108 protein-coding genes and 2 tRNA genes (2 of these 110 cut by a window edge) are annotated in these 115,343 nt (G+C 60.4%); 77 read left to right on the forward strand and 33 right to left on the reverse strand.

From position 1 onward, the window contains the following. The 16 genes from rpe to pyk all read left to right on the forward strand — a co-directional run. Positions 1–332, forward strand: partial view of a ribulose-phosphate 3-epimerase gene (rpe, locus tag CLV85_RS07650; RefSeq protein ID WP_100388944.1) — the final stretch only. 337 nt of this gene lie to the left of the window's left edge; only the last 332 of its 669 coding nucleotides appear in the window; the start codon falls outside the window, past its left edge; the stop codon is at positions 330–332. A 168-nt stretch (positions 333–500) separates the two neighbouring features. Beyond that, complete coding sequence (locus CLV85_RS07655) at positions 501–875, forward strand: FKBP-type peptidyl-prolyl cis-trans isomerase (RefSeq protein ID WP_100388945.1); 375 nt, start codon at positions 501–503, stop codon at positions 873–875. Positions 876–934: 59 nt separating this feature from the next. Then, positions 935–1,198 (forward strand): phosphoribosyl-ATP diphosphatase, encoded by a 264-nt coding sequence (locus CLV85_RS07660; protein ID WP_100388946.1) that lies wholly within the window; start codon positions 935–937, stop codon positions 1,196–1,198. Between the two features lie 43 nt (positions 1,199–1,241). Then, positions 1,242–2,081, forward strand: coding sequence for an ATP phosphoribosyltransferase (gene hisG, locus CLV85_RS07665; RefSeq protein ID WP_100388947.1), 840 nt, complete (start codon positions 1,242–1,244; stop codon positions 2,079–2,081). A 2-nt stretch (positions 2,082–2,083) separates the two neighbouring features. Then, positions 2,084–2,836, forward strand: coding sequence for an imidazole glycerol phosphate synthase subunit HisF (hisF, locus tag CLV85_RS07670; protein ID WP_100388948.1), 753 nt, complete (start codon positions 2,084–2,086; stop codon positions 2,834–2,836). Continuing rightward, positions 2,833–3,210: a phosphoribosyl-AMP cyclohydrolase gene (gene hisI, locus CLV85_RS07675; protein ID WP_100388949.1), complete on the forward strand. Its 378-nt coding sequence runs from the start codon at positions 2,833–2,835 to the stop codon at positions 3,208–3,210. The genes hisF and hisI overlap by 4 nt, the downstream gene beginning before the upstream one ends. Beyond that, positions 3,203–4,729 (forward strand): anthranilate synthase component I, encoded by a 1,527-nt coding sequence (locus tag CLV85_RS07680; protein WP_100388950.1) that lies wholly within the window; start codon positions 3,203–3,205, stop codon positions 4,727–4,729. The genes hisI and CLV85_RS07680 overlap by 8 nt, the downstream gene beginning before the upstream one ends. Beyond that, positions 4,726–5,295 carry a Trp biosynthesis-associated membrane protein gene (locus CLV85_RS07685; protein WP_100388951.1) on the forward strand — a complete coding sequence of 190 codons (570 nt, stop codon included), beginning with the start codon at positions 4,726–4,728 and terminating at the stop codon, positions 5,293–5,295. Before CLV85_RS07680 ends, CLV85_RS07685 begins: the two co-directional genes overlap by 4 nt. A gap of 60 nt (positions 5,296–5,355) precedes the next feature. Then, entirely contained in the window at positions 5,356–5,586 is a 231-nt protein-coding gene (locus CLV85_RS07690; RefSeq protein ID WP_100388952.1) for a DUF6704 family protein, read from the forward strand. A 1-nt stretch (position 5,587) separates the two neighbouring features. Further along, a complete protein-coding gene (gene trpC / locus CLV85_RS07695) occupies positions 5,588–6,358 on the forward strand; it encodes an indole-3-glycerol phosphate synthase TrpC (protein WP_100388953.1) in 771 nt (256 codons plus the stop codon). After that, a complete protein-coding gene (gene trpB, locus CLV85_RS07700; protein ID WP_100388954.1) occupies positions 6,358–7,575 on the forward strand; it encodes a tryptophan synthase subunit beta in 1,218 nt (405 codons plus the stop codon). The genes trpC and trpB overlap by 1 nt, the downstream gene beginning before the upstream one ends. 2 nt (positions 7,576–7,577) lie before the next feature. Continuing rightward, positions 7,578–8,360, forward strand: a complete 783-nt coding sequence (gene trpA / locus CLV85_RS07705; protein ID WP_100388955.1) for a tryptophan synthase subunit alpha — start codon at positions 7,578–7,580, stop codon at positions 8,358–8,360. A 24-nt stretch (positions 8,361–8,384) separates the two neighbouring features. After that, positions 8,385–9,443, forward strand: a complete 1,059-nt coding sequence (gene lgt, locus CLV85_RS07710; protein WP_373296749.1) for a prolipoprotein diacylglyceryl transferase — start codon at positions 8,385–8,387, stop codon at positions 9,441–9,443. A gap of 107 nt (positions 9,444–9,550) precedes the next feature. Beyond that, positions 9,551–14,125: a glutamate synthase large subunit gene (gltB, locus tag CLV85_RS07715; RefSeq protein ID WP_100388956.1), complete on the forward strand. Its 4,575-nt coding sequence runs from the start codon at positions 9,551–9,553 to the stop codon at positions 14,123–14,125. Next, the gene (locus CLV85_RS07720) at positions 14,118–15,575 is read left to right on the forward strand and encodes a glutamate synthase subunit beta (RefSeq protein WP_100388957.1); all 1,458 of its coding nucleotides are present in this window, start codon (positions 14,118–14,120) and stop codon (positions 15,573–15,575) included. Before gltB ends, CLV85_RS07720 begins: the two co-directional genes overlap by 8 nt. A 46-nt stretch (positions 15,576–15,621) precedes the next feature. Continuing rightward, on the forward strand, positions 15,622–17,067 hold the full coding sequence (gene pyk, locus CLV85_RS07725) for a pyruvate kinase (RefSeq protein WP_100388958.1): 1,446 nt from the start codon (positions 15,622–15,624) through the stop codon (positions 17,065–17,067). A 115-nt stretch (positions 17,068–17,182) separates the two neighbouring features. Here the strand turns inward: pyk and CLV85_RS07730 are convergent. Continuing rightward, positions 17,183–17,265 (reverse strand) — tRNA-Leu (locus tag CLV85_RS07730). A gap of 39 nt (positions 17,266–17,304) precedes the next feature. Here CLV85_RS07730 and CLV85_RS07735 point away from each other — a divergent pair. Then, positions 17,305–17,910 (forward strand): ANTAR domain-containing response regulator, encoded by a 606-nt coding sequence (locus tag CLV85_RS07735; protein WP_100388959.1) that lies wholly within the window; start codon positions 17,305–17,307, stop codon positions 17,908–17,910. Between the two features lie 84 nt (positions 17,911–17,994). On the opposite strand, the gene CLV85_RS07740 is transcribed toward CLV85_RS07735, so the two are convergent. Further along, positions 17,995–18,426 carry a PaaI family thioesterase gene (locus tag CLV85_RS07740; protein WP_100388960.1) on the reverse strand — a complete coding sequence of 144 codons (432 nt, stop codon included), beginning with the start codon at positions 18,424–18,426 and terminating at the stop codon, positions 17,995–17,997. A gap of 87 nt (positions 18,427–18,513) precedes the next feature. Between CLV85_RS07740 and polA the strand changes: the two genes are divergently transcribed. The 4 genes from polA (at position 18,514) to rpsA (ending at position 24,956) form a co-directional block, all read left to right on the forward strand. Further along, positions 18,514–21,162: a DNA polymerase I gene (polA, locus tag CLV85_RS07745; RefSeq protein WP_189621813.1), complete on the forward strand. Its 2,649-nt coding sequence runs from the start codon at positions 18,514–18,516 to the stop codon at positions 21,160–21,162. 76 nt (positions 21,163–21,238) lie between these two features. Continuing rightward, on the forward strand, positions 21,239–21,505 hold the full coding sequence (locus CLV85_RS07750; RefSeq protein WP_100388962.1) for an HPr family phosphocarrier protein: 267 nt from the start codon (positions 21,239–21,241) through the stop codon (positions 21,503–21,505). A gap of 37 nt (positions 21,506–21,542) precedes the next feature. Then, positions 21,543–23,255: a DUF885 domain-containing protein gene (locus tag CLV85_RS07755; RefSeq protein WP_100388963.1), complete on the forward strand. Its 1,713-nt coding sequence runs from the start codon at positions 21,543–21,545 to the stop codon at positions 23,253–23,255. Positions 23,256–23,489: 234 nt separating this feature from the next. Then, positions 23,490–24,956: a 30S ribosomal protein S1 gene (gene rpsA / locus CLV85_RS07760; protein WP_100389304.1), complete on the forward strand. Its 1,467-nt coding sequence runs from the start codon at positions 23,490–23,492 to the stop codon at positions 24,954–24,956. Positions 24,957–25,034: 78 nt separating this feature from the next. Here rpsA and CLV85_RS07765 read toward each other — a convergent pair whose 3' ends face one another. Then, entirely contained in the window at positions 25,035–25,625 is a 591-nt protein-coding gene (locus CLV85_RS07765; protein WP_100388964.1) for a DUF4126 domain-containing protein, read from the reverse strand. A gap of 39 nt (positions 25,626–25,664) precedes the next feature. Between CLV85_RS07765 and coaE the strand changes: the two genes are divergently transcribed. Together coaE and uvrB are read left to right on the forward strand one after the other, a co-directional pair. Continuing rightward, the gene (gene coaE, locus CLV85_RS07770) at positions 25,665–26,282 is read left to right on the forward strand and encodes a dephospho-CoA kinase (protein ID WP_100388965.1); all 618 of its coding nucleotides are present in this window, start codon (positions 25,665–25,667) and stop codon (positions 26,280–26,282) included. A gap of 60 nt (positions 26,283–26,342) precedes the next feature. Then, positions 26,343–28,415, forward strand: coding sequence for an excinuclease ABC subunit UvrB (gene uvrB, locus CLV85_RS07775; RefSeq protein ID WP_100388966.1), 2,073 nt, complete (start codon positions 26,343–26,345; stop codon positions 28,413–28,415). Between the two features lie 73 nt (positions 28,416–28,488). Here uvrB and CLV85_RS07780 read toward each other — a convergent pair whose 3' ends face one another. Then, complete coding sequence (locus CLV85_RS07780; RefSeq protein WP_100388967.1) at positions 28,489–29,619, reverse strand: glycosyltransferase; 1,131 nt, start codon at positions 29,617–29,619, stop codon at positions 28,489–28,491. A 79-nt stretch (positions 29,620–29,698) separates the two neighbouring features. On the opposite strand from CLV85_RS07780, the gene uvrA reads away from it, so the two are divergent. The 10 genes from uvrA (at position 29,699) to CLV85_RS07830 (ending at position 41,015) form a co-directional block, all read left to right on the forward strand. After that, positions 29,699–32,572, forward strand: coding sequence for an excinuclease ABC subunit UvrA (uvrA, locus tag CLV85_RS07785; protein ID WP_100388968.1), 2,874 nt, complete (start codon positions 29,699–29,701; stop codon positions 32,570–32,572). Positions 32,573–32,589: 17 nt separating this feature from the next. Next, positions 32,590–34,536 (forward strand): excinuclease ABC subunit UvrC, encoded by a 1,947-nt coding sequence (gene uvrC / locus CLV85_RS07790; protein ID WP_100388969.1) that lies wholly within the window; start codon positions 32,590–32,592, stop codon positions 34,534–34,536. A gap of 21 nt (positions 34,537–34,557) precedes the next feature. Further along, positions 34,558–35,433, forward strand: coding sequence for an RNase adapter RapZ (gene rapZ, locus CLV85_RS07795; RefSeq protein ID WP_100388970.1), 876 nt, complete (start codon positions 34,558–34,560; stop codon positions 35,431–35,433). A gap of 45 nt (positions 35,434–35,478) precedes the next feature. Then, positions 35,479–36,462: a DNA-binding protein WhiA gene (gene whiA / locus CLV85_RS07800; protein ID WP_100388971.1), complete on the forward strand. Its 984-nt coding sequence runs from the start codon at positions 35,479–35,481 to the stop codon at positions 36,460–36,462. Between the two features lie 107 nt (positions 36,463–36,569). Then, entirely contained in the window at positions 36,570–37,196 is a 627-nt protein-coding gene (locus CLV85_RS07805; RefSeq protein ID WP_100388972.1) for a superoxide dismutase, read from the forward strand. Positions 37,197–37,304: 108 nt separating this feature from the next. Next, on the forward strand, positions 37,305–38,312 hold the full coding sequence (gene gap, locus CLV85_RS07810) for a type I glyceraldehyde-3-phosphate dehydrogenase (RefSeq protein WP_100388973.1): 1,008 nt from the start codon (positions 37,305–37,307) through the stop codon (positions 38,310–38,312). A 12-nt stretch (positions 38,313–38,324) separates the two neighbouring features. Continuing rightward, positions 38,325–39,542 (forward strand): phosphoglycerate kinase, encoded by a 1,218-nt coding sequence (locus CLV85_RS07815; protein ID WP_100388974.1) that lies wholly within the window; start codon positions 38,325–38,327, stop codon positions 39,540–39,542. Further along, positions 39,530–40,327 (forward strand): triose-phosphate isomerase, encoded by a 798-nt coding sequence (gene tpiA / locus CLV85_RS07820; RefSeq protein WP_100388975.1) that lies wholly within the window; start codon positions 39,530–39,532, stop codon positions 40,325–40,327. Before CLV85_RS07815 ends, tpiA begins: the two co-directional genes overlap by 13 nt. Before the next feature lie 46 nt (positions 40,328–40,373). Beyond that, on the forward strand, positions 40,374–40,622 hold the full coding sequence (secG, locus tag CLV85_RS07825) for a preprotein translocase subunit SecG (RefSeq protein ID WP_100388976.1): 249 nt from the start codon (positions 40,374–40,376) through the stop codon (positions 40,620–40,622). A 30-nt stretch (positions 40,623–40,652) separates the two neighbouring features. Continuing rightward, the gene (locus CLV85_RS07830; protein WP_100388977.1) at positions 40,653–41,015 is read left to right on the forward strand and encodes an RNA polymerase-binding protein RbpA; all 363 of its coding nucleotides are present in this window, start codon (positions 40,653–40,655) and stop codon (positions 41,013–41,015) included. Between the two features lie 147 nt (positions 41,016–41,162). Here the strand turns inward: CLV85_RS07830 and pgl are convergent, their stop codons facing one another. The 6 genes from pgl to tkt are packed head-to-tail and all read right to left on the reverse strand — an operon-like array spanning position 41,163 to position 49,336. Next, on the reverse strand, positions 41,163–41,966 hold the full coding sequence (pgl, locus tag CLV85_RS07835) for a 6-phosphogluconolactonase (protein ID WP_100388978.1): 804 nt from the start codon (positions 41,964–41,966) through the stop codon (positions 41,163–41,165). Continuing rightward, positions 41,966–42,937 carry a glucose-6-phosphate dehydrogenase assembly protein OpcA gene (locus CLV85_RS07840; protein WP_100388979.1) on the reverse strand — a complete coding sequence of 324 codons (972 nt, stop codon included), beginning with the start codon at positions 42,935–42,937 and terminating at the stop codon, positions 41,966–41,968. Before CLV85_RS07840 ends, pgl begins: the two co-directional genes overlap by 1 nt. Continuing rightward, the gene (gene zwf / locus CLV85_RS07845; RefSeq protein ID WP_100388980.1) at positions 42,934–44,475 is read right to left on the reverse strand and encodes a glucose-6-phosphate dehydrogenase; all 1,542 of its coding nucleotides are present in this window, start codon (positions 44,473–44,475) and stop codon (positions 42,934–42,936) included. The genes CLV85_RS07840 and zwf overlap by 4 nt, the downstream gene beginning before the upstream one ends. A 35-nt stretch (positions 44,476–44,510) precedes the next feature. Beyond that, positions 44,511–46,109: a hypothetical protein gene (locus tag CLV85_RS07850; protein WP_100388981.1), complete on the reverse strand. Its 1,599-nt coding sequence runs from the start codon at positions 46,107–46,109 to the stop codon at positions 44,511–44,513. Next, positions 46,106–47,218, reverse strand: coding sequence for a transaldolase (tal, locus tag CLV85_RS07855; protein ID WP_100388982.1), 1,113 nt, complete (start codon positions 47,216–47,218; stop codon positions 46,106–46,108). Before tal ends, CLV85_RS07850 begins: the two co-directional genes overlap by 4 nt. 24 nt (positions 47,219–47,242) lie before the next feature. Next, positions 47,243–49,336, reverse strand: coding sequence for a transketolase (tkt, locus tag CLV85_RS07860; RefSeq protein ID WP_100388983.1), 2,094 nt, complete (start codon positions 49,334–49,336; stop codon positions 47,243–47,245). A 231-nt stretch (positions 49,337–49,567) separates the two neighbouring features. Between tkt and CLV85_RS07865 the strand changes: the two genes are divergently transcribed. Next, positions 49,568–50,488, forward strand: coding sequence for a heme o synthase (locus CLV85_RS07865; RefSeq protein WP_100388984.1), 921 nt, complete (start codon positions 49,568–49,570; stop codon positions 50,486–50,488). A 28-nt stretch (positions 50,489–50,516) separates the two neighbouring features. On the opposite strand, the gene CLV85_RS07870 is transcribed toward CLV85_RS07865, so the two are convergent. Beyond that, positions 50,517–51,404 carry a COX15/CtaA family protein gene (locus tag CLV85_RS07870; protein WP_229820229.1) on the reverse strand — a complete coding sequence of 296 codons (888 nt, stop codon included), beginning with the start codon at positions 51,402–51,404 and terminating at the stop codon, positions 50,517–50,519. Between the two features lie 291 nt (positions 51,405–51,695). Between CLV85_RS07870 and sufB the strand changes: the two genes are divergently transcribed. From sufB to CLV85_RS07895, 5 genes are read left to right on the forward strand one after another with little or no spacing between them, the layout of a single operon-like run. After that, on the forward strand, positions 51,696–53,114 hold the full coding sequence (gene sufB / locus CLV85_RS07875; RefSeq protein WP_100388986.1) for a Fe-S cluster assembly protein SufB: 1,419 nt from the start codon (positions 51,696–51,698) through the stop codon (positions 53,112–53,114). Continuing rightward, positions 53,115–54,302, forward strand: coding sequence for a Fe-S cluster assembly protein SufD (sufD, locus tag CLV85_RS07880; protein ID WP_100388987.1), 1,188 nt, complete (start codon positions 53,115–53,117; stop codon positions 54,300–54,302). Beyond that, the gene (locus CLV85_RS07885) at positions 54,299–54,634 is read left to right on the forward strand and encodes a non-heme iron oxygenase ferredoxin subunit (RefSeq protein WP_100388988.1); all 336 of its coding nucleotides are present in this window, start codon (positions 54,299–54,301) and stop codon (positions 54,632–54,634) included. Before sufD ends, CLV85_RS07885 begins: the two co-directional genes overlap by 4 nt. A gap of 37 nt (positions 54,635–54,671) precedes the next feature. Further along, the gene (gene sufC / locus CLV85_RS07890; RefSeq protein ID WP_100388989.1) at positions 54,672–55,436 is read left to right on the forward strand and encodes a Fe-S cluster assembly ATPase SufC; all 765 of its coding nucleotides are present in this window, start codon (positions 54,672–54,674) and stop codon (positions 55,434–55,436) included. 4 nt (positions 55,437–55,440) lie between these two features. Continuing rightward, positions 55,441–55,770 (forward strand): metal-sulfur cluster assembly factor, encoded by a 330-nt coding sequence (locus CLV85_RS07895; RefSeq protein WP_100388990.1) that lies wholly within the window; start codon positions 55,441–55,443, stop codon positions 55,768–55,770. On the opposite strand, the gene CLV85_RS07900 is transcribed toward CLV85_RS07895, so the two are convergent. Beyond that, a complete protein-coding gene (locus tag CLV85_RS07900; protein ID WP_100388991.1) occupies positions 55,767–56,393 on the reverse strand; it encodes a biotin transporter BioY in 627 nt (208 codons plus the stop codon). The genes CLV85_RS07895 and CLV85_RS07900 overlap by 4 nt on opposite strands. A 113-nt stretch (positions 56,394–56,506) precedes the next feature. Here CLV85_RS07900 and CLV85_RS07905 point away from each other — a divergent pair, with 113 nt between their 5' ends. After that, entirely contained in the window at positions 56,507–58,105 is a 1,599-nt protein-coding gene (locus tag CLV85_RS07905) for an ABC-F family ATP-binding cassette domain-containing protein (protein ID WP_100388992.1), read from the forward strand. On the opposite strand, the gene CLV85_RS07910 is transcribed toward CLV85_RS07905, so the two are convergent. From CLV85_RS07910 to CLV85_RS07920, 3 genes are read right to left on the reverse strand one after another with little or no spacing between them, the layout of a single operon-like run. After that, positions 58,102–58,920, reverse strand: a complete 819-nt coding sequence (locus tag CLV85_RS07910; protein ID WP_308430440.1) for an SURF1 family cytochrome oxidase biogenesis protein — start codon at positions 58,918–58,920, stop codon at positions 58,102–58,104. The genes CLV85_RS07905 and CLV85_RS07910 overlap by 4 nt on opposite strands. Before the next feature lie 14 nt (positions 58,921–58,934). Continuing rightward, positions 58,935–59,177, reverse strand: coding sequence for a hypothetical protein (locus CLV85_RS07915; RefSeq protein ID WP_100388994.1), 243 nt, complete (start codon positions 59,175–59,177; stop codon positions 58,935–58,937). Next, positions 59,174–59,473: a DUF3099 domain-containing protein gene (locus CLV85_RS07920; RefSeq protein WP_100388995.1), complete on the reverse strand. Its 300-nt coding sequence runs from the start codon at positions 59,471–59,473 to the stop codon at positions 59,174–59,176. The genes CLV85_RS07915 and CLV85_RS07920 overlap by 4 nt, the downstream gene beginning before the upstream one ends. A gap of 70 nt (positions 59,474–59,543) precedes the next feature. Between CLV85_RS07920 and CLV85_RS07925 the strand changes: the two genes are divergently transcribed. After that, on the forward strand, positions 59,544–60,266 hold the full coding sequence (locus CLV85_RS07925; RefSeq protein ID WP_100389305.1) for a beta-ketoacyl-ACP reductase: 723 nt from the start codon (positions 59,544–59,546) through the stop codon (positions 60,264–60,266). Positions 60,267–60,318: 52 nt separating this feature from the next. Here CLV85_RS07925 and serB read toward each other — a convergent pair whose 3' ends face one another. Beyond that, complete coding sequence (gene serB, locus CLV85_RS07930) at positions 60,319–60,957, reverse strand: phosphoserine phosphatase SerB (protein ID WP_100388996.1); 639 nt, start codon at positions 60,955–60,957, stop codon at positions 60,319–60,321. Positions 60,958–61,086: 129 nt separating this feature from the next. Here serB and CLV85_RS07935 point away from each other — a divergent pair, with 129 nt between their 5' ends. Both CLV85_RS07935 and CLV85_RS07940 read left to right on the forward strand, forming a co-directional pair. Then, positions 61,087–61,869, forward strand: a complete 783-nt coding sequence (locus tag CLV85_RS07935; protein ID WP_100388997.1) for an ABC transporter ATP-binding protein — start codon at positions 61,087–61,089, stop codon at positions 61,867–61,869. A 73-nt stretch (positions 61,870–61,942) separates the two neighbouring features. Beyond that, positions 61,943–62,194, forward strand: coding sequence for a type B 50S ribosomal protein L31 (locus CLV85_RS07940; RefSeq protein ID WP_100388998.1), 252 nt, complete (start codon positions 61,943–61,945; stop codon positions 62,192–62,194). A 144-nt stretch (positions 62,195–62,338) separates the two neighbouring features. Here CLV85_RS07940 and CLV85_RS07945 read toward each other — a convergent pair whose 3' ends face one another. Then, positions 62,339–63,037 carry a 3'-5' exonuclease gene (locus tag CLV85_RS07945; RefSeq protein WP_100388999.1) on the reverse strand — a complete coding sequence of 233 codons (699 nt, stop codon included), beginning with the start codon at positions 63,035–63,037 and terminating at the stop codon, positions 62,339–62,341. 143 nt (positions 63,038–63,180) lie between these two features. On the opposite strand from CLV85_RS07945, the gene CLV85_RS07950 reads away from it, so the two are divergent. Together CLV85_RS07950 and CLV85_RS07955 are read left to right on the forward strand one after the other, a co-directional pair. Beyond that, a complete protein-coding gene (locus CLV85_RS07950) occupies positions 63,181–64,092 on the forward strand; it encodes an alpha/beta fold hydrolase (protein WP_100389000.1) in 912 nt (303 codons plus the stop codon). Continuing rightward, the gene (locus CLV85_RS07955) at positions 64,089–65,174 is read left to right on the forward strand and encodes a glycosyltransferase family 4 protein (protein WP_100389001.1); all 1,086 of its coding nucleotides are present in this window, start codon (positions 64,089–64,091) and stop codon (positions 65,172–65,174) included. The genes CLV85_RS07950 and CLV85_RS07955 overlap by 4 nt, the downstream gene beginning before the upstream one ends. Positions 65,175–65,184: 10 nt before the next feature. Here CLV85_RS07955 and CLV85_RS07960 read toward each other — a convergent pair whose 3' ends face one another. Next, a complete protein-coding gene (locus CLV85_RS07960) occupies positions 65,185–65,817 on the reverse strand; it encodes a histidine phosphatase family protein (RefSeq protein WP_100389002.1) in 633 nt (210 codons plus the stop codon). Positions 65,818–65,872: 55 nt separating this feature from the next. Then, positions 65,873–66,703 carry a Sir2 family NAD-dependent protein deacetylase gene (locus tag CLV85_RS07965; protein ID WP_100389003.1) on the reverse strand — a complete coding sequence of 277 codons (831 nt, stop codon included), beginning with the start codon at positions 66,701–66,703 and terminating at the stop codon, positions 65,873–65,875. An 82-nt stretch (positions 66,704–66,785) separates the two neighbouring features. Between CLV85_RS07965 and CLV85_RS07970 the strand changes: the two genes are divergently transcribed. The 3 genes from CLV85_RS07970 (at position 66,786) to CLV85_RS07980 (ending at position 70,068) form a co-directional block, all read left to right on the forward strand. Next, a complete protein-coding gene (locus CLV85_RS07970) occupies positions 66,786–67,589 on the forward strand; it encodes a TrmH family RNA methyltransferase (RefSeq protein WP_100389306.1) in 804 nt (267 codons plus the stop codon). 34 nt (positions 67,590–67,623) lie between these two features. Then, positions 67,624–68,850 carry a D-alanyl-D-alanine carboxypeptidase family protein gene (locus CLV85_RS07975; protein ID WP_100389004.1) on the forward strand — a complete coding sequence of 409 codons (1,227 nt, stop codon included), beginning with the start codon at positions 67,624–67,626 and terminating at the stop codon, positions 68,848–68,850. A gap of 111 nt (positions 68,851–68,961) precedes the next feature. Continuing rightward, positions 68,962–70,068, forward strand: a complete 1,107-nt coding sequence (locus CLV85_RS07980) for a fatty acid desaturase family protein (RefSeq protein WP_100389005.1) — start codon at positions 68,962–68,964, stop codon at positions 70,066–70,068. A 123-nt stretch (positions 70,069–70,191) separates the two neighbouring features. Here the strand turns inward: CLV85_RS07980 and CLV85_RS07985 are convergent, their stop codons facing one another. Continuing rightward, the gene (locus tag CLV85_RS07985; protein ID WP_100389006.1) at positions 70,192–70,953 is read right to left on the reverse strand and encodes an SGNH/GDSL hydrolase family protein; all 762 of its coding nucleotides are present in this window, start codon (positions 70,951–70,953) and stop codon (positions 70,192–70,194) included. A gap of 154 nt (positions 70,954–71,107) precedes the next feature. Here CLV85_RS07985 and CLV85_RS07990 point away from each other — a divergent pair, with 154 nt between their 5' ends. From CLV85_RS07990 to CLV85_RS08000, 3 genes are all read left to right on the forward strand, one after another. Further along, positions 71,108–71,371: a GlsB/YeaQ/YmgE family stress response membrane protein gene (locus tag CLV85_RS07990; protein WP_100389007.1), complete on the forward strand. Its 264-nt coding sequence runs from the start codon at positions 71,108–71,110 to the stop codon at positions 71,369–71,371. A gap of 141 nt (positions 71,372–71,512) precedes the next feature. Continuing rightward, positions 71,513–72,760 carry a DNA polymerase IV gene (gene dinB / locus CLV85_RS07995; protein ID WP_100389008.1) on the forward strand — a complete coding sequence of 416 codons (1,248 nt, stop codon included), beginning with the start codon at positions 71,513–71,515 and terminating at the stop codon, positions 72,758–72,760. A gap of 93 nt (positions 72,761–72,853) precedes the next feature. Then, positions 72,854–74,623, forward strand: coding sequence for a DEAD/DEAH box helicase (locus CLV85_RS08000; RefSeq protein WP_100389009.1), 1,770 nt, complete (start codon positions 72,854–72,856; stop codon positions 74,621–74,623). Between the two features lie 180 nt (positions 74,624–74,803). On the opposite strand, the gene CLV85_RS08005 is transcribed toward CLV85_RS08000, so the two are convergent. The 4 genes from CLV85_RS08005 to CLV85_RS08020 form a co-directional block, all read right to left on the reverse strand. Further along, positions 74,804–75,007: a cold-shock protein gene (locus tag CLV85_RS08005; protein WP_100389010.1), complete on the reverse strand. Its 204-nt coding sequence runs from the start codon at positions 75,005–75,007 to the stop codon at positions 74,804–74,806. A gap of 155 nt (positions 75,008–75,162) precedes the next feature. Further along, positions 75,163–78,606, reverse strand: a complete 3,444-nt coding sequence (locus tag CLV85_RS08010) for an error-prone DNA polymerase (RefSeq protein WP_100389011.1) — start codon at positions 78,604–78,606, stop codon at positions 75,163–75,165. Beyond that, positions 78,606–80,192, reverse strand: a complete 1,587-nt coding sequence (locus CLV85_RS08015) for a DNA polymerase Y family protein (RefSeq protein ID WP_100389012.1) — start codon at positions 80,190–80,192, stop codon at positions 78,606–78,608. Before CLV85_RS08015 ends, CLV85_RS08010 begins: the two co-directional genes overlap by 1 nt. 58 nt (positions 80,193–80,250) lie before the next feature. Continuing rightward, a complete protein-coding gene (locus tag CLV85_RS08020) occupies positions 80,251–81,069 on the reverse strand; it encodes a hypothetical protein (protein ID WP_229820225.1) in 819 nt (272 codons plus the stop codon). 96 nt (positions 81,070–81,165) lie between these two features. Between CLV85_RS08020 and CLV85_RS08025 the strand changes: the two genes are divergently transcribed. The 3 genes from CLV85_RS08025 (at position 81,166) to CLV85_RS08035 (ending at position 83,964) form a co-directional block, all read left to right on the forward strand. Further along, on the forward strand, positions 81,166–82,185 hold the full coding sequence (locus CLV85_RS08025; RefSeq protein WP_100389014.1) for an ATP-binding cassette domain-containing protein: 1,020 nt from the start codon (positions 81,166–81,168) through the stop codon (positions 82,183–82,185). After that, positions 82,182–83,027, forward strand: a complete 846-nt coding sequence (locus tag CLV85_RS08030; RefSeq protein WP_100389015.1) for an ABC transporter permease — start codon at positions 82,182–82,184, stop codon at positions 83,025–83,027. The genes CLV85_RS08025 and CLV85_RS08030 overlap by 4 nt, the downstream gene beginning before the upstream one ends. A 223-nt stretch (positions 83,028–83,250) precedes the next feature. After that, positions 83,251–83,964 (forward strand): GDSL-type esterase/lipase family protein, encoded by a 714-nt coding sequence (locus CLV85_RS08035; protein ID WP_100389307.1) that lies wholly within the window; start codon positions 83,251–83,253, stop codon positions 83,962–83,964. A gap of 10 nt (positions 83,965–83,974) precedes the next feature. Here the strand turns inward: CLV85_RS08035 and CLV85_RS08040 are convergent, their stop codons facing one another. Then, positions 83,975–84,694 carry a LysR family transcriptional regulator substrate-binding protein gene (locus CLV85_RS08040; protein ID WP_100389016.1) on the reverse strand — a complete coding sequence of 240 codons (720 nt, stop codon included), beginning with the start codon at positions 84,692–84,694 and terminating at the stop codon, positions 83,975–83,977. Positions 84,695–84,731: 37 nt separating this feature from the next. Between CLV85_RS08040 and CLV85_RS08045 the strand changes: the two genes are divergently transcribed. From CLV85_RS08045 to CLV85_RS08065, 5 genes are all read left to right on the forward strand, one after another. Further along, on the forward strand, positions 84,732–85,094 hold the full coding sequence (locus tag CLV85_RS08045) for a DUF5997 family protein (protein ID WP_100389308.1): 363 nt from the start codon (positions 84,732–84,734) through the stop codon (positions 85,092–85,094). Positions 85,095–85,215: 121 nt separating this feature from the next. After that, positions 85,216–86,379 carry a GAF domain-containing protein gene (locus CLV85_RS08050; RefSeq protein WP_100389017.1) on the forward strand — a complete coding sequence of 388 codons (1,164 nt, stop codon included), beginning with the start codon at positions 85,216–85,218 and terminating at the stop codon, positions 86,377–86,379. 51 nt (positions 86,380–86,430) lie between these two features. Further along, entirely contained in the window at positions 86,431–87,180 is a 750-nt protein-coding gene (locus CLV85_RS08055; protein ID WP_100389018.1) for a DarT ssDNA thymidine ADP-ribosyltransferase family protein, read from the forward strand. Between the two features lie 21 nt (positions 87,181–87,201). Beyond that, positions 87,202–88,521 (forward strand): GNAT family N-acetyltransferase, encoded by a 1,320-nt coding sequence (locus CLV85_RS08060; protein ID WP_100389019.1) that lies wholly within the window; start codon positions 87,202–87,204, stop codon positions 88,519–88,521. 79 nt (positions 88,522–88,600) lie between these two features. Further along, the gene (locus CLV85_RS08065) at positions 88,601–89,899 is read left to right on the forward strand and encodes a M18 family aminopeptidase (protein WP_100389020.1); all 1,299 of its coding nucleotides are present in this window, start codon (positions 88,601–88,603) and stop codon (positions 89,897–89,899) included. Positions 89,900–89,978: 79 nt separating this feature from the next. On the opposite strand, the gene CLV85_RS08070 is transcribed toward CLV85_RS08065, so the two are convergent. Continuing rightward, positions 89,979–90,500, reverse strand: a complete 522-nt coding sequence (locus tag CLV85_RS08070) for an RNase H family protein (RefSeq protein WP_100389021.1) — start codon at positions 90,498–90,500, stop codon at positions 89,979–89,981. Positions 90,501–90,624: 124 nt separating this feature from the next. On the opposite strand from CLV85_RS08070, the gene CLV85_RS08075 reads away from it, so the two are divergent. Together CLV85_RS08075 and CLV85_RS08080 are read left to right on the forward strand one after the other, a co-directional pair. Continuing rightward, a complete protein-coding gene (locus tag CLV85_RS08075) occupies positions 90,625–91,398 on the forward strand; it encodes an ABC transporter ATP-binding protein (protein WP_100389022.1) in 774 nt (257 codons plus the stop codon). Beyond that, a complete protein-coding gene (locus CLV85_RS08080; RefSeq protein WP_205030342.1) occupies positions 91,380–92,951 on the forward strand; it encodes a transporter in 1,572 nt (523 codons plus the stop codon). The genes CLV85_RS08075 and CLV85_RS08080 overlap by 19 nt, the downstream gene beginning before the upstream one ends. A 65-nt stretch (positions 92,952–93,016) precedes the next feature. On the opposite strand, the gene CLV85_RS08085 is transcribed toward CLV85_RS08080, so the two are convergent. Both CLV85_RS08085 and CLV85_RS08090 read right to left on the reverse strand, forming a co-directional pair. After that, a complete protein-coding gene (locus CLV85_RS08085; RefSeq protein WP_100389023.1) occupies positions 93,017–93,301 on the reverse strand; it encodes a GNAT family N-acetyltransferase in 285 nt (94 codons plus the stop codon). Between the two features lie 11 nt (positions 93,302–93,312). Then, on the reverse strand, positions 93,313–93,798 hold the full coding sequence (locus tag CLV85_RS08090) for a glutathione peroxidase (protein ID WP_100389024.1): 486 nt from the start codon (positions 93,796–93,798) through the stop codon (positions 93,313–93,315). Positions 93,799–93,919: 121 nt separating this feature from the next. Between CLV85_RS08090 and CLV85_RS08095 the strand changes: the two genes are divergently transcribed. From CLV85_RS08095 to CLV85_RS08105, 3 genes are all read left to right on the forward strand, one after another. Further along, positions 93,920–94,858 (forward strand): J domain-containing protein, encoded by a 939-nt coding sequence (locus CLV85_RS08095; protein ID WP_100389025.1) that lies wholly within the window; start codon positions 93,920–93,922, stop codon positions 94,856–94,858. A gap of 91 nt (positions 94,859–94,949) precedes the next feature. Next, positions 94,950–96,227 (forward strand): APC family permease, encoded by a 1,278-nt coding sequence (locus CLV85_RS08100; protein WP_100389310.1) that lies wholly within the window; start codon positions 94,950–94,952, stop codon positions 96,225–96,227. A gap of 38 nt (positions 96,228–96,265) precedes the next feature. Then, complete coding sequence (locus tag CLV85_RS08105; RefSeq protein WP_100389311.1) at positions 96,266–96,985, forward strand: endonuclease/exonuclease/phosphatase family protein; 720 nt, start codon at positions 96,266–96,268, stop codon at positions 96,983–96,985. 65 nt (positions 96,986–97,050) lie between these two features. On the opposite strand, the gene CLV85_RS08110 is transcribed toward CLV85_RS08105, so the two are convergent. From CLV85_RS08110 to CLV85_RS08125, 4 genes are all read right to left on the reverse strand, one after another. Beyond that, positions 97,051–98,568, reverse strand: coding sequence for a SulP family inorganic anion transporter (locus CLV85_RS08110; RefSeq protein ID WP_100389026.1), 1,518 nt, complete (start codon positions 98,566–98,568; stop codon positions 97,051–97,053). 267 nt (positions 98,569–98,835) lie between these two features. After that, positions 98,836–100,536: an ABC1 kinase family protein gene (locus CLV85_RS08115; RefSeq protein WP_100389027.1), complete on the reverse strand. Its 1,701-nt coding sequence runs from the start codon at positions 100,534–100,536 to the stop codon at positions 98,836–98,838. 36 nt (positions 100,537–100,572) lie between these two features. Then, entirely contained in the window at positions 100,573–101,139 is a 567-nt protein-coding gene (locus CLV85_RS08120) for a PadR family transcriptional regulator (protein ID WP_100389028.1), read from the reverse strand. 231 nt (positions 101,140–101,370) lie between these two features. Then, positions 101,371–101,454: transfer RNA gene (locus CLV85_RS08125), tRNA-Leu, on the reverse strand. A 152-nt stretch (positions 101,455–101,606) separates the two neighbouring features. On the opposite strand from CLV85_RS08125, the gene CLV85_RS08130 reads away from it, so the two are divergent. Next, entirely contained in the window at positions 101,607–102,938 is a 1,332-nt protein-coding gene (locus tag CLV85_RS08130) for a M20/M25/M40 family metallo-hydrolase (protein ID WP_100389029.1), read from the forward strand. A gap of 24 nt (positions 102,939–102,962) precedes the next feature. Next, positions 102,963–103,814 carry an undecaprenyl-diphosphate phosphatase gene (locus tag CLV85_RS08135; protein WP_100389030.1) on the forward strand — a complete coding sequence of 284 codons (852 nt, stop codon included), beginning with the start codon at positions 102,963–102,965 and terminating at the stop codon, positions 103,812–103,814. Between the two features lie 59 nt (positions 103,815–103,873). On the opposite strand, the gene CLV85_RS08140 is transcribed toward CLV85_RS08135, so the two are convergent. Further along, on the reverse strand, positions 103,874–104,809 hold the full coding sequence (locus CLV85_RS08140) for a proteasome assembly chaperone family protein (RefSeq protein ID WP_100389031.1): 936 nt from the start codon (positions 104,807–104,809) through the stop codon (positions 103,874–103,876). A 64-nt stretch (positions 104,810–104,873) separates the two neighbouring features. On the opposite strand from CLV85_RS08140, the gene CLV85_RS08145 reads away from it, so the two are divergent. From CLV85_RS08145 to lnt, 11 genes are all read left to right on the forward strand, one after another. Further along, positions 104,874–105,545, forward strand: coding sequence for an HAD family hydrolase (locus CLV85_RS08145; RefSeq protein WP_229820222.1), 672 nt, complete (start codon positions 104,874–104,876; stop codon positions 105,543–105,545). Further along, positions 105,542–106,528 carry a tRNA (adenine-N1)-methyltransferase gene (locus tag CLV85_RS08150; protein WP_100389032.1) on the forward strand — a complete coding sequence of 329 codons (987 nt, stop codon included), beginning with the start codon at positions 105,542–105,544 and terminating at the stop codon, positions 106,526–106,528. Before CLV85_RS08145 ends, CLV85_RS08150 begins: the two co-directional genes overlap by 4 nt. 10 nt (positions 106,529–106,538) lie before the next feature. Further along, positions 106,539–107,540 (forward strand): FKBP-type peptidyl-prolyl cis-trans isomerase, encoded by a 1,002-nt coding sequence (locus tag CLV85_RS08155; protein WP_229820220.1) that lies wholly within the window; start codon positions 106,539–106,541, stop codon positions 107,538–107,540. A 48-nt stretch (positions 107,541–107,588) separates the two neighbouring features. Beyond that, a complete protein-coding gene (locus CLV85_RS08160; protein WP_100389033.1) occupies positions 107,589–108,572 on the forward strand; it encodes a helix-turn-helix transcriptional regulator in 984 nt (327 codons plus the stop codon). After that, positions 108,565–109,548 carry a helix-turn-helix transcriptional regulator gene (locus CLV85_RS08165; protein WP_100389034.1) on the forward strand — a complete coding sequence of 328 codons (984 nt, stop codon included), beginning with the start codon at positions 108,565–108,567 and terminating at the stop codon, positions 109,546–109,548. The genes CLV85_RS08160 and CLV85_RS08165 overlap by 8 nt, the downstream gene beginning before the upstream one ends. Before the next feature lie 8 nt (positions 109,549–109,556). Next, positions 109,557–109,904 carry a hypothetical protein gene (locus CLV85_RS08170; protein WP_100389035.1) on the forward strand — a complete coding sequence of 116 codons (348 nt, stop codon included), beginning with the start codon at positions 109,557–109,559 and terminating at the stop codon, positions 109,902–109,904. Then, on the forward strand, positions 109,905–110,276 hold the full coding sequence (locus CLV85_RS08175) for a hypothetical protein (protein WP_100389036.1): 372 nt from the start codon (positions 109,905–109,907) through the stop codon (positions 110,274–110,276). It begins immediately after the preceding gene. 78 nt (positions 110,277–110,354) lie between these two features. After that, positions 110,355–110,570, forward strand: a complete 216-nt coding sequence (tatA, locus tag CLV85_RS08180; protein ID WP_100389037.1) for a Sec-independent protein translocase subunit TatA — start codon at positions 110,355–110,357, stop codon at positions 110,568–110,570. 50 nt (positions 110,571–110,620) lie between these two features. Further along, positions 110,621–111,379 carry a twin-arginine translocase subunit TatC gene (gene tatC / locus CLV85_RS08185; protein ID WP_100389038.1) on the forward strand — a complete coding sequence of 253 codons (759 nt, stop codon included), beginning with the start codon at positions 110,621–110,623 and terminating at the stop codon, positions 111,377–111,379. A 25-nt stretch (positions 111,380–111,404) separates the two neighbouring features. Beyond that, positions 111,405–113,837, forward strand: a complete 2,433-nt coding sequence (locus CLV85_RS08190; protein WP_100389039.1) for a DEAD/DEAH box helicase — start codon at positions 111,405–111,407, stop codon at positions 113,835–113,837. 12 nt (positions 113,838–113,849) lie between these two features. Further along, positions 113,850–115,343, forward strand: the 5' portion of a protein-coding gene (gene lnt / locus CLV85_RS08195) for an apolipoprotein N-acyltransferase (protein WP_100389040.1). The gene runs 72 nt beyond the window's last position; 1,494 of the gene's 1,566 nt are visible here — the first part of the coding sequence; it begins with the start codon at positions 113,850–113,852; its stop codon lies off the right edge, out of view.

The raw sequence follows: 115,343 nt of genomic DNA on the forward strand, positions 1-115,343 counted from the left end.
TCAAGCCCGGTACTCCGATCGAGCCGTATCTCGAACTGCTCGAGGAGTTCGACCAGGTTCTCGTGATGACCGTCGAGCCGGGGTTTGGCGGCCAGAGCTTCATGGAAGAGACAATGCCCAAGCTCACCCAGCTTCGTGAACTCGTCGACAAGCGCGGGCTCGATGTCTGGCTCCAAGTCGACGGTGGAGTCGACGAGCGCACGATCGAGATCGCGGCAGCGGCCGGGGCAGATACTTTTGTTGCTGGTTCTTCGGTGTACCGCGGCGACGACCCCTCACTGCGGGTGTCAGAGCTGCGCGAGAAGGCTAGCGCTCATCGTCACGCTCATTAACGTTCTGTAGAGGGCCACGTTCAGTTCAGGATGCGATCAAGCCGATAGCGCTCAGGTTCAGGGGCAAGCGCAGGCTAATACGTGTGCGCCTTGTTGCCCACAGCGAACACGGCCGCATTTCGCGGGGCGTTGAGCCGGGCATCCGAAGCCATCTGGTTGACTAGTCCAATGACTGATTCAGGAAAAACTAAGCCAGAGGTCGAGTTCTATGAGGGCCCTGCGCCCACTGAGCTCGTCATCATCGACATTGAAGAGGGAACCGGCGCGGAGGCCACTGCTGGTTCCACGGTTGACGTGCACTACTTGGGCGTCGACTTCGAGACTCTCGAAGAGTTCGACTCCTCATGGAGCCGCGGCGAGTCCATCAACTTCCCGCTCATGGCACTCATTAGTGGCTGGCAAGAGGGTATTCCCGGCATGAAGGTGGGCGGCCGTCGCCAGCTCATCTGCCCGCCGCACCTCGCATACGGTCCCGCCGGTGCTGGTCACCAGCTCTCCGGACGCACTTTGACCTTCGTGATCGACCTGCTCGGCACGAACTAGTCACACCTCGTTCAAGTCATGCGGCAAGGGACCGCCCTCCGGGGCGGTACCCTTGACGTGTGAAAGACTTCGACGCACTTTTTGCTGAACTAAGCCGCAAAGCGGTAGAACGTCCGGCCGACTCTGGTTCGGTTGCCCTATGGGATGCCGGAGTGCATTCGATCGGCAAGAAGATTGTGGAAGAGGCTGCCGAAGTATGGATGGCAGCTGAGTACCAGTCGGACGAAGAAACCGCAGACGAAATCTCCCAACTTATCTACCACCTTCAGGTTCTGATGGTTGCTAAAGGGCTCAGCCCGGAGGACGTGTGGCGACATCTTTGATGTGCCCACGACCACTTTTCGCACCAAATGACTGAGAGCTGACATGTTAAGAGTTGCAGTGCCCAACAAGGGTTCACTGAGTGAGATCGCTTCCGAAATGCTCTACGAAGCGGGCTACACGGGGCGACGCGATCCGCGCGCCTTGAACGTTCGCGATGACCGCAATGGCGTGGAGTTTTTCTACCTCCGCCCCCGCGACATCGCCACCTACGTGGGCTCGGGTGCCCTCGACGTAGGTATCACTGGTCGAGACCTTCTCTTGGACTCGGGATCACCGGCCGTGGAGATCGCGAGCCTTAACTTCGGTGACTCGACGTTCCGTTTCGCGGGGGAGCCTGGACGGTTCACCGAACTTTCCGACCTCAACGGAGTGCGGGTTGCCACAAGCTATGCCGGCCTCGTTGGAGCATTCCTTGAGCGTCACGGCGTCACGGCAGAGCTCGTGAGCCTCGACGGCGCCGTGGAATCCGCGATCCGACTCGGAGTGGCGGATGCTGTGGCCGACGTTGTGTCGACCGGTTCCACGCTTCGCGCCCAGGGCCTCGAAATCTTCGGCCCCGTTATTCTCGACTCGACGGCTGTGCTGATCAGCTCGGGCACGGATGTCGAGGGCAGCGCTACGCTGCAGCGTCGCTTGCAGGGCGTTCTTGTCGCTCGCCAGTACGTTCTCATCGATTACGACGTACCTGTCGCGCTTCTCGAAGCGGCGACGAAGGTCACCCCGGGCATCGAAAGCCCCACCGTTTCTCCGTTACAAGACCCTGCTTGGGTTGCTGTGCGTTCAATGGTTCGCCGGGTTGACACCAACCAGGTTATGGATGAACTGCACGCTGTCGGCGCTCGGGCCATTCTGGTCAGCGCGATTCACGCAGCGAGGATCTAGTTATGACGGTCGCTGTACGGGTCATTCCGTGTCTCGATGTTGCCGACGGCCGCGTAGTTAAGGGCGTCAACTTCAAAGATCTTCGCGATGCTGGAGATCCCGTGTCGCTTGCGCGTCTGTACTACGAGCAGGGGGCCGACGAGGTTACCTTCCTCGATGTGACGGCAACGGTCGAAGGCCGCGCCACGATGTACGAGGTAGTGCGTTCCGCAGCCGAGCAGATCTTTATTCCGCTCACCGTCGGTGGCGGAGTTCGCCAGCCTGACGACGTGTCGAAGCTGTTGGCTCACGGCGCCGACAAGGTAGGCGTCAACAGCGCCGCTCTGGCGCGCCCCCAACTGATTGATGACATTGCTCACCGTTTCGGTGCTCAGGTTCTCGTGCTCAGCCTCGACATTAAGCGTCGCGGAGACGGCTGGATTGTCACGACCCACGGTGGCCGCACCGAAACGGATCGCGACGCGCTCGAATGGGCGCGTGAGGCCATGGAGCGTGGCGCCGGAGAGTTGCTCGTCAACTCCATCGATGCCGACGGTACGAAAGAGGGCTTCGACCTCGAACTCGTCTCGGCGATCAGCGAATTCGCCACTGTGCCGGTTATCGCCAGTGGTGGAGCCGGCAAGGTCGAGCATTTCGCTCCCGCCATCGATGCTGGCGCGGATGCCGTGCTCGCCGCATCCGTCTTCCACAGCCGTCAGTTGACGGTTGGCGATGTCAAGGCTTCACTCAACAGTCATGGATTGGTTACACGATGAGCGATGAACTCACTCTCGAGACCGTGAACGACGTGCTGGAGCGCGCTCAGTTCGCTGCCGACGGCTTGCTGCCGGCAATCATCCAGCAGTGGGACACCAAAGAGGTGCTCATGTTGGGCTACATGAACGCCGAAGCACTCACGCGAACCCTCACTGAGGGGCGCGTGACGTTCTACAGCCGCAGCCGTCAGGAACTCTGGCGCAAGGGCGACACGAGCGGGCACCGCCAGTACGTGCGCACTGCGGCCCTGGACTGCGACCGTGATGCGTTGCTCGTGGGCGTTGAGCAAATCGGCCCTGCGTGCCACACCGGCACTCACTCCTGTTTCGAAGTAGATCCGCTCGTTCCCCGTCAAGGATTCTCTGATGAATAGCACCACCACTCGCGAAGAGTTCGATCAGCTCGTCGCTGCCGGCCACCGAGTCGTTCCGGTCATCCGCCAACTCTTCGCTGATGGTGAGACTCCGGTCGGGGTTTACCGCAAGTTGGCGAAAGCAAATCCGGGCACTTTCTTGCTCGAGTCGGCAGGTCAGGGCGGCATTTGGGCACGCTTCTCGTTCGTCGGCGTCGCGAGCTTTGGTGTGCTCACGCAGCACGAGCATGGCGTTGAGTGGATCGACTACGGGATGCCGCGAGAGCGCATTCTGGGCGACGACTGCCCGACGGCTCCGCTGGAAGCACTCGCGCATCTCAACGAGCGCTGGAAGACTCCGCGCGTTGAGGGTCACCCTCCGTTGACCGGCGGTCTTGTCGGCTTTGTCGGCTGGGAAGCCGTTCGAGAGCTCGAAAACCTTCCGGATGCCCCTCCCGCTGATTTCGAGGTCCCGAGCCAAGCGCTTAGTTTTGTATCCGATCTCGTGGTTCTCGACCACCGTTTCGGCACAGTTTTGCTGATTTCGACCGCCCTCAACGATGCTCACCAGTCTGCCGACGACATGTGGACCGAAACGCAATTGCGTCTCGACTCCCTCCAAGCGGGCCTAGCTCAGCCGACGGAAGCTTTCTTGGCGGATGTCGACATCGAGATCGAGCCGCAACCTGCCCCGCGCACCACTCCTGCCGAGTACGCAACCGCCATCGAGAAGTCCAAAGAATTTATTCGTGATGGCGATGTCTTCCAGGTCGTGATCTCTCAACGTTTCGACCACGAGGTCTCGGCGACTCCGCTTGACGTGTACCGCGTATTGCGCACTTTGAACCCGTCGCCGTACATGTATCTGCTCTCGCTCGTCGATGTGGATGGGCGACCGTACTCCATCGTGGGCGCGAGCCCCGAGGCGCTCGTGAAGGTCAGCCAAAAGCGAGTGCACATGCATCCGATCGCGGGTTCGCGTCCGCGGGGCAGTGACACCGAACGCGACCTTGAACTTGCGGAGGAATTGCTCGCTGATACCAAGGAACGAGCCGAGCACCTGATGCTTGTCGACCTTGCTCGTAACGACCTCCTGAAGGTCTGCACTCCCGGCACGGTCGCGGTTACGGAATTCATGCAGGTCGAGCGCTTCAGCCACATCATGCACCTCGTTTCGTCCGTAGAAGGCGATCTGCGCCCTGAAGCAACCGCGGTCGATGTATTTCGCGCAACGTTCCCCGCCGGCACGCTCTCGGGTGCCCCGAAGCCTCGCGCTCTAGAGATCATTGACGAGCTCGAACCCGCTCAGCGCGGTGTGTACGGGGGAGTCGTGGGTTACTTCGACTTCGCCGGTGACGCTGACCTGGCGATTGCTATCCGCACGGTCACGATTGTTGACGGTATGGCTCGGGTGCAGGCTGGTGCCGGGCTCGTTGCGGATTCAGATCCCGCCGCAGAGCACCAAGAAGCGCAGAATAAGGCTGCAGCGCCGTTGCGTGCTGTTGCAGTCGCTAATGCGATGACACAGTTGAGCTCATGAACGGTAAGCGGTCTCGAACAGTAGTTCTCGCGGGGCTCGTACTTCTCGCCGCTCTGGTGATGCTCACGTGGACCCAGCGGTGGTTCACAATCACGCTCCCGGATGACGTCACGGTCGAGGTGCTCGGCAGCGATGCGGCCGGTGCGCTGGCTGCGCTCGCACTTTCCGTGTTCGCGCTGGTTGCCGCTCTCAGCATCGCGTCGGTGCTTGTGCGACGGATTCTCGGTGTCGTGGCGGCGGCGGTAGGCGTGGCAATTGTCGTCGTGAGCCAGACGACCATCGCCGACCCCGCTTTATCGTCGTCCGAACTGGTAACGCAGTCCACGGGCATCAGCGGCATTGATTCCGTACGGGCGCTCATCGTCGCGGTTGAGGGCAGCATGTGGTCGTACACCGCGCTCGTGGCAGGGGCGCTAATCGTCCTCGTGGGGTTGCTTGCGACGATCTCCGCTCACCGGTGGCCGACTGCCACGAAAAAGTACGAGCGAGCAACCGCCATCGTCGCGGATGATCCCGCCTCGCAGTGGGACGCGCAAAGTCGTGGAATCGACCCGACAGAGCGCTAATTGGCAACGCCGAGCGGCTTACTCCCGCTACAATTTAGGATCAGCAAAGAATGGAGCCTGATGAGTACTGATAATGACCCCGGCCACGGAAACTCCCCGGCGGCATGGACCGCTGTAGTGATCATGTTGGTCGCGTTCACGATCGGAACGCTCGCTTTCTGGTTCAACATCGCGTGGCTTGTCTTCGCGTCGGCCGGACTGGTTGTCGTTGGGCTGATCGTCGGCCAGGTGCTCAAGCGCCTCGGCTATGGTGTGGGTGGCGACAAGCTCACCCCCAAGACGCACAGCTAGAGTGCTCTCCGATTTAGTTGACGGCGCTCTCGAAGACGCCGCCGTCCGTCGTGAGTCTGTCAGTCTCGCCGCTGTAGAGCGCGCTGCGGCTGACGCTGCTCCGGCGCTGGATGCTCTTGAAGCGCTGTCTCCTCGCGAGCGTGTGCATATCATCGCTGAAATCAAGCGATCGAGTCCGTCTCGCGGTGCCCTCGCGGAGATCACTGATCCTGCGTCGCTCGCCACCTCGTATCAAACCGGGGGCGCGAGCGCGATTAGCGTGCTCACCGAACAGCGCCGCTTCGGCGGTTCGCTCGATGACCTCATGACGGTGAAGTCTGTAGTGCGGCTTCCCGTGTTGCGTAAGGACTTCATCGCCGAGCCTTATCAAGTGTTTGAGGCTCGTGCCGCCGGTGCTGACCTCGTTCTTTTGATCGTTGCGGCGCTGGATCAACCCACATTGACCACGCTCTACAACCTCATCGTGCAGCTCGGTATGACTCCGCTGGTGGAAACACACTCAGCAGAGGAAGTTTCTCGAGCCCTCGACGTGGGAGCGAGCCTCGTGGGAGTCAACGCTCGCAACTTGAGCACGTTTGAACTTGACCAAAATCTGTTCGGCGAACTCGCTGACCAGATTCCTAGCGGAGTCATCCGCATCGCAGAGTCGGCAGTGAAAACCGCCGCAGACGTTGCGCATTACCGCAACGCGGGAGCGGATGTCGTTCTCGTGGGCGAAGCTCTCGTCACGGGCGACCCGATCGCCACTTTGCAAGACTTTTTGGACTGCTAATGCTGAAAGATGAACTGGGCCCCTACTTCGGTGAGTTCGGCGGGCGATTCGTTCCAGAATCGCTCATTGCTGCGCTCGATGAGTTGGATGCCGCTTACAACGAAGCCAAGAACGATCCGGAGTTTGCTGCTGAGCTTGCTGAGCTCCACGCGAGTTACACGGGCCGTCCTTCGATCATCACTGAGGTACCGCGTTTTGCGGAACACGCCGGTGGCGCTCGGATCATCCTCAAGCGTGAAGATCTCAACCACACGGGTTCGCACAAGATCAATAACGTTCTCGGCCAGGCGCTGCTCGCCCGCCGATTGGGTAAGACACGTCTGATTGCGGAGACCGGCGCCGGACAACACGGTGTAGCCACGGCCACTGCAGCTGCCCTCTTCGGAATGTCGTGCGTCGTGTACATGGGCGAGGTCGACACTGAGCGCCAAGCGCTCAACGTTGCGCGCATGCGCCTCCTCGGGGCAGAAGTCATCCCCGTTACGGCAGGCTCGCGCACGCTGAAGGACGCGATCAACGAGGGACTGCGCGACTGGGTCGCCAACGTTGAAGACAGCCACTACCTCATGGGCACCGTTGCCGGCCCTCATCCTTTCCCCGTCATGGTGCGCGACTTCCACCGTGTCATCGGTGATGAGGCGCGCAAACAAGTTCTCGAACTCACCGGAGCACTACCAACCGCAGTCGCCGCGTGCGTGGGTGGCGGTAGCAACGCGATGGGAATCTTCCACGCCTTCCTCGACGACACCGACGTGGCCCTCTACGGCTATGAAGCAGCCGGGGAAGGGCACTTGACCGAGCGTCACGCTGCCACGCTTACCAAGGGACGCCCCGGCGTTCTGCACGGTGCTCGCAGCTACATGCTGCAGGACGACGAAGGTCAGACCGTTGAATCGCATTCGATCTCGGCAGGGCTCGACTACCCCGGAGTGGGCCCCGAACACTCTTGGCTCAAGGACATCGGCCGCGCCAACTACGAACCGATCACCGATGCCGAAGCGATGGAGGCTCTGCGACTGTTGAGCCGCACCGAGGGAATCATCCCCGCTATTGAGTCTGCGCACGCCTTGGCCGGAGCGATCAAGCTCGGCAAGCAGTTGGGCCCAGAATCGGTCATCCTCGTGAACCTCAGCGGTCGCGGAGACAAAGACATGGAAACAGCGGCCGAGTATTTTGAACTGATTGATTCAGCCGAAGCCAACAAGGCAGGGGAGTAGCCGTGAGCGCAGTAGAAGCGGCGATTGCTCGCGCCAACGCGGAACGTGGCGGAGCCCTCATCGGTTACTTGCCCGTCGGTTTTCCGACCGTTGCCGAGAGTATCGAGGCGGCAGTCGCAATGGCGGAGAACGGCGTCGATGTTATTGAACTCGGCCTGCCGTACTCTGACCCGGTTATGGACGGTCCCGCAATCCAGAAGGCAACGCAGACCGCGCTGTCGAACGGTTTTCGCCTTCAAGACGGCTTCGATGCGGTTCGCGAGATTACCTCTCGAGTTTCGGCGCCGGTTGTTCTGATGAGCTACTGGAACCCGATCATGCAGTACGGCGTTGATCGTTTCGCCGATGAGCTCAAGGCTGCCGGCGGGTCCGGAATCATTACTCCTGACCTCGTGAGCGACGAAGCGGTTGACTGGATCGCTGCATCCGAGCGAACAGGTCTCGACCGAGTGTTCCTCGCGGCTCCGTCGTCGAGCGACGCGCGCCTCGTTCGTGCGGTCGAAGCGAGCACCGGGTTTGTGTACGCCGTCTCCACGATGGGAATTACGGGCGCACGTTCCGACGTCGACGCTGCAGCCAAGACTCTCGTGGCACGTCTGCGTGAAGCTGGCTCCACCAGCGCCTGCGTTGGTCTAGGTATCTCTACTGCCGAACAGGTCCGTGAGGTCCTCACCTACGCCGACGGTGCGATTGTCGGTTCAGTGTTCGTCAGTGCTTTGTCGACCGGTGGGGTGGATGCTGTCGCGAAGACTGCAGCGTCACTCGCGACCGGTACTCTTGCTTAGTCGCAGTCCAGAAAGGTGACCTCCTTGTCATTAGTGCCCCTCAGTATCCCGAGCCCACCTGACTCGTGGTCGACGCTTGTTACGATCCCGTTCGATCAGTGGTTCAGTGCTGTCGGCCTCGACTTCGGTCAAGCAGTCCAGATTCACACGTACGCGATTTGCATCCTGCTGGGAATCATCGCGGCGACGATGCTCACCGAACGTCGCCTCACACGTCACGGCGCCGAACCCGGAATCGTCATTGACATCATCATCTGGGCGGTGCCGCTCGGTCTCGTCGGTGCCCGCCTGTACCACGTCGCGACTCACCCCGGCGATTACTTCTACGACGGGGCAGACCCGTGGGAGATCATCCGCATCTGGAACGGTGGCAACGCCATCTTCGGGTCGCTCATCGGTGGCGCTGTTGGTGCCTACATCGGAGCCCGCATCACGGGGATCCGTTTCTGGAGCTTTGCGGATGCTCTGGCTCCCGCCATGCTTTTGGCTCAGGCCATTGGTCGCCTCGGTAACTACTTCAACCAGGAGCTCTTCGGGCAGCCGACGGCATTGCCGTGGGGCCTGCAGATCGATGCCGGCAACTCCGCTATTCCGGTGGGGCTTCCCGCCGACACGCTGTTCCACCCGACGTTCCTCTACGAAATGATCTGGAATGTCGTGGGCATCGTGTTCCTGCTCACCATGGAGCGCCAGTACGGCTTCGTCAAGAAGCACGTTCTCGGTCTTAACCTTCCCGTCTTCGCGCCCACCGGTCCGGTCCGTTTGCAGTGGGGCAAGGTCTGGGCGCTGTACATGATGTGGTACGGAATCGGCCGAGTGTGGTTTGAGTCGATTCGCATCGACCCCAGCGAAGTGATTCTCGGGCTGCGCGTGAATGTCTGGGGCGCCCTGTTGACTGTTGCTCTCGGTATCGTGCTCTTCATCATCCAGTCACGTCGACACGTAGGCGCCGAAAAGACGGCCTACGTTGACGGACACACGTGGTCTGCCGATGGTGTTGTAAACTCCGAAGATCGTTATTCCGAGCATGACATTGTCGTCAACGCTGTCGAGGAGTCCGCTCCTGTCGTAGCTTCGAAATAGTCCGCCACAAGCGGTCGCACACCCTCAGGCCCGAATCAGGCCCTGAAAATTGTCTCTGGGCCATAGAAGTCCCTCTCCGCACCAGTAATACGTGAGGACGGTACGGCATGGCTGTTACCCCACCCTTTGAACGCTTTGGATCGATCCCTGCAGCACAGGGGATGTACGACCCAACAAACGAGAAAGATGCCTGCGGGCTCGCCATGGTGGCGACGCTGCGTGGCACGCCCGGGCACGACATTATTGCGACCGCCCTCGAGGCGCTGCGTAATCTCGAACACCGTGGCGCAGTCGGTTCCGACGCCGGTACCGGTGACGGTGCTGGCATCATGCTCCAAATTCCGGATGCGTTTTTCCGCGACGTCGTAGAGTTCGAGCTGCCTACCGAGGGTCGCTACGCCGCCGGCATCGCGTTCTTGCCCCTCGACAGCGCAGCGCGCGCCGAGGTGAAAGAGGGCATCGAGAAGCTCGCTGAAGAAGAGGACCTCACCGTTCTCGGCTGGCGCGACGTTCCGATCCAGCCGGGAGAGCTTGGCTCGCTGGCTCGCGGCGCTATGCCCGCGTTCGAACAACTCTTCCTGCAGTCGAAGCGAGTCGATCTCAAGGGAACGCTTCGCGGCATTCACCTTGATCGCCAGACGTATCGCCTGCGTAAGCGCGCCGAGCGCGAGCTTCACGTGTACTTCCCGTCGTTGTCGTGTCGCACGATCACCTATAAGGGAATGGTTACGACGCTTCAGCTCGAGCCGTTCTACCCTGACCTGTCAGACGAGCGCTTCGCGTCCAAGCTCGCGCTTGTTCACTCGCGCTATTCCACAAACACGTTCCCGTCCTGGCCGCTTGCGCAGCCGTTCCGCATGGTCGCTCACAACGGCGAGATCAACACCGTGCAGGGAAACCGCAACTGGATGCGCGCCCGTCAGTCTCAGCTCGAGTCCGCGGTCTTTGGTGACATCAAGGACATCCTTCCGGTCAACACTCCGGGTGCCAGCGACTCGGCTTCGTTCGATGAGGTTGTCGAACTGCTCAACTTGGCTGGTCGTTCATTGCCGCACGCCATGATGATGATGGTTCCCGAAGCGTACGAAAACCAGACCGATACCGATCCGCGTCGTCGTGCCTTCTACGAGTACCACTCGATGCTCATGGAACCGTGGGATGGTCCTGCCGCCCTTGTCTTCACCGACGGCTCTCTCGTGGGTGCCACTCTCGACCGCAACGGACTTCGCCCCGGACGTTACTTGGTGACGGATGACGGTCTCGTTGTTCTCGCGAGCGAGATCGGCGTCTTCGACGTCGAACCGACGAAGGTTGTTCGTAAGGGACGTCTCCGCCCCGGCAAGATGTTCCTCGTTGACACGGCCGCTGGTCGCCTGATCGAAGATGACGAAATCAAGGCAGAGCTCGCTGCATCGCAGCCCTGGGCTGAGTGGCTCGAGAGCGGTCGAATTGCCCTCGAAGAGCTTCCTGAGCGCGAGCACATCGTGCACACACCCGCGTCGGTCACTCGTCGTCAGCGCACCTTCGGTTACACCGAGGAAGAAGTGCGCATCCTCATCGAGCCCATGTCGCGGCTCGGCGCCGAGCCGTTGGGTGCCATGGGGTCGGATACTCCGATTGCCGTGCTCTCACAGCGCCCACGGCTGCTCTTCGACTACTTCACTCAGCAGTTCGCGCAGGTCACAAACCCGCCGCTCGACTCCATTCGAGAGGCTGTCGTTACCTCCATGGCGCTGGGCATCGGTCCGCAGCGCAATCTGCTGAACGCAACGCCGGAACACGCCAAGCAAGTCGCGCTGCCGTTCCCCGTGATCGACAACGACGAGCTCGCCAAGATCCAGCACATCGAACCGCACCCCGGAAGTCGTCTTTCGACGACGATCAAGGGGCTGTACCGCGTTGATGCTGGCCCCTCCGCAATGGAATCCCGGCTCGCCGAGATGTGCGCCGAAGCCGATGCTGCTATTGCCGCCGGCGCAGAGTTCATCGTTCTCTCTGACCGTGACTCGAACAAGGACCTTGCTCCTATTCCGTCCTTGCTCATGCTCGCTACCGTGCACCACCACCTCATTCGTCAGCAAGAGCGGATGAAGGTAGGCATGATCGTCGAGGCTGGTGACGTTCGGGAAGTTCACCACGTCGCACTGCTCGTCGGTTATGGTGCTTCCGCCATCAACCCCTACCTCGCTATGGAGTCCGCGGAAGAACTCGTCCGCAATGGCACCATCACCGGACTCACGCCTGAGAAGGCTGTTCGCAACCTCATCACTGCGCTCGGTAAGGGCGTACTCAAGATCATGTCCAAGATGGGCATCTCAGTGGTGAGCTCCTATGCGGGTGCCCAAGCTTTCGAAGCTGTCGGCCTCTCGCAGGCGTTCGTTGACCAGTACTTCACCGGCACCAAGAGCATCCTTGGCGGTATCGGGCTCGATGTCATCGCTCGTGAAAATGCAGAGCGTCACATTGCTGCGTACCCCGAAGACCGGGCGCCTACGGTCCACGAGCGCCTGAACACGGGTGGCGAGTACCAATGGCGCCGTGAAGGTCCGCCGCATCTCTTCAACCCCGAAACAGTGTTCAAGCTGCAGCACGCTACGCGTAACCGGCGTTACGACATCTTCCGGGAGTACACCTCCAAGGTTGATGAGCAGGCCGAAAACTTGATGACTTTGCGTGGCCTCTTTAAGTTCAAGAAGGATGAGCGTACGCCTATCTCGATTGACGAGGTCGAGCCAGTATCGAGCATCGTCAAGCGCTTCAGCACGGGGGCGATGAGCTACGGCTCCATCAGTAAGGAAGCCCACGAGACCCTGGCTATCGCGATGAACCAACTCGGTGCGCGTTCCAACACGGGTGAGGGTGGCGAAGACGTCGACCGTCTTCTCGACCCGACCCGTCGCAGTGCCATCAAGCAGGTAGCTTCTGGCCGCTTCGGCGTCACGAGCATGTACTTGACGCACGCCGATGACATCCAAATCAAGATGGCTCAGGGAGCAAAACCCGGTGAAGGTGGGCAACTACCTGCTGGCAAGGTGTACCCGTGGATCGCTCGAACGCGCCACGGTACTCCCGGTGTCGGCCTGATTTCGCCGCCGCCTCACCACGACATTTACTCGATCGAAGACCTCAAGCAATTGATCTTCGATCTCAAGCGCTCGAATCCCTCGGCGCGCGTCCACGTCAAGCTCGTAAGCCAGAAGGGCATTGGCGCGGTTGCTGCCGGCGTCACGAAGGCTAAGGCGGATGTTGTCTTGGTCTCCGGTCACGATGGCGGTACCGGCGCGAGCCCACTGAACTCGCTCAAGCACGCGGGCACGCCCTGGGAGATCGGTTTGGCTGAGACCCAGCAGACGCTCATGCTCAACGGCATGCGCGACCGCGTCGTGGTTCAGGTAGACGGCCAAATGAAGACTGGTCGCGATGTCATCATCGGCGCGCTTTTGGGCGCTGAAGAGTATGGCTTCGCTACGGCCCCTCTCGTTGTGTCGGGTTGTATCCTGATGCGCGTCTGTCACCTCGACACGTGCCCCGTTGGCGTCGCGACTCAGAATCCCGAGTTGCGGGAGCGCTTCACCGGCAAGCCTGAATTCGTCGTGAACTTCTTCGAGTTCTTGGCTCAAGAAGTGCGCGAATACCTTGCAGAGCTTGGCTTCCGCACGCTTGAAGAAGCGATCGGCCACAGCGAACTGCTGGATGTGGACCGTGCCGTTTCGCACTGGAAGACTGACGGCCTCGACTTGTCGCCGGTATTCGACGGTCCCGAGTTCAGTGACTCTGAGCCTCGTACGCATGCCGCCGAGCAGGATCACGAACTCGCTGAGCACTTCGACCAACAGCTCATTCAGTTGAGCAAGGCCGCTTTAGAGAACAAGGAGCCGGTCGAGATTGATCTGGCTGTTCGCAACACCGATCGAGCGGTCGGAACGATGCTGGGTCACGAAGTAACTCGCCGCCATGGCGAGCACGGATTGCCCGCGGATACGATCTCGATCACACTGCACGGTTCTGCCGGTCAGTCCCTGGCCGCGTTCGTCCCCGCCGGCATCTCGATCAAGCTCTATGGTGACAGCAACGACTACGTCGGTAAGGGATTGTCGGGCGGCTCGGTTGTCGTGCGCCCTGACCTCACCAGCGTGTTCGCTGCGGAGAAGAACGTCATCGCCGGAAACGTCATCGGTTACGGTGCCACCAGCGGAAGCATCTTCATCCGCGGCAAAGTCGGTGAGCGCTTCATGGTGCGAAACTCAGGCGCTACCGCAGTTGCCGAAGGCGTCGGCGACCACGCGCTCGAGTACATGACGGGCGGGCTGGTGCTGATCCTTGGTGTCACTGGCCGCAACCTAGGTGCGGGAATGTCAGGCGGTACCGCTTACATCCACCAGCTTCGCGAGGAACGTGTCAACGGTGACTCCCTGAGTTCAGGGGAGCTCATGTTGAGCGGCCTCGGCAGCGCCGATATTGAAATCGTCAAGGATCTCCTCGAACGTCATCTCGAAGAGACCGGGTCAGTAGTTGCCGAAAGCATGCTGGCCGATATGGATGCCACGGCAGCCCAATTCACGAAGGTTACGCCTCGTGATTACGCGGCCGTCATTCAGACTCGAGAGACTGCATTAGCCGAGGGACTCGACCCCGACGGGGACGTTACCTGGGCACGAATTAGGGAGGTTACCGGTGGCTGATCCCAAGGGATTCCTCAAGGTTCAAGAGCGCGAGCTTCCGAAGCGGCGCCCCGTCAGTCTCCGACTGATGGATTACAAAGAGGTCTATGAGCAGCAAGAGTCGGGGCAGTTGGCTCGGCAGGCTGGTCGTTGTATGGACTGTGGCGTGCCGTTCTGTCATCAGGGGTGCCCGCTTGGCAACCTGATTCCGGAGTGGAACGACCTCATGCGCCGCGGCGAAAGCGCCGAAGCAATCGAGCGTCTCCATGCCACTAACAACTTCCCGGAGTTCACGGGACGTTTGTGCCCGGCACCATGCGAGAGCTCGTGCGTGCTGGGAATCAACCAGCCGGCAGTCACGATCAAGCAAATCGAAGTCTCGATCATCGATCAGGCCTTCGCCGACGGTAACGTCACGCCCCACCCGCCCGGACGCTTGACGGGCAAGACCGTTGCCGTTGTCGGCTCGGGCCCCGCGGGGCTCGCTGCCGCTCAACAGCTCACTCGCGCCGGCCACACCGTCGCTGTTTTCGAGCGCGAAGACCGTATCGGCGGATTGCTGCGCTACGGAATTCCAGACTTCAAGATGGAGAAGCGCCACATCGAGTCGCGCCTCGCTCAAATGCAGGCAGAGGGAACGCGTTTCCGCGCCGGCGTCAACATCGGAGTCGACATCTCGTGGAGCGATCTCCGCTCACGTTATGACGCTGTCGTGGTTGCTACCGGCGCAACCGTGCCCCGCGATCTGCCGATTCCGGGACGTAACGCCCTTGGCGTCCACTTCGCCATGGAATACCTCGTTCAGTCCAACCGCGCAGTCGCGGGCGACTCCGTGAGCGAACAGGTAACGGCTGAGGGCAAGCACGTCGTTGTTCTTGGTGGTGGAGACACGGGGGCTGACTGCATCGGCACCGCTCACCGTCAGGGTGCGCTCTCTGTCACGAACCTTGCGATTGGTGTTCAGCCTCCGAGCGAGCGCCCCGAACACCAGCCCTGGCCGCTCACGCCGACGCTTTTCGAGGTCTCAAGCGCCCACGAAGAGGGTGGCGAACGCCAGTACTTGGCGTCCACCGTTGAGTTCTTGACGAACTCGGTTGGCGAAGTGCGCGCTATTCGTGTTGCCGAAACTGAGTTCGTTGACGGTCGTCGTGTACCAAAGGTAGGCACCGAGCGCGAGATCCCTGCGGATCTCGTTCTGCTGGCTCTCGGGTTCACCGGGCCCGAAACTGACACTCTCGACAAGCAGCTTCCGCTCGAGGCTGACAACCGTGGCAACCTCACCCGCGACGACAACTACGAAAGTGGAACGCCCGGCGTTTACGTCGTAGGAGATGCCGGGCGTGGCCAGTCGCTGATTGTATGGGCGATCGCTGAAGGTCGGGCTGCGGCATCCGCCGTTGATCGCTACCTTGAGGGGGAGACGCAATTGCCGTTCCCCGTTCGCCCGAATGATCGCGGTATGACGCTCTAAGAGTTCCACCACCACTACCACCACCACTAACCCGTCAAAGGAAGATATGAGACGCGCTAAAATCGTCGCGACACTCGGCCCGGCTACGTCGAGCTACGAGAACATCAGGGCAATCATCGATGCAGGTGTCGATGTTGCCCGTATGAACCTCAGCCATGGAAGCTACGCCGTCCACGAAGAGGTGTACGCGAACGTTCGTCGCGCCGCTCAGGATGCCGGCAAGCCGGTAGCGGTGATGGTTGACCTTCAGGGCCCCAAGATTCGTCTCGGCAAGTTCGAAGACGGCCCGTACGACCTCGCGGTTGGCGACATCTTCAAGATCACTATCGAAGACATCGTGGGTAACCGTGAAATCTGCGGCACGACGTTCAAGGGACTGCCCCAAGACGTCGCCCCCGGCGACTTCCTGCTGATCGATGACGGCAAGGTCAAGGTCAAGGTTGTTTCGGCGACTGACACCGTCGTTACGACTGAGGTCGTCGTTGCTGGCGCAGTGTCGAACAACAAGGGAATCAACCTTCCCGGTGTGGCCGTCAACGTTCCTGCTCTGTCGGAAAAGGACGAAGACGACCTTCGTTGGGGTCTCAAGCTCGGCGCTGACCTCATCGCACTCTCGTTCGTTCGCAACGCGGAAGACATCGTCCGCGTCCACGAGATCATGGATGAAGAAGGTCGCCGCGTTCCCGTCATCGCCAAGATCGAAAAGCCGCAGGCTGTCGATCACCTCGAGGCCATTGTGGATGCGTTTGACGCGATCATGGTTGCTCGCGGTGACCTTGGTGTTGAGCTTCCGCTCGAGGCAGTGCCGATCGTTCAGAAGCGCACCGTTGAGCTCGCTCGTCGCATGGCGAAACCCGTTATCGTCGCGACGCAGATGCTTGAGTCGATGATTTCGAGCCCCGTGCCCACTCGTGCCGAGACGTCTGACGTTGCTAACGCCATCCTCGATGGTGCTGACGCCGTCATGCTCAGCGGCGAGACCAGCGTGGGGGAGTACCCCGTCATCACCGTGCAGACCATGGCGAAGATTGTGGAGTCCACCGAGGAGCACGGCCTCGACCGCATCGCGGAGCTCGGCACCAAGCCGAAGACGCAGGGTGGTGCCATCACGTTGGCCGCTGCAGATGTCGCGTCGTTCGTTGAAGCGAAGTTCGTCTGTGTCTTCACCGAATCAGGTGACTCGGCTCGTCGTATGTCGCGTTTGCGCTTCCGCATCCCGATGAAGGCGTTCACTCCGAGCCCGGAGATTCAGCGCCGCATGTCGCTGATCTGGGGTATCGAATCGTTCACTGTCGACCGTGTTACTCACACCGATGAGATGTACCGCCAGGTTGATGAGATTCTTCTCGGACAGGAACTCGCAGAGGTCGGCGACAAGGTCGTCGTGATCTCGGGATCCCCTCCCGGAATCTCCGGCTCCACCAACGACTTGCGCGTGCACGTCATTGGCGATGCCGTCAACGCCAAGGCACCGGCTTGGGCCACAAAGTAGCGTCACGACGCTTCTGAGGCCCCTCTGCGGTACGAACTTTCGAGTTCGTGCCGCAGAGTTCGTTAACGAGAAAAAACCGGGAGCAGAACTGCTCCCGGCTTTCCCTTGTTTGCTGTGCCGAATGTGGGACTCGAACCCACACGTCCTTTCGAACAAAGCATTTTGAGTGCTCCGCGTCTACCATTCCGCCAATTCGGCTGACTACAACGCTGAATAGAATACCGTAGGCTTGGCTCTGTGACTGACCAAAACACCAATCAAACTGCTCCTCGCCGCGTTGTCGTTGCCGAAGATGAGTCGCTCATCCGCATGGACATTGTCGAAATCCTGCGGGATGCCGGCTACGAGGTTGTCGGAGAAGCCGGTGACGGCGAGACCGCTGTCGCCCTCGCTACCGAGCTGCGCCCCGATCTGGTCATCATGGATGTCAAGATGCCCCAGCTCGACGGAATCTCCGCAGCCGAGCGCCTGAGCGCCAACCACATTGCTCCCGTAGTGCTTCTCACGGCGTTCAGCCAGAAGGAGCTTGTGGAACGTGCCTCTGAGGCCGGCGCTCTGGCTTACGTGGTCAAGCCCTTCACCCCCAACGACTTGCTGCCTGCGATCGAGATCGCGCTCAGCCGCTACACCCAGATCATTACGCTGGAAGCCGAGGTCAGCGACCTCGTCGAGCGCTTCGAAACGCGCAAGCTCGTCGACCGCGCCAAGGGGCTTCTCAACGAGAAGATGGGGCTCAGCGAGCCAGACGCGTTCCGTTGGATTCAGAAGGCTTCTATGGATCGCCGTCTCACCATGCACGATGTTTCGCAGGCGATCATCGATCAGTTGAGCGCCAAGAAGTAGACGCTTCACCAAAAACCCGGTCCGCCTCGTGATTGCGAGGCGAACCGGGTTTTCGTGTTTCTCAAGCGTGCGACACGCCCGTGGTTACGTCGTGGGGCGATCTTTCAGGATGTTTGTAATCCGGATCGTGGAGAGGCGGCGCTCTTGCTCGTCACGAACGACGATCTCGTGAGTCGCTAATGTGCGCCCCAGAGCAAGCGCGGTGCAGGTAGCGGTCACGACGCCGGAGCGCGCTGATCGGCTATGAGTGGCGTTGATCTCGATCCCCATGGCAATGCGCCCAGGGCCGGCGTGGATCGCGGATGAAATCGAGCCCAGGGACTCTCCGAGCACGACGTGTGCTCCGCCGTGAAGAATGCCGATTACTTGGGTATTGCCCTCCACTGGCATCGTCGCCACGGAACGTTCAGCGCCGAGCTCGAGAAATTCGATGCCCATTTTTCGGGTGAGTGAGCCGCCACCAGACTCAACGAGGCGAGCAATTAGTTCGGGATCGAGGTCATCGGGGTACTTCACAGAGGGTGTCCTTCTTGTCGGGCCGTTTCCGCTGTCGGCAGCCCCGGCTAGGCTGGCTGCGTGTCGGATTCCCAAAAGCCTACTCTTATGATCATTGACGGCCACTCGCTGGCCTTCCGAGCCTTTTATGCGCTCCCCGTCGACAGTTTTCAGAACCGCGAGGGGCAGCACACCAATGCCATCCACGGTTTCTTGTCGATGCTGATTTCTCTTCTTCAGAACGAGAAACCAACGCATCTAGCGGTCGCGTTCGATATCTCGCGGTACTCCTTCCGTACCCGTGAGTACCCCGAGTACAAAGGAACCCGCGGCGAGACGCCCGTCGAGTTCGTCGGTCAAATACCGCTTCTCGAGGAAGCGCTCAAGGCCATGGGCATTCAGACGCTCAGCAAAGAAGATTTCGAAGCCGACGACATCCTCGCCACTCTGGCCCACGAGGGCTCGGAGAACGGCTATCGCGTGCTCGTGGTTTCGGGCGACCGCGATGCGATCCAGATGGTCAACGACAACGTCACCTTGCTCTACCCGAACGCTCGCGGTGTTTCTGAGCTCAAGCGTTACGACCGCGATGCGGTGTTCGAGCGTTACGGCGTCGAACCCCATCAGTATCCGGATGTCGCGGCACTCGTCGGGGAGACCAGCGACAACCTCATCGGCGTCGACAAGGTGGGGGAGAAGACCGCGGTCAAATGGGTCAATCTGTACGGGTCCCTCGACGAGGTGCTGGCTCACGCTGACGAGATCAAGGGCGTCGTCGGCCAAAATCTTCGCGATCAGATCGATCGACCTGCGCGTAATCGCAAGCTCAACCATTTGCTGACCGATGTCGACTTGCCGGTGAGCGTTGGAGACCTCGACCGCCGACCTATCGACGAGACGGCCGTCCGCGAGGTATTCGATCGTCTGCAGTTCAAGACCTTGCTGCAGCGAGTAATGAAGATCGCTGCCGCCGAACGCGGCGACGACGCGACTGCCGCGGCACCATCCGACGCCGTTGATGACGCGGCGGCGATTCCCGCCATCCGCACCATGGTCGACGAAGAGCTCGCTAAATGGATTTCTACCAACAGCAAAGACAACACGGCGCCGCTCGGGCTCACGGTCACGAGCGTGGACGGTGTTGTCACCGGGCTAGGGCTCGCGACAGCCACTGAGACAGCGTTCGTTCCTTGGGCCGCTGATCGGCCCGACTACGAGGCGCTCACGACCTGGCTCGCGAGTGATTCGCCCAAGTTCATGCACTCCGCCAAGACGCAGCTCAAGATAGCCGCAGACTCGGGTCTGAACATTGCCGGTGTCGCTTTCGACACGATGTTGGCAGCCTGGGTGCTCAAGCCGAGTGGTAAGCCCGAAGAGCTTGAGGCACAGGTTTACAGCTACCTCGGTGAAACTATCGAGCAGGGCGATCCCAACCAGTTGGTCCCCGAAACCGAAGAACTGAGTCCTGCAACGAAGTCGTGGTACGTCGTGCGGTTAGCTGAATACCTTGCGTCGCGCCTCGATGAGGGATCCCTTGCGGTTCTCACCGACATCGAAATGCCGCTTGTGCCCGTCTTCGCGCAGATGGAACGCACCGGAATCGCCGTCAACCGCCAGCTGCTCACTGATCTCAGCTCGTCGCTCAGTACGACTGCGGCTGACGTCGCCCGGAATGCGTTTGAAGTGATTGGGCGCGAGATCAACCTCGGTAGCCCGAAGCAGCTTCAAGACGTGCTGTTTACGCAGCTCGAAATGCCGAAAACTCGTGCCAATAAAACTGGGTTCTCGACGGATGCTGCCAGTCTCGCCGATCTCCAAGAACAAGCACCTCACCCGTTCCTTGACCTGTTGCTTCAGCATCGCGATGCGACCAAGCTGGTTCAGATCATCACCGGAATTGAGAAAGCGATCGATGACTCCGGTCGTGTTCACACGACCTACGAGCAGGCCGGATCCAGCACGGGACGCATAGCCTCGAACGATCCCAACCTGCAGAACGTGCCGGTCAAGACGGCCACAGGGCGACAGATTCGCGCGTCGTTCGAAGCAGGCGCGGGATTCGACACTCTCCTCACTGCGGACTACTCGCAGATCGAAATGCGCATCATGGCCCACCTCTCCGGCGATGAGGGCCTTATCCAAGCCTTCAACGAGGGCGAGGACCTCCACCGTTTCGTCGGCTCTCGCATCTTCGGCGTCGAGCCGGCAGACGTCACCGCCGAAATGCGTACCAAGGTCAAGGCGATGTCGTACGGGCTCGCCTACGGTTTGAGTGCGTTCGGCTTGAGCAAGCAGTTGCGTATCGAGACCAGTGAAGCCAAGGCGCTGATGACTGACTACTTTGCTCGCTTCGGCGCAGTGCGTGACTACCTGCGCAACGTAGTTGAGCAGGCTCGAGTCGATGGGTACACCACGACAATCTTCGGCCGCCGCCGTCCCTTCGGAGACCTCAACTCCAAGAATCGCGTTCTGCGGGATAACGCAGAACGTCAGGCCCTCAACTCGCCTGTTCAAGGCTCGGCAGCCGACATCCTCAAGCGGGCAATGTTGCAGATCGATGCAGACATTCGCAGCGAAGGGCTTCAGTCACGCATGTTGCTCCAGGTGCACGACGAACTGGTCTTTGAGATCGCTGGGGGGGAACTCGAACGAATGACTACACTCGTTCATGAGCGAATGTCAGGGGCTGCGTCGTTGACGGTTCCGCTCGATGTACAAATCGGTACGGGCCATAACTGGGACGCTGCCGCGCACTAGTCGCGCCGGTGGCCGATCCCGTACGCCGTACCCGGTAAGCGGGAGCAACACGCGCGCACCCCACGAAGGAGCAGATGTGAGTAGCAGAACAGTCACTGTTGGTTCGAAAGTGGGGCTGCACGCCCGCCCCGCTTCGGTATTCGCGCGGGCGGTCGCTGAGTGTGGCGTTGTAGTGATGCTGACGGATGCCGCGGGCAAGACCGTGAACGCGGGCAGCATCCTCAGCGTGCTCTCGATGGGTATCGGCTACGGAGACTCGATCACTCTCAGTTCCGACGACGAGAGCGCCGACCCCGCTTTGGATTCTCTCGCGCAGCTGCTCGCAAGCGAACTCGACAACTAACACGCCCACCCCGGCCACTTGAAGGAGCCCGACAACGATGTCAGAGACGAACACCTCATCCGCAGCAGCCCACCATGCACCCCGTGCGGCCACACCGATCGACGCGATCGCCGAGGAGTGGGTAGAAAAGCTGGTGGACCTGAATCCCGCTATTGGAACCTATATCGGTTCGCCGGGGGAGCACTCGGGCTATGCCGACTACTCGCCCGAAGGTCATGCGAATATGGTCGCGGCTACCCGCGACGTGCTGGCGCGGCTAGAAGCGACGCCCATCGTCGATGACGTCGACGTCGTCACCAAGACAGAGATGGTCTCGACGCTCAAGCTTGATCTCGATTCCGATGCCGCTCAACTGTGGAAACGCGATCTCAACAACCTCGCTAGCCCTGCTCAAGATATTCGTGGCGTTCTTGACTTGATGCCCACCGCGACTGAAGCGGATTGGTCTGTCATCGCCGAGCGCCTCCACAACATCCCCGAGGCGATCAACGGCTACATCGCGACGCTTCGTCACGGAATCGAAGGTTCAGTCGTTCCTGCCCAGCGTCAAGTCGCTGAAGTGATCGCTCAGGCGCGCCAAATCGCGGCTCCAGGCGGGTTCTTTGACTCGTTCATCGCCCAGGCTGCCGGGGTAGGTGGCAGCAGCACGCTCGACTCCGCATTGTCGGAGGGCGCAGCGGCTGCAGCATCCAGCTATCAGAAGCTCGAACACTTCTTGGCAGAGGAACTGGCGCCGAATGCAACATCGCAGGATGCATTCGGTCGCGATTTGTACGCGCTGCAGTCGCAGTCGTTCCTCGGCGCGAAAATCGACCTGGACGAGACCTATGAATGGGGAATCGAAGAGCTTGCGCGCATGACGGCCGAGCAACAGGAGATTGCTCACGAGATCAAGCCGGGCGCTTCGATTGCCGAAGCGATCGAGCTTCTCGACGCTGATCCCTCCCGCACGCTCCATGGCACGGATGCACTGCAGCAGTGGATGCAAAAGCTCAGCGATGAAGCGATCGAGGCGCTGGCGGGCACCCACTTCGACATTGCTGAACCGATGCGCGCTCTCGAATGCATGATCGCCCCCACGCACGATGGAATCATCTACTACACCGGCCCCAGCGATGACTTCTCGCGCCCCGGCCGCATGTGGTGGTCGGTTCCCGAATCGGTGACGGAGTTCACGACTTGGCGCGAAGCAACGACCGTCTATCACGAGGGCGTTCCCGGCCACCACCTTCAGATTGCTCAGGCTGTCTACAACCGCGATCAGCTGAACACGTATCGGCGTCAGCTGGCCGGATCCTCGGGTCACGCCGAAGGGTGGGCGCTCTACGCTGAGCGACTCATGAGTGATCTGGGCTTCCTTGACGACCCTGCGAATCGTCTTGGGATGCTCGACGGCCAGCGGATGCGGGCGGCTCGGGTAGTTCTTGACATCGGCGTGCACCTCGGCAAGCCCAAGCTCACGGGTTCTGGCGTGTGGGATTGGGACTATGCCCTTGATTTCATGACGAACAACGTGACTTTGGACCCCGCAAACGTGCGGTTCGAAGTGAACCGTTACTTCGGGTGGCCAGGGCAAGCCCCGTCCTACAAAGTTGGTCAGCGCATTTGGGAACAGTTGCGAGACGAGTGCCAAGCCAACGAGGGTGCGGACTTCGATCTCAAAGAGTTCCACCGGCGAGCTCTTAACGTCGGCGGCGTCGGTCTTGACACGCTCCGTGCAGCACTTTTGGCCCCATACTCGGCGTCGTAATCCCGCGGTCGTCACTGGCGGTACGCGAGTATCGGTCCGCTGTGGATGCGGGTGAAGCGACATCCGCGAAATACCGGCGCTTAACGGTTGGTTTTGTTGGCTTCGAAGGGCTAGGCTGGAGTGTCGCAATTGCGACTTCTTATTCGCCTGCCTTCGGCGATCCACAAGATTCATTTCGTCGTCGGCCCAATTATGCGCTTCTCGAAGCGTGACCCATACCGGAGCAACTACTACATGACAAACGCAACGACCGACAAGGCACCCAAGCAGGTCGCCATCAATGACATTGGATCTGCTGAAGATTTCCTCGCCGCGGTCGAAAAGACGCTGAAGTTCTTCAACGATGGTGACCTTATCGAAGGTACCGTCGTCAAGATCGACCGCGACGAGGTTCTCCTCGACGTCGGTTACAAGACTGAGGGTGTCATTCCCTCTCGTGAACTTTCCATCAAGCACGACGTTGACCCCACTGAGGTCGTCAACGTTGGTGACACCGTTGAGGCCCTCGTTCTCCAGAAGGAAGACAAAGAAGGCCGCCTCATCCTCTCCAAGAAGCGCGCACAATACGAGCGTGCTTGGGGCGACGTCGAGAAGATCAAGGAATCGGATGGCGTTGTCACCGGTTCGGTCATCGAGGTCGTCAAGGGTGGACTCATCGTTGACATCGGACTTCGTGGATTCCTCCCGGCATCGCTCATCGAGCTGCGCCGTGTTCGTGACCTCACGCCGTACCTCGGCCAGGAGATCGAAGCCAAGATCCTCGAGCTCGACAAGAACCGCAACAACGTTGTTCTGTCGCGCCGTGCACTCCTTGAAGAGACGCAGTCGGCTAGCCGCACTTCGTTCCTCAACAACCTCGCCAAGGGCCAGGTTCGCAAGGGTGTCGTTTCCTCGATCGTCAACTTCGGTGCATTCGTTGACCTCGGCGGCGTAGACGGCCTCGTCCACGTTTCTGAGCTCTCGTGGAAGCACATCGAGCACGCTTCAGAAGTTGTTGAAGTTGGCCAGGAAGTTACGGTTGAAATCCTCGAGGTTGACCTCGAGCGCGAGCGCGTGTCGCTGTCGCTCAAGGCAACGCAGGAAGACCCGTGGCAGGTATTCGCCCGTACCCACGCAATCGGACAGGTTGCTCCCGGTAAGGTCACCAAGCTCGTTCCGTTCGGTGCGTTCGTTCGCGTCGCAGACGGCATCGAGGGCCTCGTGCACATCTCCGAGCTTTCGGGTAAGCACGTTGAACTCGCCGAGCAGGTCGTGTCGGTTGGCGACGAAGTATTCGTCAAGGTCATCGACATCGACCTCGAGCGTCGCCGCATCTCGTTGAGCCTCAAGCAGGCCAACGAGGGTGTTGACCCCGAGGGTACCGAGTTCGACCCGGCTCTCTACGGAATGCTCACGGAGTACGACGACCAGGGTAACTACAAGTACCCGGACGGCTTCGACCCCGAGACCAACGAGTGGAAAGACGGCTTCGAGTCGCAGCGCGAGAAGTGGGAGCAGGATTACGCTGCTGCCCAGGGTCGCTGGGAACAGCACAAGAAGCAGGTTGCCGCCGCAGCGATTCAGGAAGAATCGATCAGCAGCGCACCCGCCGGAGCATCCTCGTTCTCGAACGATGACGCTGCATCGAGTGCAGGCGCGGGAACGCTCGCAGACGACGAGACTCTCGCCGCTCTTCGCGAGAAGCTCTCGAGCAACAACTAGTAGTACCTAGCTGAACGTTGTGGCCAGTCTCCTTCGGGAGGCTGGCCACAGTCAGTTAAGGCGGAGTCTGTCTGAGCGCTAAGAAATGCGAGCTTTGAGCCGACGAGCTCGCCTCACTCGCACTACAAGCAGAGCGATAAGCCCCGCGAGCGCGATCGTGCCGATCACCGGGACGATCAATGCGAGCAGACTGAGCACAACGCTGCTGATGTCTTCTACAGTGCTTACGACCGGCGCTGCTACTCCAGCTGTTGCCGCATTGAGCACCGGGCGGGCCGCCATCTTCGTGGCATGGGTACCCAGCGCGAGTATTATTCCGATCACGACGGGCACCCAGGCGCTCGACGAGAAAAAGGATGCGGGGTCGGTGACGACCGCTGTTTCTGAGGCAGCCCCGGTCCCAAAAGCGATGCCGCCGGCTGCCGGTCGGACGATGGTTTGGAGCCAGTCGTTGATTGAGTCGACCATTGGCACCTTGTCGGCGATGACCTCGACGACGAGAAGTACGCCGAGGATCGCAATCACCCAAGGATTCTCCAGCCAAACCCAGGCGCTGGGCAACTCGACGAAATCCAGTGTTCGGCCCGCGACCCCGAGCACGAGCAGGGGTATGTACGCGTTAAGACCGGCCGCCACAGCGAGTCCGCTACCGGTGAGAACTTCGAGCATCCGCAGATCCTTTCGACAGGCTGAGGCTAGCATTAGGGCATGCATTTGATAGCGCTCACTGGAGGCATTGCCTCGGGTAAATCGACCGTCGCGGCGCGTTGGGCGGAGCACGGAGCCGTCGTTGTCGATGCGGATGTGCTGGCACGAGAGGTCGTGGAGCCGGGGTCACCAACGCTCGGTGCGATTGCGGAGCGTTTCGGCGCGCACGTGTTGCGGAGCGACGGGGCGCTCGACCGTCAAGCACTTGGGGCACACATCTTTGGCGATGCGAAGGCGCGCGAAGCACTGAACGCGATCACGCATCCCGCCATTAGCGCTCTTGCGCATCGACGCTTCGAGCAGGCCGCTGAGCAGAACCCTGGCGTGTTCGTCATCTACGATGTGCCGCTGCTCGTGGAGTCCGGTCAGCCACTGGCGAAGTTTGAGGCGGTCGTAACGGTCGAGGCCGATGCGGAGCGTCGAGTGCAACGGCTCATTACCCATCGGGGCATGGATCGCAGCGAGGCAGAGCGTCGCGTTGCATCGCAAGCAACTGGCGATCAGCGCCGTGCCATTGCCGACTTCGTCGTCGATTCCGGTGACGACCTGGAGAGCACCGTCGCCCGAGCGGATGACGTGTGGCACCAACTCCGCAACAAGCTGGTGCCTTCGCCCTAAACGTGCGCTAGACGCTCGACTCTCAGGCTCGTTGTCAGTGCCCTTGTTTACACTTGAGGGATGCAACCAACTCGATCTGTGCGTCCTTTTGAGGTGATCAGCGAGTACTCGCCTTCGGGTGACCAACCTCAAGCGATCAAGGAATTGGCTCAGCGCATCAACGCGGGCGAAACAGACATCGTGCTGTTGGGTGCTACCGGCACGGGTAAATCCGCAACCACCGCGTGGCTAATCGAGCAGGTGCAGCGCCCCACGCTCATCATGTCGCACAACAAGACTCTCGCGGCTCAGCTCGCTAATGAGTTCCGCGATTTGATGCCCAACAACGCTGTCGAGTATTTCGTGTCTTATTACGACTATTACCAGCCTGAGGCCTACATTCCTCAGACAGATACCTTCATCGAGAAAGACTCCTCAGTTAACGCCGAGGTTGAGCGTCTCCGTCACTCCACTACAAACTCGCTACTGAGCCGCCGCGACACCGTGGTGGTTTCGACGGTGTCAAGCATTTACGGGTTGGGCGCCGCAGAGTCCTACTTGGAAGCGATGATTGCTCTGCAGGTAGGCATGCGCATCGATCGGGAAGCGCTCATTCGCAAGTTCGTCGGCATGCAGTACCAGCGCAACGACTACGACTTCTCCCGCGGTAATTTTCGAGTGCGTGGCGACACTATTGAGATCATCCCGGTGTACGAAGAGTTAGCTATTCGCATCGAGATGTTCGGCGATGAGATCGAAGCCCTCTACTCGCTGCACCCGCTCACGGGCGAAATCGTGAAAAAGATGGACTCAGTTTCCGTCTTCCCCGGCACGCACTATTCGGCCAGCCCCGAAACGATCAAGACCGCTATCGTCTCGATCCAAGAGGAACTGGCCGATCGCCTCGCCGTTCTGGAACGTCAGGGAAAGCTTCTCGAAGCACAGCGTCTTCGCATGCGCACGACGTTCGACATCGAAATGATGGAACAGATCGGGTTCTGCAACGGCATCGAGAACTACTCGCTCCACATGGACGGCCGCCAACCGGGGGAGCCGCCGAGCTGTTTGCTCGATTATTTCCCCGATGACTTCCTCGTTGTGCTCGATGAGTCGCACGTCACGGTGCCTCAAATTGGTGCGATGTACGAGGGCGACGCCTCTCGCAAGCGCACTTTGGTGGAGCATGGCTTCCGCCTCCCCAGTGCGCTCGATAACCGACCGCTCAAGTGGGAAGAATTTCTCGACCGGGTGGGCCAGAAGGTTTATCTTTCGGCGACGCCCGGTAAGTACGAACTCGGAATCACCGACTCCATCGTTGAGCAGGTCATCCGCCCCACGGGTCTTATCGACCCTCAGATCGTCGTCAAGCCGTCGAAGGGGCAGATCGATGATCTGCTCGAACAAATCACGGCGCGGGTGGAGAAGAACGAACGCATCTTGGTGACTACGCTCACGAAGAAGATGGCAGAAGAGCTCACCGAGTTCCTCTCAGAAAACGGCGTACGCGTGCGCTACCTGCATTCGGATGTCGATACGCTGCGCCGAGTTGAACTGCTCACAGAACTCCGCCAGGGCGTCTACGACGTGCTCGTCGGCATCAACCTGCTACGTGAGGGTCTCGACCTTCCTGAGGTGTCGCTCGTGGCGATTCTCGACGCCGATAAGGAAGGCTTCCTCCGCTCTTCGACCTCCCTCATCCAGACCATTGGTCGAGCCGCGCGTAACGTCTCGGGCGAAGTGCACATGTACGCCGACGTGGTGACGCGCTCGATGGCTTTCGCGATCGAAGAAACCGACCGGCGCCGAGAAAAGCAGATCGCCTACAACACCGAACACGGAATCGATCCTCAACCTCTTCGAAAGAAGATTGCTGACATCACTGATGCGTTGCTCCGCGAAGGTGCAGATACCGCTGAACTGCTCGCCACGCGCAGCCGGGACGGAAAGAAGCGCGCTCCGACGCCGAATCTCAAGCGAGAGGGAATCGCGGCCGCGGGCGGGAACGATCTCGAGCAAATAGTTTCAGACCTCAACGAACAGATGCTGCAGGCAGCATCCGAATTGAAATTTGAGCTCGCTGCTCGACTGCGCGATGAAGTTCAAGATCTCAAGAAAGAACTGCGGCAGATGGAGCAGGCAGGTCACTTGAAATAGCGGCCGTGCGTGCCAGCGCCAAACGCGATCGCAGCGGTTGTAGGTGCCCTGACGCGAGGAGCGGCTGTTCGCCCTAGTTGCGCAGCGATTCATGGAGAGCGAGGAGAGTTCGCTCTGATTCGGCGGAGTCATAGGCGAGCGCTGTAGCACGCGCAGCATTTCGCCTATTCTCGACCGGCTCACCTTGAATGATGCGCAGTGCGTGTTCAATATGGGTCAGGTCCGGCTCGACTGAGAGTCCGCCACCGTCGACGAATAGGAGCGATGGGCTGCAGGCGCTGGTTGCAACAACGGGCGTTCCTGAGGCGAGCGACTCCAACGCAACCGCGTGACCGTCATGGCTTCCGACTGTCACTAAGGTGATGTCAGCGGTGGCAAAAACTTCGGCTCGTTCAGCGAGCTCGAGATCCCTTGCGCTCAGAAACTGTACGGGCAGCTCGATAGTGCTGCGCTCCAGACGCCCCAGAAGCGGTCCATCTCCCAGAATCACCAGATGAACATTCTCGCCGGCTGCAACGAGCCGCTTCACCACGTCGACGGCGAGGGCAGGTATACCGGCAGCGGTGAGGGGCGTTGCGCACAGAAGGACCATGTCCGCATCGCTGGAATCGCGAAGGGTGCTGTTGTGGCGAAGCGGCGAGAACACCTCTAGGTTTACGCCCGCCGGAGAGTGGGTCAACTCATCATCGCTAGCTGTTGCTGAGACAGCTGCTGCATTCGCTGCGCGAGCGCTGTCGCCCGCATCCTGTACGGAGTCGGGCGTATTTTCTGGATGCACGAGCCCCTGAGCGATGGGAGCCACGCTGACTACCCGGCCGTAACCGACGAGGTCATGGATGCTCGGCGCAGCATTGTTGGATGGGTCGACAATGTAAATCGCGGGAATACGGTTCTGTTGCGCCCACGACCCGATTTCACGAGCGCTCAGGCGATCGGCGACCTCAATGTGATCGGGAACAAGCTTCTCGAGTGCATGCCGAATCGCTTTCGCTATCGGCACAAAGCCACGAGATAGCGAGCGTCCCCGAGCGGGAACGGTAATAACCGTGCCGTACTCAGCCCACGCCACAGATGCCTCTTTACCCGGAACAATGACCGTAAATTCGTGGCCTGCTGCTCGGTAAGCGAGTCCGCGAGAGCGAACCGCGCTCGACGGGCCGAGCGGGGGAGCAGTGAAGAAACTCGTGACGTGCGCAATGTGCATGGTGCCATTATCCCGGTTGCTTCTCGCGCTACACGGCGAACGTACAGGCAATGTCAGTGGTCTCCGTAGAATAGGAAGAGTGACTACTGCACAGTCGATCCCCAATTCTCACCTCAGCGTCCGTGGCGCTCGGGTTCACAATCTCAAGAACGTCGACCTGGAGATTCCGCGCGATTCTCTCGTCGTCTTTACCGGCCTTTCTGGTTCGGGTAAGTCGAGTCTTGCGTTCGACACGATTTTCGCGGAGGGTCAACGACGCTATGTTGAGTCTCTCTCGGCCTACGCCCGCCAGTTCTTGGGACAGGTGGATCGACCCGACGTCGACTTCATCGAGGGCTTGAGCCCTGCGGTTTCGATCGATCAGAAGTCGACCAACCGCAACCCTCGCTCTACTGTCGGCACGATCACAGAGATTTACGACTACATGCGGCTTCTGTGGGCTCGCATCGGTGTCCCGCATTGCGCCGTTTGTGGCGAGAAAATCGAGCGCCAATCGGTGCAGCAGATCGCTGACCAGCTCATGAAGCTCGAGACAGGCAAGCGCTACCAGGTGGTGAGCCCCGTGGTCTCGCAGAAGAAGGGCGAATTCGTCGATCTCTTCGCAGAACTCGCGTCGAGCGGTTACTCTCGCGCCATTGTTGACGGCGAAGTTGTGCAGCTCAGTGATCCGCCCAAGCTCAAAAAGCAGTTCAAACACGACATCTCCGTTGTCGTCGACCGTCTGGTCGCTGGCGACGATATCCTGACGCGTCTCACCGACTCCCTCGAAACTGCGCTTCGTCTCACCGATGGCACCGTTGCGATCAACTTTGTGGACGACGAGGGGGATGCCGCCTGGCGTTCGTTCTCCGAAAAACTGTCGTGCCCAAATAACCACCCCGTCCAACTCACCGAGATCGAGCCACGTACGTTCTCGTTCAATGCTCCTTTTGGCGCTTGCCCAGAGTGTTCAGGGCTCGGTACTCGCATGTCGATCGACGCTGAACTGCTCGTTGCTGACGACTCGGTGAGCCTTGCTGAAGGCGCGATTCTTCCGTGGGCTCAGGCGGGTAAGGGCCTCTATAACTACTTTGAGAAGCTACTCGGTGGCCTTTCTCGTGATCTCGATTTTTCGTTGGACACCCCGTGGGGCGAATTGCCCGAAGACGTGCGGGAGGCCGTGCTCCGCGGCAACGACTTCAAGGTCTCTGTCAAATGGAAGAACCGTTACGGCCGGGAGATGAAGTACTCGACCGGCTTCGAAGGCGTGATTCCGTACATTGAGCGTAAGTATCTCGAGGCCGAGACTGACGTGCAACGTCAGCGTTACGCCGCGTACCTTCGAGAGATTCCGTGTCCTGTCTGCGACGGAAAACGACTCAAACCTGAGGTCTTAGCTGTCACTGTCGCTGATAACAGCATTTCGGATATCTGCGAGCTCAGCTTGATTGATGCCTACGGTTTCATGAAGGAACTGGAACTCTCCGATCGGGATGCTCGGATCGCCGCGCAGGTGCTGCGTGAAATTCGTTTGCGCCTCGAATTCTTGGTTGAAGTAGGGCTGAGCTATCTCAATCTCGCGCGCGCAGCAGCCACGCTGAGCGGTGGAGAAGCGCAGCGTATCCGACTGGCAACCCAGATCGGTTCTGGCCTTACCGGAGTCCTCTACGTGCTCGATGAGCCCAGCATCGGCTTGCACCAGCGTGACAACCGTCGACTGATCGAGACGCTCGTGAAGTTGAAAAACCTCGGCAACACGCTCATCGTGGTCGAGCACGACGAAGACACTATTCGAACAGCGGACTGGGTCGTTGACATTGGGCCGGGAGCCGGCGAGCACGGTGGAGAAGTCGTTCACTCCGGCTCCTACAAAGACCTTCTCAAGAACAAGAAGTCAATTACGGCTGATTACCTCTCGGGGCGAAAGGCTATCGAGACGCCGAAGAAGCGCCGCCCCGTCGACAAGAACCGTCAGATTGTGGTCGAAGGCGCCAAGGCCAACAACCTCAAGAACCTTACGGTCAAGTTCCCCCTGGGAACCTTCACGGCGGTGACGGGGGTGAGCGGGTCTGGCAAGTCCAGTCTCGTCAATGACATTTTGTACAAGGTGCTCGCCAACGAGCTCAACGGCGCACGCCAGATCCCGGGAAAGCACACACGCGTTACTGGCCTTGAGAACCTTGACAAGGTTGTGCACGTTGATCAAAACCCGATCGGCCGCACTCCACGATCGAACCCTGCCACTTACACAGGAGTCTTCGACAAGATTCGAACCCTCTTCTCGGAGACCGCGGACGCTAAGGCGCGCGGGTATCTTCCCGGTCGCTTCAGTTTCAATGTCAAGGGCGGCCGTTGCGAGAACTGCTCGGGTGACGGCACGATCAAGATTGAGATGAACTTCCTCCCCGACGTTTACGTCGCGTGTGAAGTGTGCGGGGGCGCCCGGTACAACCGCGACACGCTCGCCGTGAAGTACAAAGCGAAGAACATCGCCGAAGTACTCGATATGCCGATCAGCGAGGCTGCAGAGTTTTTCGAGGCGATCTCCAGCATCCACCGGTTCTTGAAGACGTTGGAAGATGTTGGACTCGGCTACGTGCGGCTTGGCCAGAGCGCGACCACCCTCTCGGGCGGTGAAGCCCAGCGTGTCAAACTTGCGACTGAGCTGCAGAAGCGTTCCATGGGCCGCAGCATTTATGTTCTTGACGAGCCGACGACTGGTCTGCATTTCGAGGATGTACGTAAGCTGCTCCTCGTTCTTAACGGACTCGTCGACAAGGGCAACACTGTCATCGTCATCGAGCACAACCTGGACGTCATCAAGTCGGCGGACTGGCTCATCGACCTCGGTCCTGAAGGTGGTTCTGGCGGCGGTGAGTTGCTGTCCACTGGCACACCAGAAAAGGTCGCCAAGGTCGCTGGCAGCCACACTGGTCAGTTCCTCGCTGAGGTGTTAAGCGGCAACCGTGTCTAGAACGCGAGGGATGCACCGTGGCTAATACCGTCGCGTGGCGGCCCCGAGCGGGCGATATCCCGAACCAGCCAGGGGTCTACCGATTTACGGACGACAACAAGCGAGTGCTGTACGTCGGTAAGGCGAAGAACCTTCGCGCCCGGTTGAGTAATTATTTTGCCCCTTTGGCGACGCTTCACGAGCGCACTCGGCGCATGGTTCTGTCAGCGTCGAACGTCGAATGGACGATTGTTGGCAATGACTTCGAAGCGCTCCAACTGGAGTACACCTGGATCAAGGAATTCGATCCACCTTTTAACGTTCAGTACAAAGACGATAAGTCTTACCCGTATTTGGCGATCACGATGGGTGACGAAGTTCCAAGAGTGCTAGTCACTCGAAACCGAAGCCTTCCCAATGCTCGCTATTTCGGACCGTATTCGCGCGCGTGGGCTATCCGGGACACTGTTGACGTATTACTCAAGGCGTTCCCGATGCGCAGCTGTTCCACGTCGGTGTACAAGCGCGCCCAGCAGACTGGACGTCCCTGCCTCCTCGGCGATATTGGCAAGTGCGCCGCTCCCTGCGTTGGCCGAGTGTCTCAAGAGGATCACAAGTCGATCGCTCTTGACTTTGCCTCTTTCATGGCGGGCAACGATTCTCGAATGTTGGACTCCATCCGAGTGAAAATGACGGATGCCGCTGGCGAACAAGACTACGAATCCGCTGCGCGGTACCGCGATCAGATCGGCGCAATGGAGACTGCGCTCGCTAAGAACCAGATCGTGCTCTCCGAAGACGTTGACGCCGATTTCTTCGGCATCGCCCACGACGAGCTTGCGGCTGCCGTACAGCAGTTCATCGTGCGCGGCGGGCGTATTCGCGGTGTGCGGGGCTGGGTTGTCGACAAAGAACTCGATGTCGAGCTCGGTGGACTAGTTGAATCGGTGCTCCAGAACGCTTATGACGACACCTCGCCGCCGCGCGACGTACTGGTACCGGCGCTGCCGGACGACAGCACAGCGCTCGAAGAGTGGCTAGCGCAACGGCGGGGTTTGGGGGCTCGGGTTCGGCTTCGGGTCGCCCAGCGTGGCGAGAAGGCAGCGCTTGCGCAAACCGTGGAGACAAACGCGAAGAACGCGCTCATGCTCTACAAGTCGAAGCGAAGCGGCGACTTCGTTGCCCGATCACAGGCGCTGGCTGATATTCAAGAAGCACTCGGCATGGCAGAAGCCCCATTGCGCATGGAGTGCTTCGATGTTTCACACCTTTCCGGAACCAACGTTGTCGCTTCCATGGTCGTGTTCGAAGACGGGCTACCAAAGAAGCAGCATTACCGTCGTTTCAACATCGCAGAGACCACCGATGACACGGACTCGATCTACCAAGTGCTGAAGCGCCGCCTCGCTTACCTCGCTGCCGGCGATGCAGTCCCTACTGCAGCCGAGGTCGAAGAAGCAGCGATGCTAACGGAAAGCTCTAATGCGGCGGGCGACACTGCACGCTCCGCCGCCGAAAGTGACGTTGTTCCGGCACCACCGTCCAAGTTCGCCTATCCGCCACAACTTCTCATCGTGGATGGGGGTCAGCCCCAAGTGAACGCAGCGCAGCGCGCTCTCGAAGAATCGGGTGTCTCAGGCATCCAGTTGGCGGGAATCGCCAAGCGACTCGAGGAGATTTGGCTCCCGGATTCTGATTACCCCGTCATCTTGCCTCGAAACAGCGATGCGCTCTTCCTGATTCAACGTCTTCGCGATGAGGCTCACCGTTTCGCGATCACGCATCAACGTCAACGACGTTCCAAGGACATTTCTTCGGTGCTCTCCACCGTTCCGGGCCTCGGTCCCTCGCGTATCAAGGCGCTGCTCCAACACTTCGGTTCAGTGGCTCGGCTCAAGGCAGCCTCCGCTGAACAAATGAGCGAAGTGCCGGGCATCGGCGAGACCACGGCGGCTGCAATCATCGAGAAGCTGGGTCAGCGCTAGCTCGGGTAGTCTGGACACACCATGAAACCCGTCACAGAGCAGCAGGAAGTACTCATTGTGACCGGCATGTCGGGCGCGGGGCGTTCGACTGTTGGCAACGCCTTAGAAGACCTTGGATGGTATGTCGTCGACAACCTTCCGCCTCAGATGCTGCTGCCACTCGTGGATCTTGCTCACCGGGCGGGGGATTCGCTCCCTCGTGTAGCCGCCGTCATCGATGTTCGCGGCGGAAAGCTCTTTTCGGATGCGCAACACGCAATTGAAGCGCTGCGAGGCTCCACGTCATTGCGGGTGCTCTTTCTCGATGCCGAAGATGTAGCACTCGTGCGTCGATTCGAGCAGGTGCGCCGGCCGCATCCGCTTCAAGAAGAGGGCACTCCGCTCGATGGCATCGCCGCTGAACGAACGCGCATGGCTGAAATTCGCTCGAACAGCGACATCATCATCGACACTACCGACCTCAATATTCATCAGCTCGCCACCACGATCATCGAAAAGTTCTCTGCGGAGAACGATGCTGGATTGCGTATTACTATTGAGAGCTTCGGATTTAAGTACGGACTTCCAGCGGACGCCGACATGGTGGCTGACTGCAGATTCTTGCCTAATCCCTTTTGGGTGCCCGAGCTCAAAGCACTAGACGGACTCAATGAACGCGTCCGTGCGTATGTGGTTGGGGCGCCCGGAGCACAGGAGTTCGTTGCGGATTACGCACGAGCCCTCGAACCTGTATTCGCCGGGTATCAGCGCGAGAATAAACGACACGCAACGATCGCGATCGGCTGTACTGGTGGCAAACACCGTTCGGTCGCGATTGCCGAAGAGTTGTCAGCTATTCTTAGCGGCCTGCCCGGTGTAGCCGTCAGCATCAAACATCGGGACCGTGGACGAGAGTAGATTACTCATCCAACCGGACCGTCATCTTGGAAGGAAGGCCAGTTAGTGGCATTAACTGCTGAAGTCAAAGACGAACTGGCACGAATTCAGTTAGGCAAGACGACTGAGCGCGCTGCAGAGCTCGCGACTATTTTGCGTTTCTCCGGTGGTCTCCACCTCATTTCTGGACGTATCGCAGTCGAGTCTGAGCTGGAGAGCGAATTGCTCGCGCGCCGGGTGCGCCGCGATATCGCTGAGCTATACGGCGTGCGTTCCGAAATTTCACGTGTCGCCTCGTCGGGCGGTGGCCGTCGCACTAACAACCTTCTGGTTCGCGTGCTCGATGGGGGAGAGACCCTGGCGCGTCAGACCGGACTTTTGGATGCGCGTCGGCGACCCATCCGTGGGCTTCCGAATCGTGTTACCACCGGCGGTCGCGGCGAACTCGCTGCCGTGTGGCGCGGTGCCTTTCTCGCTGCTGGTTCACTGACTGACCCTGGACGCTCCGCCGCGCTCGAGGTCACGTGCCCCGGCAATGAAGCAGCCATGGCGCTCGTGGGAGCAGCCGGCCGTCTTCGCGTCGCCGCTAAAGCCCGCGAAGTCCGCGGCGTGCATCGCGTTGTGGTTCGTGATGGTGAGGCGATTAGCGCCATGCTCACGATCATGGGAGCGAACACCACTGTGGTGAGCTGGAACGAGCTTCGCCAGCGCCGCGAAGTGCGCGCCACTGCCAACCGCTTGGTGAACTTTGACGACGCGAACCTTCGTCGATCGGCGCAAGCAGCCGTAGCAGCCTGTGCGCGGGTTGAGCGTGCGCTCGAAATTCTGGGCGACGACGTTCCGCAGCACCTTCGGTATGCGGGAGAGCTTCGGTTGAGCCACCGCGATTCGAGCCTCGACGAGCTTGGTCATCACGCCGACCCACCCATGACAAAAGATGCCGTGGCCGGTCGTATTCGCCGCTTGCTGGCAATGGCAGACAAGCGCGCCAGTGATCTGGGCGTTGCTGGCACCGAGGCAAACCTTCCTGCGGAGTTGGACGAGGCTTAGCGTTCCCTCCATGCGGCACGAGTGTCGCATGGACGTGGTTAGACTGGAAACATCGCCTGGCCGTGCTTACAGCCGGTTCAGGAATCTAGATCCTAGGAGGACTTTCGATGGCTGACTACACTCTTCCCGAACTCTCGTACGACTACTCCGCGCTTGAACCAAGCATCAGCGCGATGATCATGGAGCTGCACCACAGCAAGCACCACCAGGCCTACGTCACTGGAGCGAACGCAGCGATCGCTGGCCTCGCAGAGGCTCGCGATTCCGGCAACCTTGCCAACGTGAACAAGCTCGAGAAGGACTTGGCCTTCAACTTGGGCGGCCACGTCAACCACTCGATTTTCTGGACCAACATGTCTCCCAACGGTGGCGACAAGCCCACTGGCGACCTCGAGAGTGCGATCGATGACCACTTCGGATCGTTCGACAAGTTCACCGCGCACTTCACTGCGACCGCCATGGGCGTCCAGGGCTCCGGTTGGGCAGTACTCGCTTGGGACTCGATCGGAGAGCGACTTATCATCGTTCAGTTCTTCGATCAGCAGGGAAACCTCCCCGCCGGTATCGTGCCTCTCCTCATGCTTGACGTGTGGGAGCACGCGTACTACCTCGACTACAAGAACGTACGTGCCGACTACGTCAAGGCGTTCTGGAACATCGTTGACTGGGCAAACGTACAAGACCGCTTCAGCGCAGCTCGCTCGAAGACAAACGGTCTCCTGCTACTCTCGTAGCGGCATCGTGGCCGGGTTAGGCCCCGGCTTAAGCCCTGTCTCCGCTAGAAGCAACATCCCACCACTACAGCACGACGCGTCGTAGACGCCTGATTTTCTGGAGTAACAGTGAGCGTAAAAATCGGTATTAATGGTTTCGGTCGCATTGGTCGCAACTTCTTTCGAGCGGCTATGGCCAAGGACAGCAACATTGAAATCGTTGCCGTCAACGACCTGACAGACAACAAGACGCTCGCTCATCTGCTCAAGTACGACACCATCACTGGTCGCCTCAACGCCGACGTTACGTTTGATGACGACCAGATCGTCGTTGACGGCAAAGCGATCAAGGTCTTCGCCGAGCGCGACCCTTCCAACCTGCCGTGGGGCGAGTTGGGTGTTGACATCGTCATTGAGTCGACCGGCCACTTCACCAAGTCGGCGGATGCTGCCAAGCACATTGCTGCAGGTGCCAAGAAGGTCATCGTTTCAGCACCGGCTACCGGCGATGACGTCGCTACGTTGGTTCTCGGAGTGAACGAAGACACCTACGACTCGGCCGTCCACAACATCATCTCGAACGCTTCGTGCACCACGAACTGCTTGGCTCCTCTTGCCAAGGTGTTCATGGACAACTTCGGCATCGAGACTGGCTTCATGACCACGGTTCACGCGTACACCGCTGATCAGAACCTTCAGGATGGCCCGCACGGCGACCTGCGTCGTGCACGCGCTGCAGCGCAGAACATCATCCCGACCTCGACGGGCGCCGCTAAGGCACTCGGTCTCGTCATCCCCGAGCTCGTCGGCAAGCTCGATGGCTATGCACTGCGCGTTCCCGTCATCACTGGATCGATCACGGACCTTACGATCACCACGAATGCCGACGTCACCGTCGAGCAGATCAACGCAGCGTACAAGGCAGCGGCTGAGGGCCCCCTCAAGGGAATCCTCAAGTACACCGAAGACGCGATCGTATCGACCGACATCGTTGGCGACCCGCACTCGTCGATCTTCGACGCTGGTCTCACGAAGGTCATCGGCAACCAGGTCAAGGTCGCTTCGTGGTACGACAACGAGTGGGGCTACTCCAACCGCCTCGTTGACGTTGCAGAGTTCGTCGGCGCACGCCTCTAACCCTCAACGACTATGAGCCTCAGAACTCTTTCAACACTCTCCGACTTGCGCGGAAAGCGCGTCATCGTCCGGTGCGATCTGAACGTCCCGCTCAAGGATGGTCAGATCACCGACGACGGTCGCATCCGTGCATCCTTGCCCACACTGAACGCTCTCATCAACGAGGGCGCCCGCGTGGTCATCGTTTCTCACCTGGGTCGCCCCGGGGGAGAGCCCGATGCTCAGTACAGCCTCGAGCCTGTCGCTCAGCGGCTCTCGGAGTTGTTGGGTAAGGCAGTGGTGTTCGCTAAGGACACCGTAGGTCACGCCGCCGAACAGGCCGTCGCTGACCTCGAAGACTGCGGCGTAGCGCTGTTGGAGAATCTGCGGTTCAATTCCGGTGAAACTTCGAAGTCAGAGACCGAACGCGAAGAGTTTGCTCACAAACTCGCTCGCTTCGGCGACGCGTTCGTCTCTGACGGTTTCGGAGTCGTGCACCGGAAGCAGGCCAGCGTTTTCGAGCTTGCTCAAGCTCTACCGAGCGCTGCAGGACTGCTCATCGAGACCGAACTGGGAGTGCTTGAACGCCTTACGGTCACTCCTGAGCGTCCCTACACGGTTGTCTTGGGCGGTTCCAAGGTCTCCGACAAGCTCGATGTCATCGGAGCATTGCTCCCTCGCGTCAACTCACTCCTTGTCGGCGGCGGGATGCTCTTTACTTTCCTTGCGGCACAGGGCTACAGAGTCGGCGCGAGTCTTCTCGAGGAAGACCAGCTCGAGACTGTCAAGCGCTACTTGACTCAAGCAGATGAGCTTGGCGTCGAGATCGTGCTGCCCACAGATATTTCTGTAGCCGCATCATTCGGCCCCGACGCTGCGCACACCGTCACCTCAGCGCACGCGATCGAAGATACTGAATTCGGCTCATCGGGCATCGGCCTCGACATCGGTCCCGAGACTGCAGCGCGGTTCGCTCAGGTAATTCGAGAGTCAAAGACGGTTTTCTGGAACGGCCCCATGGGCGTGTTTGAGTTCCCCGCTTTCGCGGCGGGCACGAAGGCGATCGCTCAGGCTCTGACCGATACCGAAGGTTTCGGCGTGGTTGGCGGCGGAGACTCTGCCGCTGCCGTACGCGCATTAGGTTTCGACGACGACCAATTTGGTCACATTTCTACGGGTGGCGGTGCAAGCCTCGAGTTCCTTGAGGGTAAGCAGCTCCCCGGACTGGAGGTACTCGGATGGCAAAGGTAAAGCGCGTCCCGCTTATCGCGGGCAACTGGAAGATGAATCTCGACCATCTTCAGTCGATCGCTTTCGTGCAAAAGCTTGCATGGACGCTAAAAGACGCGAATCACGATTTCGGTGTCGATGGCGCAGAGGTAGCGGTATTCCCTCCGTTCACTGACCTGCGGTCGGTGCAGACGCTCGTCGCTGCCGACAAACTCGACGTCCGCTTCGGCGGTCAGGACGTCTCCGAGCACGAGTCCGGTGCCTACACTGGCGAGATCTCGGGAGCGTTCCTCTCAGCCCTTGACTGCCGTTACGTTTTGGTCGGGCACTCGGAGCGTCGCACGATGCACGGTGAGACCGATGAGCAACTCGCTCGCAAGGTTGCCGCTGCCCTCAAGCACGGCCTCGTGCCTGTCTTGTGCGTTGGCGAAACTGCCGACGACCTCGAAGCTCACGGTCCGAGCGCCGTTCCTGTTGCTCAGCTGAAAGCTGGTCTCGCCGGCATCACGGGTTCGCCCGAGATCGTCGTAGCTTACGAGCCCGTATGGGCTATTGGCTCGGGCAAAGCCGCTACTCCGGAACAAGCCGAGCAGGTAGCCGCCCGTCTCCGCGAGACACTTGCTGAAGTGCTTGGCGACGATGTCGCCGCAGCCACCCGCATCCTCTACGGCGGTTCGGTGAAGTCGAGCAACATCGCGAGTCTCATGCGAGAGCCGAACATCGACGGTGCTCTCGTCGGTGGAGCGAGCCTTGATGTGGCCGAATTTGCCAGCATCTCGCGCTTCTCCAAGCACGTCGGCACCTAAACGCTATACTGTTCGAGGCCGCTACGGCCTGTTCGAAAGGTTCTTTGTGGAAATTCTCCAGGTTGTGCTGCAGGTATTGCTCGGTATCACGAGCTTGCTGCTCACACTTCTTATCCTTCTCCACCGCGGTCGCGGTGGAGGTCTCTCCGACATGTTCGGAGGAGGAGTCACGTCCAACCTCGGTGCGTCGGGTGTTGCTGAACGCAACCTCAACCGTATTACGGTGATCCTCGGCATCGTCTGGATCAGCTGCATCGTGGTTCTTGGTCTCATCACCAAGTTTGACGGCGCTTAAGAACCTCTAGCCTCAAGACGAAGGAACACAGTGGTATCAGGCGGAAGTGCAATTCGTGGTTCGCGCGTGGGCTCAGGCCCCATGGGCGAGCAAGATCGTGGGTTCCAAGCTGAGCGTGTCCAAATCTCGTATTGGGACGCTGCTGGCAACGAAACCGTGCGATCGTTCGCTGCCAATGTGCCCGATGAAGACATCCCGGAGACGATCGATTCGCCATCCACGGGTCTTCCTGCGGGCCGGGACAAAGAGAACCCGCCCTCAGTTTCAAAGCTCGAACCGTACAAGACACACTTGGCCTACGTAAAAGAACGTCGTAGCGACGACGAAGCCGCAGAGCTTCTCGACGAGGCACTCGTTCAGCTCCGCACACGCCGCGGCACCGTGACTTCTTAGAAGATACAACTCGGCCAGCGAACTGAGAGTTCGCGCGGCGGGCTCGCAGCTTGTAACAATAGGAAAGCCCCAACCGATTCGGTTGGGGCTTTCCTATTGTCTCGACACCTGGCGCTACCGCGTGTGCGAGCGCGCTGGCGAAAGGACTTAGTGCTCGTCTGTCGAATCGGCGCTCGTCCAAAACTGGCCTGGGTCGATCAGCGCCGCCGGAACCTGCGCCGCTGCATCAGAGTCGACAAGGAACAGAGTCTTGCGGCGTCCTTCGAGCCCGGCCGCCGGTACTTCGTTGTAGCTCGCACCAGCGAGCGTGAGTCCAAGAGCAGATGCCTTGTCAGCGCCGGCCACTACTGCCCAGATACGTACCGATGAGTTGATGACCGGCAGTGTGAGGCTAACGCGCTCGTCGGGTGGTTTGGGCGAGTTGCGAACGGCAATCACTGTGCGCTCGGTCTCACGGATGCCCTCACGCTCGGGGAAGAGCGATGCGATATGTCCGTCAGGGCCGACACCAAGAAACACGATGTCGAAGTTCGGGTACTTGCCATTGCGTGCGGCGTGCGCCCGCAGATCGTTAGCGTAAGCCTGAGCAGCGTCATCCAGCGACAGCCCTGCGTCAGAGGCCGCTACGGCGTGAACGCGAGCCGGATTAACCGGGATGTGGTCGAGAAGCGCAGCGCGCGCCTGTGCATCATTGCGCTCAGGATCTCCGGCGGGCAGCCAACGTTCGTCGCCCCACCAGAAGTTGACGCGAGACCAATCAACGGCGTCACGCTGCGGAGATTCGTTGATGGCAGCCAGAACAGCCTGCCCCATACTTCCACCGGTCAGTACGACTGTGGCTTCATCGAACTCCGCGATGATTTGGGGCACCTTGGAGAGAAAGTGAGCCGCTACCGCTTGGGCGAGATCAACCTTGTTGGGGTGGACTATTGCGCGACGTTCGTTGCTCATCAGATCTTTGCCTTCACGTATTTTTCGATCTCGACACCGGTGATGTCGCTCACGCCGTAGCGGACGACGTTTCCGAAGAGCTTGTCGGGGTCAAGTCTGCGCAATTCCTCCGAGAGGCAATCGCGAAGGTTTCGACGGGGGAGTGAGATGTCGTGCACCGGTTGATCGGGCTGCGTCAAAGTAGCGATCGACGCCACGTTGCGCTCGAGCGTAATCGTGCCAGATGCGCGTTCTAAGATCACGGCGTGAATTCCGGTGGGGACTGGCGATCCATCCGCGACGTCAAGAGTCACAGTTACCTTGAGTTGCATTTGCAACCACGCTGCCAGAAGCATCGTCGAAGCAGAATCGGCGGAACCGCTCACGGTAACCGCGGTGATCGGCTCGTACGGCGGCTGGTCGAGCACAGCGGCCAGCTGGGCTCGCCATAGCGTAAGGCGAGTCCAAGCGAAGTCAGTGTCGCCGGGAACGTAGGTTTTGCACATGCGGTGCATCGCATCGAGCGGCGACGCACTTGCCGCCGCGTCGGTGATGCGGCGCTGGGCAATGCGTCCCAGTGGCGACTCGGATGCGCTCTCCGGGCCTTCGCCCGGCCACCATGCGACTACCGGCGCATCGGGCAGCAAGAGCCCCGTGACAAGGCTCTCCTGATCGAGTGCGGCATCGCCGTGGGCGGTCACGACGATAACTTCGCTCGCTCCGGCATCCCCGCCGACGCGAATCTGGGCGTCAACGCGTGCTTCCTCATCCGACGACGAAGCGGTGGGACTAGTCGACACCACGAGAACCCGCATGGGGTGCTCGCGCGAGGCGTCGTTGGCCGCCTCGATTGCTTCTTCTTCGTTGCCGAACTCGGTCGCGATAATCAATGTGAGTACGCGTCCGAGAGCAACGGCACCGCCATCTTCACGAATGCGCACGAGCGCTTTCGAAATTTTGGCCGTGGTGGTGTTGGGCAAATCAACGATCATGGTCGTCTCCAGACTCGGCCGTCGCGCTCCATGAGGTCATCGGCAGACTTCGGGCCCCAGGTTCCGGGACGGTATTGCTCTGGGGCGCCCTGCGTTGCCCAGAACTCTTCAATCGGGTCGAGAATTTTCCAGCTGAGCTCGACCTCTTCGTGGCGTGGGAACAACGGGGGATCGCCGAGAAGTACGTCGAGAATCAAGCGCTCGTAGGCTTCGGGGCTTGCTTCGGTGAAGGCATGACCGTAACCAAAGTCCATCGTGACATCGCGAACGTGCATTTCTGCACCGGGGACTTTGGAACCGAAACGAATCGTGACACCTTCATCGGGCTGCACGCGAATCACGAGCGCGTTTTGCCCGAGTGCAGAAGTTCGGCTTTCCTCGAAGAGGTATTGCGGTGCCCGCTTGAATACGACGGCGATTTCGGTAACCCGACGTCCAAGGCGCTTGCCGGCGCGAAGGTAGAAGGGCACGCCTGACCATCGCCGAGTTCCAATATCAAGACGGATGGCAGCATACGTCTCCGTGGTCGACTCAGGATTCATTCCGTCTTCGTCGAGGAAGCCGCTGACCTTCTCGCCGCCCTGCCAACCACCTGCATATTGTCCGCGCGCAGTGTGCTCCCCGAGGTTTTCTGGAAGGCGCACGGCTGAGAGCACTTTTTCTTTTTCAGCGCGCAGGTCGGCGGCATCAAACGACACGGGCTCTTCCATTGCGGTGAGGGCGAGAAGCTGCAAAAGGTGGTTCTGGATGACGTCGCGTGCGGCGCCAATGCCGTCGTAGTAGCCAGCCCGGCCGCCCACTCCGATGTCTTCAGCCATGGTGATCTGAACGTGATCGACGTGGTTGGAGTTCCAGAGGGGTTCGTACAACTGGTTCGCAAACCGCAGCGCCAAAATGTTCTGCACGGTCTCTTTACCGAGGTAATGGTCGATGCGGAAGACGCTGTCGGGCGGGAAGACCGACTCCACAACATCATTGAGCTCACGAGCCGTATGAAGGTCACTACCGAAAGGCTTTTCGATAACAACACGGCTCCAGCGACCTTCGCGCTGTTCTGCGAGGCCAGAGTTACGAAGCTGCTCGGTCACCTGCGGGAACGACTTGGGCGGAATCGAAAGATAGAACGCGTGGTTACCCATGGTTCCTCGTTCGCGATCCAAGTCGGCCAAGGTGTCCTTGAGTCGTTCAAATGCCGCGGCATCGTCGAACTCGCCTTGGACGAAGCGGATGCCCTGAGCGAGCTGCTTCCAGACGTCCTCGTCAAAGGGCGTGCGCGCATACTGCTTTACGGCATCATGGACGACCTTCTCGAAGTCTTGGTCTTCCCAGTCGCGGCGGGCAAAGCCCACGAGGGCAAAGCCAGGAGGAAGTAGCCCCCGGTTGGCGAGGTCGTACACAGCCGGCATGAGCTTCTTGCGCGACAAGTCGCCGGTTACGCCAAAAATGACCAGAGCGCTCGGGCCCGCAATGCGATTAAGTCTGCGGTCCGAGGTCAACCTCAACGGGTTGAATTCGGCACTGATGTCAACGGGGGACATACTTCTCCTCTGTACGCTGCGCTAACGAGCGGCAGCTATCCGATGGCGTCGAGAACGAGCGGCAACGAAACCTTCGGGTTCGAGACCGTGAGGCTCAACACCGGACGGCCATGCCCTGCCAGAACACTGGCGTCACCAGCAGCCTGCGCACGGATAAGTTCGCCGAACGTAAACGGACGGTCAGGAATCTGCAGATCAGACTCTTCAACCACGATGATCTGCAAGAACACGCCTACCGCGGGGCCGCCCTTATGGAACTGGCCGGTCGAATGCAGGAAGCGAGGTCCCCAGCCGAACGTCACAGGGCGCTTAGCGCGCGCTGCAGCACGCTCACGGATCTCCGCGAGCTCGGGGTAGGCGGTGCGATCGGCGTAAGCCTGGATCGCAACGTAGCCATCGTCATCCAAGTAGGACAGCAACGACGAGACGACGCCCGCGAGATCGGTGCTCTCTGCCACGACTCCAGCGGTACCGCGAACCTCAATATCCCCGGCGACGAAGGCGGGAGCCTGCGGCGGTGTGGGGTTATCGATCAGCTCGCGCGCTGCGTTCTTCGCAGCTTCGACATCCGGCTGGTCGAAGGGGTTAATGCCGAGAAGACGTCCGGCAACAACGGTCGCGTACTCCCACAGAAGCAGCTGCCCGCCGAGCGAACCGGCAATTTCTATCTCGCCTTCGACGACCTCTTTGGTGTCATCCCAGTCGCCAACGAGTCGAACCACCTGCAGGTCATCGAGACCTTCAGCAATTTCGGGGGAGTCAGGCTGCAGAACAACGGGCAGGATACCCGTGCCCAGTTTTCCCGTTGACTCAGCAATGAGCTGTTCAGCCCAATCTCCGAAGCCGAGGATGTGGGTACCGTCAGCAACGATGCCAATCTTGTCTTTGCGCGGATCCGTGCCAGCGATCGCAGCGCCGAGCACGAGGCCCGGATTGCTCTCGTTGTCTACCGCGAGTTCCACCATCACTGCTTCGGCTTCGTCAAGAAGCTCCGACAGGTCAACGCCAGCGAGTCCTGATGGAACGAGGCCGAACGCGGTGAGTGCCGAGTAGCGCCCGCCAACGTTCGGGTCGGCGTTAAAGACACGGTATCCGGCGGCACGAGCCGCACCATCCAAGGGCGAACCGGGATCGGTCACGATGATGATGCGTTCGCGGGGGTCGATCCCGGCATCAGTGAAGAACTTCTCGTAGATTCGTTTCTGCGAGTCGGTCTCCAACGTCGAGCCCGACTTCGAAGAAATGACTACTGCAGTCGACTGCAGGCGGTCAGCCAACGCAGCCTGCACCTGAGCGGGGTCGGTCGAATCAAGAACCGTGAGCTCCACGCCGTAGGTGCGAGTAATGACCTCGGGCGCGAGCGACGAGCCGCCCATTCCGCCCAGCACGAAGTGATCCACGCCAGCGGCACGCAATTTATCGCGCAACGCGTAGATGTCATCGATCATTGGGCGTCCGACGGAAACGGCTTCGACCCAACCGAGACGCTTAGCCGACTCCTCTTCAGCGTCGGGGCCCCACAGGGTCGCGTCGCCTCCGGTGATTCGGCTCGCAACCAGATCGTTGACTAGCTGCGGAACAATACGGTTGACGGCTTCGGCAGCCGCGCCCGATACTGCGATCTTCACACTCATTTTGCAGCCTCTAGTGCGGCGGAAACTGTGTCGAGAAGCTCGTTCCAGGAAACGATGAACTTCTCGACGCCTTCCTTCTCGAGAAGCGCAGTTACCTCGTCGTAGGAAATTCCGAGCGTTGACAAAGCGTCCAAGGTGATGTTCGCGGCGTCGTAGCTGGCCGTCACTTGCTCGCCCTCGATGACTCCGTGGTCGAAGGTTGCTTCCAGAGTCTTCTCGGGCATCGTGTTCACCGTCTCGCCGACGGCGAGCTCGGTCACGTAGAGCGTATCGGGCAGGCTTGGATCCTTGACACCGGTGGATGCCCACAGCGGACGCTGCTTGTTGGCGCCAGCGGCAATGAGGGCCTGAGCGCGGTCGGTCGCGAATGCGTTCTCGAAGACCTCGTACGCCAAGCGTGCGTTAGCGACGCCCGCCTTGCTCTTCAGGGCCTTGGCCTCGTCGGTGCCGAGCGCGTCGAGACGCTTGTCGATCTCGGTGTCGACACGCGACACGAAGAACGAGGCGACCGAGTGGATCTTCGAAAGGTCGTGGCCTGCGGCCTGAGCCTTCTCAAGACCCGTCAGGTACGCCTCAATGACATCGCGATGGCGCGCCAAGCTGAAGATCAAGGTGACGTTGACGCTGATACCAGCGGCAATGGTCTCGGTGATTGCTTCGAGACCCTCTACCGTTGCCGGAATCTTGATCATGGCGTTCTCGCGAGCAACCTTGGCCCACAGCTGCTGTGCCTGAGCGATCGTGCCGGCGGCGTCGTGAGCCAGTCCGGGCTCAACCTCGATCGACACGCGGCCGTCGCGACCAGCGGTTGCATCGTAAACGGGACGGAAAATGTCGCTGGCAGCAGCGACATCGTCCGTCGTGATCTCGAAGACAGCATCCGTCACGCTCGTACCCTTGGCGGCGAGAGCAGCAACCTGCTCGTCGTATGCCTCACCCTTGGCCAGCGCCGTAGCGAAGATCGTAGGGTTTGTGGTGACGCCGACGACGTTGCGTGACGCCATCAGTTCCTGCAGTCCGCCTGAGTTGATGCGTTCGCGAGAAAGGTCGTCGAGCCAAATGCTCACTCCGAGGTCGGAGAGGGCTGCGGTGGGGGTTTCGTTGGTCATTCTTATCTCCTTGACTGGGGGTGCCTAAACGGCATCCAGCGAATCGCGTGCGGCGGCCACAACGGCCTCGGTGGTGATACCAAACTCACGGAAGAGTGTCTTGTAATCTGCGGATGCGCCGAAGTGGTCGATCGAGATGCTGCGACCAGCGTCGCCGACATACTCGCGCCATCCGGTGGACACGCCCGCTTCAACTGACACGCGTGCACGCACAGTAGAAGGCAAAACAGACTCACGGTATTCCGCGGACTGCTCAGCGAACCACTCGAGGCTCGGTGCCGAAACAACGCGAGCGTTGATTCCGTCTGCCTTGAGCGTCTCGCGTGCCTCTACAGCGAGCTGAACTTCTGAGCCGGTTGCGATCAGAATCACATCGGGCGTTCCGTTCGGAGCTTCTGCCAGTACGTAGGCGCCACGAGCGACGTTGGATGCCGCAGCGAAGGTCTCTCCGCTTGCCTCTGCTTCGCCACGCTCGAAGACGGGGATGTTCTGACGGGTAAGAGCGATACCAGCGGGTCCGTTGCGGCGCTCGAGGATGGTCTTCCACGCCCATGCCGTTTCGTTGGCGTCGGCGGGACGAACGACATCCATGCCCGGGATCATGCGGAGGCTTGCGAGCTGTTCGATGGGCTGGTGAGTCGGTCCGTCTTCACCGAGAGCGATCGAGTCGTGGGTCCAGACGAAGATCGACGGAACTGCCATCAAAGCAGCAAGACGAACCGCGGGACGCATGTAGTCGCTGAAGATCAAGAACGTGCCACCAAATGCGCGGGTGTTTCCGTGCAGAACGATGCCGTTGATGATCGCGCCCATAGCGTGCTCGCGGATACCGAAGTGAAGAACACGGCCGTATTCGTTGCCGCTCCACTCGTCGGTCGAGTGCTCGGCAGGAATGAAGGACTTTCCGCCAGCGATCGTAGTGAGGTTCGACTCGGCGAGGTCAGACGAACCGCCCCAGAGTTCGGGCATGACGGCACCGATAGCGCCAAGAACCTTGCCGCTCGCCGCGCGCGTCGAAACATCCTTGCCCGCTTCGAACTGGGGGAGTGCCTCGTCGATGCCTTCAGGCAACGCGCCCGAGAGCACGCGGTCGAGAAGTTGCTTGCGCTCAGGGTTCGCAGCAGCCCACTCGTCGAACTTCTCAGTCCACTCAGCGCGTTCCTGCTTGCCACGTTCTACAGCCAAGCGAGTGTGAGCAATTACGTCGTCGTCGACTACGAAGCTCTTCTCGGGATCGAGACCCATCGCGACCTTCGTCGCAGCGAGCTCGTCAGCTCCCAAAGCAGATCCGTGGATCTTTCCGGTGTTCTGCTTGTTGGGTGCCGGCCAACCAATAATGGTGCGCAAGATGATGAGCGAGGGCTGGTCGGTAACTGCTTTGGCATCTTCGATTGCAGCGTTGAGAGCTTCGACGTCTTCGACGTACTCGCCGGTCTTCTTCCAGTCAACTACCTGGACGTGCCAGTTGTAAGCCTCGTAGCGCATCTGCACATCTTCGGTGAAGGCGATGTTGGTGTCGTCTTCGATCGAGATCTGGTTGCTGTCGTAGATCGCAATGAGGTTTCCGAGTTGCTGGTGACCCGCGAGTGATGATGCTTCGGCGGAAACGCCTTCTTGAAGGTCGCCATCACCTGCGATGACATAAACGAAGTGGTCGAACGGGCTCGTGCCCGCAGCTGCCTCGGGGTCAAATAGTCCACGCTCGTAGCGGGCTGCGTAAGCGAAGCCGACTGACGATGCAATGCCCTGGCCAAGAGGGCCAGTGGTGATCTCTACGCCCTTAGTGTGGCCGAATTCGGGGTGTCCGGGAGTCAGCGAACCCCAGGTACGAAGTGCCTTGAGGTCATCGAGCTCGAGGCCATAGCCACCAAGGTACAACTGAACATACTGAGTGAGCGAGCTGTGGCCCACGGAAAGGATGAAGCGGTCGCGGCCGATCCACTGATCATCGCTTGGATCACGACGCATCACCTTCTGAAAGAGCAAGTACGCTGCAGGCGCCAGGCTCATCGCGGTACCGGGATGCCCGTTACCTACCTTCTCAACAGCATCAGCCGCCAGAATTCGAGCGGTGTCTACCGCTTTATTGTCGATGTGATCCCATTGAAAAGCTGCCATGAGATTAATGACCCTTCTGCAAGCGAAGTGCCCGACCGAAAACGATCAGGGCACATGAACGACCCGCCACGCGACATCATTGCCTCAGTCGGAAGTGTCTCGCTGCACCACACTGTGTGCAAGCAGTCCACCGACAGGCGGGCACCCCAAGTATAGGGAACCGAGCAAGTGCTCGCTGCCCAGTTACGGGCGCGGTCAGCGCAATTCTTTATGCGGATTACAATCGTTGGTATGGATGTCACGTTAGAAGCCCCCACGCAGCAGGAACGCATTGGCATCCTTCGTAAGATTCGCGCTTACATTGCGCTGACAAAGCCGCGTGTTATCGAGCTGCTTCTCGTCACCACCGTGCCCGTTATGGTGCTCGCTGCAAATGGCATCCCGAATCTCTGGCTGGTCCTCGCGACTCTCGTCGGCGGCATTCTCAGTGCCTCCTCCGCGAATGCGTTCAACTGCTACATCGACCGCGATATCGACCGTGTGATGGCCCGCACCAAGGGCCGCCCCTTGGTGACCGGCGAGCTGAGCGACCGCGAGGCGTTGATGTTCGCCTGGATCAGTGGAGTCGGCTCCGTCGTCTGGCTCGGCGTTCTGACGAACTGGCTCGCTGCGGCACTCTCGCTCTTCGCCATCCTCTTCTATGTCTTCGTTTACACACTGTTGCTCAAGCGGCGCACCCCTCAGAACATCATCTGGGGTGGCATTGCTGGGTGCATGCCCGTACTCATCGGCTGGGCTGCTGTGACCGGCGACCTCTCATGGGCTGCCTTCATTCTCTTCGCGGTGGTATTCCTGTGGACGCCGCCGCATTACTGGCCCCTGTCGATGAAGTATCGCGCTGACTACCAGTCGGTCGGCGTTCCTATGCTCGCAGTCGTCCGCGGCCGTGCGGCAGTGGGCCTGCAGGTCATTCTTTACGCGTGGGCTACCGTCGTGTGCTCGTTGCTACTCGTACCGGTTGCAGGGATGGGCGTGCTGTACACGCTCGTCGCAGCCCTCAGCGGTGCATGGTTCATCATCGAATCGCACCGTCTCTACAACACCGCGATTCGTCACGGCGAAGTCAAGGCCATGCGCGTGTTCCACAGCTCGATCAGCTACTTGACGCTGGTCTTCTTGGCTGTGGGCATCGACCCGCTGCTCCCGTTCTAGCGCGAGAACAACGGGCCCGCCGTTTGCTCTAGAGAGCAGCCTTTTCTGCGCTAGTGCGCTCGACTTGGTTGACGCTGGGTCGCAGCGAGAGCACGACCGCGGTCATGGCCGCGGCAATCGTGCAGGCGATCACCATGTGGCTGCCTACAAGGAGAATAGGTAGTCCGCTGCGCGACTGGATGATTCCGATCAATGCCTGAACGACCTCAAGCACGAGCAGGATGATGGCGAAGTCCATGATGCGGCGGTGGCCGCCACGTGCCAACACGATGACGAGCGCGAGGGTCGCTGCGATCAACGCGTAACCCGGCCAGCTGTGCACGTGCTGCAGGATGCCGGCGTCAAGGCCATTGCGGGCGGTTCCGTCGTCGCCGGCGTGAGGGCCCGCTCCGGTAGTCAAGATTCCCGCGATGATCGTCAATGCTACAAAGAGGCTCGTCACATGCGTGAGAATCGCCACGGGCTTGGGCACCGAGAGAGCCGGTCCACGAAGGCCAGTCCAGACCCGATAAACGAGGGCCGCGCTAATAGCCACCAAAATCGCCGAGATGGCGTAGTGAACGCCCACGATGCTGGGGTCGAGCTGAACGCGCACCGAAAGACCTCCGATGAGGCCCTGAAGGACGGTGCCGCCCAAAATCATGAGGGACAGCGACATGAGGTCGCGGCGTTCGCGACGGATGCGCAGCACCATCAGCACCATGAGAATCGCTACGAAGCCGACGATGATTGAGAGCAAGCGATTGCCAAACTCGATTACACCGTGAACTCCCATCTCAGGAGTCGCGATCAATGACGCGTCTGTGCAGAGCGGCCAGGTCGGGCATCCGAGTCCCGATCCGGTCAAGCGAACGGCCCCGCCTGTGGCAACAATGAGGATTTGGATGACCAGCGAAGTGACTGCAAAAAATCTCACTCGAGCGTCGACAGAATGGGGCAATCGTGCGATGACGGCGTTCACGGCCGTACCTCCTGTTATTTCGGGCTTCTGCCTGTAGAATGGATTGCGTTCAGGAACACAGCCCACGCCGGGAAGTCAATGTTGACAGCGGGATAGTCTCTCGCTTGTCCTGTTTCAGTCTAAGTTCGCCCGCGCAGTGTTGTGACACAGCGCACGCGCACCTCACGAAATATTCCCGGCAAAGTGCTGTGCGAAGGAATGCCAACGCAGCCACCTTGGTTGATAGGGGCAGGAAAAGAGGTACCAATGTCCGACGTGCTGATTGATCGTCCGGAACTCAATGGCTTGGGCCAGTATGAGTTTGGCTGGGCTGACTCCGACGTTGCGGGAGCCTCTGCGCGACGGGGCATCAACGAAGAGGTCGTTCGCGACATCTCTACGCTTAAAAACGAACCCGAATCTATGCTCAAGATGCGCCTTAAGGGCCTCGAGCTGTTCGGTCGCAAACCCATGCCGAAGTGGGGCGCCGACCTATCGGGCATCGACTTCGACAACATCAAATACTTCGTGCGCTCTACCGAGAAGCAAGCCCAGACGTGGGAAGACCTTCCGGCAGACATTCGCGACACCTACGAGAAGCTGGGAATCCCGGAAGCCGAGCGCAACCGCCTCGTCTCCGGTGTTGCTGCGCAGTACGAGTCTGAGGTCGTATTCCACTCGATCAACGCCGAGCTTGAAGCCAAGGGCGTTATCTTCATGGACACCGATACGGCACTGCGCGAGCACCCCGAGTTCTTCGAAGAGTACTTCGGAACCGTAATTCCGGCCGGCGATAACAAGTTCGCGGCTCTCAACACGGCCGTCTGGTCGGGCGGCTCGTTCGTCTACGTCCCTAAGGGCGTTCATGTAGAGATCCCGCTGCAGGCTTACTTCCGCATCAACACGGAAAACATGGGCCAGTTCGAGCGCACCCTGATCATCGCTGACGAGGGTTCCTACGTTCACTACATCGAGGGTTGCACCGCGCCGATCTACAAGTCGGACTCACTGCACTCCGCAGTTGTAGAGATCATCGTCAAGAAGAACGCCCGCGTTCGCTACACGACAATCCAAAACTGGTCGAACAACGTCTACAACCTCGTGACTAAGCGAGCAATCGCGCACGAGGGCGCCACCATGGAATGGATTGATGGCAACATCGGGTCCAAGGTCACGATGAAATACCCATCGATCTACCTGGTGGGGGAGCACGCCAAGGGCGAAACGCTTTCCGTCGCATTCGCTGGTCCCGGTCAGCACCAAGATGCCGGCGCGAAGATGATCCACATGGCCCCCTACACGACGTCATCGATCGTCTCGAAGTCTGTCGCTCGGGGTGGCGGCCGCGCTGGTTACCGCGGAGAAGTCCGCGTTGACGAGAAAGCCCACCACTCGGCCAATACCGTTCGCTGCGACGCGCTGCTGGTCGACACCATCTCTCGCTCGGATACGTATCCGGCAATCGACATCCGCGTGGATGACGTACAGCTCGGTCACGAAGCTACGGTTTCGAAGGTCAGCGCTGAGCAACTCTTCTACCTGCAGTCCCGCGGTATGGAAGAAGACGAAGCTATGGCGATGATCGTCCGCGGCTTCATCGAACCCATCGCGCGCGAACTGCCCATGGAGTACGCCTTCGAACTCAATAAGCTCATTGAACTGAGCATGGAAGGATCCGTCGGCTAAATGACCGTCGTTACACCAGAACAACACGGATTTAAGGCTCACAGCGACGGCGGATGGGACGCAAGCGAAAAAGGCTTCGTTCCCGTTCAGACTCGTTCGGAGCGCCCCAAGTCATTCGCTCACGATGATTTCGCTGCGGTCAATGGACTTGAAGCAGAGTGGAAGCTCACTCCCGTCAAGCTTGTCAAGCCGCTCATCGACGACGCCCTCGACGGCTCGCCGTACGACATTGCTACTGACGCGGTCGACGGCGCCACCGTCGAGTGGGTTTCACGCGATGATTCTCGCGTTGCTTCCGCTGGCGCGCCCGAAGAGCGTGCTTCCGCTAACGCGTGGAGCAGCTTTGAACAGGCTTTGGCGATCACGTTGACGGGCGAAGAGCACAGCACAGTGCGAATCTCGCGCTCGACTCTCGGCACCGCTGCACGCGGCGCGCACACGGTAATTACGGCTCGTCCTCACAGCAACACCACGGTGATCATCGAATCTGCCGGTGAAGCCTTGCTGAGCGAGAACGTTGAAGTCGTAGTTGAAGAGGGCGCAACCTTGAACTTCGTGAGCGTGCAGGATTGGGCGGCTGACGCCATCCACCTCTCGAGCCACTTTGTTCAGGTAGGGCGCTCGGCTACGTTGAAGCACACGATCGTGTCGCTCGGCGGCAAAGTCGTTCGCGTGAACCCGTCCGTTCACCTGTCGGGAGAGGGCGCCGACGGCGAACTCTACGGTCTGTACTTCGCTGACGCGGGACAGCACCTCGAGCAGCGCGTGTATCTGCACCACCAGGCTGCCCAGACTCGCGGTCGCGTCAACTACAAGGGCGCGCTTCAGGGCGACGGCGCACGCACGGTGTGGGTCGGTGATGTCTTGATCGGTCGCGACGGTGCTGGCACAGACAGCTACGAGCAGAACCGAAACCTGGTTCTTACCGAAGGCACGCGCGCGGACTCGATCCCGAACCTTGAAATCGAAACCGGAGACATCCAGGGAGCTGGCCACGCTAGCGCCACCGGACGCTTCGACGACGAACAGCTCTTCTATCTGCAGGCTCGTGGAATCTCCGAAGCAGAGGCACGCCGCCTCGTGGTCATCGGCTTCCTAGCGGAGATCGTTCAGAAGGTGGGCGACGAAGAACTCGAAGCGCGACTTACTGTTGCGATCGAGTCTGAGTTGGAAGGAACGCACTCGTGACCGCCCAGCGCGTCTGTGGCGTCGATGAACTCGAACTCAACAAGGCCTACCGCGTTGAACTCGACGGCACCGCAATTTGCATCGTCAAGGACTCCGCCGGTGAGGTACACGCCATTGGCGATACCTGCACCCACGGGGACATCTCCCTTGCTGAAGGCTTCGTTGAAGACGGTGCGATTGAATGCTGGGCTCATGGCTCGCTTTTCTCGCTTGACACGGGAAAACCACTGAGTTTGCCCGCCTATGAACCTGTACCGGTCTTTGTAGTGAAGATCGACGACGACGGAGGGGTTCACATCGATCCCGAAGACACCGTCGCCATCGAGAGCTAACAGCTCTCCACACGAGACCATTAAGGAAAGAAAACGAATGTCAGTACTGTCAGTCAAAGACCTGCACGTGAGTGTCGAAACCGAGCAGGGTACAAAGCAGATCCTCAACGGCGTCGACCTTGAGATCAAGCAGGGCGAAATCCACGCCATCATGGGTCCCAACGGCTCAGGTAAGTCGACTCTCGCTTACACAATCGCTGGTCACCCCAAGTACCACGTCGAGGGAGGCTCAATCACTCTCGATGGTGCTGAGGTTCTCGACATGAGCATCGACGAGCGTGCCCGCGCTGGCCTCTTCCTGGCCATGCAGTACCCGGTAGAGATTCCTGGCGTCAAGGTCGCGGATTTCTTGCGCACCGCTAAAACCGCTCTCGCCGGTGAAGCCCCGGCTCTTCGTCCGTGGATCAAAGAGGTCAACGAGTCCATGAAGGCTCTCCGTATGGACAAGACCTTCTCCGACCGCAACGTAAACGAAGGTTTCTCTGGTGGCGAGAAGAAGCGCCACGAGATTCTTCAGCTTGAGTTGCTCAAGCCGCGGTTCGCGATTCTCGACGAGACCGACTCCGGCCTCGATGTCGACGCGTTGAAGATCGTCTCTGAGGGCGTCAATCGTGCACAAGAGGCGACTGGACTCGGCCTGCTGCTGATCACGCACTACACGCGCATTTTGCGCTACATCAAGCCCGACTTCGTGCACGTGTTCGTCGACGGTCGCGTCGCCGAAGAAGGCGGTCCGGAACTTGCAGATCGCCTCGAGAACGAAGGCTACGATCGATTTTTGACCGACACGAGCGTAGCCTAAGCGTATGTCTACCGTTCTGGCGCCCGCTCTCTTCGACGAAGTCGAAGAAGCCCTCAAGGACGTTGTTGACCCCGAGCTCGGTGTCAACATCGTCGACTTGGGTCTCATCTACGATCTCAGCTGGGATCCCGAAAACAATGCCCTGATCATCAGCATGACGCTGACCTCAGCCGGCTGTCCACTTACGGACGTCATCGAGGAGCAAATCGCTCAATCGCTCGATAACGTCGTAGAGGCCTTCCGCATCAACTGGGTGTGGATGCCGCCGTGGGGCCCCGAAAAGATCACTGACGACGGCCGCGACATGATGCGCGCTCTCGGCTTCTCGATCTAAACAAACTCCGCAGCTCGTGGTCGTCGCTGCAGCACTGCTTTCCAGGTAAACGAAAGTAGCGCTGCGGCGATTGTCACTTTAATGAGCGCGCCAACGATGAACGGTGCGACGCCAATAGTAAACAGATAGGCGAGGCTAAAGTCTTCACCGGCTTCTGACAGCACTCTCGCGATGCCCATCATTCCGAATGCGTAGATGACAACACTGCCGATGATGCTGGCGAGAGCGGCTCGCCAGAAGGTCTTGTTCCAGCCCTGTTCGGCAAGGGCGCCGATCAACCAGGCCGCAGCGATGTAACCAATGATGTAACCGCCGCTGGTACCGGCAACGACATCGGCACCGCCTTGAGCGTTACTGAATACCGGGAGGCCACTAAGCCCGAGCGCTGCATAGAGCAGCATAGCGAGGGCCGCCCGCGTGGCTCCGAGGCTGAGTCCTACGATCATTACAGCGAGCGTTTGCGCCGTAATCGGAACGGGATTCAGGGGAACAACGAGTTGGGCAGCAATCGCCGTGAATCCGGCCGCAGCCGCGATAAAGACGACGCTGGAAGCGGGACTCGGGCCGAAGACGAGGTCGATCATCGTCGGCTTGAAGAATCGCTCGCTCACGCTCTTAGCCATGGCATTCCCTTTGAATCGTCGTTCGTGCACTGATCGACCAGCGCTAGGAAGTAGACTAGTTGGTTGGTGCTGTCGCCCACTTTCCCCAACCCCCAAGATTTGGATGTTTTGCCGTGCTTGCTGTGCATGACCTCGAGTTGCGCGTAGGCGCACGCATGCTGATGCAAGGCGTCAACTTTCGCGTAGACCGCGGAGACAAAATCGGGCTTGTTGGGCGCAACGGTGCTGGCAAAACCACGCTGACCAAAACCCTCGCGGGGGAGTTGGAAGCCACAGACGGGAAGATCGAACGCACCGGTGAAATCGGTTACTTGCCGCAGGACCCACGCTCGGGAAACCCTGAAGATCTCGCCCGCACCCGTATTCTCGATGCGCGTGGGCTGGGAAGCATCGTTCTCAAGATGCGTCAGGCTCAAGACGAAATGGGCAGTAGCGATCCCGCTATCAGCGCCGCGGCGATGGACCGGTACAGCAAGCTCGATGACCGCTTCTTAGCGCTGGGTGGTTACGCGGCCGAGGCCGAAGCCGCGTCGATCGCCAGCAACCTCAGCCTTCCCGACCGCATCCTCGATCAGCCACTTTCCACGCTTTCGGGCGGACAGCGTCGCCGCATCGAACTCGCGCGCATTCTGTTCTCGGGCGCTGACACGATGCTGCTCGACGAGCCGACAAACCACCTCGACGCCGATTCGGTGGTGTGGCTCCGCGAGTTCCTCAAAAACTTTAGCGGCGGCCTGATCGTGATTAGCCACGATGTTGAACTGGTGGAAGACACCGTCAACAAGGTGTTCTATCTCGATGCCAACCGCCAATTGATCGACCAGTACAACATGGGCTGGAAGCACTACCTGCGCCAGCGCCAGTCCGACGAAGAGCGTCGCAAGAAGGAACGCGCCAACGCCGAGAAGAAGGCGTCAACGCTGCAGGCACAGGCCGCACGTTTCGGCGCGAAAGCATCCAAAGCTGCCTCAGCTCACCAGATGGTGGCTCGCGCCGAGAAACTGCTTGCCGGGCTTGAGGATGTTCGCGCCTCTGACCGGGTCGCCGCTCTGCGTTTCCCGGATCCAGCACCGTGTGGTCGTACGCCGCTCATGGGTTACAACCTCAGCAAGAGCTATGGCTCACTCGAAATCTTCGCCTCCGTCGATCTCGCGATCGACCGCGGTTCCAAAGTAGTCATCTTGGGATTCAACGGTGCTGGAAAGACGACGCTGCTTCGCATGCTCGCCGGGGTGGATTTGCCAGACACTGGCCACATCGAGCCCGGTCACGGCCTTCGAATTGGTTACTACGCTCAGGAGCACGAAACGATTGACGTCAAGCGCTCCGTGCTTGAGAACATGGTTTCGTCGTCGCCCAACATCACCGAGATGGAAGCGCGTCGTGTCCTTGGGTCATTCCTGTTCACCGGGGATGACGCGACTAAGCCTGCTGGAGTTCTTTCCGGTGGAGAAAAGACCCGTCTTGCTCTCGCGATGATCGTCGTGAGCGGCGCAAACGTGTTGCTGCTCGATGAGCCGACTAACAACCTCGACCCTGCGAGCCGCGAAGAAATTCTCGGCGCCCTCGCGAACTACACCGGTGCCGTCGTTTTGGTCAGCCACGATGAGGGCGCTGTCGAAGCCCTCAACCCCGAGCGGGTCTTGATCCTGCCCGACGGTATCGAAGACCACTGGAACAAGGACTACGCAGACCTCATCAGCCTGGCCTAAGAGTCGAGCAACGCGTCTTCGATCTCCGCGTCAGTGGGGCCACGCTTCTCTGACTTGAGGCGACGCTTCTTAGCGCGCTCCTGCTCGGCGGGGTCGTCTTCATTGATCAGGCGGTACTCCTGACGCACAGCCCAACCCAGGCCGATAAAAGCGAGTACACCGAACGCTACCCACTGGAATGCGTAGGACAGGTGCGCGCCTTCGTCGAGGAGCGGTTTGGGGTAGGCGAGTGGTCGTACGTCGACGGCAGGGGTCTCTGTGGCGAGCAACCCATAGGCGCCGGTGTAAGTGGAGTCGCCGAGGATCTCCGCGATCGCCGGTAAGTGAATGGTTGCAATCTGGCCATCAGGAGCTGAACGCCCGAATACGGTTGGTTCACTCGGCTTGAGCCTCATGACTACATCGACGGTGCCGGTCGGAGCTTCGGGTACCGAATCCGGCGCGTCTTGGCTATTACCCGAGGGCACCCAGCCGCGATCGACGACGATGATTTCGCCGCTCTCGAGTTGTAGCGGCACCAATACTTCGAATCCTGGCTGTCCGCCGTACGGACGGCCTCGAACGAGGAGCTGTTCGTCGTTGAGATACTCGCCGCTCACCGCGACCGACATCCACTTATTGTCTTCGTTGAATTCGTTGAGCTCAGGCATCACAGAGTCAAGGGTCCGCGGAGCGGATTCCCAGTTTTCGCTGACACGAGCTACTTCAGTAGCGGCCTCTTCGCGGCGATCAAACTGCCAATGTGAGAGAAAGACGCAACCAATTGCAAACACGATCACGAGCGTGAGGTAGCCGAACCAACGACTTGAAAGCACGAAACGCCACTTACTCACGCAGCACCGCCATCCGGAACCATGCTGACAGGGGAGTCGAGATCGCTCACCAGAACGGGGAATCCCCGGCTTGCGAGATAGTCACGAAGAAACTCTTCGTGCTCGGCACAGGCGAGCCACACCTTCACACGCTCGGGGCCGTGAATACGAGGGTTACGCCAGTTGACGTTGACCTGCGCTGGCGCAGTGCAGCCAGCGCGCGAGCACTGTTGCGTGCTCGGGCCACTCTCTCCGATCACCGAGCAGCCTCATCCGATCCATGAGCGAGAAAAGAATCACGCGACTCGAGAGCAAACTGGCCTGGCGCGCTCACGGCGCCCGAACGGCGCGTCTCGACGTTAGCGAGGACGACCGCGATATAAGGCAAGACCACTGCGCCAAGAATCGGCAGCACGAGCCACCAGCCGCGCACGAACACACACAGCAACACGCAGACAACGCGAATCGCCATAGCTATGGAGTAGTTGATGACGCGGCGACGACGCTCATCATCCGGCCGCTCAGGGAGCGACGTGATCGACTCTGGAGTGTTCATTGGCTTTCTTCGGTTGCCGAGGTTGTACCCCTAAGCCTACGCCGCCCTCGGCGACTATATGCTGGGAACCATGAGCACCACTGCAACTGAATCACGAATCGTTCTCGTCACCGGCGGCAATCGCGGCATCGGCCGGGCCATCGCCGAAGAGTTTGTGGCTCAGGGCTACCGCGTAGCCGTGACTGCGCGCTCGGGCACCGGCCCCGAAGGAACCCTCACGGTCACCGCAGATGTCACCGACGCTACAAGCATTGATGCCGCTTTCACCGAGGTTGAAGCCAAGCTAGGCCCGGTTGAAGTCGTTGTCGCCAATGCCGGCATCACCCGCGACATGCTGTTGATGCGCATGAGTGACGAAGACTTCACCGACGTACTCAACACCAATCTTTCCGGAGCCTTCCGCGTGGTCAAGCGGGCCTCAAAGGGCATGATGAAAGCGCGCTTCGGGCGCGTCATCCTTGTATCGAGCGTTGTCGGCCTCTTGGGCTCGGCAGGTCAAGTCAACTACTCCGCATCGAAGAGCGGTCTGATTGGGCTCGCTCGCTCACTCACTCGTGAGTTGGGCAGCCGCGGAATCACCACCAACGTGGTTGCTCCCGGTTTCATTGAGACTGACATGACAGCAGCTCTCGCGACCGAGCAGCAGGATACGTACCTCAAGCAGATTCCAGCGAACCGCTTTGCCCAGCCGGCTGAAGTTGCGAAAGCAATCACGTGGCTGGCCAGCGATGACGCCGGCTACATCTCAGGCGCGGTTATCCCAGTCGATGGCGGCCTAGGAATGGGCCACTAACCCACCAACCCGCCGGACAGCTGCCCAAACGCGGCGCAGCCTCGGATGCACGCTAACTGCGCAAGCCCAACAGCGGCAGAACGGCGCTGAGGTCGCGAATGTCGATGTGTACGTCGGCATTCGCGCGCACGATCGGTTTCGCGGTGATGCCGACAGACAGCCCCGCGGCCTCCATCATGCGGAGATCGTTGGCGCCGTCGCCGACGGCAATGGTTCGCGAAAGCGGAATACCCGAATCGGTGGCCCATTCGCGCAGTGCATCGGCTTTGGCTTGCGCGTCGATGACGGGACCGAGAACCGCCCCGGTCAGGGCACCATTGGCTACTTCGAGTCGGTTCGCTCGGGCGTAGTCCAGCCCAAGCGTGGTTGCGAGGGGATCAAGAAGCTCATGGAAGCCACCCGAGACTGCGGCAACGCGGCCTCCGGCATCCTTCACTCCGGCAATAAGTTCGGTGGCGCCGTTGGTGACCCGGATGTCGCGAGCACACTCGGCGATCACGCTCTCCTGGAGACCCGCGAGCGTTGCGACTCGCGCTCGGAGGCTCTGCTCGAAATCGAGTTCGCCGTTCATGGCGCGCGTGGTGATGTCGGTAACTTCTGGTTCGGAGCCTGCGCGAGCGGCGAGGAGTTCGATGACTTCGTTCTCGATGAGGGTCGAGTCGACATCGAAAACAACGAGAAACTGTGCCACAACGAGGCTCCTTCTAACGACGATTACGAGCGTGAGGTTCTTCACCTCACCACTTCACTCGTCAGACTATCGGGATCGCCCTTCGCGCCTCGCCCATAGAAGCCTGCGAAGCAATAGGATGAACACATCATGGCTAGCGTTCTCTCATTCACCGACGTCACCGTCACACGTAGTGGCAACACGATCCTCGACTCCGTTTCTTGGAGCGCGGACGCCTCCGACCGGTGGGTGATACTCGGTCCCAACGGTGCAGGCAAGACAACACTGCTCCAAATCGCTGCGGCGCAGATTCATCCCAGCTCGGGTGATGTAACCGTCCTCGACAGCACGCTCGGCTCTGCTGACGTGTTTGATGTGCGCCCGCGCATCGGCTTTTCGTCAACGGCTCTTGCCCGCCGCGTGCCCAGCAACGAACGCGTCATTGATGTCGTGCTTACAGCGGCGTACTCGGTGACGGGGCGCTGGAACGAGGAGTACGAAAACGTCGACATTCGTCGCGCGCGCCGAGTGCTCGCCGAATGGAGCCTTTCGCACCTCGAGGAACGTCGCTTCGGCGACCTCAGCGATGGTGAGCAAAAGCGAGTTCAAATCGCGCGCTCAGTCATGACCGACCCAGAAATTCTTCTTCTCGATGAACCAGCAGCAAGTCTTGACCTCGGTGCACGGGAAGAACTCGTTCAATTGTTGAGCGGCTATGCGCAAGCGGAGACCGCGCCGGCAATTGTTATGGTCACGCACCACGTTGAGGAGATTCCCCGTGGATTTACTCACGCGCTGGTTTTGACCGAAGGATCTGTGCACAGCGCCGGTAGAATCGACGACGTTGTTACATCAGAGAACTTGAGTGCCGCATTCGGCCTCGAACTCATCATCACGAAAGACGCCGGCCGCTACACCGCACGAGCCGCCTAATCCTCTGATAGGCTTGTGTGTCGGTCCGCGTGACCGCCTACGTCTTTTTTCATCCAGAATCCAGGGAAATCCAATGAAGTCCGAGATCCACCCCACGTACGCGCCCATCGTTTTCCGCGACCTCGCGTCTGGTTCCACGTTCCTTACCCGTTCGACCGTGTCGAGCGACAAGACGATCGAGTGGGAAGACGGCAACACCTACCCGGTGATTGACGTTGAAATCTCCTCGGAATCGCACCCGTTCTACACCGGTAAGCAGCGCATCATGGACTCCGCCGGCCGCGTTGAGAAGTTCAAGAACCGCTACAAGGGCTTCGGCAACTAGTAGTAGTCAGTTTTTCCTGAAGGCGACCGGTTATCCGGTCGCCTTCAGTCGTTAACGTGGCGGACCGCACAACGTACTCCGCCACCAACGACGAGTGCGCAGCGCCCCAGGGCACTGCGCACTTCGACGTAATGAGCCGTGCGGCTACTGGGGGAGTGAGCGCACCGGCCAGTCAGGGTTAGCCACGAAACTGTGATCGCCCTTGGACGAGCGCATGTAGTCCTGAAAACTGGCGGCCTGATCGGCGTACCAGCGCTGCTGCTGCGAATGCAGTTCTCCGAACGGGATGCTGAGCTGGTCACCGTACTTGGCGAGGAGTGCCTGCGCGACGCGTGCCGCTGCGATGGCATCCGACCCAGCGTCATGCGCATCGTCGAGGTCGACGCCATAAAGCGCGGACGTGACTTCGAGCGTGCGCTTGCCGCGACGGTAGCGGTCGACCGCTTTGTCAATCACGAGCGGATCGATCACGATGTACGGCTCTGCCAGGCCCTCAAGCGCGTACCGACGACATTCGCGGTCGAGCAGCGACAGGTCATAAGGAGCGTTGTAGACAACCAGCGGGATTCCGAGAGCACAGGTCACCTTGAGGGTCTGCACGATCTCCGCGACGACCAAGGATGCCTGCCGGCCTTCTGCTTGAGCTCGTGCGGTCGAAATTCCGTGAATTGCCGCCGCACCCTCCGGAATCTCGATGCCGGGATCGGCGAGCCAATCCCACCGCGATACGACAGCGCCAGAGGCATCGACGATCGCGATGCAGGCTGAGACGATGCGACTAGTTTCGACATCGACGCCGGTGGTTTCAAGATCAAAGGTGGCTAAAGTGCCGGAGTTGCTCATGCACTCAGCGTAGAGCGCGACACTGACACCGGGAACTCGGCTCGCGGCACTCCGCGGGGAAGCGGCTAGCCAAGCACTGCTCCGCAGCAGCCCCGGTATGCTCAATGCCGCCAACTGTCGCCGCACTACATAGAATTGTCTGAATGAAGCCCGCATCGCCGTATGGAGCACTGCTCGACGCCACACCGGCGAAGCACTCCGAGATAGCCGTGTTGGGGTCATCCACCCATTACTGGGAGTACGGCTCCGCAGACGCCGACACCGTGCTGGTGCTGGTCCACGGATTTCGGGGCGACCACCACGGTCTTGAGGCTGTCTGCGCCCACCTTCGCGGCATCCGCATCGTTAGCCCTGACCTTCCGGGTTTTGGCGAATCTGAACCGCTCACTGGGCACGTTCATGACATCGAGGGCTACGCGCTGTGGCTCGACGCGTTCGTAGGACAACTCGGGCTCAGCGGTCGCGCGTACATTCTGGGGCACTCGTTCGGGTCAATCGTCGTGGCTGCTGCACTTGCACGCGGGCTCACCACGCCCCAACTCATTCTGGTGAATCCCATTGCTGCGCCAGCGCTCTCGGGGCCCAATGGTGTGCTCAGCAAGATCACGCTGTGGTTTTATCAGGCTGCTCGCGCCCTCCCTCTCGCCATCGGTGCACCGCTGCTCAGCAACTGGTTGGTAGTCCGCGTGATGAGTCTCGCCATGGTCAAGACCCGGAACCCTGAGCTGCGCCGCTGGGTGCACCAACAGCATCATGCTCACTTCAGCAGCTACGCCAACCGCGACAGCCTGCTCGAAGCCTTCGAAGCCTCGATCGGTTCGGATGTCAGCATGTTTGCCGAGAGCATCACGGTGCCCACACTCCTGATTGGCGCGCGCAACGACCCGATCAGTCCCGTTCCCGCCCAAGAGCGACTGCACACACTTTTCGCCGACTCTCAGCTCGAAATTTTCGACAACGTCGGTCATCTCATCCACTATGAACGGCCGCGCGAAGCTGCCGAACTCATCGTCTCGTTCCTCGGCGCAGGAACAGTTGCGGAGCCCCACTCATGAAGATCGTTTTTGACTGCCGATACACGCGCATCGGCCGCCACGATGGGATTAGCCGCTATGGCTCACGCCTCGTCGAGGAGATCAGCAAGGTCCACCCGGTAACGATGCTCATCTCCGACAAGCGCCAGCTTGAGCTGCTGCCCGATCTGCCGTGGGAGATGGCATCGTCTCCCACCGGCATCCTCGAACCTTTCGTGGCGCTTCAGGTAAACAAACTCAAGCCCGATGTGGTCTTCACGCCGATGCAAACCATGGGGCCATTCGGCCGCAAGTATGCGCTTGTCACCACGGTGCATGACCTCATCTACTACAAGCACCCCACACCACCCCGCAATCTGCCCGCGGCCGTGCGCGTCATGTGGCGCCTCTACCACTTGACCTGGGCGTTCCAACGCGCCCTCTTGAACACGGCAGACGGACACGTCTCCGACTCCCACACCACGCGCAATCAGATGCTCGAGCACAAGCTCACTCGCAATCCGATTTCGGTTGTGACGCTCGGCACGGATAGCCCGGGGGAGTACGCCCCACGTAGTGCACCGACCACACGTGAGCTCGTCTACATGGGCTCGTACATGCCGTACAAGAATGTCGGTCTGATCGCTCGCGCGCTTCACGACCTTCCGGGCTACACCCTGCACTTGATGAGCCGGGTCGATTACGCTAGCAGAGCAGAGCTCACTGCACTTGCGCCCGCCGACAGTCTCGTATTCCACAACGGGGCGAGCGACGAGGTGTACGCCGAGACGCTGTCCCGTGCCACCGCTTTGGTTACGGCATCCCGCGACGAAGGCTTTGGCCTACCGCAGGTTGAGGCTATGGTTCTCGGAACTCCCGTATTGGTCAGCGACACAGAAATCTTCCGCGAAATCTCTGGCCCGGCCGGGGGATTCTTCAGCCCGGATGACCCTTCCGAGCTCGTACGCGAGGTGAAAGCTCTCGAAGACCCCGCAACGTGGCAGGAACGTTCCACCGCAGCGCGAGAGCGCTCAGCTGAATTTACCTGGGAGAAGGGCGCTGCAACCCTCTACACAGCGCTAGAAGATGCTGTTACCGCTCGTCGCGCGAAGAAGAAGCGCTAGCGAGCATGAACTACTCAAGGGTGCTTTCGCGCCGAGCGAGAGCGTTCTGAGCGGCAAAGTCTTCGCCGCCCTGGCGTTCTGACTCTTCTTCAATGGGGTCGTCAAAGTCCACCAAGGTCAGAGATCCGTCGTCGTGACGGAAACTGTGCACCGAGCCGTTCGCGATCCGACCATGCGGGTGATCGGGAGCGACAGCGGCGAGAACAGCGGCAATGACGCCTCCGTGGGCAACCACGATGATCGACTCACCGTGGTGCTCTTCAGCGAGCGTCACGAGCGCGGGAAGAACTCTCTCGACAACAGACTCTCGTGATTCGCGACCCGGGACTTCGACATCCGCCGAATAAATGGCATCGATCTCCTCGGCGGTGCGCCCCTCGGCAACCCCGTAGTTGCGTTCGACAACAGCGGCGATGGGCTGGGGCGCTGGCAGCCCCACCTCGGCGGCGATGATCTCGGCGGTCTCCATGGCGCGCGACAAGGGGCTGGCGAAAATGCCGTTCCATTGGCGGCGAGCGAGAAGGGCACCGGTGGTTCGAGCCTGAGCACGACCAGTGTCGTTGAGCGGGATGTCGGTGCTGCCCTGAATGCGACGCTGAAGATTCCAGTCGGTCTCTCCGTGCCGCACAAGATAGATGAACACAACGCTCCATTCGAAAGTCAGGACTCAGCGCGGGCGAGCTGAGATGCGCCGGTTACTACGCGGCTAGCCGTTCCACGAGCTCACCAAGAACCGCAGAAGCACCACCGTCAATCTTAACGTCGGCTCGACGATCCGCCTTTGTGGCTCCGCGATTGATAATCACGAGCGGAATCTTCTTGCGCATGGCGCGTTCGACCAAGCGGATGCCGGAATTCACCACGAGAGAGGACCCGGCGACGATCATCGCCTCCGATTGGTCCACGAGCGCGGCACCAAGTTGGAACTTTCGCGTCGGCACAAACTCGCCAAAGAAGACGACATCCGGCTTCAATAGCCCACCACACACCGTGCAATCCGGAACAATGAAGTCATCGACGTTATGCACGTCGGCATCGCCGTCGGGGTTAAGAGTGTGGGAGTCCGACTCTTCGAGCCACGGATTGAGTTCGGAGATCCGAGCGGCTAGGGGAGTACGTGCAAAGTACTGACCGCAACGCAAGCAACGAGCCCGGTCGATGCTGCCATGGACGTCGACAACGCGCTTGGAGCCAGCCCGCAAATGCAATCCGTCGACATTTTGAGTGACAATGCCGTTGCTGAGGCCCAGACGCTCGAACGCGGCAAGAGCCTCATGGCCATCGTTGGGAGTGGAGGCCGCGAAACGCTTCCAGCCGAGGTGACTGCCCGCCCAATACCGTTGACGGAATTCCGGCGAGCTCTGAAACTGCTGAAACGTCATCGGATTGCGCACTGCGGCGCCTTCACCGCGATAATCGGGTATGCCCGAATCGGTGCTGATGCCAGCGCCAGTGAGTACGCTAATGAGCTTGCCCTGAAGAAGCTCAGCAGCACGATCAATATCGTCGCTGAGCGGGAGTGTATTCACACTTCAAGCGTAAGCACTTCGAGCACGATAAGCGCCATGAGAGATTCACCTGATGGCGAAACCGCACAGTTGGGAACACACCGTGAACGTCATCCGAGTCACCGATCTCGCCGATCCTCGCCTCAGCGACTTCGCCAACCTCACGGATGTCGCCCTGCGTCGTCGCACCGAACCCGCCGGTGGTCTCTACATCGCCGAATCATCGAAGGTGATCGCCCGTGCGCTGCGGGCCGGCCATCAGCCGCGTGCGATCTTGGTTTTGGAGCAGTGGCTCGACGATGTGGCTGAGCTGCTCGGCGACTCCGAGACGCCGGTCTACGTGGGCGAATCAGACTTGCTCGAGCAATTGACAGGCTTCAACCTGCACCGGGGGGCCTTGGCATCCATGCATCGGCCTGTCCTCCCCACGGTTGCCGATCTGGTGAGGGATGCACGACGGATCGTCATTCTCGAAGACATCGTTGACCACACCAACGTCGGTGCGATCTTCCGCTCGGCGGCTGCTCTGGGCGCCGATGCTGTGCTGATCACCCCCCGCTGCGCAGACCCCCTGTACCGTCGCAGCGTTCGCGTGAGCATGGGCACGGTGCTGCAGGTGCCGTGGACGCGCATCCCGAACTGGCCCGAAGACGCCGCCGAGCTCAAGGCTGCAGGGTTTCATCTCGCTGCGCTGGCCCTCAACGACGACTCGGTCGACCTCGATACTTTTGCCGCGACAGCACCCGAGCGCGTCGCTCTCATTCTCGGCACGGAAGGCGACGGCCTCTCGCGCAGCACTATCGAAACTGCCGACACCGTCGTAAAGATTCCGATGATGCACGGTGTCGATTCGCTCAACGTGGCCGCGGCGAGTGCTGTCGGGATGTACACACTTCGGGTGCGCTAGGTTTCGACCGCCCCGCACCTGTTAGCGTTATCCGGTGCCGCTGACTCAACGCCAAATCTTCCGTCGCCGTCGCATCGTCGTTTTCTCCGCTGTAGCCGTTGCATTCTCGTTAACGTTCTATTTGCCCCTGACGTTGCTAGCCCCTCTCGATGCGATCTCCGCGAACGTGGTGCCCGTCGCCGAGCCCGAGGTAGCAGTACCTGAAATTACCCTTCCGGGATACGGCGTTTCGGCGATCGGTGCACTCGACCGCCCTGGTGTCTTGGCTCAGGCGGGTAGCGCAGAAGCTGTACCGATTGCCTCGATCACGAAAATTATTACGTCGTTGGTCGTTCTCGATGCCAAGCCACTCGCTGCGGATGAAGCGGGACCGACCATCACGTTTGGTCAAACGGACGTCGATTATTACTACGACCAACTCGCTCAATACGGTTCGGTCGCCCCTGTCTATACCGGCCAACAACTCTCGCAACGCGATGTTTTGACTGTCGTTTTGCTCCCGTCGGCAAATAATTACGCTCAATCGCTGGCCCACTGGGCTTTCGGCTCCGAAGAAGCGTTCGTTGCCGCGGCCGCGGCGTGGCTAGACAGCAAGGGTCTGGCAGACACGACGCTAACCGAAGCATCGGGCATCCAAGAAACCAATCGGAGCACGGCTGCTGATCTGACCGAGATCGCGCGGTTGGCCATCGAGAATCCCGTCATCGCACAGATCGTGTCGAGCTCGACTGCAGAGATCCCCGGCATCGGTACGGTCAGCAACAGCAACAAGCTCCTCGGCATCGATGGCGTAGATGGAATTAAGACGGGAACCCTTGACGAGGGTTGGTCGTGCCTTCTCTTCTCGGCTGATGTTTCCGTTGGTGACACCGTGATTACGCTGGTCGGCGCCGTCGTGGGCGGGCCAGACCATCCCACTATTAACGCCGCGATCCAGGAACTCATTGCGGATGCGACCGCCGGCTACTCCGAAGTGACGCTCGCCAGCGTTGACGAAGAGTTCGCCGAATATGACACGCCGTGGGGTGACGAAGCGTCCGCCATCTCGGAGTCCACCGTCAGCGCAGTCGTGTGGGGCGAAGACGAGATTTCAATGAGCGTGAATGTGCCGACTGTGCGTACCGCGGATGCCGGGGAGAGCGCAGGAACCGTGGAATTCCGGGTCGGAGACGAGACGTTTAGCGTGCCGCTGGTCTTGAGCGGCGAGATTGACGATCCAGGGCCATGGTGGAGACTGACAAATCCGGCCGCAATGTTTTAGTTATCGAATAGACACGGCGCTCACAGGCGGCCGCGATAAGGTGGAGTGTATCTGGAGCACTTGCTCGCTTGTCACATGACTGGGAAGTCATTCGAAAATATCTGAGGTCACGTGAGTAGTTCTCTCTCAGCCGATCCCGTACGTGTAATTAAAACTGGTCCCCGCGGCGTCGGTAGCCAGATGAGCGATTTCGCCGCCCTCTTGCGCACTGTGCGCGAGGCCGGCCTGCTGCGTCGCAGCAAACGCTTTTACATCACCACTTTTGCCGTCATCACCCTCGCCATGGCTGGCGCTTGGGTCGGCTTCGCGATGCTCGCCGGCACGTGGTACATCCTTCTCATCGCCGCGGCGATGGGGATCATCTTCACGCAATACGCATTCTTGACTCACGAGTTGGCACATCGCCAGGTCTTCCAGTCGAGCAAGCTCAACGACACGCTCGGCCGGTTGATGTCCGACCTCGTGGTCGGCATCAGCTACGCGTGGTGGATGAACAAGCATTCGCGTCACCACGCGAACCCCAACACTGTCGACAAAGATCCCGACATTGAGACTGACTTCATCATTTTCCAGAAGGAAAAGGCTGTCGGCCTCAAGGGACTCACTAAGTTCATGGCTAACCGCCAGGGCTACCTGTTCTTCCCTGCACTCTTGCTTGAGGGCTTCAACCTTCATTCGCACGCCTTCCAAGAAGTTTTCAACTTCAAGAAGAAGGTCGACAAGCGTTGGCTCGAGATCACGCTGTTGCTGGTTCGCAACATCGGTTACCTCGCGATCGTGTTCAGCTTCCTGCCCCTCGGAATGGCTTTCGCCTTCCTCGGCGTGCAAATGGGAATCTTCGGTCTCTACATGGGCGCATCATTCGCGCCCAACCACAAGGGAATGCCGATCCTGCCCAAGGGCTCCAAGGTCGACTTCCTGCGCCGTCAGGTACTCACGAGCCGCAACATCCGTAGCGGTCACTTTATGAACCACTTCATGGGCGGCCTCAACTACCAGATCGAGCATCACTTGTTCCCGACTATGCCGCGACCGCACCTGCGCCGCGCGCAAGAGATCGTCAAGGAGTACTGCAAGACCAAGGACATCAAGTACACCGAGGTCGGTCTCTTTACGTCCTATGGCATCGTTATTCGCCACCTCAACGAGGTCGGCCTGAGCGCCGATGGCGATCCGTTCGACTGCCCGGCAGCAGGACGCACCGGCTACAGCGGCTAACTGCCGCTTGAGTTCACAGAAAAGGCCCTCACCACTAGGTGAGGGCCTTTTCTGCGGTCATGGGGCACACAGCGACCGCTGGCGAGGCAGCGGTCGCTGGAGACTGGCCTGAGCTGGCCTGAACTAGAAGCCGGGGCGCTTGGCCGTGATGTTGTCTCCAGACGACTGGTGGCGCACGCGACGCAGTACCCACGGCACGAGATGCTCGCGAGCCCAGCCGATGTCTTCGACCCGCGCTTGACGCCACCGCCGCGGAGGTAGCGGCTCTGGTTGGAAAGGTTCGAGATCATTCTCGACGTTGAGAGCATCCAGCACCATCCGGGCAACCGTGTGGTGGCCCACTGCGGAGAAATGCAAACGATCGGGGGCCCACATGCGCGGGTCGCCCAGCTCACGCAGTGACCACATGTCCGCCACGATCGCGTCATGGCGCTGAGCCACGGCGCGGATGTTCTCGTTGTAGATGGCTACCTTGCCGCGCATGCGGTTCAAAACTGGCGTCATCCCGATGTCGGGCCCCGTGAAGAGCACGACCGTGGCGCCGTCGCTGCGCAGCTGACGTACGAGCTCGTCGACACGGCCGGCAACCTCGTCGGCATCCGAACCGGGGCGGATGATGTCGTTGCCGCCCGCAGACACGCTGATGAGGTCAGGCTTCAGCTCGAGCGCCGGCTCCAGTTGCTCGCTAGCAATCTGATTGAGCAGCCGGCCTCGGATCGCCAAGTTCGCGTAGGCGAAGTCCTGTTTGCGCGAGCCAAGCACTTCGGCCACGCGGTCAGCCCAGCCACGATTGCCGCCGGGGGAGTCGGGCTCGGGGTCTCCGATGCCTTCGGTGAACGAGTCGCCGATCGCGACGTATCTACTCCAAGGATGTTCGTGTTGCATACTTCTACCTTGTCTCACAATTCCTCTGTGCGCTATCCGTGTGCTTCCTGTGAGCCACCTGAATTACTTTGACCCTCGTACAGGGCACGTGGTTAAGTCTTCTCTGTTGGTTTTCACAACGAAAACTACTTAACCACCGTTTGGAGAACACACAATGGGAATCATCGGTTGGATCGTCCTGGGACTGATCGCTGGAGCAATCGCTAAGGCAATTCTGCCCGGACGCCAAGGCGGCGGTTGGCTCGCAACACTCCTGCTCGGTGTAGTAGGTGCTCTTGTCGGAGGATTTGTCGGAGGCGCCATCTTCGGTGTCGAGCTCGAGACATTCTTCTCAATTGAAACCTGGCTCGTCGCAATCGGCGGCTCGGTACTCGTGCTCTTCCTCTACGGACTGATCACGCGCGGCTCACGTCGCTAAACACTCTTAGCTAGACAGCTTCACAAATAGGGCGGTGCACTTCGGTGCACCGCCTTTTTTGCGTCTGCACAACGTGACCAAGGGCGGGCGCCGAGTCGATGGCGAAGCTCCAACGTCAGCGGCACCTGAGAGAATAGGCCCATGGGTAAGCAAGACGGTCGAACGCGGCACGTAACCGCGGCGGGCGTCGACGACAGCACTGCCACGATCCTCCACGTCGACATGGATGCGTTCTTCGCATCCGTGGAGCTCTTGGATCATCCGGAGCTCGTGGGCAAGCCCGTCATCGTCGGGCACAACTCAGTTCGGTCCGTGGTCACTGCAGCAACGTACGAGGCCCGCAAGTTCGGCGTGAACTCGGCGATGCCCATGGCGCTGGCACTGCGCCGTTGCCCTCACGCCATCGTTCTCGAGCCGCACTTTGAGCGCTACCAGCACTTTTCGTCGGTTGTCTTCGACATCTGCGACCAACTCACCCCCAAGGTCGAGCGGCTTGGCATCGATGAAGCTTTCTTGGATGTTGCAGGCGCCCGCGCGATCTATGGTTCACCGATCGAGGTGGCCACACTGCTGCGCAAGCGAGTGTTCGAAGAAACCGGGCTGGTGTGCTCGGTCGGAGCCGCTGCATCGAAATATGTGGCAAAAGTGGCATCCGGGCTCTCCAAGCCCGATGGACTCCTGGTCATCCCTGCCGACAAGACCGTCGAGTTTCTTCACCCCCTTCCCATCTCTGCGTTGTGGGGCGTTGGCGGCAAGACGGCCGAGGCCCTCCAGCAGCGCGGATTCACGACCATTGCCCATGTCGCCCACGCAGATCGCGAAACGCTCACTCGCGCCGTCGGCGAGGCGGGGGCAGTCAAACTGCACAACCTCGCCTGGGGCAACGACCCACGCCCGGTGGTCGAGCGAGCAGCCGAGAAGAGCATCGGGCACGAGACCACGTTTGAATACAACGTGCTTGATGCCGATGAGATTCGTCGAGAATTGCTTCGACTTTCCGGCAAGGTCGCCGCTCGATTGCGGGCCGGGGGCGTCGAGGCGCGCACCGTCGTGCTCAAACTCCGTTTCGAAGACTTCAGCACCATCACTCGGTCGCGCAAGCTTCCCGACCCCACCGACCTCGGCCGCACGCTGTACGAGACCGTGCGCGACATCTACGCCGACTTCGCTCGAGAGGGCCGACCGGTGCGCCTCGTCGGCGTGCGCGGTGAGCAACTCGTCGAGCCCGGAGGCGGGCAGATGAGTTTGTGGGACACGACCGACGGCTGGCGGGATGCCGAAGAAGCTATGGAGGCGGCATCCGCTCGGTTCGGCACCGGCGCTATCGGTCCAGCACGGTTGCTCGGCTCGCAACGCTCCGAGCGTCCTCGGCTTGGCCAACGCGACTAGCTCTCTTCCTCAGCAGCTCGGAATTCGTAGCAGGTCAAAAAACGCAGCCGACACGAACGCGGTTGTCAGAAGTGAACGGTAAAGTCTTATCAAGTGAGTACTCCATTGCCAGCCCCCACCGTGGGCACCTTCGCGGCGGAACACCTCTCACCGTCGTACCCTGAACGCGCCGCCCGCGGCACCGCATCCAAATTGCGGGCCTGGCAAGCAGAAGCGCTTGACCTGTACTTCGAGAAAGAGCCGCGCGACTTTCTCGCCGCGGCCACACCGGGCGCAGGCAAGACCACTTTCGCACTGCGCTTGGCTGTTGAACTCATTGCCCGTCGCGAGATCGACCGCGTCACCGTTGTTGCGCCGACTGATCACCTCAAACGCCAGTGGGCAGATGCTGCCAACCGCGTTGGTCTGCGCCTGAACCCGTCGTTCTCCAATGGCGATGCGTGGGGCGGCCGTCGTTTTCACGGCGTCGCCGTCACGTACGCACAGGTGGCAATGAAGGCATCGTTCCACCAGGAGATCACTGACTCCGCCCGCACCCTCGTCATCCTCGACGAGGTGCACCACGGTGGTGATGCTCTCAGCTGGGGCGACGCGATCCACACTGCCTTCGGTCGCGCCACGCGCCGACTCTCGCTCACCGGAACACCCTTTCGCAGCGACACTGCCCCCATTCCCTTCGTCACCTATGCGCCCAACCATGAGGGCATCCGCACCTCAGTTACCGACTACAGCTATGGCTACGGTCGCGCGCTCGAAGACGGCGTTGTTCGCCCAGTGATCTTTATGGCCTACGCCGGCAAGATGAAGTGGCGTACGCGCATGGGCGACGAGATGGAAGCCCGCCTTGGCGAAGGCGACACCAAAGACGTTACGGCGCAGGCCTGGCGTACGGCCCTTGACCCCAAGGGCGAATGGATGCCAGCCGTGCTGCGCGCAGCCGACCGTCGCCTCAGCGAGATCCGCCACTCTGTTCCGGATGCGGGAGGGCTCGTGATCGCGACGGATCAGCTCGCGGCACGCGCCTACGCCAAGCTCATCAAGGACATCACGGGGGAGTCCGCCACGATCGTGCTCTCCGATGAGAAAGAGTCGTCATCGCGCATCGAGACCTTCGCCGAGAGCGATAGTCGCTGGATGGTCGCTGTGCGCATGGTGTCAGAGGGCGTCGACGTTCCTCGACTGGCGGTTGGTGTGTACGCGACGTCGGCATCTACCCCGCTCTATTTCGCTCAGGCAGTGGGACGCTTTGTGCGTACCCGTCGTAGAGGCGAAACAGCGTCGATCTTCTTGCCGAGTGTTCCGAACCTCATGAATCTGGCCGGCAAGCTCGAGAAAGAGCGCGATCATGCGCTTGACCGTAAAGAAACGGGCGACGAACTGCTCGACGACAGCCTCCTTGATGCGGAGAACCGCGAAGAGAAGACGAGCGACGAACTTGCGGACGAGTTCACGTGGGAAGCGCTGGAGTCAGAGGCGAACTTTGACCGGGTGCTATTCGACGGCGCCGAGTTCGGCTTTGCCGCCGAGCCGGGTAGCGACGAAGAGCTCGACTTCATTGGTCTTCCCGGCATTCTGGAGCCCGAGCAAGTGCGTGAGCTGCTCATGCAGCGCCAGAAGCGTCAGTCAAAGCGCGCTGAGAGCCGGCCGAAGGCTGAACAACCCGCTCCGCTGTATCGCACGCTCAAAGAGCAGCGAACCCTGCTGAACAACCTCGTGGGCCGCAGAGCGAAGCTTTCTAACGAACCGCACGGATTGATCCACGCCGAGCTTCGACGCGTCTGTGGCGGTCCTGCGGTCGCTCAGGCCACTGTCACGCAATTGCAGACCCGCATCGATTACCTGCGCAAGGGCTTTCACTCCTAAAAGCCGCTCTGCGTGATCGTTAACGCAAAAAACGCGGCCATCTAGAAGCCGCGGTCATCCTGAGAGCCTGAGCACCAGCATCGTGGTTGATAAGAAAACGTCCTCAACAAGAAAACGTCCTTAACAAGAAAACGCCCCCGGTATAGGACCGGGGGCGTTCTCATTACTGAACTATCAAGATCAGAGGGGGCGGATGTTCTCCGCCTGGGGACCCTTGGGTCCCTGTGTGATGTCAAACTCAACCTTTTGGTTCTCGTCGAGCGACTTGTAGCCATTTGTTGCGATGGCCGAGTAGTGGGCGAACACGTCAGGACTTCCATCCTCGGGGGCGATGAATCCAAAGCCCTTTTCTGCGTTGAACCACTTGACGGTACCTAGTGCCATTTAAAACTCCTCCAGGAGCGTTCTTCAGGCCCCGACAGTCGAGGCCGCCTTCATGCCTTTGTATAGAACATGAACGATGGCCTAAGGCTATAGCAGGAAAGCCCTGCATGTGTCATGTATTTCGAAAAAGTCACATAACGGTAATGAATTGGTCACTAATGAAAGTCACGAGATTGGGTGCGGGGGAGTCCTGAAAGTGGTTCAAAACGGTCAGCAACCACATTGATTACGCCGTCAACAGACCTCTCCAGCACCCCGCGAACAATGAGGGCGGCGCTATCCCGAGCGACACGCCGATAGCGGCCCCACACCCCGACGCTGCAGATCACATTGATCAGGCCCGTCTCATCCTCGATATTCATAAAAGTGATTCCGCTCGCGGTGGCGGGGCGTTGACGGTGGGTCACTACGCCCCCAATTTCAATGCGACGCCCCGATTCTGCGGTCATGAGATCGCTCGCGCTCAGCACGCCACGGCGCGCCAGAGCGGGCCTGATGTGGGCAACGGGGTGACTGGCGGGCGAAATTCCGGTTGACCAGAGGTCAGCCATGAGGTCATCGACCGGGGTAGCCATCGAGAAGAGAGGCGGTTGCACCGCCACCATGCTGTGCGGCAAAAACTCTTCACGGTCTTGGGCGGCCGAGCCGGCGTTCCACATCGCTTCGCGTCTCGTGAGTTCGAGACTCTCGAATGCTCCCGCTGCCGCCAACGCTTCCAATTGTTTCGTCGTGAGGCCCACCCGGCGCACCACATCGTTCATCGACGTAAATTCGCCGGCCTCGCGCGCCGCCACAATTTTTTCCGCCACCGGCGTGCCGATGCCCTTGACCTCGTCAAAACCGAGCCGTACGGCAAAAGATCCATCACGACGGTGGTCGTCGGTGTCAAAGTGCGCAGAACGATCGAACAGGCCCACGGGAGGCTGTTCCGCAGCGAGGCACTGATCGCTGCCCGTTGCCCCCACTCGACCTTCGTGTGGTTCGAGAGAAGCGAAAACCTCCGAGAGCTGGATGTCGGGACCATGCACGACCACACCGTGGCGTCGAGCATCCGCCACCAACGACTGGGGCGAATAAAAGCCCATGGGTTGCGCCCTCAATAGTGCCGCCAAGAAAGCTGCCGGATAGTGCAGTCGCACCCAGGCGCTGGCATAAACCAGCAGCCCAAAGCTCAGAGCGTGACTTTCGGCAAAACCGAAACCGGCAAACGCTTGGATGCTTTCGTAAATGCGGTCGGCATCCGCCCCGGTAATGCCATTGCTAGCCATTCCGGCATAGAGCTTGGTGCGGAGCTTGTCGATTCGCTCGATACCGCGCTTAGAACCCATCGCGCGACGCAGCAGGTCGGCGTCATCGGCCGAACACCCACCCACCGCCACAGCGATCTGCATGAGTTGCTCTTGAAAGATGGGCACGCCGAGGGTGCGCTCGAGCGGCTCCACAAGGTTGGGGTGCAGGTAAGTAATCGGTTCAGCGCCCATCTTGCGGCGAACATAGGGGTGCACGGCACCACCCTGGATCGGGCCGGGGCGCACAAGCGCAATCTCAACGACGAGGTGGTAGAACTCGCGCGGCTGGAGGCGCGGCAGCAGCCCCATTTGCGCGCGGCTCTCGACCTGAAAGACGCCGATGGCATCCGCTCGACAGAGTTGGTCATAGACGCCCTGCTCTTCGGCCGGGATCGTGGCGAGATCCCAGCGTTCGCCCAGAGCCTCATCGACCAAATCGAAGCTGTACTGCATGGCCGAGAGGATGCCGAGGCCGAGCAGATCGAACTTGACCAACCCCATCCAGGCGCAATCATCTTTATCCCACTGCACCACCGTGCGCTTCTCTTTGCGCGCGTGCTCGATCGGCACCACTTCGCCGACCGGACGCTGGGTCAACACCATGCCGCCCGAATGGATGCCCAAGTGCCGGGGAAACTTCATGACCTGCTGGGCAAGCTCCAACACCGAATCGGGGATGTCGTGGTCGATTCCCGAGACATCAGAGCCCCAGCGCTCCATTTGCTTCGACCACGCATCCTGCTGCCCGGGGCTATGACCGAGTGCTTTCGCCATATCCCGCACGGCGAAACGAGGACGGTACTGAATCACATTGGCCACTTGAGCGGCGTTCTCGCGCCCGTAGCGCTCAAAGACATATTGAATGACTTCTTCGCGGCGCTCGGAATCGAAGTCGACGTCGATGTCTGGCTCTTCTTCGCGCATCGCCGAAATGAAACGCTCGAAGGGGAGTTTGTAGCGAATGGGATCAACCGCAGTGATCTTGAGGAGGTAACAGACCACAGAACTCGCAGCTGAGCCGCGCCCCTGGCACAGAATTCCTCGCCCCCGAGCAAAGGCCACAATGTCGTGCACGATCAAAAAGTAGCCAGCAAAACTCTTCTCCTCGATCACATCGAGCTCACGCTGAATGCGGGCCCGATTCTCGTCAGACAGTTCAATGGAGCGGTCTTTCACTCCCGCCCACGTCAGTTCACGCAACCAACTCGCCGGGGTATGGCCCTCAGGAACATCTTGATCGGGCAGGGCAGGTTTTGCCTGCCGCAACTCGAAAGCGGCCTCTTCTGCAATCTGCACCGTCTCGGCTACCACCCCGGGATAGTGAGCGAACCGCGCAGCCATCTCAGCCCCTGACCGCAAGTGCGCGGTTGCTGCGGCGGGGAGCCAACCATCCATCTCGTCGAGACTGCGCCGGGCTCGCACCGCCGAAATCGCGGAGTGCAAGTGGTGTTGGCGGGGAGTGGCGTAGTGCGCGTTCGAGGTAGCGACGACCCGCAGTCCACGCTCTGCAGCTAGGCCATAGAGGGCGTCGTTGTACGCCGAATCGAGTGGATAGCCGTGATCGAAGAGCTCGACGACTATCGAATCGTGTCCGAAAAGCGTGCAGAGGGTGTCGAGCTCTGCTCCGGCCGCGAGCAGTGATTCCGCGGTGGGAGCGTTCGTGCCATCGGGGCCCGCCAGCGCTCGACGTACTGCTCCTTTGCGGCATCCGGTAAGAATGAACCAGTGGCCTGATGCCAACTCAGCCAACTCATCGAGGTCGTACCGCGGCCGCCCCTTTTCACCACCGGCAAGCTGGGCACGAGTAATCGCCAAAGCGAGACGGTGATAGCCCTCTTCTTTGCGCGCCAGCACAAGAAGGTGGTCGCCCTCGGGATCGGCGATGCCGTTCTGCGGACCGCTAAGCCCCAGCGACAGCTCGGCCCCAAACATCGTTCGCAATCCCAGTTCGGCTGCCGCTTCTGCCATGCGCACGATGCCGTACAGCCCATCGTGATCGGTAAGAGCAAGCGCACTCAGGCCCAAGCGGGCCGCCTCTTCGGCAAGCTTTTCGGGCATGCTCGCGCCGTCAAGAAAACTGAAACTCGAATGCGCGTGCAGTTCGGCATAGGGCACGACATCGCCGGCGTTCGCGGGTGCCACGGTAGCGTCAGCCGGTGGTTCCACCGGCGCGATGTAGGGCGCTCGTTTGCTCGACACGAGAGACTGGGCACGCCCATCACCAGCTTCACCGATCGGCGTGACCGTGCCGAAGCCCGACAGCGTGCGCTCCAGCTTCTTCCACGAGATAGGCGGATTACTCCAGGCCATTAGTCATACCTCGCTTCAGCCCACCAGCCGCCGCTATCGAGCACAAGAAGCCAGGCACAGCCGGTGTCATCAACGGCCTGAAACCGCCAGGAGGGACCTGACGACCCCGCCTCCCACCAGCGTTCCGCGAGAGGCCACGGCCCCGCCCATGCTGTGAGGCTGCGCGATCGCGAATCGCTCGTCGAGAACCGGGCGGGTGGCGCCAGAACTTGGCCCCGCTCATCCACAGCCACGGCAGTTCCATCGGCCGCAAAAACATGAACGGCGTGACGACTAGAGAACACCGTTCCCGGCAGGGGATCAGGCAATGCGCCAGGCCACGGGCGTTGAGGAGATCGCTCGGCAACGCTGCGGTCGCCCCACGCCGTGAGTCGCTGGCGGGAGCTGAGGGTGCGCCCGCCCTCAATCGACGGCACAAGAACTCCTCCGTGGCCGAGCATGCTCTGCACTCGAGAAAGGCCATGGTGGATGCGGGGCTCTAGCCCGGAACCCCACAGTCCGATCTCGTGGTGACCAATCTCATCCACGGTTTCGGGAACAATGCGTACTCGACTTATGCCTGAACTGAGCCCTGTCTCGATGAGGTTAGAACCCTGCACCTGCCACCGCACTCGATCAACAACATCGCTGGCGCTGAAGGAACGGGGATGCAGCCACACCCGTTCGGCTACCTCACCCGATTCGGAATCGAGTTCGACCCGGATCGCCGTCGCTACCAACTGGGCCCGCATCAGAGCATCAATAAAGTCGTCGGCACGGCTACGAACCGCAAATGCCACCTGATCCACGCGGTCGAGCGCTGGCTCAAAATCAAGAACGACATCAAGGTCGAGCGGGGGAGTGCGGGCCACAAACGCCTGCGGGTCGCGGCCACTGGCAAGAGCATGCAAACGCGCTCCCGGCTCACCGAAACGAACGCGGACATCGGTGCGATCGAGATGCGCAAATTCACCGAGCGTCGAAATCCCCAGCTTCGACAACAGCGAAACGATGTGAGGCTCCTCCAACACCGTCAGCGGGAGCGGGGCCAGAAACGCAGCAGAGTCACCGGCAGCGACCACCCGCACGTGGCTAGCCCGCGAACGCGGATCACGAGCAATGGTGCTGCGGGCAGCGTGGACCGCCGTGAAGAGCGCATCCGCTACCCCCACCCGAGCATCGGAGGCCGCGATCTCATTCACGCGAGCAATCACCGTCAATGCGGCAGCTTTTTCACCGCCGTAGTACTGGGCGGCTCCGCGTACCTTTACGGCACACATCCCCGGCCGCAACAACTGCACTCCGGGAATCAGCTCCTCTATCGCCGTCAACACCGGCTCGAAGGCACGGCTATCGAGAGCCGGATCGTAAGGCCGGTCAATGATGCCGGGAAAACGCGACTGGGCCTCCCGCAGCCGCAACCCCCTCGTGACGCCCTCGGCGCGAGCGGATGCCGCCGCCGCGAACACGAGACCCTTCTCGACAAGAACGAGGGGAGCATCCGCCGGCAGCTTCTCGTGCTGGCGGGCGGCAACGATTGGCCAGTCCGGAGCCCACACCACGAGAACTCGCGGCAGCGATTCTGGAACCGTCGATGCCGCACTCACACTGCCACCGCCGGCACTGTCACTGTCACTGTCGCGGCCGCCATTGCCGCAAACACCATCACGCCGACACCCGGTGTGGAACTGGCCGCAACTGCGGGGGAGCAGAATCAGACGCGGCCGGAGAATCCGCAGCGCTGTACGAGCGAACGGTCTGCGCAGTATCCGGCAACCAGACCCGGGCGCTGCGGGGGCGCCCCGCGTTCTTGCTCGTCACCGTGATCGTGACCTCGCGCGCGGCCAAGTGCCCGTGACCTTCACCAATGCCATGCCACCGGCTTTCGCCGAGAGACAGCATCGCTTCGCTCTGCGGCCAGGAGCCAACCATGAGCAGCGTCGACTTGCGTTGTCGCAGGCGCGAAGCGAGTCTGGCAACCGCAGAGTCTGACGCACGACGAGGCGGCCGCGCCACCACGACATCGACCACGTCGGCGATCGCTGCCGTTACCGCCAACCACTGATCACCCGGATGCGGCACCAACACGAGCCGTTCGAGGTGGACCCCGAAACGCTGGGCTGCTTCAATGCCGAACTCGGGCACCCCGACAACAGCGCACCACGATCCCGCTGCGGAGGGCGCAGCCAAGAGCGTCATGAGGAGCATCGCCGAGCTATCGACCGAATAGACGCTGCCCTGCTGCAAGCCGCCACCGGGCAACAGGGAAGCGATAACGGGGTGAGTGGGAATGAGCTTCGAACTGAGCGTGCGGGACTGCATCTGACCGATACGTGCTTGTAGCTCAGCGACGCGTTCTGCCGCCGACAGGCTGCCGCCCACTGCACTCGCAACACCACCGCTACCGCGGTCGCCGCCGCCACTGCGCTCAGCCGAAAAGACTTCAGCGGTCGCTGAAGCGGCGGAGGCAGATACAGGGGACACCTGTTCATATTCGAACATATGTTCGAGTGTGTCAATTGCGTACGACATCCACCGGCGTGTCTTTCGGATGTCGGCGCCATCGCCTACCGTTACCTCGTGAGTTATATCGAAGCAGTAGATCTCAAGAAGACGTACACGCCCAAAGGCGCTTCCCCCGTGCACGCTCTCGATGGCCTCAATCTCGAGGTTCCGCAGGGCACGGTGACGGCGCTTCTCGGCCCTAACGGTGCGGGCAAAACCACCACCGTCAAGGTTCTCACCACACTGACACGCCCCGATTCCGGTACAGCAACGATCAACGGCGTCGATGTGATCGCATCGCCCGAACGCATTCGCCCCATGATCGGGGTTTCCGGGCAGTATGCGGCCGTTGACGAAAACCTCACTGGCTTCGAAAACCTCGATATGGTGGGCCGGCTTTACCACCTCGGCGCCAAGCAGTCGCGTGTGCGAGCGCGTGAACTTATCGACCTCTTCGACCTCACCGAAGCCCAAAACCGTCCCGTCAAAGGTTTCTCCGGCGGCATGCGTCGTCGCATCGACCTCGCGGGTGCCTTGGTGATGCGCCCACCGGTGCTCTTTCTCGACGAGCCGACCACCGGGCTAGATCCCCGCAGCCGCATTGGTATGTGGGAGATCATCACCACACTCGTGGGGGAGGGCACCACGGTGCTCCTCACCACCCAATACCTCGAAGAGGCCGACCAGCTCGCCGACAGCATCTCCGTGATCGACGACGGCAAAGTCATTGCCAAGGGCACCTCAGACGAGCTCAAAGCGTCTATCGGCGGTCAACGCGTCGAACTCAGCCTGGTGTCTCAGGATGACGCGGCCGCAGCCCGCGAAATCCTCACTCGTTTCGGCAGCACCGAACCTGCCGTGAGTCTCGACGGTCGCGGGTTTACCGTCAACGCGGAAGATGCCCCCGCAGCACTGCAGCTCATCCTTACCGAGTTCGCCAGCCGCGGCATCCCGCTCTATGACGCAGGCATGCGTCGCCCCACTCTCGACGACGTGTTCTTGAAACTCACCGGTCATACGGCAAGCGCCGATGACGCTGCCGCAACGGGCACGGAAAACACGGATGCACCATCGTCACGGAAGGCCCAGAAATGACCGCCACGATTCCAACACCAACGCCCAACTCCGTTGCCGCTTCACCGGTGATGAATTGGCTCAATGACGGCTGGATCACCACCCGCCGCAACCTCATCAAGATCAAGCGCGTACCCGACATTCTGGTCTTCACGACACTGCAGCCCATTATGTTTGTGCTGCTCTTCACCTATGTCTATGCCGGCGTCATCGACATTCCCGGCAGCACGTACGCCGAATTCATCATGGCCGGTATCTTCGCCCAAACCGTCGTTTTCGGCTCCACCTATTCCGGGTCAGCCATGGCTCAAGACCTCAAAGACGGCATCATCGATCGTTTTCGTACACTGCCCATGAGCCCCTCCGCGGTTCTCGTGGGCCGCACCAACGGTGACCTTCTCATTAACTCGATCTCGATGATCGTCATGATGACGACCGGCTTGATTGTCGGATGGCGCATCAACTCCAGCCCGCTCGAGGCGCTTGCCGCAATCGCCCTCCTCCTGCTCTTTGCCTACGCACTGTCGTGGGTTATGGCCTTTATCGGCATGAGCGTGCGCAGCCCTGAAGTCATCAACAACGTTTCGTTCCTGGTGCTTTTTCCGCTCACGTTCATCTCCAACGCTTTCGTTCCCGCCGAAACTCTGCCAACACCCTTGCGAGTTTTCGCTGAGTTCAACCCTGTTTCGGCTCTCGTGCAGGCGGCCCGCGAACTCTTCGGTAACACTCCGGCCGGCTCGGCTCAGTCTGAGGTGTGGACGCAACAACATCCGGTGCTCACGGTGCTCATCGGCATCGTGGTCATGCTCGCCATTTTCGTACCGCTCGCGGTGCGCAAGTTCGCGAACATCAGCAGCCGCTAATCCAGTCGGGGGAGCAAGCAGCGTCTGCAGCCACGCTACGACGCTGCCCCGAACCAGCGCCTCATCGGTGATGTGAGAGCGCGACCATTTCAATTTTTACTATAGGAACAACGGTTCTTCGGTGATAATCTTCGCGTAATTGGAGCTGCCCGTCCCGCCGGGAAACACGCTGAGACTCACCCACTCGACGCTCGTCGGCGCCACCCGAAACGGAGTTCGCGAGATGTTCGCCACCCTAGAACACGCTGTCATGAGAATTTTCATGTTCACGTGGGTGCGCATTTCGCCCAACTCGTGGCGCGGGTATCCGCACCCGAAAGACAATCCCACGGTGCTCGCTGACGGCCCCAACCCCCACAAAGTTATTCTTGCTGGCTCGGGGATCGTCATCGGCTACGGCGTTGCGTCTCACGAACTTGCTTTAGGGGGCTCCTTTGCTCGAGCATTGACGGCTCAGACACAACGGGGCGCCGAAGTCACCACCATTACCGCCCCCGGTTTCTCTGTGCCTCGAGCGCGGAAGCAACTAACTTCCCGGCTGCTCGGCGATGCCGACATGGTCGTGCTGTCGTTCGGCACCTTCGAAATTCTCACGCTGATGTCCCCACGGCGTTGGGGCGCTCAGCTTGAAACTTTGGTTGCGAGCGTGCTCCAACGATCAGCGCCTCACACCCAAGTCTTTTTGGTCGATTGCAATACTCCCAAAATGTCGAGCTTCGCTGCGGCCTACCAGCGCCGTATTGGACAGACCGCAGCCGGCTTCAACGAGCAACTTGCCGCCACAGCGCACGCGCACGATCGCGTCCACCGTGTCGAATTTCGGCCGGTAGCGGAGGATGCCGAAAACATCGAGGGACGATCGCGCTACCAAGAGTGGGCAGCCAGCCTCATTCCCGACGTTGTCGCACATCTTCCTCTAGATAGCACCGGGGGATAGTCGAAGCAGATTAACCCTTACGGCGTTTGTTTCGATTGAATGCCGGTCGGTCCGGGCGGCGCGGTGCTGCTTTGCCTCCAGAAGATCGGGCATTGGCGCGCTGTGAGGTGGACTTCTTCGGTGCGGATGCTCGGGGAGCCCGCTTCGGTGACTCTGCTTCCTCTGCCTCCGAGCCGCCGGCGGTGCCACGCGAGCTTTTGGCGGTGCGGCCGCGCACGATCCCGATGAATTCCTCGACGAGGGGGTCTACGGAACCATCGCGCCATGCCACGGCGACTTGCCACTCAGGGCCGTCACTAATGATTCGCGATACGACGTCTTTGCGCTGGAGAGCGCGGGCGACAGCCTGGGGGATCACAGCGATGCCGATGTTCGCGGCGACCAAGTCGACCGCTGCACGCCATTCCTCGGTAATGCGGTGAGCGGAGTCGATTTCGACGAGGGTCACTTCGTCCCCCTGAGCCAGATCGTGTTCCTTCGGGATTACGGCAACGGCACGTTCGGTGTAGAGCGGGATAGCCGCAAGAGGGCGATCGCTGTCCTCGGCGCGATCAATGGGCAGGCGCACGAGGGCGACGTCAGCGGTGCCCGCCGTGAGCATCGCAAGTGCCTCGTCTTGTTCGCTCGGCACGAGCTCAATCGGGGTCTCTGGAAGCCGTTCCCGCCAGACGCGCGACCATTTGCCGGGCGTCGCCCCCAGCACAAAGGCGACAGTGAATGATGTTGGCATGTGTTCAGGTTAGTCTTGGGGTGTGCCAGTCCAGACCATGAAGCCCGCAACCGTCGCCAAGAAGCTGGGGATTTACCTCCCCGCCGCCCCGGAAGAGTTCCGCGATTCCGAAATTAGCCGCGAAGAGTTTGCAGAACTTCTTGCCACTCCACCCGAGTGGCTCACGAAGTTGCGCGCTGATGGCCCGCACCCTCGCTTGGTCGTGGCCCAGAAACTCGGCGTTTCGGCGTCGGGGCTCGCTCGCGCTGGGGCACCCGATGTCATGACGACCGCCGAGATCAAGGCGTTGCTTGTCGAGATGCCAGAGTGGCTTGTCGTTGAGCGCGCGACGCACGCTGCGGTCAACGAAGAGAATGCCCGCGTTAAGTCAGAGCGCGCTGCGAAGGCCGCTCGCAAGTAATTTCAGTTTTCCTCATACTTGCTGGTATTGAAAAGTATTCAGCTCTATACTGAGCAGCCTAGGGTGCCCGTGTCTGGGCGTTCGGGTGGGGAATTGATTGCTTCGTAGCTATGCTGCGCTATTGGCGTGGCCAATAATTACTCTGTGGCTTGCGGTCTATCCGCAACGGTGGCGCGCCCTGATTGCGCCAAGCGATGACCCCCGCGCCGAAGCCATCGGGCCTGATCCCGACAAGGTGCTGTTGGTGGGGCCCGGGAAGTCATCCGGCCTCGGGGTGCATACCCACGAGCTCGGCCTCGGAGGCCATCTCGCACGGGAGCTATCTGCACTGACCCGTCGAGGGTGCAGTGTCGACATCGTCTCAGACCCGACCATGTCTGCCGCCGATGTCGGCGTAGTAGTCAACTGGGCTAGCCTGGATCGCTTCGACGCACTCGTATTAACGCTGGGCGGTGGCGAGGTTTTGCGGTTCCGCTCGCTCTTTGGCTGGCGACGCAATCTGACTGCGTTGCTCGACACCATCCGGGATTCAGGTGGCGGTGCGCTCCACACTTTTCTCTTGGGTATTGCGCCCATCGATGAATTCGTTTCCCTGCCCGCGCCGCTGCTGACGATCGTGAACCGCAATATCCGAAACCTCAACAAGATCAGCGAGCAGCTGTGTTCTTCGCGCCCCAGCGTCACCTATGTTCCGACCACGGCAAGGGCGGGCACAACCGCGATCTCTCTCGACAGTCCGACTTACGCTCACTGGGCCAAAGAGCTCGCACCGACAGTGGCGGCGGAGCTTGCCAGCGTCGCGTTACCGCCGGCTTCGGCTGCTTCGACGGCCCCTGCACTCGCTCGCTTCGACGGCTCTTCACTCACCAAGGCGTCGGTCTCGACCTCGTTGACCGCCATCATGAACTCTGCCCGAGTGCTCTTTGATACGACTGGAGCGGCAGTCACGTTCCATGATCAAGAAGCGCACTGGTTCACCTCGACATCCGGTGTGGGGGACATGCGGCGTGATGAAGCCGGTGCGTTTTGCAGCCGCGCGTTCACTACTCGCAGCCTCGTAGTGCTCGAAGACACCCTGAAAGACGAGCGGTTCGCTGAGCACCCGTGGGTAGTGCGTGGGCCGCGCATCCGTTTCTATGCTGGCTATCCCATTGCCGCACCGAACGGCGACATCGTGGGGGCAGTCTGCGTCTTCGACACTGGGCCACGGCGCTTCGATCTGAGCCACGAAACACTCCTTCGTGAACTCGCTCGACGTGCAGAGTCGGCAATACGACGTCGATAATTGCCGTACCTTGGATACGGAGGTCATTTCTGAACTCCGAGAGAGGACCCTATGTCTGGCACTGAGTGCATCCACGGTTTTGAAAACGGCCTGTGCGATTCCTGCTTTCCTAAGGCAGCCCCCGTTAAGCCTGTAACCCGTGCCAGCAGCCCTTCTCGCTCGAAGCGAGTTCCCGGAACGCCTCGCGCCTCGAGCGCCAAGGTGCCTTCGCTCTCGGATCAGCGTGTTTATCACGTCACTCACATCAGCAACCTTGAGAGCATTCTTCGCGAAGGCCAGCTTGTTGCTGCAGCTTCGATCGAAGATTCGATTCTTGATATCAGTTCTCCGCTGACCCGCGAGCTTCGGAGTGCTGCAGCGTTGAGCACGGGCGAGCCCGTCGACCGCTATGTTCCGTTTAGCTTGGTTCCGGAATCCACTTCCTGGCGCGAGCTTCGCGCTGGTGCAACCGAGCCTCGCTGGTCGGATGCCGCCCGCACCGCTACCCCCACAGATTTCGTTTTTCTCGTGAGCACCGTACGCGCGCTCGGCGACGACGCAGTACTCGCCGACGGCGATGCCGCCGCTAGTCTCACGCGCTTTGCAACGGACGAGACTGCGATCACCCGCATGCTCGGTAACTTGCGCGCCGATGAGCTCACCGATGACGCTGAAGTGCTTATCCATGGCTCGTTCGCCTTTGACGATGTTCAGCTGGTGGGCGTTGCCAGCGACAAGGCCCGCGAGCGAGTTAAGGCGTTGCTTGATGGCGCTTCGTTCAAGACCAAGGTCGCTGTCTACCCGCCATGGTTCATTCAGTAACGTTCGCGATAGCGTTGGTGCATGACCAACGATTTTGCTCACCACCCCGTTGACCCCACGTCGGCTGCTTCCCTCGCGGCGAGCGGTTTTCAGTACGATCTCGTAGATACCACCGATCGCGCTGCCTTCGAGGCATGGTTTCAGGCTGACTCCCGCGGTTTTCACGGCCCCGCGATGTCGAAAGAGCAGATCGACTCGGGCTTCGCCGGCATCACGTACCGCCGCACTGTCGGCGTCTGGGATGACCGTCTCGTTGCCCCAGAGGTTCCGGTCGCCACGGTGAGTTCCTGGACCGAACAGGTCACTGTTCCGGGAAACCGCAGTATCGATGCGTGGGCCATTAGTTCGGTAACGGTGTCGCCCACTCACCGGCGTCGCGGTATCGCCCGAGCCCTGCTGGAAGGCGAACTGCGTTCCGCTGTGGATATGGGACTACCGATGGCCACCCTCACGGTCTCTGAATCCACAATTTACGGCCGCTTCGGTTTCGGTCAAGCGGTGTTCGCTGCCGACCTCACCATCGACACCACACGGGCCACGATTCCCGTACGCGAACGTCGCGGTGTGCTCCAGCATGTTGCACCTTCGGTATTTGTCGCCGAAGCTCCCACGGTGTTCGAACGCATCCGACTTTCTACTCCCGGCCAGATCAATGTCTGGCCGTTGCGTTGGGAGCAGATTGCAGGAACGGCGCCCGGTGACGAGGAGTACACCAAAAACACTCGAGTGGTTCGCTTCGATGACGAAGACGGCACTCCGCGCGGGTTCGTCGTATATCGGGTCACCGGTGGAGGCCTCGATTTCACCAACCACAAACTCACGGTCGACTACTTGCTCGCCGAAACTCCGGAAGCGTATGAGGCACTCTGGCGTTACGTCCTCGAGGTCGACCTCGTTCGTGAGGTCAAAGCAGAACTGCGTTCGGTCGACGAACCTCTGCTGTGGCTGCTTTCCGACATGCGTGCAGCACGGGTGTCGCCCATCGATCACCTTTGGCTGCGCATCCTCGATGTACCGGCTTCGCTGAATGCTCGATCGTATTCCAGCGCCGGCATGATCGCTTTCGAGGTCAGTGACGAACTCGGCTTCGCGAACGGTCGGTACGTGCTGGAGACCGACGATCAGGGGATGCCAACGGCCAGCCGCGTAGAGAATCTTCCCGAAGGCGTACCAGCAGTGTCACTCTCAGTGAATGAACTCAGCTCGCTGTACCTCGGGGGAGTGTCCGCGTCATCCCTGATTGCTGCCGGTCGCATTGGTGAACTCAATCCGGGCGCGGGAGCCGCTATCGAGCGTATTTTCCACTCGCCGACCACTCCCTGGTTGAGCGTCTGGTTTTAGTCAGTCGCCGCCCGTGCAGGCGCACTGGCGACACGCACCGCGGGAGGAAAGGCTCGGCGAGGGGTGCGAGAATAGGCGCATGACTGCTGCCCTGAATCACGTCCATGATCTTGCTTCTTTTGTCGCCGCTTCGCCGTCGTCGTTTCATGCGGTAGCCGAAGCCGCTCGCCGCTTGCGGGAGGCTGGTTTCACTCAGCTTCATGAAGCCGACGACTGGAACGGCTCGCGCACACGCAAGGCGGCTAAGTACTTCGTCATTCGTGATGGTGCGATCGCAGCGTGGGTTCAGCCGACTAAGGCTGTCGGCACGACCCCGTTCCGCATCCTTGGGGCTCACACTGACTCGCCGAGTTTCAAGCTGAAGCCGAAGCCCACGACCGGCTCGGAAGGCGTATTGCAGGCTGGCGTCGAGATCTACGGCGGCCCGCTGCTCAACTCGTGGCTTGACCGAGAGCTCGAATTTGCGGGACGAGTCACCTTCCGCGACGGCAGCACTGAACTGGTGCGTACCGGACCGCTCTTGAGGTTCCCGCAGTTGGCTATTCACTTGGATCGCGGCGTCAACGACAAGCTCACGCTCAAGCGTCAAGCGCACATGAACCCGATGTTTGGTCTCGGCGAACGCGACGACGCCGACGTGCTCGGCCACCTCGCATCCATCCTCTCGTCTAAAGCCACGAACCGCTCGGCGGATGACATCGACGGCTATGACATCGTCGTCGCCGATACCGCGGCTCCCGCCGTCTTCGGTCTCGATGACGCCCTCTTTGCCTCCGGACGCCTCGACAATCTGTCGTCAGTGCACGCGGGTCTCGTCGCACTTCTGGGGCTCGACACGAAGCTCGACCAGATTCCGCTGTTCGTTGCCTTCGACCACGAAGAGATTGGCTCGGCCTCACGATCGGGTGCCGGTGGGCCGTTCCTTGCCGACCTCATCGCTCGCATTAGCGCCGGTCTTGGCGGTTCTGAAACCGACCGGATGCGCGCTGTCGCCGAGTCATGGTGCCTCTCGTCTGATGCCGGTCACGCTGCACACCCCAACTACCCGGAGCGCCACGATCCCGCTAACCGTCCGCGCCTAGGCGGAGGACCACTTCTCAAGATCAACGCTAACCAGCGCTACGCCACTGATGGCCCCGGCGCCGCAGAGTGGGCTCGCGCTTGCCGCCAAGCGGGCGTCGAGTACCAAGAGTTCGTCTCCAATAACGACATGCCCTGTGGATCCACGATCGGCCCAATCACCGCTACGCGTCTCGGCATTCGCACCATCGATGTAGGTTTGCCGCTGCTCTCCATGCACTCAGCGCGTGAAATGTGTGGCGTCGCCGACCCAATCGCGCTCAGCAACGCAATCGCCGCGTTCTTCGCGCCGGAGTAAGCCCTCACGCAGTTACGCAGTCGCACAGTGCGACTGCGTTGGTGCTGTCGCGCGGAACACCCCGCGACAGCACCGCGCTCTAGAACAGGGGAGCGATCTCGTCCGCTGCGCCAGGCAGGCTTGCATCCGTGGCCGAGGCACCGGGGTAACCAGGTCCGACGGGGCATACCGTTCCGCGTTGGAACGCTTCGGCTGCGCCTCGAGCCCTCACATCGGCGGCTTCGTTGAGCGGATGCCCCACGTGCCCGCGCACCCATTCGAAGCGGTAGCGACGACCAGTAATGGCTTCATCGATCTGTTTGATGAGATCAACGTTCATGACGGGCTTACCGTCGCCTTTGCGCCAGCCCTTCTTCTTCCAGCCGGGCATCCACTTGGTTACGGAGTTGATCACGTATTGGCTGTCGCACAGGATGAGAAGGTCATCATCGACGTGCGCCGTTGCGCGAAACAGTTGCAGCACGGCCATGAGCTCGCCCTGATTGTTGGTGGCATGATCCCAGCCACCGGCAGCCCACGTGTTGTCGTCGACGTACCACGCCCATCCAGCCGGGCCGGGGTTGCCGAGCGCGGAGCCATCAGCAGCAGCAGTAATCGTCATGTCACCCTTTCGTGGAGCTCGCGAAGTCAGAAAAATCGCGTCCCCTCGACTCTAGTAGCTGGTTATCGTCACAGATTCTGCGGCGTTCCATGCTCTGAGCGCAGATCGGTTTTAGGGTAGACCTGTGCCCGAAAACCCGCCTCTTGCCCCCGCGCTCGAAATCACTGGACTGACGAAGCGCTTTGGCGAGAAACTTGCGGTTGATTCCGTAAACCTCACCGTGCCTCGCGGCTCGTTCTTTGGCCTCGTCGGCCCTAACGGGGCTGGCAAAACGACCACCCTCTCCATGGCCACTGGCTTGCTGCGCCCAGACGCCGGCTCGGTCTCCGTTCACGGTCTCGATGTCTGGAGCAATCTGGTTGACGCCAAACGTCGAATCGGCGTATTGAGCGATGGCGTGCGACTCTTCGATCGCCTCACGGGGCTCCAACTGGTCACTTACGCTGGCCTCTTGAGCGGGATGGAGCGCACTGTCGTGGCCGAACGCGCTGCCGATCTCCTTGACCTCTTCGACCTCGACTCCGTGAGTGGAACGCTCGTCGTCGACTATTCCGCCGGCATGACTAAGAAAATTGCCTTGGCCTGTGCGCTGATTCACGCACCCCAGTTGCTCGTACTCGACGAACCGTTCGAATCAGTCGATCCGGTTTCTGGAGCCAATATCCGCGACATTTTGCATGGCTTCGTGGAATCCGGCGGCACTGTCATCGTGTCGAGCCACGCCATGGACCTCGTGCAACGGATGTGCGACCATGTCGCCGTCATCGCCGATGGCCGAGTGCTGGCATCCGGAACAACTGATGAAGTGCGCGGGTCGTCCACGCTCGAAGATCGATTCGTCGAGCTCGTCGGTGGCCGCCGTCACGGAAAGGGCCCGGAATGGTTGCGCATCTCATAAGGCTGCGCTTTCGGCTGCTCGCCAATTCCCTGATCCGCAGCCCGTGGCAAGCGGTCGCTGTAGGGCTGGGCACCATGTACGGCCTCGCCATGCTGTTCCTCGCCGTCGTCGGCCTGCTCTTTTTGAGCGCAGCCCCCGAGGAATTGGGCCGCACCGTAACGGTCTTAGGTGGCGCTGTACTGGTTCTGGGGTGGACCTTCTTGCCCCTCCTGAGTTCAGGTATCGACGAGACCGTCGAACCCGCGAAGCTAGCGACCTTCCCTATCCCGATTCGTACGTTACTGCTCGCCCTCGCTATCAGCGGCGTGCTTGGCGTTCCCGGCATCATCACGACGTTGGCCGCGCTGGCGACGAGCCTCGTCTGGTGGCACACGCCTGCAATCGCCGTCGTTGCGGTAATTTGCGCGATTATCGGTGCGCTCACGTGCGTTGTGGGCTCTCGGATGCTCGCAGCGCTCACGGTGCGCATCTCGTCGGGGCGCCGCGCTCGAGAAGCAAAGACGGTTCTCGTACTCATCCCGTTGCTGCTGCTCGGCCCAGCGATCCTGGCGGTGTCGACTCTCTTTCGCGAATTCCGTTCCCTCCTGCCGATCATTTCGGATGTCGTGTCCTGGACTCCGTTCGGCGCGATCTGGGCGGTCCCCGGCGATCTTGCTACGGGGCGCCCCGGACTCGCTGCGCTCCACGCCCTCGTCGGTATCGCGACTCTGGTGGCATCCACCGCTGTCTGGCGCTGGGCTCTCGACCGCGCGCTCGAACGTCCAGCCGTCTCAACGGCCACCGGGGGAGCCCGACGGGGATTGGGCTGGTTTGCGGTGTTCTCGGGAACTCCGACAGGCGCCGTTGCGGCCCGGTCGCTGACGTACTGGGCACGCGACCCTCGCTACGCCCAGTCGCTCATCAGCGTTCCGCTCGTGCCAGCGATTGTCTTCTTCTATACCGGAGCCAGTGGCGATCTCAGCGGACTGCTCTTCGTTGGTCCCATCGTCGCGGTGTTACTCGGGATGTCTATCTACACCGATGTCTCCTACGACAACACAGCCTTCAGTTTGCACTTACAGACGGCTGTGAGCGGGCGCGCCGACCGCTGGGGACGCGTGATCGCGGTGAGCGTGTTCGCAGTACCCACCACCATCATCCTGACGGTGGCAAGCGTGTGGATCAGCGATAGCGGAGACCGCCTGGTGGGGATGCTCGGCATCTCGCTCGGTCTGCTCGTCACCGGGCTCGCACTGTCGTCGCTCGTGTCGGGGCGTTTCGCGTTCTCGGTTCCGGCTCCGGGCGAGAACCCGTTCAAGGCCCGGCCAGGCGGGGGATTCACCCTGATGCTGTCGATGTTCGCGTCGTGGACGGCTCTCGCCGTGCTCGCGCTGCCCGAAATGGTGATCGCACTGGTGGGGTTCGCCACTTTCAACGAACCCCTCGGATGGGTAGCGCTAGCCGTCGCGCTCGTACTGAGCAGTGTCTTTCTCGTCATCGGGGTGCGCGTCGGCGGAACGATGCTCGACAATCGCGGTCCCGAGCTATTGGTGCAGTTGCAACGTCAGAAATAGCGGATGCTGCCCTCGCGGCCCGACAGAGCGCTTCGGCACAAAGGCGGCACCGAGGCGGGGCGGCGTTAGCGAGACAGCAGTTCAGCCCGCTCGGGGTTGCGGTCAAACCATTCAGCGACGTACCAGCACATCGGCAACACACGCAGCGACGAATTCGCTTCGACGTCGTCGACCGCGAACTTCACGAGGTCTGCGGCATAACCTTTTCCCCGATGGGCCGGCTGCGTGTACGTGTGATTGAACGAGATGGAGCTTCCGTTGGTGCGGTAATCCGCCACAGCGACAAGCGCACCGTCGACGTTCATGACGTAACGGGCAGCATCCTTCTCGTGAATAAAGTCTGTAGCCATAACTCTCTAGCCTAGGCGGGAAGGGCGGCTTCAATTGCACCGACGATGGCCGGATCATCCGGAACAACAGTCGGACGGAAGCGCTTAACTTCGTTGCCGGGCGTCACCAAGAATTTTTCAAAGTTCCACGCGACCCGCCCCGCCTTACCGGCACCGTCAGCAGTCTTCTTCAACTCGGCGTACAGCGGGTGAGCTGACTTGCCATTGAGCTTGACCTTCTCAAACATGGGGAAGGTCACACCCCACGTCATCGTGCAGTATTCCTTGATGGCATCTTCGCTGCCCAGTTCCTGCAAGAACTGGTTGCTGGGAAATCCGAGAACCGTGAAACCACGGTCTCCGTAGGTCTTCTGCAGCTGCTCGAGCTGCTCGTACTGCGGCGACAGGCCACAACGCGACGCCACGTTGACGATGAGCACCACTTTGTCTTGATAATCGGCCAGCGTCGTTTCGCTGCCATCAATAGTGGTGAGGGGAATATTTCGGAGTTCGGTCACGCTATAAAACTACGCCCGCAGTCTGAACGCCCGCCCACGACATCCCGAAAGTTGCCAGCGACGTTCGCTAAAGTGGGAGTTTCTGCACTCGCGCTTCGCGCGGTACACCGAGAGTGAGTTCATGCCCGATAGCCCCATGTCAGCGAGTGCGTACGACGTACTTGGTGTTCAGGCATCGGCGACCGAAGTCGAACTCAAGAAGGCGTTCCGTCGAGCACTTCGAGAAACGCATCCCGACACCGGGGGAGACCCGACCAAGTTCGCTGCAGTACAGGATGCGTGGGATCGCGTGGGCACCCCAGAGAAGCGTCGTCGCTACGACGCCGGTTCCCGCACGAACACCCACAGCACCACGGCAGGATCTTCGCCCTTCTCTTCACGACCGTCGACAGCAGCGCGCGAAGACTCCCGCCCTCGCGCCCGCACTCACGGGCATCCGGGGGGTTGGCGTCGCGAACGTTTTCTCGACAGCATGCGCGAGTGGGTCGGTCGTGGCGTCACGCTCGACGACCCCTACGACCCCGCCCTCGTTCGCAGCGCTCCACGTGAAATTCGACGCACGCTCGCGGATGCCCTGGCTGAAGAAGCTACCGCTCGAACGGTGAGCAATCTGGGCATTGGCTACACGATCTGGCACGACGTTTCGACCGGGCCGCCGGAGCGCAAACTCGACCACATCGTGCTGGGCCCCACTGGCCTCTTCGCGATGCTCTCCGAAGACTTCGGTGGCGAAGTAAAGGTTCGCCGCGGCGAACTCATCGGCCCCGCCGTCGCACCAGAGAAGCCCATGCACGAGCTAGCTGCGCGGGCCAAGTCGATCAGCCGCCAGCTGAAGGTCAACTTCACCTGTTTCGTGATCGTGGTGCCCGATGACGCGCTAGCTCAACCCCAGATCTCGCTCGGAACGGTCAAGGGGCAACCCGCCGTTGTCGTGCGGCAAAGCGTGCTGGCGCACTTACTTCGCACCGGCCCCGAGCTCGGCCGCGGGCGCGACATTGGCGGCAACGAACTCTTCGACGTGCGCACTCGACTCACTAGCGGCATCCGCTTCGTCGAATAGCGGTTCGCGGTTCACCCCCTCTTTATCGATCGTTCATCGCAATCTCTCCGTGCTAAACGCTCACGATTCTTCGTGGGAGTAGGGTGTGCACGTGAAGACCACTGCCCCGCTGGCACGACGGCTCAGCGTCTTCGACGCCACCGTAATCGGACTGGGTTCGATGATTGGTGCTGGCGTCTTCGCGGCCTTCGCGCCGGCCGCTCTCGCTGCGGGCTCGGGGTTACTCATCGGGCTGGGGATCGCGGCTCTCGTGGCGTGGCTCAACGCTTCGGCGAGTGCGCAGCTCGCGGCGGTCTATCCTGTGGCCGGTGGCACATATGTCTACGGGCGCGAACGACTTGGCCCCTGGTGGGGATTCTTCGCGGGCTGGTCCTTCGTGGTCGGCAAGACGGCAAGCTGTGCAGCCATGGCGTTGATCTGTGCCGCGTATGTTGCGCCCGCAGGCTCTGAGAGGCTCGTCGCCGTGCTGGCCGTCGTTATCGTGACCACGGTCAATCTGCGCGGAATAACCCGCACCGCATCAGCGACCAAGCTCATCGTCGTGTTCGTCGTCGCCGTGCTGGTCGGCGTCATAGCGTTGGTCCTGATCTCCGGCGATACCTCGACGAGCCCGTCGGCCGTGCAGACAGCGTCAGGGGCGCCCCAGGCCTACGGAGTTCTGCAGTCGGCGGGCATCCTCTTCTTTGCTTTCGCGGGCTACGCTCGCATCGCCACGCTGGGAGAGGAAGTACGCGATCCCCAGCGCGCCATCCCTCGCGCCATCATGGGAGCCCTCACCATTGCAGCGGTTCTCTACGCGGCGGTCGGGGCAACCCTTCTGACGGTTCTCGGCCCCGACAAGCTCGCGACCTCTCGGGCCCCGATCAGCGATCTGCTGTCAGTTACGGGATGGGGCGACGCATCGGCCCTCGTGGCAATAACGGCCGCTCTCGCCTCGCTGGGAGCATTACTCGCGCTCATGGCGGGGATTGGGCGCACCACGCTCGCCATGGCGCGCACACGCGATCTGCCGCGGTGGCTGGATGCCGTGCATCCGACATTCTCGGTTCCTCACCGCGCAGAACTCGTTGTCGCTGCGCTGGTGATCGTCATCGTTCTGATCGCCGACGTGCGCGGGGCGATCGCCTTCTCCTCGTTCGGAGTGCTGCTGTACTACTTCGTCGCGAACGTTGCGGCGTACACGCAGCCGGCGTCACAGCGTCGTGTCCCGCGTGCAGTAAACATCCTCGGCGCGATCGCGTGTTTGCTGCTGGTCGCTACGGTCCCGTTCATCGGCATCGCCGTTGGTGTCGTTGTTCTGGCAGTCGGGATTCCTGTACGTTTGCTTTCTAATCGCCAGTCTCGGCCAGTTTTCACCCATGGAACATAGGCTAGTTTTCTCTTAAGAAAGAGGGTTATCGGTTCGTGATTCGCGCAATTAGCTACAACCTCCGCAAGCACAAGGCGGCGTCGGAGCTCGAAGCTCTCTCGCACACCCCCGACCTCGACGTGCTGTGCCTCCAAGAAGCGATCTCTACCCAGCTGCCCGAAGAAATCGGCAACTTGCATCTCGCTGACTCCACAAAAAATAATCGCCTGGGGCTCGCGGTGTATTACCGTCGCGACCGCTATGAGCATCGCAAGAGCCAGGCATTCGAACTCAAGAAGTCGCTTCACGACCGGGTTTTCACGCCCACGACGGAACGCCTCGTCGGCTCCCAACTCGTGGATCGCGAAACGGGGCATGAGCTTGTTGTCGCGTCGTTCCATGCGGCACCGCTCACAGCACTCAATTCGCTGCGCCGCAACCAGATCAAGGCCGCCCACGGAATGCTCGCCGAGCTTGGCGCGGGTGCGCCCATGCTGATGCTCGGCGACTACAACTATCCGCTCTTCAAAGATGGGCTTACGCAGCGCGTCAACAAGACCGGCTATGACCTGTCTCTGAGCGACCGCACCACTTATACCAACTACAAGTTCTTCCGCGGCCATTTCGATTTCGTCACCTCTCAAGGGTTCACCATCGAAGGCGTAGAAACGATGCCGCGCGGTTCCTCGGACCACTTGCCGATCTTGGTAACCGCGTCTTACGGCTCCACGAATACGCACAAGTCCACGGTGTCGCCCGCCGAGACATTCTCTAACTAACGACGAAGAGGGGCGCAGCTTTCGCTGCGCCCCTCTTCGTTACTGTGAGTCTGTGGTGTGGCTAGCTAGCCTTCGCCGCCAAGGTTGCCCGCGAGACGCTCGTGCATGTACTGGCTGGCTTCATTCATGCCGATCAGGATCACGCGCTTCTCGAGGCGCTCGTACTTTGTCGTAATCGCGTCGAGCGCGGCCACCGTCGAGGCATCCCAGATGTGCGAGTTCGACATGTCGATAATCACGCGGTCGGGGTCATCCGTGTACTCGAATTGGGTCGTGAGGTCGTTGCTCGAAGCGAAGAAAAGTTCGCCATTGACGCGGTAGTACGCGGTCGGCACTGCTTCGTCTTCGGGGAGCGTGCGCTCGACTGTGGCGAAGTGAGCCACACGACGTGCGAAGGCGACCATGGCCACGACGACGCCGACAAGAACGCCGATCGCGAGGTTTTCGGTGGCGACGACGACGATCACGGTCGCGACCATGACGGTCGTCTCGCTCTTCGGCATGCGCTTGAGCGTGGACCAGCTCACGCTGTGCCAGTTGAAGGTCGAGACAGCCACGATGATCATGACGGCGACGAGGGCCGCCATGGGGATGATCGCAACGACATCGCCGAGAACGACGACAAGGATGAGCAGGAAGACGCCCGCGAGGAACGTCGAGATACGCGTGCGAGCACCCGAAGCCTTCACGTTGATCATCGTCTGGCCGATCATTGCGCAACCGCCCATTCCGCCGAACAGGCCGGAGAGTACGTTGGCAACACCTTGGCCCCAGGCTTCGCGGGTTTTGCGCGAGTGGGTGTCGGTGATGTCATCCACGAGCTTGGCGGTCAACAGCGATTCCAGAAGACCAACGAGTGCCATCGCGATAGCGAACGGGCCAATGATCTGCAACGTCTCCCACGTCAATGGAACGTTAGGGATGAACAGCTCGGGCAGGCTGCGGGGGAGTTCGCCCTGATCGCCGACGGTCGGGACCGCGATGGCGAAGGTGACGGTAACAATCGTCAACAGCACGATGGCTACGAGAGGTGCAGGGATCACCTTGGTGAAGCGTGGCATCAGCACCATGATTACGAGCCCGACTGCTACGAGCGGGTACACCATCCACGGCACGTGGAAGAGGTGCTCGAGCTGAGCCATGAAGATGAGGATGGCGAGCGAATTGACGAAGCCGAGCATCACGCTGCGCGGGATGAAGCGCATGAGCTTTGCGACGCCCAATACGCCAAGCAAGACTTGAAGCAGCCCACCCAGGATGACGGTGGCGATCAGGTAATCCATGCCGAACTCACGAGCGACCGGGGCTACGACAAGAGCGATGGCTCCCGTGGCGGCGGTGATCATGGCCGGACGTCCACCAAGGAATGCGATCGAGATGGCCATCACGAACGAGGAGAACAAGCCAACCCGGGGGTCGACTCCGGCGATGATCGAGAACGAGATTGCCTCGGGGATCAGCGCGAGTGCCACCACAAGCCCGGCAAGCACTTCACGAGTGAGGATGCGGGGAGTGCGGAGGGCCGTCATGACAGAGGGCTCCGCTCGATAACGGTCGGCGCGATTTGCTTGCGTGATGGCCATGAGGTTCTCCTACTAAAGGAGCCGCGAGAATGCGCGACTGACGATGTGATGTGAGCCGAGCACCTGGTTATCCGGCACGGCTATACGCCAGCAACACTGCCGACTACGAGTCGGCTGTTCTCCGACTAGACAAGGGTGGTTGGCAGCATAAGAGCGCGAACCTTTTTCCACGATAGCCGATCACGCAGATTCATGGGTGACTCCCAGCCAGTGCAGAACACGCCCCGTACACGCCCAGTACACGTGCGGGGCGCTCTGGCTGATCGGCTAGAAGAGGCGGTTTCGAGCGAATACTCCGGCGAAGAGAGCGTGAGCCAGCGGCAACGCGGAGGCGATCATGAGAACGAGCCCCACAGTGGGGTCGGTAGGGCGCAACAAGATACCGCCAATGAGGAGTGCGGTGAACAGGATGGCAGACAGCACCCGACGCACGAGCTGTTCGATTGCCCGAAGTCGCTTATCGGCACTGGGCGTCTCGACCGCCAGCTGGCCGCGCTGCATGAGCGTTGCGACACTCTCGAGTTGTTGCGGTAAGCGAAGAATGAGGCCGGCCGAGGAAAGCGCCTGTTTGGCGAACTCCCGTACGGTGCCGCCGCCTTCGTCTCGCGCTAGTCGTGCCGCAAAGGGTTCGATCGCGGTCCACACGTTGTAAGCGGGGTTGAGGTCGCTCGCGACACCCGACGTGACTGAGACCGCGCGGATGATCAGCAGAAAGTTTTCGGGTAGCTGGAACGGCATCGTGCGCACGACTTCACTGAATTCGTTGCCAAACGCACGAAACTCTTGAGGGTCAACCTGCTGCAATTCGGTGAAGCCCATGCCACCGAAACGATCGAAGAGCTCGCCCATGGCTCGTTCGAGCGGCGCCGTCTCCGCTGTGCGAAGCAGGATTCCCATGTCGCGCACGCTGGCGACTAGTCCCGGGGCGTCACGCGCTGCCGCAGCAATAATGAGGCGCTGCAGGCCGCGACTCAGGTTTTCGGGAACCTCGCCCATCATCCCGAAGTCAATGAACGTGAGCGTCCAATCAGGCGTCGAGGAATCAGCACGCTGGGGGTCGGTCGGTGTCACGAAGATATTGCCCGGATGCGGGTCAGCGTGAAAGAACCGGTGTATGAAGAGCTGCTCGAACATTGCCCGCGACAGTTCATCAGCAACTTCTGCGGGATCAATTCCCGCGGCACGCAGTCGCTCGTGATCGTTGATCTTGATAGCGGTGGCATCAGCGAGGGTCAGGATGCGTCGAGTCGAGCGCTCCCACACCACCTCGGGTGCCTGCACTCGAACATCATCAGCAAAGTTTTCGGCGAAACGTTCGGCGTTGCTGCCCTCATTGAGATAGTCAATTTCGCGCAGACTGATGATCGCGAACTCTTCCAGCAGCGCGGGGAGATCTACTCTGCTCGACACGAAGCGCACACGGCTCAGCCAGGCTGCAACGCGGCGCAGCGCTGCGAGGTCGACGTCGATGATGTCGGCGATCCCTGGTCGCTGCACTTTCACGACGACATCCGCAAAACCGACGTCACTGGCCTCGGCATCAGTCAAGCGGGCACGGTGCACTTGACCGAAGGATGCCGCAGCAACCGGCGTGGGATCAAACCGAGCGAAGGCGCGCTCCAGCGGCAAGCCCAGCTCGCGCTCGGCGCTCTCTCTGATCAGCGCGAAGTCGACAGCCGGCACTTCGTCCTGCAGTCCCTCAAGTTCGCGGGTGATTTCACCCGGCAGTACGTCGAGGCGTGATGACATGAACTGACCGACTTTGATCATGAGACCGCCGAGGTCAACGGCTAGCCCGTGAAAGTTGCGCGCGATGTGAGCCGCACGAGCAAGACGACGCCGAGCGGCGATCCGCTCCAGCCCGAAGCGCGGCAGCACAAGCTCGAACCACCACTCCAGAACCATGTACCGGGCAGCGAAGCGCAGAATCCGCCGGTAGCGGGCGCGCAGCTGTCGGGTGTCGGTCATTACATCTCCCTTGAGCCGACGGTGCGGCGGGTCCGATCAGTCCTGAGCGAGAATTGCGTACAGCTTACGTCGCGCATCATCAATGATCGTTATGGCGTCATCGATCTGCTCGGGGGTGCCGGTGCGCATAATCGGCACGACTGCTTCCGCGAGTTTGGCTGCGGAACGCGGGAGGGCTGTGGGCCGTGTCGTTCCCTGCGTGTCCGCGTCTTTCCACGGAGCGGGTCGAGCAGCCTGGGCCTCGTCATGACCCTTCTCGGTGAGCGTGTAGGTCTTCTTACCTTCAGCCTCGTGAGCTTCGATCAGTCCCTCGTCGGCGAGCAACTGCAGTGTGGGGTAAACCGATCCGGGGCTGGGCTTCCACGCACCGTTGCTGCGCTTGTCGATCTCGCGAATGATCTGGTAGCCGTGCATCGACTCTTCGGCGAGCAGCGACAGGATGGCGACGCGAACGTCTCCACGGCCCATGCGCGGTGCTACGCGACGTTCGAATTCTGAGCGCACGTTATCGAGCGCGTCCCACAGCCCCTGGCCGGCCGTGTCAAAAGCGTCAGAGAAGGAGCGGCGCGAGTTGTGGCCACTGGTTCCGAATGAGTTATTCATGCTGATCCTCCAATCGGTGGATGCGGGGCACAAGCGGCCCTGCCGATACTTAACGATACATCGCTAACTTTCACGATCGTGAGGATCCCAGCCAACTAGCAGCCAAGGAAAAGAGTCTTGATTGCGAAAAAACTCGCACGAACGGCTTAAACAAGTAAAGGCCGGCAACCAGATAAATCTGATTGTCGGCCTTCACTTTTCTTACTGATTCGGTGTCCGAATCATTCGCTGTGCGCGAAGGGGGACTTGAACCCCCACGCCCTTTCGGGCACTAGCACCTCAAGCTAGCGCGTCTACCAATTCCGCCATCCGCGCGCATCTGCGGCGCTCTAGGAGCACCGCCGAGATAAGAGAATAGCACCCTTTTTGAGCACCAAAACACACATCGCTTTCCTGACCCCCGCGAAGCCCTTTTTCGCCTGCCGTGGCGTGCAGATTTTTGCTGACGAGACGGCTAGCGTGGCCTTATGACTTCTGAGCCAGAACTTGAGCGCACCGCGCGCATCGCGCAAGATCTCATCCGATTTGATACTTCCAACTACGGGGAGGGTCGATCGAACGGCGAGACGGTAGCCGCCGAATACTTGGGCGCACTGCTCGAAGACATGGGTCTCACTACCCAGTACTTCAACGCCGCTGAGGGTCGCACCACGGTGATCGCCAAGGTCGAGGGAAGCTACGACACCGAGTCATCAGCCCCTCATGCCGCCGAACGCCCCGGACTGATTCTGCACGGCCACACCGACGTGGTGCCTGCAGATCCCAAGAACTGGTCCGTCGATCCGTTCGGGGGAGTCATTCAAGACGGCCTTCTGTGGGGCCGTGGCGCGGTCGACATGAAGAACATGGATGCCATGATCGTCACCGCTCTCGGCGACATTCTGGGCGCCGGCAAACGCCCCGCTCGCGACCTCACGATCGCGTTCTTCGCTGACGAAGAAAATGGCGGCGAATACGGGTCACACTTCATGGTTCAGAAGCACCCCGAAGTTTTTGCGGGTGCGACAGAAGCCATCAGCGAAGTGGGCGGCTATTCGGTAGATCTTCAAGGTCAGCGCGCCTATCTCTTGCAAACGGGGGAGAAGGCGCTCATGTGGATCAAGCTGACCGCCCGCGGCATGGCTGCCCATGGTTCGCGCGTCATCAGCGACAACGCGGTCACTAAACTCGCCGAAGCAATCGCGATCATTGGCCGTCAGGAATGGCCGGTTCGCCTCACCGACACCACGACGCTCCTCATCGCTGAGCTGTCACGCATTCTCAATATTGATCCCGAAGAGGTCGGCCCCGACCAGCTGATTCTCGCTACTGGCACCGCTTCCGGCTTCTTGCAGGCCACTTTGCGCACGACCAGCAACCCCACGCTCTTGAATGCTGGCTACAAGCACAACGTGATTCCCGACGTCGCTGAAGCGCTCGTCGACATCCGCACCCTTCCTGGCGAAGAGGATGAGGTTCTCGCCCAAGTGCGTGCGCTGCTGCCGGATGAGATCGAGATCGAGATGATGCACCGCGACATCGGGCTCGAAACCAGTTTTGACGGCCCTCTGGTCGACGCCATGGTCAACAGCTTGGGAGTCTTCGACCCCGGAGCCCCCGTGCTGCCGTACTTGATGTCGGGTGGCACCGACAACAAAGCACTCAAGCTGCTCGACATCACGGGCTACGGTTTTGCGCCCCTCCAGCTGCCGCCGGAAATCGACTTCCCGGGGATGTTCCACGGTGTTGACGAACGAGTGCCGCTAGACGCATTAGTCTTTGGCAGGCAGGTCTTGGGAGACCTGCTTCTCAAGTACTAGTTCTTAGCTGATCGGGAGCGCTCCATGGGTTTTATCGAGGCCATTATTCTTGGGCTTGTTCAGGGCCTCACGGAGTTTCTTCCCATCTCCTCGAGCGCCCATCTGCGCATTATGGGCGAGTTTTTACCCTCTGCGAGCGACCCCGGCGCGACATTCACGGCAATCACCCAGTTGGGCACCGAGCTCGCTGTCATCCTCTACTTCCGCAAGGACATTGCACGCATTCTGAGCCGCTGGTTTCAGCAGTTCCGCAGTAGCGGCGGCGCTCACGGCGAAGTAATCGACAAGAACCATCCGGATGTTCGCCTCGGCTGGCTCGTGATTCTCGGCACCATCCCGATCGTTCTCGTGGGCTATTTCGCTCAGGAATACATCCGTTCAACGTTCCGCTCGCTGTGGCTCGTCGCAACCGTGCTGATCGTCTTCGGCATCATTTTGGGAATCGCCGATTATCTCGGAAAGCGCACTCGTGCGCTCGACGAAATGACGTACGGCCATGGCATCACGATTGGCCTCGCGCAAATGCTCGCGCTCGTTCCTGGCGTGTCGCGCTCGGGATCGACGATGACGGCAGGTCTCGCGCTCGGTTACACACGGCCTGCGGCAGCTCGGTTCGGATTCTTGCTCGCAATCCCCGCGGTATTTGGCAGCGGACTCTACGAACTCGTGCACAGCTTCGGTGAACCAGCTCAAGTTTTCACCTATGCCGAAACCGCCGTGGCCACAGTGATTGCGTTCGTCGTCGGCTACGTCGTGATTGCAGCCCTCATGCGCTATATCGAGAAGCGGTCGTTCTTGCCGTTCGTGATTTATCGCGTCGTTCTAGGCGTCGCGCTCTTCGTGCTGTTGTCGCTCGGCGTCATCCAGCCCGTCTAGTCACCACGATCGTTGCTCAGAGACCGCGGGCTCAGCAACGAACGATCGTCAGGGTGGCGTTAGTCCTTGCCCCGCCACGGTTCGTCACCAGCGGCGCCCTGGTCGGGCTTGTCGTCGCCACGACGGAGGTACTTTTCAAACTCTTGAGCGATCGCTTCGCCACTGGCTTCTGGCGAATCGACGGTGTCGCGGGCTTTCTCTAACTGCTCGATATACGACGACATGTCTTCGTCTTCACCTGCAAGAGCATCGATGCCGGTTTCCCAATCCGCGGCGTCGGTGACGAGCTCGCCGCGCGGGATCACGACATCCACGATTTCTTCAAGCTTGTCGATGAGCGCAAGCGTGGCCTTGGGCGACGGGGCGTTGTGCACGTAGTGCGGCACGGATGCCCAGATCGACATCGTGGTGATGCCGCTGGCTTCTGCCGCCTGCCCCAACACCGACAGGATGCCGACGGGCCCTTCATACGTGCTGCGCTCGATACCGAGAGCCGTGCGAACGCCAGCGTTCTCGCTCGAGGTAAACACAGAAATCGGTCGAGTGTGGGGCACGTCGGCGAGCATTGCGCCGAGAAAGACGATCGAGGTGATTCCGTTATCCACAACGGTCTCGAGGATGTCGCGAGCGAAAGCCTTCCACGAACGCGACGGCTCAGTGCCGAGCAGAAGGTAAATGTTCGATTGATTGTTGGCGCTCAACTGCAGTTCGGCATCCGCCGCAATGCTCTCGGGGCGAGCGGCGTTGGGCCGCGACGGACCGTACATGGTGACCGAGGGCCACGTGAGCACCCGGTTGCCGTCGTCGTCGTGAGAAAGCACAGGGCGATTGAACTGGTAGTCGAAGTACTCTTCGGGGTCAACTTCGGAGATGGGATAAACGTCGAGCTGCTCCTTGAGCGATCGCACTGCACCGCTGGCCGCTTCTCCGGCGTCATTCCACCCCTCGAAGGCAACGACGAGGAGTCGTCCGTTCGCAAATGGGGTGTTAGTCACAGGTCTCCTTGGGGTGCATGCCACGAATGTCGCTTAGTCAAGGATAGAACTACGATGGTGCGTTGTGACTCACTCCACTCCAGCGGCCGTCCTGTGGGACATGGACGGCACGCTCATTGACTCAGAACCTTATTGGATTTCGGCCGAGATCAGGGTCGTTGAATCCTTCGGCGGCGAGTGGACCCATGAGGATGCCATGTCGTGTGTCGGCAATGGACTTTTGGAGTCTGCCCGTGTGATGCAAACGAAGGGCGTGACCCTCGACGCGCAGGTGATTGTTGATCAACTCACCGACAGCGTCATGGCCCAGCTCAAGGAGTTCGGTATTCCGTGGCGCCCGGGGGCACGCGAATTGCTCACGGAGCTGCGTGAATCGGGAGTCCCGACCGCTCTCGTCACGATGTCGATCGGCCGCATGGCTCAGCATGTCGTAGAGAACCTTGGCTTCCACGGCTTCGATGCCGTGGTCACGGGCGATGACGTCGAGCACGCTAAGCCTCACCCGCAGCCGTACCACATGGGCGCAGCAGCGCTTGGGGTCGCGATTTCCGACTGTGTGGCGATCGAGGATTCACCTCCCGGCGCCTCATCTGCCTACGCCTCGGGCGCCACCGTGATCGGCGTGCCCTTTATGGTTGACATTCCCGAAGAGAAAACCCACGTATTGTGGCCGACTCTCGAAGGCCGAACTCTTGACCATCTCTCCGAACTTCACGCAAAGGTGACCACGCGATGAGCGACGTATTCCGACGACAGAGCGGCCCCTTTCGCGAGGGAGACCGCGTTCAATTGACTGGCCCGAAGGGTCGGCTCAACACCGTGACGCTCGAAGCTGGGGGAGCGTTCCACACGCACCGCGGAGTGCTGAGCCACGATCTGATCATCGGGCAGCCGGATGCCAGCGTCGTCGTCAGCACGAACGACATCGAATATTTGGCGATGCGCCCGCTGCTCACCGACTTTGTGATGTCAATGCCGCGCGGTGCCGCGATCATCTACCCGAAGGACGCAGCGCAGATCATCGGGCAAGCCGACATCTTCCCCGGCGCTCATGTTGTCGAGGCCGGCGTGGGTTCCGGTGCCTTGTCGCTGTGGCTGCTGCGCGCCATCGGGCCAAGCGGCAAGCTCAATTCCTTCGAGCGTCGTGAAGAGTTCTCTGAGATCGCTCAATCCAACGTTCAGGCATTCTTGGGCGCGAAGCCCGACAACTGGTCGGTCACCGTTGGTGACCTCCAGGAGCAGCTGCCAGCATCCGTCGAACCGGGCTCGGTCGACCGCGTTGTGCTCGACATGCTCGCCCCCTGGGAGTGCATCGAGGAGTGCGCTGAAGCTCTCACTCCCGGCGGTGTACTGCTCTGCTACATCGCCACCGTGACCCAGCTGTCGCGCGTTGCGGAAGCCATCCGTTCCACTGAGCTCTTCACGGAACCCGATTCCAGCGAGACCATGGTGCGCGGCTGGCACGTCGAGGGACTGGCTGTACGCCCCGATCACCGCATGGTTGCCCACACCGGTTTCTTGATGACGGCCCGCCGTCTCGCGCCCGGTTCCGTTCTTCCCGAGCTCAAGCGTCGCGCTTCGAAGTCGGACTTCAAGGACGAGGATGTCGAGGCCTGGACCCCCGGCGCGCTTGGCGACCGTAATTCCAGCGCCAAGCGCCTGCGAAAGACCGCACGCGAAGCGAAAAAGGCGGCCGATGCCGCGACGACTGACCGGTAGAGTGTTGACGATGTCTGTGTCGATGAAAAGAGTGTTTGTGCGCAAGCTTGCAGTAGTGGCCGTGAGTGCCGGAGTTGTTGTTTCGTTGGCCGGTTGTGCCAATGGTCCGTTGAGTTTCGCGGACTGCACTCCGATCTACTCGTCGGGTGCCAACACCGCGTTGGTCACCACTACGGGTGAGTTCAGCGCAGACCCCGAGGCCGAGTTTCCCACGCCTCTCGTGGCGTCTGACCTCGAGAACACCATCGTGACGGTCGGCGACGGCGAAGAACTCAATGCCGGCGATGTTGCCACCATTCAAATCACGATCTACGACGCGGCAACGGGTGACCAGCTCATCTCAACAGGCCACGACACTGCGGGTCTTCGCGTTCCCGTCACCGAGCGCGAGCCGATCTTCGGTGAGATCGCCCAGTGCTCAACCGTGGGCTCGCGAATCGTCACAGTGGGCGCCGCTGGCGACATCCTTGGTGCCGAGAACATTGCGCAAAACCAGCTCGCGCTTGCCGAAGACGACGCCATCGTCATGGTGAGCGACGTCGAATCACGCTTCCCGGGTAAGGCTGACGGTGTGAGCAAGCCCGCTCCGGCCGGACTTCCCGCCATCGTCTTGGCTCCGAATGGCCAGCCTGGCTTCACCTTCCCGACCGGCGACGCTCCCTCCGAGCTTCAATACGCGGCCCTCAAGGTTGGCTCTGGCGAGAAGATCACCGAGGGCGACGCAGCAGTCATGCACGTCAGCGGAATTGAGTGGGGCGCAGATGCCACGTTCACCAATAGCTGGGAGGACTCGGGTGTTCCCGGCACCTTCCTTGTCGAGAGCACCGCGACGTCGGAGAGCGGTCTGCCGCCCGGACTCGCTGACGCCCTCGTTGGCCAGACCGTTGGATCGCAGGTTCTCGTAGTGCTGCCTCCGGATGTGGGCTTCGCCCCGGGTTCAGAGCCCACCGGCGTCACGAGCGGGGCGACCTTGGTCTTCGTGTTCGACATCCTCGGAATTCAAGAGCAGTAACCGTTACCCACGACACGGCCGGGTGTCAGAGACAAAAGGATTTGACTCGTGCCAGCACCGAAAGTTCCTAACGAAGAACGGCTCTTCAGCCTCGTTTTGGCGTTGCTCTCTACCGAGAATGGACTCACCAAGAGCGAGATACTGTCGACCGTTCAGGGCTATCGCCAGCGGTTCGTACACTCGGGCGATAACGCCAATCTCGAGCGACAGTTCGAACGCGATAAAGACGATATTCGTGAGCTCGGGGTGCCGCTCGAAACAATCGAGCCACCCGAGCAAGCGGGTAACAACCAGAACCTTCGCTACCGTATCCCGCGCGTAGATTACGAGCTTCCTGACGACATCGCCTTCTCTGCAGAAGAGTCGACACTTCTTGGTCTCGCGGCGATGGTGTGGCGTGAAGGATCGCTCTCTGAGGGCTCCCGGCGGGCAATCGTTAAGCTGCGGTCGCTCGGCATCGAAACCGCAGAGCCTGTTCTGAGCTACGCGCCCCAAGTGCGCGTTCGCGACGAGGCGTTCGAGCCACTGCGCGAAGCTATGGACCGCCGGGTACTCGTGAACTTCGAGTATCTGAAGCCGGGGGAGCAGACCTCGACGACGCGTCTCGTGGCGCCACTCGCGCTGGTGCAACATCAAGGGCGGTGGCACTTGTATGCGAAAGATCCTGCAACGGACACCTTCAAGACATTTTTGCTCCGTCGCATGGTGAGCGGCATCCAGCGCACTAAAAAGACTTTCGATTACCCCACCGATAATGCAACAGCGCAAGCCCTCGCCGGGCTGGAAGAGGTCTGGCAGTCGAACGTTGCGCTCTTGCGTGTAGAGCCAGGAACCGACGCAGCCACCCGGCTCGGTAAACGCCGCGGCGCAGTGATGCACCCGGACTGCCGCCTCGAAGTGAACTTCACCGATCTGAATATCTTCGCGGATGAGCTTGCCAGCTTCGGTCCCGAGGTCGTCGCGATTTCCCCACCCGCCCTGCGCTCCGCAGTGATTGAGCGCCTCACGAGAACGGTGGCAGACCATGGCTAACAAGATTCCGCCCCTGCGCGCGCAAGACAAATTGGTCTTCCTGCTCGCTCTCGTGCCGTACTTGATGGATCGTGACCGAGTCAGCGTTGCCGAAGCCGCGAAGCACTTCGGTGTTCCTGAACAGCAGATTCGCGAGGCCGTTCGCCTTATAGCGGTGTCTGGTATTCCCGGAGAAACCGCCACGTATCAAGCAGGCGACCTGTTCGACATCGCCTGGGATGATTTCGAAGACAACGATCAGATCGTGTTGACCCAGCTGGTTGCCATCGATGATTCGCCACGGTTTTCCGCCCGCGAAGCATCGGCCTTGATCGCCGGCTTGCAGTACCTTTCGAGCCTGCCCGAGCATGCGGATCGCGAAGCCATCGCCACGCTCACCTCCAAGCTGTCCCGGGGCGCATCGGCGGCTCCGACAGCGGTAGCGGTGGAATCGAGCGCGCTCGACGAAACGCTGGCCCTCATCCGCGAATCTGTTGCCGCGGGCACCCAGATCGAATTTGATTACCGCAACTCGCGCGGCGAGTCTGAGCGTCGTCGTATTGACCCGCTCCGGGTCGAATCTGTGGATGCCGACTGGTACGTGCGTGGCTGGTGTCACTCTCGCGAAGACGTACGAACGTTCCGCCTTGACCGCATCTCGCAGCCAGCAATGACTACTGAGGCGATTACGCACACCGCCGGCGATGTGAATCTTCCCGAAACACTCTTTGACACCTCAGACGAAGATATCGAGGTCGGCATCGAGGTTGTGCCCAGCGCCATTGGCCTGCTGGGGGACTACGTGGCCGATGACGCGCCACGAGTTGCTGCCAGAGATCGCGTGCGCACTACCGTTCGCGTTCCGCACTTCCACGGGCTCAAGCGACTGATCTCTGGCCTGCCGGGCGTCGTGACGGTTGTCTCACCTCCGGAAGCACGCGAAGCCGTGGCACGGTGGGCACAGGCTGGCGCCGAGCAGTATGCAGAAGAGCAGTAGGTGACGACATGATCGCATGGTGGGGGTGGCTGTTGATCTGGGTGGGCCTTGTGCTCGCTCTTCTCATCATGCTCGTGGTCATGGCGTGGGTGCTGTTTCGCAAGGCGATGGCATTGATGAGTGACCTCTCGGATGTCGTAGACAAGACTGCGATTCTCGACGTGGAATCAGGGAAGATTTCGAAGCCTCAGATCGCGATTCTCACTGAGATGGCAGAGATTCGTGACCGGCACGAGGCCGAGCGACGCCGGCGTCTCGAGCTTAAGGAAGCTCGGCGAGAACGGCGCCTCGAGCGCGGCAGAACGATTACACAACGCGATGCGTCGATCATGCAGTGGCCTAAGGGCTGGTCGTAGGTGGGCTGGGTTTTCGCCGCCGGCTTCATCCTGATCGCCCTGCTCTGGTTTGCGACCTGGCTGCGGCGCCGCACAATTCGGGCGCTCCTTCTCACCACGGGCGCTCAAACTATCGGTTCGAGCAGTCTTCAGAGCCGCGGTCGACGACTACCTCGAATCGCGGTGCGCTACACCGACAACGCGGGAACCGAGCGCGTGATCGTCAAAGCGATCGTGAGCGCGGGGGATACCGAATTGCTGCAAAAACCCGCCGTCGTGCTCTATCACCCGAAACACCGCGGTCGTTCGGACTACGTATTGATGGGCTTCGGCGCCCAGCCACGGCGGTGGTTCCACGGCGAATTCAGCCGAGAGAAGAAGCCGTCCCGCTAACTCCGCGCTGTGCGCCCAATCTCGACCAACCTAGGTATGATTGGCCTACGCAGCCTTCGATTCTTAAGGAAGTTCTCCATGCTCGGCAATCTCAGCGGTTGGCACCTTGTCATTCTCTTGGTCGTCATTCTTCTGCTTTTTGGTGCACCGAAGCTTCCCGGGCTTGCTCGTAGTCTCGGCCAGTCGATGCGTATCTTCCGCAGCGAGGTCAAGACGATGAAAGACGAGAACAGTTCTGACGCTCCGACCGACTCATCGTCGGACTCGAACAGCGACACTCCTCCTAAGCCTTAATTCCTATGGCAGTTCGCGCCGAGAGGTGGCGTTCCAAGAGTGAAGAACGGATGTCACTCGGTGCGCATCTCGTAGAGCTCAAAAAACGGCTGTTTATTTCAGCGATCGCCATTCTAGTGACCGCTATTGCCGGGTTTATCTTTGCTGACTTTTTTATCGATGCGCTTCGTGCACCGGTCACGTCTATTGCGGAGTCATCTGGCCGCGGGGCGGCGTTGAACTACGACGCCGTGACTCAGGCCTTCGATATCCGCATGCAGATCGCGTTCACCGTCGCGATTGTGGCGGCGAGCCCCGTGTGGCTCTATCAAGTGTGGGCTTTTCTCGTTCCCGGCTTAGTGCGCAAAGAAAAGCAGTACGCCATCGGATTTTTGGCTACAGCCATTCCGTTGTTCCTTGCCGGTTGCGCAGCCGGTTGGTACGTCATGCCGAACATCATCACGCTGATGTTGGGCTTCGCTGGTGAGCAAGACCTGTCCAATTTGAACGCAAAGTACTACTACGACTTCATCGTCAAGCTCTTACTGTCAGTGGGCATCGCTTTCGTCTTGCCCGTATTCGTCGTGCTGCTCAACCTCGTCGGCGTGCTCTCTGCGTCAGCGATTCTCAAGGGATGGCGCATCGCCATCCTGACCATCTGCGTCTTCACTGCGATCGCTACGCCCGCTGCTGACGTCATCTCGATGTTCCTGCTCGCGATCCCCATGATCATGCTGTACTTCATTGCAGCCTTCATTGCGTGGATCCACGATCGCCGGGCAGCTAAGCGCGCCGCGCTGATTGACCCTGACGTGAGCAGCGAACTCTAGACTCTGAGCGCTTAGGCTGTAGTCAATGAGTGAACTGTCTCCCGCCGAACGGTACGCCGCGGCGAAGAAGCGTCGGGGGTACCCGGTACTCGAAGCCTTCCGCGCTAGTCAGCGCTTTGACCTCGATGCTTTTCAAATCTCGGCCTGCGAAGTAGTCGAAGCCGACAAGAGTGTGCTCGTAGCTGCACCCACCGGTGCAGGAAAGACGATCATTGCCGAGTTCGCCATTTACCGCGCGATGCAGCTGGATGGCCCCAAGGTCTTCTACACCGCCCCGATGAAGGCACTGAGCAACCAGAAGTTCCAAGAGCTCGTCGGCGAATATGGTCCCGAGGCTGTCGGCTTGCTCACGGGCGATACCAATGTGAACGCGGGCGCCCGCATCGTGGTGATGACCACCGAGGTTCTTCGCAACATGCTCTATGCGAAGTCGGACCTATTGACGAACCTCAGCACTGTAGTGATGGATGAGGTCCACTTTTTGGGTGACCGCTTCCGTGGTGCCGTCTGGGAAGAAGTGATCATCCACCTTCCCGAAGATGTGCGCATGGTCTCGCTCAGCGCAACGGTATCGAACGCCGAAGAGTTCGGAGACTGGCTCCAAGCGGTGCGAGGCGACACGGAAGTAATCGTGTCTGAAGAGCGCCCGGTGCCTCTCGAACAACACGTGCTGGTTGGCACGAAACTGATTGATCTCTTCGACTCGTCTGGGCTCGCCGCGACCAACCGCGTGAACCCCGAGCTCGCGCAAATGGCCCGCTTCGGTGGCCGCAGCCAATCGGTCGGCAACCGCCGCAAGAGCAACCGCCAGAACTCCTATGGTGGTCGCCCTCAGCGCACACGCATGGACCGCGCGGATGTCGTGGCGATGCTCTCTTCCAAGAACCTTGTTCCCGCCATCTTCTTCATCTTCAGTCGCATGGGCTGCGACCAGGCCGTGAATCAGGTCCTGCGGGCTGGTGTTCGCCTGACGACCTCCGAGGAACGCGATGAGATCCGGGAAATTGTGGAGGCCCGTTGTCGCACCTTGCTCGACGAAGACCTCGCCGTTCTCGGATATTGGGATTGGCTCAGCGGTCTCGAACGTGGCGTTGCCGCCCACCACGCCGGCTTGCTCCCCGCGTTCAAAGAGGTAGTAGAGGAGCTTTTCCAGAAGAAGCTTGTGAAGGCTGTCTTTGCTACGGAGACGCTGGCGCTCGGCATCAATATGCCGGCCCGCACCGTGGTGCTCGAAAAACTCGAAAAGTTCAACGGTGAAGCTCGAGTGCCGATCACTCCGGGGGAGTACACCCAACTCACCGGGCGCGCCGGTCGACGGGGCATCGACATCGAAGGCCACTCGGTCATCCAATGGGTCGATGGTCTCGACCCGCAGGCAGTCGCGTCCCTCGCCTCGCGCCGCACTTACCCACTCAACTCGAGCTTCAAACCGACCTACAACATGGCGGTCAACCTCATCGAGCTCTTCGGTCGCGAACATACTCGCGAAATTTTGGAATCGAGCTTCGCGCAATTCCAAGCCGACCGCGCCGTTGTCGACCTCGCGCGCAAAGTTCGTTCGCAGAAGAACTCGCTCGAGGGCTATGCGAAGTCGATGGAATGCCACCTGGGCGACTTCGCCGAGTACTCCCGCATCCGGCGTGAACTCAACGACCTTGAGAAGAAGGCTCAGCCCCGTGGTGATGCGGGTCACCGCGGCGAACGTGAACGTCGACAGCGCAAGCTCGGCGAGCTGCGCAATCAAATGCGCAAGCATGATTGCCACGCGTGTCCGGAACGCGAATCCCACGCTCGTTGGGCCGAACGCTGGTGGCGCCTCAAGCGCGAAACCGATCAGCTGAGCCGCCAGATTCAGAACCGTACAGGTGCTGTCGCGAAGATTTTCGACCGCGTCACCGACGTTCTCACTCAGCTCGAATACATCGAGCCGGGCAAGAACGGCGAGATGACCCTCAACGAGCACGGGCGCGTCTTGCGCCGCATCTACGGCGAACGCGATCTTCTCGTCGCTGAATCGCTGCGCCAGGGCTTCTGGAAGTCACTGGATGCTGCCTCGCTCGCGGCGATGGCGACCACCCTGGTGTACGAGCCTCGTCGCGATGAGGGCGACCTCGGCGACCGCTACCTGCCGCGAGGTGCATTCCGCGAGGCGTTCGACAAGACCTCCACGCTGTGGGCTCAACTCGATGATCTCGAGCGCGACAACCGCCTTCCCGGAAGCCAACCGCTCGCCACCGGCCTCGCTCTATCGATGTATCGCTGGGCGAACGGCGCGAGCCTCGATTCTGTTCTGGACCTTGCCGACATGGCCGCGGGCGATTTCGTGCGCGTCACCAAGCAGGTAATCGATCTACTCGACCAGCTGTCGGTTGTCGCTGACGGCGATGTCGGTCGTACCGCACGCAAGGCACTCGATGGCATCCGCCGTGGAATCGTCGCCTACAGTTCTGTCGCTTAGGCTCGACTCGTGATGCCCGATAAACCTGTTGCTGTGTTGCCCTTGTGGGCTGCGATCGTTACAGCACTGGCCTCTGGACCGATTATGGATGCCGGCTTCCCCGACATCAGCGTCTGGCCGATGACGTTTGTGGGCATCGCCCTCATGCTGCTGGCTCTTCGTGGTCGACGCTCATGGTCGGCATTTCTCGTCGGCTTTCTCGGCGGCTTTGCGTTCTACCTCACGCACATCTCGTGGGCCTCGCTCTTCTTAGGGCCCGTGCCCATGCTCGCGCTGTCGTTCCTAGAGTCACTCTTCGTAGCCCTCGGAGCGCTGGCGATCACCTTGGCGTATCGCTGGCTGCCTCGGGCCTTCGGGGCGGGCTGGGGCGCGACGCTAGGGCTAGCCATCGTCGTAGCGGGCCTCTGGACAGCCCGCGAAGCCTGGATGAGCGTGTGGCCTTACGGCGGCTTCTCTTGGGGACGCGTCGCTCTCTCGCAAGCAGAGAGCCCCCTCGCACCACTTTTTCCGTGGATCGGCGTCTCCGGCGTGAGCTTCACGATCGTTCTCGTCGTTGCGCTAGCTCTCGCCGCCGCCGAATACTCGTGGCGCCACTACAGCGAGCTACCTCTGGATGCCCGCGCTCAACACGTGTCGCGGGCGCTACGCACAGCATTCGTGCCGGTCGCTGTCTTCGCGCTCATGCTCAACGTGCCGACGTGGCAAGCAACGCTCGAAGGCACCCTGCGCGTCGGTGCCGTTCAGGGCAATGGCAAGGCTGCCTACTTCGACGAGCGCGAGCGTGGCGATCTCCTAACCGCCCAGCTCACCGCGACTGAGCCTCTCTATGGCCAAGACCTCGACCTCGTCGTGTGGCCCGAGGGTGGCACTGACGTATCACCGCTGAGCAATAGTTATGCGGCATCCGCGTTCGACTACGTGGTCGAGCAGGCTGGCGCGCCCCTGATCTCCGGTGACATCACCGAGCGTGACGGCAAGATTTTCAATAGCCAACTGTTGTGGATGCCGGGGGAGGGCGTCGTAGACATTTACGACAAACGTCACCCCATCCCGTTTGGCGAATACGTGCCGAATCGCGAGTTCTGGGCGCAGTTCGCCCCCGATCTCATCGGACTGATCGCGCGGGATTACTCCATCGGTACGACGGACATGGTTTTTGACGTCAATGGCGTCACGGTCGGGGTGAACATTTGCTTTGACATTGTCGACGATCAAATCTTGACTGAGTCGGTCGAGCAGGGCGCGCAAGTGATCATCGCGTCGTCGAATAACGCCGACTTTGGTATGACCGACGAGAGCGCTCAGCAGCTGGCTATGGCTCGTATCCGCGCGCTCGAGCTCGGCCGCAGTGTCGTCAATATTTCAACCGTGGGGCTCAGCGCGATCATCGCTCCTGATGGAACCACGATCGCCGAGGTTCCGTGGTACACGGCCGCCACGATGGTGGAGGATGTGCCGCTATCGACGAGCATCACTCCGGCTGTCGTGTGGGGTCGAGAGATTGAA

The organism is Salinibacterium amurskyense (assembly GCF_002797685.1).
GTDB lineage: Bacteria > Actinomycetota > Actinomycetes > Actinomycetales > Microbacteriaceae > Rhodoglobus > Rhodoglobus amurskyensis.

What these genes read in the sequence shown, in the direction of transcription:
- CLV85_RS07655 (WP_100388945.1), top strand. Translation starts at nt 501, where the DNA reads ATGACTGATTCAGGAAAAACTAAGCCAGAGGTCGAGTTCTATGAGGGC.
- hisG (WP_100388947.1), top strand. Translation starts at nt 1,242, where the DNA reads ATGTTAAGAGTTGCAGTGCCCAACAAGGGTTCACTGAGTGAGATCGCT.
- hisF (WP_100388948.1), top strand. Translation starts at nt 2,084, where the DNA reads ATGACGGTCGCTGTACGGGTCATTCCGTGTCTCGATGTTGCCGACGGC.
- hisI (WP_100388949.1), top strand. Translation starts at nt 2,833, where the DNA reads ATGAGCGATGAACTCACTCTCGAGACCGTGAACGACGTGCTGGAGCGC.
- CLV85_RS07680 (WP_100388950.1), top strand. Translation starts at nt 3,203, where the DNA reads ATGAATAGCACCACCACTCGCGAAGAGTTCGATCAGCTCGTCGCTGCC.
- CLV85_RS07685 (WP_100388951.1), top strand. Translation starts at nt 4,726, where the DNA reads ATGAACGGTAAGCGGTCTCGAACAGTAGTTCTCGCGGGGCTCGTACTT.
- CLV85_RS07690 (WP_100388952.1), top strand. Translation starts at nt 5,356, where the DNA reads ATGAGTACTGATAATGACCCCGGCCACGGAAACTCCCCGGCGGCATGG.
- trpB (WP_100388954.1), top strand. Translation starts at nt 6,358, where the DNA reads ATGCTGAAAGATGAACTGGGCCCCTACTTCGGTGAGTTCGGCGGGCGA.
- gltB (WP_100388956.1), top strand. Translation starts at nt 9,551, where the DNA reads ATGGCTGTTACCCCACCCTTTGAACGCTTTGGATCGATCCCTGCAGCA.
- pyk (WP_100388958.1), top strand. Translation starts at nt 15,622, where the DNA reads ATGAGACGCGCTAAAATCGTCGCGACACTCGGCCCGGCTACGTCGAGC.
- polA (WP_189621813.1), top strand. Translation starts at nt 18,514, where the DNA reads ATGATCATTGACGGCCACTCGCTGGCCTTCCGAGCCTTTTATGCGCTC.
- CLV85_RS07755 (WP_100388963.1), top strand. Translation starts at nt 21,543, where the DNA reads ATGTCAGAGACGAACACCTCATCCGCAGCAGCCCACCATGCACCCCGT.
- rpsA (WP_100389304.1), top strand. Translation starts at nt 23,490, where the DNA reads ATGACAAACGCAACGACCGACAAGGCACCCAAGCAGGTCGCCATCAAT.
- CLV85_RS07765 (WP_100388964.1), bottom strand. Translation starts at nt 25,625, where the DNA reads ATGCTCGAAGTTCTCACCGGTAGCGGACTCGCTGTGGCGGCCGGTCTT.
- coaE (WP_100388965.1), top strand. Translation starts at nt 25,665, where the DNA reads ATGCATTTGATAGCGCTCACTGGAGGCATTGCCTCGGGTAAATCGACC.
- uvrB (WP_100388966.1), top strand. Translation starts at nt 26,343, where the DNA reads ATGCAACCAACTCGATCTGTGCGTCCTTTTGAGGTGATCAGCGAGTAC.
- CLV85_RS07780 (WP_100388967.1), bottom strand. Translation starts at nt 29,619, where the DNA reads ATGCACATTGCGCACGTCACGAGTTTCTTCACTGCTCCCCCGCTCGGC.
- rapZ (WP_100388970.1), top strand. Translation starts at nt 34,558, where the DNA reads ATGAAACCCGTCACAGAGCAGCAGGAAGTACTCATTGTGACCGGCATG.
- CLV85_RS07805 (WP_100388972.1), top strand. Translation starts at nt 36,570, where the DNA reads ATGGCTGACTACACTCTTCCCGAACTCTCGTACGACTACTCCGCGCTT.
- CLV85_RS07815 (WP_100388974.1), top strand. Translation starts at nt 38,325, where the DNA reads ATGAGCCTCAGAACTCTTTCAACACTCTCCGACTTGCGCGGAAAGCGC.
- tpiA (WP_100388975.1), top strand. Translation starts at nt 39,530, where the DNA reads ATGGCAAAGGTAAAGCGCGTCCCGCTTATCGCGGGCAACTGGAAGATG.
- pgl (WP_100388978.1), bottom strand. Translation starts at nt 41,966, where the DNA reads ATGAGCAACGAACGTCGCGCAATAGTCCACCCCAACAAGGTTGATCTC.
- CLV85_RS07840 (WP_100388979.1), bottom strand. Translation starts at nt 42,937, where the DNA reads ATGATCGTTGATTTGCCCAACACCACCACGGCCAAAATTTCGAAAGCG.
- zwf (WP_100388980.1), bottom strand. Translation starts at nt 44,475, where the DNA reads ATGTCCCCCGTTGACATCAGTGCCGAATTCAACCCGTTGAGGTTGACC.
- CLV85_RS07850 (WP_100388981.1), bottom strand. Translation starts at nt 46,109, where the DNA reads ATGAGTGTGAAGATCGCAGTATCGGGCGCGGCTGCCGAAGCCGTCAAC.
- tal (WP_100388982.1), bottom strand. Translation starts at nt 47,218, where the DNA reads ATGACCAACGAAACCCCCACCGCAGCCCTCTCCGACCTCGGAGTGAGC.
- tkt (WP_100388983.1), bottom strand. Translation starts at nt 49,336, where the DNA reads ATGGCAGCTTTTCAATGGGATCACATCGACAATAAAGCGGTAGACACC.
- CLV85_RS07865 (WP_100388984.1), top strand. Translation starts at nt 49,568, where the DNA reads ATGGATGTCACGTTAGAAGCCCCCACGCAGCAGGAACGCATTGGCATC.
- sufB (WP_100388986.1), top strand. Translation starts at nt 51,696, where the DNA reads ATGTCCGACGTGCTGATTGATCGTCCGGAACTCAATGGCTTGGGCCAG.
- sufD (WP_100388987.1), top strand. Translation starts at nt 53,115, where the DNA reads ATGACCGTCGTTACACCAGAACAACACGGATTTAAGGCTCACAGCGAC.
- sufC (WP_100388989.1), top strand. Translation starts at nt 54,672, where the DNA reads ATGTCAGTACTGTCAGTCAAAGACCTGCACGTGAGTGTCGAAACCGAG.
- CLV85_RS07895 (WP_100388990.1), top strand. Translation starts at nt 55,441, where the DNA reads ATGTCTACCGTTCTGGCGCCCGCTCTCTTCGACGAAGTCGAAGAAGCC.
- CLV85_RS07900 (WP_100388991.1), bottom strand. Translation starts at nt 56,393, where the DNA reads ATGGCTAAGAGCGTGAGCGAGCGATTCTTCAAGCCGACGATGATCGAC.
- CLV85_RS07920 (WP_100388995.1), bottom strand. Translation starts at nt 59,473, where the DNA reads ATGAACACTCCAGAGTCGATCACGTCGCTCCCTGAGCGGCCGGATGAT.
- CLV85_RS07925 (WP_100389305.1), top strand. Translation starts at nt 59,544, where the DNA reads ATGAGCACCACTGCAACTGAATCACGAATCGTTCTCGTCACCGGCGGC.
- CLV85_RS07935 (WP_100388997.1), top strand. Translation starts at nt 61,087, where the DNA reads ATGGCTAGCGTTCTCTCATTCACCGACGTCACCGTCACACGTAGTGGC.
- CLV85_RS07940 (WP_100388998.1), top strand. Translation starts at nt 61,943, where the DNA reads ATGAAGTCCGAGATCCACCCCACGTACGCGCCCATCGTTTTCCGCGAC.
- CLV85_RS07945 (WP_100388999.1), bottom strand. Translation starts at nt 63,037, where the DNA reads ATGAGCAACTCCGGCACTTTAGCCACCTTTGATCTTGAAACCACCGGC.
- CLV85_RS07950 (WP_100389000.1), top strand. Translation starts at nt 63,181, where the DNA reads ATGAAGCCCGCATCGCCGTATGGAGCACTGCTCGACGCCACACCGGCG.
- CLV85_RS07955 (WP_100389001.1), top strand. Translation starts at nt 64,089, where the DNA reads ATGAAGATCGTTTTTGACTGCCGATACACGCGCATCGGCCGCCACGAT.
- CLV85_RS07985 (WP_100389006.1), bottom strand. Translation starts at nt 70,953, where the DNA reads ATGCAACACGAACATCCTTGGAGTAGATACGTCGCGATCGGCGACTCG.
- CLV85_RS07990 (WP_100389007.1), top strand. Translation starts at nt 71,108, where the DNA reads ATGGGAATCATCGGTTGGATCGTCCTGGGACTGATCGCTGGAGCAATC.
- dinB (WP_100389008.1), top strand. Translation starts at nt 71,513, where the DNA reads ATGGGTAAGCAAGACGGTCGAACGCGGCACGTAACCGCGGCGGGCGTC.
- CLV85_RS08005 (WP_100389010.1), bottom strand. Translation starts at nt 75,007, where the DNA reads ATGGCACTAGGTACCGTCAAGTGGTTCAACGCAGAAAAGGGCTTTGGA.
- CLV85_RS08010 (WP_100389011.1), bottom strand. Translation starts at nt 78,606, where the DNA reads ATGGCCTGGAGTAATCCGCCTATCTCGTGGAAGAAGCTGGAGCGCACG.
- CLV85_RS08030 (WP_100389015.1), top strand. Translation starts at nt 82,182, where the DNA reads ATGACCGCCACGATTCCAACACCAACGCCCAACTCCGTTGCCGCTTCA.
- CLV85_RS08035 (WP_100389307.1), top strand. Translation starts at nt 83,251, where the DNA reads ATGTTCGCCACCCTAGAACACGCTGTCATGAGAATTTTCATGTTCACG.
- CLV85_RS08040 (WP_100389016.1), bottom strand. Translation starts at nt 84,694, where the DNA reads ATGCCAACATCATTCACTGTCGCCTTTGTGCTGGGGGCGACGCCCGGC.
- CLV85_RS08045 (WP_100389308.1), top strand. Translation starts at nt 84,732, where the DNA reads ATGAAGCCCGCAACCGTCGCCAAGAAGCTGGGGATTTACCTCCCCGCC.
- CLV85_RS08055 (WP_100389018.1), top strand. Translation starts at nt 86,431, where the DNA reads ATGTCTGGCACTGAGTGCATCCACGGTTTTGAAAACGGCCTGTGCGAT.
- CLV85_RS08060 (WP_100389019.1), top strand. Translation starts at nt 87,202, where the DNA reads ATGACCAACGATTTTGCTCACCACCCCGTTGACCCCACGTCGGCTGCT.
- CLV85_RS08065 (WP_100389020.1), top strand. Translation starts at nt 88,601, where the DNA reads ATGACTGCTGCCCTGAATCACGTCCATGATCTTGCTTCTTTTGTCGCC.
- CLV85_RS08070 (WP_100389021.1), bottom strand. Translation starts at nt 90,500, where the DNA reads ATGACGATTACTGCTGCTGCTGATGGCTCCGCGCTCGGCAACCCCGGC.
- CLV85_RS08080 (WP_205030342.1), top strand. Translation starts at nt 91,380, where the DNA reads ATGGTTGCGCATCTCATAAGGCTGCGCTTTCGGCTGCTCGCCAATTCC.
- CLV85_RS08085 (WP_100389023.1), bottom strand. Translation starts at nt 93,301, where the DNA reads ATGGCTACAGACTTTATTCACGAGAAGGATGCTGCCCGTTACGTCATG.
- CLV85_RS08095 (WP_100389025.1), top strand. Translation starts at nt 93,920, where the DNA reads ATGCCCGATAGCCCCATGTCAGCGAGTGCGTACGACGTACTTGGTGTT.
- CLV85_RS08110 (WP_100389026.1), bottom strand. Translation starts at nt 98,568, where the DNA reads ATGGCCATCACGCAAGCAAATCGCGCCGACCGTTATCGAGCGGAGCCC.
- CLV85_RS08115 (WP_100389027.1), bottom strand. Translation starts at nt 100,536, where the DNA reads ATGACCGACACCCGACAGCTGCGCGCCCGCTACCGGCGGATTCTGCGC.
- CLV85_RS08120 (WP_100389028.1), bottom strand. Translation starts at nt 101,139, where the DNA reads ATGAATAACTCATTCGGAACCAGTGGCCACAACTCGCGCCGCTCCTTC.
- CLV85_RS08130 (WP_100389029.1), top strand. Translation starts at nt 101,607, where the DNA reads ATGACTTCTGAGCCAGAACTTGAGCGCACCGCGCGCATCGCGCAAGAT.
- CLV85_RS08135 (WP_100389030.1), top strand. Translation starts at nt 102,963, where the DNA reads ATGGGTTTTATCGAGGCCATTATTCTTGGGCTTGTTCAGGGCCTCACG.
- CLV85_RS08150 (WP_100389032.1), top strand. Translation starts at nt 105,542, where the DNA reads ATGAGCGACGTATTCCGACGACAGAGCGGCCCCTTTCGCGAGGGAGAC.
- CLV85_RS08155 (WP_229820220.1), top strand. Translation starts at nt 106,539, where the DNA reads ATGTCTGTGTCGATGAAAAGAGTGTTTGTGCGCAAGCTTGCAGTAGTG.
- CLV85_RS08165 (WP_100389034.1), top strand. Translation starts at nt 108,565, where the DNA reads ATGGCTAACAAGATTCCGCCCCTGCGCGCGCAAGACAAATTGGTCTTC.
- CLV85_RS08170 (WP_100389035.1), top strand. Translation starts at nt 109,557, where the DNA reads ATGATCGCATGGTGGGGGTGGCTGTTGATCTGGGTGGGCCTTGTGCTC.
- tatA (WP_100389037.1), top strand. Translation starts at nt 110,355, where the DNA reads ATGCTCGGCAATCTCAGCGGTTGGCACCTTGTCATTCTCTTGGTCGTC.
- tatC (WP_100389038.1), top strand. Translation starts at nt 110,621, where the DNA reads ATGTCACTCGGTGCGCATCTCGTAGAGCTCAAAAAACGGCTGTTTATT.
- CLV85_RS08190 (WP_100389039.1), top strand. Translation starts at nt 111,405, where the DNA reads ATGAGTGAACTGTCTCCCGCCGAACGGTACGCCGCGGCGAAGAAGCGT.